Annotated in this window: 95 protein-coding genes, 3 tRNA genes and 1 pseudogene (2 of these 99 only partly in view); 49 read left to right on the forward strand and 50 right to left on the reverse strand. The window is 71.0% G+C overall.

All coding sequences use genetic code 11. From position 1 onward, the window contains the following. Positions 1 to 2,447, reverse strand: partial view of a DNA polymerase III subunit alpha gene (gene dnaE, locus POL72_RS29875; RefSeq protein ID WP_272099484.1) — the 5' portion only. 1,192 nt of this gene lie to the left of the window's left edge; only the first 2,447 of its 3,639 coding nucleotides appear in the window; it begins with the start codon at positions 2,445 to 2,447; its stop codon lies off the left edge, out of view. 243 nt (positions 2,448 to 2,690) lie between these two features. On the opposite strand from dnaE, the gene POL72_RS29880 reads away from it, so the two are divergent. From POL72_RS29880 to POL72_RS29905, 6 genes are all read left to right on the forward strand, one after another. Beyond that, entirely contained in the window at positions 2,691 to 3,764 is a 1,074-nt protein-coding gene (locus POL72_RS29880) for a hypothetical protein (RefSeq protein ID WP_272099485.1), read from the forward strand. A 466-nt stretch (positions 3,765 to 4,230) separates the two neighbouring features. After that, positions 4,231 to 4,854 (forward strand): OmpA family protein, encoded by a 624-nt coding sequence (locus POL72_RS29885; RefSeq protein WP_272099486.1) that lies wholly within the window; start codon positions 4,231 to 4,233, stop codon positions 4,852 to 4,854. 243 nt (positions 4,855 to 5,097) lie between these two features. Next, positions 5,098 to 5,541: a c-type cytochrome gene (locus tag POL72_RS29890; RefSeq protein WP_272099488.1), complete on the forward strand. Its 444-nt coding sequence runs from the start codon at positions 5,098 to 5,100 to the stop codon at positions 5,539 to 5,541. Positions 5,542 to 5,547: 6 nt separating this feature from the next. Continuing rightward, on the forward strand, positions 5,548 to 5,991 hold the full coding sequence (locus POL72_RS29895) for a hypothetical protein (RefSeq protein WP_272099490.1): 444 nt from the start codon (positions 5,548 to 5,550) through the stop codon (positions 5,989 to 5,991). A 507-nt stretch (positions 5,992 to 6,498) separates the two neighbouring features. Beyond that, positions 6,499 to 6,678 (forward strand): hypothetical protein, encoded by a 180-nt coding sequence (locus tag POL72_RS29900; RefSeq protein WP_012236385.1) that lies wholly within the window; start codon positions 6,499 to 6,501, stop codon positions 6,676 to 6,678. A 93-nt stretch (positions 6,679 to 6,771) separates the two neighbouring features. Then, on the forward strand, positions 6,772 to 7,863 hold the full coding sequence (locus POL72_RS29905) for a TIGR04552 family protein (protein WP_272099493.1): 1,092 nt from the start codon (positions 6,772 to 6,774) through the stop codon (positions 7,861 to 7,863). Between the two features lie 384 nt (positions 7,864 to 8,247). On the opposite strand, the gene POL72_RS29910 is transcribed toward POL72_RS29905, so the two are convergent. Next, on the reverse strand, positions 8,248 to 8,988 hold the full coding sequence (locus tag POL72_RS29910; RefSeq protein WP_272099495.1) for a Crp/Fnr family transcriptional regulator: 741 nt from the start codon (positions 8,986 to 8,988) through the stop codon (positions 8,248 to 8,250). Positions 8,989 to 9,221: 233 nt separating this feature from the next. Here POL72_RS29910 and POL72_RS29915 point away from each other — a divergent pair, with 233 nt between their 5' ends. The 10 genes from POL72_RS29915 to POL72_RS29960 all read left to right on the forward strand — a co-directional run bounded on the left by POL72_RS29915 (position 9,222) and on the right by POL72_RS29960 (position 18,389). Further along, on the forward strand, positions 9,222 to 9,734 hold the full coding sequence (locus POL72_RS29915; RefSeq protein WP_012236388.1) for a DUF507 family protein: 513 nt from the start codon (positions 9,222 to 9,224) through the stop codon (positions 9,732 to 9,734). Between the two features lie 202 nt (positions 9,735 to 9,936). Beyond that, positions 9,937 to 10,254, forward strand: coding sequence for a hypothetical protein (locus POL72_RS29920; protein ID WP_012236389.1), 318 nt, complete (start codon positions 9,937 to 9,939; stop codon positions 10,252 to 10,254). Positions 10,255 to 10,277: 23 nt separating this feature from the next. Then, the gene (locus POL72_RS29925) at positions 10,278 to 11,324 is read left to right on the forward strand and encodes an SDR family oxidoreductase (protein ID WP_272099498.1); all 1,047 of its coding nucleotides are present in this window, start codon (positions 10,278 to 10,280) and stop codon (positions 11,322 to 11,324) included. 26 nt (positions 11,325 to 11,350) lie between these two features. Further along, the gene (locus tag POL72_RS29930) at positions 11,351 to 12,220 is read left to right on the forward strand and encodes a YicC/YloC family endoribonuclease (RefSeq protein WP_272100036.1); all 870 of its coding nucleotides are present in this window, start codon (positions 11,351 to 11,353) and stop codon (positions 12,218 to 12,220) included. A gap of 9 nt (positions 12,221 to 12,229) precedes the next feature. Further along, positions 12,230 to 12,868: a guanylate kinase gene (gene gmk, locus POL72_RS29935; protein WP_272099500.1), complete on the forward strand. Its 639-nt coding sequence runs from the start codon at positions 12,230 to 12,232 to the stop codon at positions 12,866 to 12,868. Then, positions 12,865 to 13,752, forward strand: coding sequence for an S-methyl-5'-thioadenosine phosphorylase (gene mtnP, locus POL72_RS29940; RefSeq protein WP_272099502.1), 888 nt, complete (start codon positions 12,865 to 12,867; stop codon positions 13,750 to 13,752). Before gmk ends, mtnP begins: the two co-directional genes overlap by 4 nt. A gap of 170 nt (positions 13,753 to 13,922) precedes the next feature. After that, entirely contained in the window at positions 13,923 to 14,849 is a 927-nt protein-coding gene (locus POL72_RS29945) for a PfkB family carbohydrate kinase (protein WP_272099504.1), read from the forward strand. A gap of 100 nt (positions 14,850 to 14,949) precedes the next feature. Further along, positions 14,950 to 15,597, forward strand: coding sequence for a hypothetical protein (locus tag POL72_RS29950; protein ID WP_272099506.1), 648 nt, complete (start codon positions 14,950 to 14,952; stop codon positions 15,595 to 15,597). Between the two features lie 135 nt (positions 15,598 to 15,732). Further along, on the forward strand, positions 15,733 to 17,358 hold the full coding sequence (locus tag POL72_RS29955; RefSeq protein WP_272099508.1) for a serine/threonine protein kinase: 1,626 nt from the start codon (positions 15,733 to 15,735) through the stop codon (positions 17,356 to 17,358). A gap of 149 nt (positions 17,359 to 17,507) precedes the next feature. Continuing rightward, on the forward strand, positions 17,508 to 18,389 hold the full coding sequence (locus POL72_RS29960) for a hypothetical protein (protein WP_272099510.1): 882 nt from the start codon (positions 17,508 to 17,510) through the stop codon (positions 18,387 to 18,389). Between the two features lie 78 nt (positions 18,390 to 18,467). Here POL72_RS29960 and proS read toward each other — a convergent pair whose 3' ends face one another. Continuing rightward, the gene (gene proS / locus POL72_RS29965) at positions 18,468 to 20,024 is read right to left on the reverse strand and encodes a proline--tRNA ligase (protein ID WP_272099512.1); all 1,557 of its coding nucleotides are present in this window, start codon (positions 20,022 to 20,024) and stop codon (positions 18,468 to 18,470) included. 270 nt (positions 20,025 to 20,294) lie between these two features. Here proS and POL72_RS29970 point away from each other — a divergent pair, with 270 nt between their 5' ends. Both POL72_RS29970 and POL72_RS29975 read left to right on the forward strand, forming a co-directional pair. Beyond that, positions 20,295 to 21,191 carry an isoaspartyl peptidase/L-asparaginase gene (locus POL72_RS29970; protein WP_272099514.1) on the forward strand — a complete coding sequence of 299 codons (897 nt, stop codon included), beginning with the start codon at positions 20,295 to 20,297 and terminating at the stop codon, positions 21,189 to 21,191. A gap of 16 nt (positions 21,192 to 21,207) precedes the next feature. Further along, positions 21,208 to 22,722: a phytoene desaturase family protein gene (locus tag POL72_RS29975; RefSeq protein WP_272099515.1), complete on the forward strand. Its 1,515-nt coding sequence runs from the start codon at positions 21,208 to 21,210 to the stop codon at positions 22,720 to 22,722. 14 nt (positions 22,723 to 22,736) lie between these two features. Here the strand turns inward: POL72_RS29975 and POL72_RS29980 are convergent, their stop codons facing one another. Then, the gene (locus POL72_RS29980; protein WP_272099517.1) at positions 22,737 to 24,311 is read right to left on the reverse strand and encodes a sigma 54-interacting transcriptional regulator; all 1,575 of its coding nucleotides are present in this window, start codon (positions 24,309 to 24,311) and stop codon (positions 22,737 to 22,739) included. Between the two features lie 518 nt (positions 24,312 to 24,829). Continuing rightward, positions 24,830 to 25,531 (reverse strand): type 1 glutamine amidotransferase family protein, encoded by a 702-nt coding sequence (locus POL72_RS29985; RefSeq protein WP_272099519.1) that lies wholly within the window; start codon positions 25,529 to 25,531, stop codon positions 24,830 to 24,832. Positions 25,532 to 26,210: 679 nt separating this feature from the next. Here POL72_RS29985 and POL72_RS29990 point away from each other — a divergent pair. Further along, complete coding sequence (locus tag POL72_RS29990) at positions 26,211 to 27,725, forward strand: alkaline phosphatase family protein (protein ID WP_272099520.1); 1,515 nt, start codon at positions 26,211 to 26,213, stop codon at positions 27,723 to 27,725. A gap of 60 nt (positions 27,726 to 27,785) precedes the next feature. Further along, entirely contained in the window at positions 27,786 to 29,447 is a 1,662-nt protein-coding gene (gene murJ, locus POL72_RS29995; protein ID WP_272099521.1) for a murein biosynthesis integral membrane protein MurJ, read from the forward strand. On the opposite strand, the gene POL72_RS30000 is transcribed toward murJ, so the two are convergent. Next, a complete protein-coding gene (locus POL72_RS30000) occupies positions 29,416 to 30,030 on the reverse strand; it encodes a protein-tyrosine phosphatase family protein (protein ID WP_272099523.1) in 615 nt (204 codons plus the stop codon). The two genes, murJ and POL72_RS30000, sit on opposite strands and share 32 nt — an antisense overlap. A gap of 158 nt (positions 30,031 to 30,188) precedes the next feature. Between POL72_RS30000 and POL72_RS30005 the strand changes: the two genes are divergently transcribed. After that, a complete protein-coding gene (locus tag POL72_RS30005) occupies positions 30,189 to 31,886 on the forward strand; it encodes a L,D-transpeptidase (RefSeq protein ID WP_272099525.1) in 1,698 nt (565 codons plus the stop codon). A gap of 59 nt (positions 31,887 to 31,945) precedes the next feature. On the opposite strand, the gene POL72_RS30010 is transcribed toward POL72_RS30005, so the two are convergent. The 10 genes from POL72_RS30010 to POL72_RS30055 all read right to left on the reverse strand — a co-directional run bounded on the left by POL72_RS30010 (position 31,946) and on the right by POL72_RS30055 (position 42,048). Continuing rightward, positions 31,946 to 32,022: transfer RNA gene (locus POL72_RS30010), tRNA-Met, on the reverse strand. A 140-nt stretch (positions 32,023 to 32,162) separates the two neighbouring features. Next, positions 32,163 to 33,551 carry a TonB family protein gene (locus POL72_RS30015; protein WP_272099527.1) on the reverse strand — a complete coding sequence of 463 codons (1,389 nt, stop codon included), beginning with the start codon at positions 33,549 to 33,551 and terminating at the stop codon, positions 32,163 to 32,165. 66 nt (positions 33,552 to 33,617) lie between these two features. Continuing rightward, entirely contained in the window at positions 33,618 to 34,412 is a 795-nt protein-coding gene (locus tag POL72_RS30020; protein ID WP_272099529.1) for a TatD family hydrolase, read from the reverse strand. A gap of 8 nt (positions 34,413 to 34,420) precedes the next feature. Further along, positions 34,421 to 36,823, reverse strand: a complete 2,403-nt coding sequence (locus POL72_RS30025) for a PrkA family serine protein kinase (protein WP_272099530.1) — start codon at positions 36,821 to 36,823, stop codon at positions 34,421 to 34,423. 24 nt (positions 36,824 to 36,847) lie between these two features. Then, entirely contained in the window at positions 36,848 to 37,369 is a 522-nt protein-coding gene (locus POL72_RS30030; RefSeq protein ID WP_272099532.1) for a hypothetical protein, read from the reverse strand. Between the two features lie 161 nt (positions 37,370 to 37,530). Next, the gene (locus POL72_RS30035; protein WP_272099534.1) at positions 37,531 to 38,802 is read right to left on the reverse strand and encodes a serine/threonine-protein kinase; all 1,272 of its coding nucleotides are present in this window, start codon (positions 38,800 to 38,802) and stop codon (positions 37,531 to 37,533) included. Between the two features lie 15 nt (positions 38,803 to 38,817). Beyond that, positions 38,818 to 39,573, reverse strand: a complete 756-nt coding sequence (locus POL72_RS30040; protein ID WP_272099536.1) for a zinc ribbon domain-containing protein — start codon at positions 39,571 to 39,573, stop codon at positions 38,818 to 38,820. A 35-nt stretch (positions 39,574 to 39,608) separates the two neighbouring features. After that, a tRNA-Ile gene (locus tag POL72_RS30045) sits at positions 39,609 to 39,682 on the reverse strand. 316 nt (positions 39,683 to 39,998) lie between these two features. Beyond that, on the reverse strand, positions 39,999 to 40,988 hold the full coding sequence (locus tag POL72_RS30050; RefSeq protein WP_272099538.1) for a formylglycine-generating enzyme family protein: 990 nt from the start codon (positions 40,986 to 40,988) through the stop codon (positions 39,999 to 40,001). Position 40,989: 1 nt separating this feature from the next. Next, complete coding sequence (locus POL72_RS30055; RefSeq protein ID WP_272099540.1) at positions 40,990 to 42,048, reverse strand: formylglycine-generating enzyme family protein; 1,059 nt, start codon at positions 42,046 to 42,048, stop codon at positions 40,990 to 40,992. A 229-nt stretch (positions 42,049 to 42,277) separates the two neighbouring features. Here POL72_RS30055 and uvrA point away from each other — a divergent pair, with 229 nt between their 5' ends. Next, on the forward strand, positions 42,278 to 45,247 hold the full coding sequence (gene uvrA / locus POL72_RS30060; protein WP_272099542.1) for an excinuclease ABC subunit UvrA: 2,970 nt from the start codon (positions 42,278 to 42,280) through the stop codon (positions 45,245 to 45,247). 126 nt (positions 45,248 to 45,373) lie between these two features. Here the strand turns inward: uvrA and POL72_RS30065 are convergent, their stop codons facing one another. Beyond that, positions 45,374 to 45,736, reverse strand: coding sequence for a TraR/DksA family transcriptional regulator (locus POL72_RS30065; protein WP_012236416.1), 363 nt, complete (start codon positions 45,734 to 45,736; stop codon positions 45,374 to 45,376). Between the two features lie 494 nt (positions 45,737 to 46,230). Here POL72_RS30065 and POL72_RS30070 point away from each other — a divergent pair, with 494 nt between their 5' ends. Both POL72_RS30070 and POL72_RS30075 read left to right on the forward strand, forming a co-directional pair. Then, on the forward strand, positions 46,231 to 47,223 hold the full coding sequence (locus POL72_RS30070; protein ID WP_272099544.1) for an NUDIX hydrolase: 993 nt from the start codon (positions 46,231 to 46,233) through the stop codon (positions 47,221 to 47,223). A 3-nt stretch (positions 47,224 to 47,226) separates the two neighbouring features. Then, a complete protein-coding gene (locus POL72_RS30075) occupies positions 47,227 to 47,814 on the forward strand; it encodes a response regulator (protein ID WP_012236418.1) in 588 nt (195 codons plus the stop codon). Between the two features lie 49 nt (positions 47,815 to 47,863). Here the strand turns inward: POL72_RS30075 and POL72_RS30080 are convergent, their stop codons facing one another. After that, positions 47,864 to 49,675, reverse strand: a complete 1,812-nt coding sequence (locus POL72_RS30080; protein WP_272099547.1) for an N-acetylmuramoyl-L-alanine amidase — start codon at positions 49,673 to 49,675, stop codon at positions 47,864 to 47,866. A 129-nt stretch (positions 49,676 to 49,804) separates the two neighbouring features. Here POL72_RS30080 and POL72_RS30085 point away from each other — a divergent pair, with 129 nt between their 5' ends. From POL72_RS30085 to POL72_RS30095, 3 genes are all read left to right on the forward strand, one after another. Next, positions 49,805 to 50,305, forward strand: a complete 501-nt coding sequence (locus POL72_RS30085) for a YbjN domain-containing protein (RefSeq protein WP_272099549.1) — start codon at positions 49,805 to 49,807, stop codon at positions 50,303 to 50,305. 411 nt (positions 50,306 to 50,716) lie between these two features. Then, on the forward strand, positions 50,717 to 51,766 hold the full coding sequence (locus tag POL72_RS30090; RefSeq protein WP_272099551.1) for a hypothetical protein: 1,050 nt from the start codon (positions 50,717 to 50,719) through the stop codon (positions 51,764 to 51,766). 94 nt (positions 51,767 to 51,860) lie between these two features. Next, positions 51,861 to 53,219: a peptidase associated/transthyretin-like domain-containing protein gene (locus POL72_RS30095; RefSeq protein WP_272099553.1), complete on the forward strand. Its 1,359-nt coding sequence runs from the start codon at positions 51,861 to 51,863 to the stop codon at positions 53,217 to 53,219. A gap of 48 nt (positions 53,220 to 53,267) precedes the next feature. Here POL72_RS30095 and POL72_RS30100 read toward each other — a convergent pair whose 3' ends face one another. Both POL72_RS30100 and POL72_RS30105 read right to left on the reverse strand, forming a co-directional pair. Further along, complete coding sequence (locus tag POL72_RS30100) at positions 53,268 to 55,490, reverse strand: sensor histidine kinase (RefSeq protein ID WP_272099556.1); 2,223 nt, start codon at positions 55,488 to 55,490, stop codon at positions 53,268 to 53,270. Continuing rightward, positions 55,487 to 56,962: an FHA and sigma-54 interaction domain-containing protein gene (locus POL72_RS30105; RefSeq protein WP_272099558.1), complete on the reverse strand. Its 1,476-nt coding sequence runs from the start codon at positions 56,960 to 56,962 to the stop codon at positions 55,487 to 55,489. The genes POL72_RS30100 and POL72_RS30105 overlap by 4 nt, the downstream gene beginning before the upstream one ends. A gap of 150 nt (positions 56,963 to 57,112) precedes the next feature. Here POL72_RS30105 and POL72_RS30110 point away from each other — a divergent pair, with 150 nt between their 5' ends. Both POL72_RS30110 and POL72_RS30115 read left to right on the forward strand, forming a co-directional pair. After that, a complete protein-coding gene (locus POL72_RS30110) occupies positions 57,113 to 57,931 on the forward strand; it encodes a hypothetical protein (protein WP_272099560.1) in 819 nt (272 codons plus the stop codon). 101 nt (positions 57,932 to 58,032) lie between these two features. Then, positions 58,033 to 59,247 carry a Stp1/IreP family PP2C-type Ser/Thr phosphatase gene (locus tag POL72_RS30115; protein ID WP_272099562.1) on the forward strand — a complete coding sequence of 405 codons (1,215 nt, stop codon included), beginning with the start codon at positions 58,033 to 58,035 and terminating at the stop codon, positions 59,245 to 59,247. 96 nt (positions 59,248 to 59,343) lie between these two features. Here the strand turns inward: POL72_RS30115 and POL72_RS30120 are convergent, their stop codons facing one another. Together POL72_RS30120 and POL72_RS30125 are read right to left on the reverse strand one after the other, a co-directional pair. Beyond that, a complete protein-coding gene (locus tag POL72_RS30120; RefSeq protein WP_272099563.1) occupies positions 59,344 to 59,676 on the reverse strand; it encodes an FKBP-type peptidyl-prolyl cis-trans isomerase in 333 nt (110 codons plus the stop codon). A 116-nt stretch (positions 59,677 to 59,792) separates the two neighbouring features. Further along, complete coding sequence (locus POL72_RS30125) at positions 59,793 to 60,908, reverse strand: M48 family metalloprotease (protein WP_272099566.1); 1,116 nt, start codon at positions 60,906 to 60,908, stop codon at positions 59,793 to 59,795. A 133-nt stretch (positions 60,909 to 61,041) separates the two neighbouring features. Between POL72_RS30125 and POL72_RS30130 the strand changes: the two genes are divergently transcribed. After that, on the forward strand, positions 61,042 to 61,617 hold the full coding sequence (locus POL72_RS30130; RefSeq protein WP_272099568.1) for a hypothetical protein: 576 nt from the start codon (positions 61,042 to 61,044) through the stop codon (positions 61,615 to 61,617). A gap of 117 nt (positions 61,618 to 61,734) precedes the next feature. Here POL72_RS30130 and POL72_RS30135 read toward each other — a convergent pair whose 3' ends face one another. Further along, the gene (locus POL72_RS30135) at positions 61,735 to 62,790 is read right to left on the reverse strand and encodes a hypothetical protein (RefSeq protein ID WP_272099570.1); all 1,056 of its coding nucleotides are present in this window, start codon (positions 62,788 to 62,790) and stop codon (positions 61,735 to 61,737) included. Between the two features lie 239 nt (positions 62,791 to 63,029). On the opposite strand from POL72_RS30135, the gene POL72_RS30140 reads away from it, so the two are divergent. The 4 genes from POL72_RS30140 (at position 63,030) to POL72_RS30155 (ending at position 67,908) form a co-directional block, all read left to right on the forward strand. Continuing rightward, the gene (locus POL72_RS30140) at positions 63,030 to 64,391 is read left to right on the forward strand and encodes a serine/threonine-protein kinase (protein ID WP_272099571.1); all 1,362 of its coding nucleotides are present in this window, start codon (positions 63,030 to 63,032) and stop codon (positions 64,389 to 64,391) included. A 200-nt stretch (positions 64,392 to 64,591) separates the two neighbouring features. Next, on the forward strand, positions 64,592 to 65,569 hold the full coding sequence (gene pdhA, locus POL72_RS30145) for a pyruvate dehydrogenase (acetyl-transferring) E1 component subunit alpha (RefSeq protein WP_272099573.1): 978 nt from the start codon (positions 64,592 to 64,594) through the stop codon (positions 65,567 to 65,569). Then, positions 65,566 to 66,549: a pyruvate dehydrogenase complex E1 component subunit beta gene (locus tag POL72_RS30150; protein ID WP_272099575.1), complete on the forward strand. Its 984-nt coding sequence runs from the start codon at positions 65,566 to 65,568 to the stop codon at positions 66,547 to 66,549. Before pdhA ends, POL72_RS30150 begins: the two co-directional genes overlap by 4 nt. Positions 66,550 to 66,588: 39 nt before the next feature. After that, complete coding sequence (locus tag POL72_RS30155) at positions 66,589 to 67,908, forward strand: pyruvate dehydrogenase complex dihydrolipoamide acetyltransferase (protein WP_272099576.1); 1,320 nt, start codon at positions 66,589 to 66,591, stop codon at positions 67,906 to 67,908. A gap of 82 nt (positions 67,909 to 67,990) precedes the next feature. On the opposite strand, the gene fxsT is transcribed toward POL72_RS30155, so the two are convergent. From fxsT to POL72_RS30170, 3 genes are all read right to left on the reverse strand, one after another. Next, entirely contained in the window at positions 67,991 to 70,861 is a 2,871-nt protein-coding gene (gene fxsT / locus POL72_RS30160; RefSeq protein WP_272099577.1) for an FxSxx-COOH system tetratricopeptide repeat protein, read from the reverse strand. Between the two features lie 147 nt (positions 70,862 to 71,008). Then, on the reverse strand, positions 71,009 to 72,085 hold the full coding sequence (locus POL72_RS30165) for a tetratricopeptide repeat-containing protein (RefSeq protein ID WP_272099579.1): 1,077 nt from the start codon (positions 72,083 to 72,085) through the stop codon (positions 71,009 to 71,011). Between the two features lie 26 nt (positions 72,086 to 72,111). Further along, positions 72,112 to 73,611 (reverse strand): SIR2 family protein, encoded by a 1,500-nt coding sequence (locus POL72_RS30170; RefSeq protein WP_272099581.1) that lies wholly within the window; start codon positions 73,609 to 73,611, stop codon positions 72,112 to 72,114. Between the two features lie 241 nt (positions 73,612 to 73,852). Between POL72_RS30170 and POL72_RS30175 the strand changes: the two genes are divergently transcribed. Both POL72_RS30175 and POL72_RS30180 read left to right on the forward strand, forming a co-directional pair. After that, complete coding sequence (locus tag POL72_RS30175; protein ID WP_272099583.1) at positions 73,853 to 74,818, forward strand: formylglycine-generating enzyme family protein; 966 nt, start codon at positions 73,853 to 73,855, stop codon at positions 74,816 to 74,818. Positions 74,819 to 74,923: 105 nt separating this feature from the next. Further along, the gene (locus POL72_RS30180) at positions 74,924 to 75,868 is read left to right on the forward strand and encodes a metallophosphoesterase family protein (protein WP_272099585.1); all 945 of its coding nucleotides are present in this window, start codon (positions 74,924 to 74,926) and stop codon (positions 75,866 to 75,868) included. A 206-nt stretch (positions 75,869 to 76,074) separates the two neighbouring features. On the opposite strand, the gene POL72_RS30185 is transcribed toward POL72_RS30180, so the two are convergent. Beyond that, positions 76,075 to 76,281, reverse strand: a complete 207-nt coding sequence (locus POL72_RS30185; RefSeq protein ID WP_012236438.1) for a cold-shock protein — start codon at positions 76,279 to 76,281, stop codon at positions 76,075 to 76,077. 983 nt (positions 76,282 to 77,264) lie between these two features. Between POL72_RS30185 and POL72_RS30190 the strand changes: the two genes are divergently transcribed. Together POL72_RS30190 and def are read left to right on the forward strand one after the other, a co-directional pair. Continuing rightward, positions 77,265 to 79,388 (forward strand): ATPase, T2SS/T4P/T4SS family, encoded by a 2,124-nt coding sequence (locus tag POL72_RS30190; RefSeq protein WP_272099590.1) that lies wholly within the window; start codon positions 77,265 to 77,267, stop codon positions 79,386 to 79,388. A 115-nt stretch (positions 79,389 to 79,503) separates the two neighbouring features. Further along, positions 79,504 to 80,016: a peptide deformylase gene (def, locus tag POL72_RS30195; protein WP_272099591.1), complete on the forward strand. Its 513-nt coding sequence runs from the start codon at positions 79,504 to 79,506 to the stop codon at positions 80,014 to 80,016. A gap of 20 nt (positions 80,017 to 80,036) precedes the next feature. Here def and ribD read toward each other — a convergent pair whose 3' ends face one another. The 9 genes from ribD to POL72_RS30240 form a co-directional block, all read right to left on the reverse strand. Beyond that, positions 80,037 to 81,182, reverse strand: a complete 1,146-nt coding sequence (gene ribD / locus POL72_RS30200; RefSeq protein WP_272099593.1) for a bifunctional diaminohydroxyphosphoribosylaminopyrimidine deaminase/5-amino-6-(5-phosphoribosylamino)uracil reductase RibD — start codon at positions 81,180 to 81,182, stop codon at positions 80,037 to 80,039. A 16-nt stretch (positions 81,183 to 81,198) separates the two neighbouring features. Further along, positions 81,199 to 81,660: a transcriptional regulator NrdR gene (gene nrdR / locus POL72_RS30205; protein ID WP_012236442.1), complete on the reverse strand. Its 462-nt coding sequence runs from the start codon at positions 81,658 to 81,660 to the stop codon at positions 81,199 to 81,201. Between the two features lie 24 nt (positions 81,661 to 81,684). Continuing rightward, on the reverse strand, positions 81,685 to 82,929 hold the full coding sequence (gene fabF, locus POL72_RS30210) for a beta-ketoacyl-ACP synthase II (protein ID WP_272099595.1): 1,245 nt from the start codon (positions 82,927 to 82,929) through the stop codon (positions 81,685 to 81,687). A 127-nt stretch (positions 82,930 to 83,056) separates the two neighbouring features. Then, positions 83,057 to 83,311, reverse strand: a complete 255-nt coding sequence (gene acpP / locus POL72_RS30215; RefSeq protein ID WP_012236444.1) for an acyl carrier protein — start codon at positions 83,309 to 83,311, stop codon at positions 83,057 to 83,059. Between the two features lie 146 nt (positions 83,312 to 83,457). Further along, complete coding sequence (locus tag POL72_RS30220; protein WP_272099596.1) at positions 83,458 to 84,204, reverse strand: 3-oxoacyl-ACP reductase family protein; 747 nt, start codon at positions 84,202 to 84,204, stop codon at positions 83,458 to 83,460. A 6-nt stretch (positions 84,205 to 84,210) separates the two neighbouring features. Beyond that, positions 84,211 to 85,152 carry an ACP S-malonyltransferase gene (fabD, locus tag POL72_RS30225; RefSeq protein ID WP_272099597.1) on the reverse strand — a complete coding sequence of 314 codons (942 nt, stop codon included), beginning with the start codon at positions 85,150 to 85,152 and terminating at the stop codon, positions 84,211 to 84,213. A gap of 161 nt (positions 85,153 to 85,313) precedes the next feature. Continuing rightward, on the reverse strand, positions 85,314 to 86,309 hold the full coding sequence (locus tag POL72_RS30230) for a beta-ketoacyl-ACP synthase III (protein ID WP_272099599.1): 996 nt from the start codon (positions 86,307 to 86,309) through the stop codon (positions 85,314 to 85,316). 88 nt (positions 86,310 to 86,397) lie between these two features. Further along, positions 86,398 to 86,592 (reverse strand): 50S ribosomal protein L32, encoded by a 195-nt coding sequence (rpmF, locus tag POL72_RS30235; protein WP_012236448.1) that lies wholly within the window; start codon positions 86,590 to 86,592, stop codon positions 86,398 to 86,400. Positions 86,593 to 86,596: 4 nt separating this feature from the next. Continuing rightward, positions 86,597 to 87,334, reverse strand: a complete 738-nt coding sequence (locus POL72_RS30240) for a YceD family protein (protein ID WP_272099604.1) — start codon at positions 87,332 to 87,334, stop codon at positions 86,597 to 86,599. Between the two features lie 106 nt (positions 87,335 to 87,440). Between POL72_RS30240 and POL72_RS30245 the strand changes: the two genes are divergently transcribed. The 7 genes from POL72_RS30245 (at position 87,441) to asnB (ending at position 95,907) form a co-directional block, all read left to right on the forward strand. Beyond that, on the forward strand, positions 87,441 to 88,781 hold the full coding sequence (locus POL72_RS30245; protein WP_272099605.1) for a hypothetical protein: 1,341 nt from the start codon (positions 87,441 to 87,443) through the stop codon (positions 88,779 to 88,781). 165 nt (positions 88,782 to 88,946) lie between these two features. Further along, entirely contained in the window at positions 88,947 to 89,510 is a 564-nt protein-coding gene (gene pyrR / locus POL72_RS30250) for a bifunctional pyr operon transcriptional regulator/uracil phosphoribosyltransferase PyrR (protein WP_272099607.1), read from the forward strand. A gap of 8 nt (positions 89,511 to 89,518) precedes the next feature. Further along, positions 89,519 to 90,484, forward strand: coding sequence for an aspartate carbamoyltransferase catalytic subunit (locus tag POL72_RS30255; protein ID WP_272099608.1), 966 nt, complete (start codon positions 89,519 to 89,521; stop codon positions 90,482 to 90,484). 207 nt (positions 90,485 to 90,691) lie between these two features. After that, complete coding sequence (nadE, locus tag POL72_RS30260) at positions 90,692 to 91,666, forward strand: NAD(+) synthase (RefSeq protein WP_272099610.1); 975 nt, start codon at positions 90,692 to 90,694, stop codon at positions 91,664 to 91,666. 358 nt (positions 91,667 to 92,024) lie between these two features. Beyond that, entirely contained in the window at positions 92,025 to 92,285 is a 261-nt protein-coding gene (locus POL72_RS30265; RefSeq protein WP_272099611.1) for an acyl carrier protein, read from the forward strand. Between the two features lie 18 nt (positions 92,286 to 92,303). After that, positions 92,304 to 93,893, forward strand: coding sequence for a class I adenylate-forming enzyme family protein (locus POL72_RS30270; RefSeq protein WP_272099613.1), 1,590 nt, complete (start codon positions 92,304 to 92,306; stop codon positions 93,891 to 93,893). Between the two features lies 1 nt (position 93,894). Beyond that, positions 93,895 to 95,907 (forward strand): asparagine synthase (glutamine-hydrolyzing), encoded by a 2,013-nt coding sequence (asnB, locus tag POL72_RS30275; RefSeq protein ID WP_272099615.1) that lies wholly within the window; start codon positions 93,895 to 93,897, stop codon positions 95,905 to 95,907. 69 nt (positions 95,908 to 95,976) lie between these two features. Here asnB and POL72_RS30280 read toward each other — a convergent pair whose 3' ends face one another. The 12 genes and pseudogenes from POL72_RS30280 to POL72_RS30335 all read right to left on the reverse strand — a co-directional run bounded on the left by POL72_RS30280 (position 95,977) and on the right by POL72_RS30335 (position 109,248). After that, complete coding sequence (locus POL72_RS30280) at positions 95,977 to 97,182, reverse strand: lipoprotein receptor (protein WP_272099617.1); 1,206 nt, start codon at positions 97,180 to 97,182, stop codon at positions 95,977 to 95,979. Further along, on the reverse strand, positions 97,182 to 98,144 hold the full coding sequence (locus POL72_RS30285) for a hypothetical protein (protein ID WP_272099618.1): 963 nt from the start codon (positions 98,142 to 98,144) through the stop codon (positions 97,182 to 97,184). Before POL72_RS30285 ends, POL72_RS30280 begins: the two co-directional genes overlap by 1 nt. Before the next feature lie 63 nt (positions 98,145 to 98,207). Then, positions 98,208 to 99,752, reverse strand: coding sequence for a serine/threonine-protein kinase (locus POL72_RS30290; RefSeq protein WP_272099620.1), 1,545 nt, complete (start codon positions 99,750 to 99,752; stop codon positions 98,208 to 98,210). Positions 99,753 to 99,977: 225 nt separating this feature from the next. Continuing rightward, positions 99,978 to 101,378: a tetratricopeptide repeat protein gene (locus POL72_RS50590; protein ID WP_272099622.1), complete on the reverse strand. Its 1,401-nt coding sequence runs from the start codon at positions 101,376 to 101,378 to the stop codon at positions 99,978 to 99,980. Positions 101,379 to 101,478: 100 nt separating this feature from the next. Continuing rightward, positions 101,479 to 102,003 carry a hypothetical protein gene (locus POL72_RS30300; RefSeq protein WP_272099624.1) on the reverse strand — a complete coding sequence of 175 codons (525 nt, stop codon included), beginning with the start codon at positions 102,001 to 102,003 and terminating at the stop codon, positions 101,479 to 101,481. 65 nt (positions 102,004 to 102,068) lie between these two features. Continuing rightward, on the reverse strand, positions 102,069 to 103,073 hold the full coding sequence (locus POL72_RS30305; protein ID WP_272100038.1) for a DUF8740 domain-containing protein: 1,005 nt from the start codon (positions 103,071 to 103,073) through the stop codon (positions 102,069 to 102,071). Between the two features lie 332 nt (positions 103,074 to 103,405). Beyond that, a complete protein-coding gene (locus POL72_RS30310; RefSeq protein WP_272099626.1) occupies positions 103,406 to 103,990 on the reverse strand; it encodes a M16 family metallopeptidase in 585 nt (194 codons plus the stop codon). An 82-nt stretch (positions 103,991 to 104,072) separates the two neighbouring features. Continuing rightward, positions 104,073 to 104,768 (reverse strand): annotated as a pseudogene (locus POL72_RS30315) (M16 family metallopeptidase); the annotation flags it as partial. Further along, a complete protein-coding gene (locus tag POL72_RS30320) occupies positions 104,765 to 106,207 on the reverse strand; it encodes a M16 family metallopeptidase (RefSeq protein WP_272099628.1) in 1,443 nt (480 codons plus the stop codon). The pseudogene POL72_RS30315 and the gene POL72_RS30320, both read right to left, overlap by 4 nt. 23 nt (positions 106,208 to 106,230) lie before the next feature. Further along, the gene (locus tag POL72_RS30325; protein WP_272099630.1) at positions 106,231 to 106,878 is read right to left on the reverse strand and encodes a hypothetical protein; all 648 of its coding nucleotides are present in this window, start codon (positions 106,876 to 106,878) and stop codon (positions 106,231 to 106,233) included. Between the two features lie 93 nt (positions 106,879 to 106,971). Next, positions 106,972 to 108,774 (reverse strand): translation elongation factor 4, encoded by a 1,803-nt coding sequence (gene lepA, locus POL72_RS30330; RefSeq protein WP_272099632.1) that lies wholly within the window; start codon positions 108,772 to 108,774, stop codon positions 106,972 to 106,974. Between the two features lie 264 nt (positions 108,775 to 109,038). Beyond that, positions 109,039 to 109,248, reverse strand: a complete 210-nt coding sequence (locus POL72_RS30335; protein ID WP_012236467.1) for a ribbon-helix-helix domain-containing protein — start codon at positions 109,246 to 109,248, stop codon at positions 109,039 to 109,041. A gap of 313 nt (positions 109,249 to 109,561) precedes the next feature. Between POL72_RS30335 and POL72_RS30340 the strand changes: the two genes are divergently transcribed. The 3 genes from POL72_RS30340 (at position 109,562) to POL72_RS30350 (ending at position 112,627) form a co-directional block, all read left to right on the forward strand. Then, entirely contained in the window at positions 109,562 to 110,410 is an 849-nt protein-coding gene (locus tag POL72_RS30340; protein WP_272099634.1) for a hypothetical protein, read from the forward strand. 1 nt (position 110,411) lies between these two features. Further along, complete coding sequence (locus POL72_RS30345; RefSeq protein WP_272099636.1) at positions 110,412 to 111,191, forward strand: hypothetical protein; 780 nt, start codon at positions 110,412 to 110,414, stop codon at positions 111,189 to 111,191. Between the two features lie 236 nt (positions 111,192 to 111,427). Then, positions 111,428 to 112,627, forward strand: a complete 1,200-nt coding sequence (locus POL72_RS30350; protein WP_272099638.1) for a pseudouridine synthase — start codon at positions 111,428 to 111,430, stop codon at positions 112,625 to 112,627. On the opposite strand, the gene POL72_RS30355 is transcribed toward POL72_RS30350, so the two are convergent. Beyond that, positions 112,539 to 113,702, reverse strand: a complete 1,164-nt coding sequence (locus POL72_RS30355) for an AAA family ATPase (RefSeq protein WP_272099640.1) — start codon at positions 113,700 to 113,702, stop codon at positions 112,539 to 112,541. The two genes, POL72_RS30350 and POL72_RS30355, sit on opposite strands and share 89 nt — an antisense overlap. Positions 113,703 to 113,889: 187 nt before the next feature. Continuing rightward, positions 113,890 to 113,964 (reverse strand) — tRNA-Gly (locus tag POL72_RS30360). A gap of 412 nt (positions 113,965 to 114,376) precedes the next feature. Between POL72_RS30360 and POL72_RS30365 the strand changes: the two genes are divergently transcribed. Beyond that, positions 114,377 to 115,343: the 5' portion of an FHA domain-containing protein gene (locus tag POL72_RS30365; RefSeq protein ID WP_272100039.1), read on the forward strand. It continues 263 nt past the right edge of the window; the window shows 967 of its 1,230 coding nt (coding positions 1-967); its start codon is at positions 114,377 to 114,379; the stop codon falls past the right edge of the window.

The following is a 115,343-nucleotide window of genomic DNA, read 5'->3' on the forward strand; positions in this document are numbered from 1 at the left end:
ATGATCCGCACGACCTTCTCGATCTTGTCGCGGTCGGCGGTCATCAACGCGCAGAGGAACTCGACCGGGTAATGCGCCTTGAGGTACGCCGTCTGGTAGGTGAGCAGCGCGTACGCCGCCGAGTGGCTCTTGTTGAAGCCGTAGCCCGCGAAGTACTCGAGGAGCCCGAAGATGCGTTCGGCGTCCTCGCCCTTCACCCCGTTCTTGAGCGAGCCGTCGACGAACGTCGCCTTCTGCTTCGCCATCTCCTCGGGCTTCTTCTTGCCCATGGCGCGCCGGAGCAGATCGGCGCCGCCGAGCGTGTAGCCCGCGAGCTTCTGCGCGATCTGCATGACCTGCTCCTGGTAGACGATGACGCCGTACGTCGGCTGGAGGAGCTCGTCGACGAGCGGGTGCATCTTCTCGATCGGCTTGCGGCCGTGCTTGCAGTCGACGAAGTCCTTCACCATGCCGGTGCCGAGCGGCCCGGGCCGGTAGAGCGCCACGGCGGCGACGATGTCCTCGAAGGCGTCCGGCTTGAGGTCCTTGAAGAGCTGCTGCATGCCGCTCGACTCGAGCTGGAACACGCCCGTGGTCTCGCCCGACTGGAGGAGCGCGTAGGTGGCGGTGTCGTCGAGCGGCACCGTGTTCACGTCGAAGCGCTTGCCCTCCTTGTCCGCGAGGTCCGGCCGCGCGTTCACGAGCCGCACCGCGATGTCGATGACGGTGAGCGTCTTCAGCCCGAGGAAGTCGAACTTCACGAGCCCGGCCAGCTCGGCGTCGTCCTTGTAGTACTGCGTGACGAGCTGCTCGCCGTTCTTGAAGCAGGGGACGTGATCCCAGAGCGGCCCCTCGCTGATCACGACGCCGGCGGCGTGCATGCCCGCGTGCCGCGTCAGCCCCTCGAGCTTCTGCGCCTGCTTCAGGAGCTCCGCGACCGTGGGATCGCTCTCCTTGAGGGCCTTGAGCTTCGGCTCGATGTCGAGCGCCTCCGGGATCGTGTACATGATCCCCGGGCTCTTCTGCGGGATGAGGCTCGCGATCTTCTGCGCCTCGTTCGCGGGGAACGCCATCGCCCGCGCGACGTCCTTGATCACGCTCCGCGCCTTGAGCTCGTGGAACGTCGCGATCTGCCCGACGGAGGGTTTGTCGGCCTCCTTGCTGTACTTCTTGGTGACGTAGGAGATGACCTCGTCGCGCCGGTCCATGCAGAAATCGACGTCGAAGTCCGGCATGCTCACGCGCTCCGGGTTCAGGAAGCGCTCGAACAGCAGGTTGTACGGCAGCGGATCGAGATCGGTGATCTCCATGGCATAGGCGACGAGCGAGCCCGCGCCCGAGCCGCGGCCCGGCCCGACCGGGATGCCGTGGTCCTTGGCGTACTTGATGAAGTCCCAGACGATGAGGAAGTAGCCTGGGAAGTCCATCTGAACGATGACGTTGAGCTCGACGTCGAGCCGCGCGCGGTAGGTCGCCTCGTCCACTCTCCTGCCCGTCTGCGCGATCTGGGCGAGCCGCTTCGTGAGGCCGTCGTGCGCCACGTGCCGGAAGTACGCTGCCGAGTCCGCGAACCCGCTCGGCAGCGGGAACGTCGGGAGCATCGGCTTGCCGAGCTTGAGCTTGAGCGTCGAGCACCGCTCGGCGATCTCGAGCGTCGAGCGCACCGCCTGCGGGTGGTCGCGGAACAGGTGCATCATCTCGTCGGCGGGCTTGAGGAACATCTCGAAGCTGCCGTGGTGCGCGGCGCTCGCCTCCGCGAACGTGCGGTTGGCCGCGATGCACGACAGGTAGAGCTGCCCCTCGCCGTCCTCGCGCGCGCCGAAGTGCGCGTCGTTGGTCGCGACGAGCGGAAGCCCCAGATCGCCCGCCGCCCGCGCCAGGATGCCGTTGAGCACCGACTGCTCGACCAGCCCGTGGTCCTGCAGCTCGACGTAGAGGCTCCCCGGCTGGAAGCAGTCCCTGAGCCGGCTGAGCGCCTCGCGCCCCTCCCCCTCGCCCTGCTCGAGGATCCGCTGGGCGACCACGCCGCCCATGCAGCCGGTCAAGCCGATGAGCCCCGCGCTGTACTGCGCCACCGTGTCGAGCCGCACGCTCGGCGCGAGCCCGCTCGCGGGATCGACGTGCCCCTTGGAGACGATGCGGACGAGGTTCTTGTAGCCCTCCTCGGACGCGGCGAGCAGCACGAGGTGATCGACGGGCGTCTCGTCCACGCCCGAGCGCGACACCTGCCCCGCGGACGCGCCCCAGCTGCGGGCCACGTTGACCTCGCAACCGATGATCGCGCCGATGCCCTGGTCCTTGCAGGCCTTGTAGTGCTGAATCGCCCCGAACATGTTCCCGTGGTCGGTCAGGGCGACGGCGCGCATTCCCAGCGATTTGGCGCGCGCGGCGAGGTCCTTGACGCGCAGCGAGCCGTCGAGGAGCGAGTACTGCGAATGCACGTGGAGGTGGATGAACTCAGCGGTCACAGCAGGCTTCCAGGTGGCTTCTCATCGTGGTGGTAGTCGGGAAAGACCGGTAATCGGGGAGAGGGCGCGGAGAGCGAGAGCGGGCGGCGTCCGGACAATCCACCAGCGCTCCAGGCGGGCTCACATATAGCGCATTGCGCAGCGGGGATCGCCCTTGATGAGCCGCGCAGGCCGGCGCTAGCATGTGCGCCCGTCTGAGAGCACTTGCCTGATCTGGGGTGGGGTTTCCAGAAAGTGAGGTCGATGATGCGTCAATCCCGTATCGCCGTCGCGGTGTATTTGGCGACCGCGCTCGTTTCCGTTACCGGTTGTGGCTCCGAGGCCGCGGCGCCTGTCGTTCAAGACGTCGACCTCGGTCAGCCGCCCGCGCCGGGCCCGGAGCAGGCAGGGGATGGCGAGGGCGTCGCGTTCGCGATCGACCGGCTCTTCCTCGGCGATACGGATCGCGACGGGAAGAAGGCGGCCGGCAGCTGGAAGCAGTACGGATTCAACCTCGACGGCAAGGTGTCCAGCACCGTATCACAAGACCTGTGCAAGCCGGTGGACGACACCGCCCCTTCGGAGGTCTATCCGGACGGCGCCGACGGGATCGACAACTCCTTTGGCAGCAAGCTCGTCGGCCTCATTTCCAACCTCCTGACCGACCCGTCGACCCGGGTCAGCGACGCCATCGGTAAGGGCGATTTCACGGTGATCTTCAAGGTCGACGGGCTCGGCGAGCGGCCTTCCTACAACCCCCTCACCGCGAAGCTCTACGGCGGCGCCACGCTGGGCGCGGCGCCCACCTGGGATGGCACCGACCGGTGGCCTGTCGTGCCTGAGCTCCTCGACGACGCTCAGGACGTCGAGAGCTCCAAGGTCGTGTTCCCGGCCAGCTACGTCGTCGACGATACATGGGTGTCGGGCCCGGATTCACAGGTCACGTTCCGGCTGAACCTGACGGTCTCGGACACCATCATCGGTCTCACGATCCGCAATGTGAGGATCGCGATGGATCTCGCGCCCGATCACAAATCGGTGGTCAAAGGGACCATCGCGGGTGTGCTCGAGACGGCTGTCCTCGTCGAGGAGCTCCGCGGCGTCATCGGCGCCGTACAGCCGAATTTCTGCGAAGGCGCGGCGCTGGAGACGATCCTCGATCAGGTCCGCCGCGCGTCGGACATCATGAAGGATGGCGGCCAGGACCCGAGCAAGGAGTGCGACGCCATCTCCATCGGCATCGGGTTCACCGCGAGAGCGGTCCAGCTGGGCGAGATCGCGCCGCCAGCCGTGACGACCGGCGTGCCGTGCCAGCCGGCGCCCGCAGACGGAGGCTGAGCGCCGCGCGACTCCCCTCCACCGACGGCCGCTGCGTCGAGCGCGCCTCCTGGGCTTTGCGGGCACCTCCCGGGTGCCCGCGCCCGCCGGAATCCACACAGCCTGCGACGTGCAACCTGCTCGGTCGGCTCCGACCCTCCGCGAAGATCGTGCTCGCGCTTGAGCCGTCGCGCCCCCTGCGAGCGTCTCAAGGAGCGACCCCGCCCGTCCAGGGTACGCGCTCAGGCGAGGGAGGTCTTGCCAGCGCGCTCTCTCGGTCCGCCCGCTGGTGGGCGGGCCGCGAGGCGCCCTCTTCCTGGTTTCGTTCGTCCTGACTTTTCGCTAGAAGGCGGCATCGCTTCGAGCGTCCACCACGCAAGTACCCGATGGCGGTGAAGATTCATGGCGAGCTGCCGTCCAAGGGCGTCAGCCCGGCGGGTCGCCGACGCGAGCACTGGCTCGTGCCCCTCAGAGGAGAACAAGGTCCATGCGTAGATACGTCGCTTCCGTTCTGTGCGCCGTGATGATGATTGGCGCTGCCGCCGCGACGGCGGGTTGCACGGCCAGCGCCTCGTTCGGCTCCGGCAAGGAGCCGGCGGCCGCGCCCCCGCCCCCGCCTCCGCCGGAGCCGAAGCCCGAGCCGAAGGAGGAGAAGAAGCCCCGCCCGCGCTTCAAGCTGACGTTCAAGCTCAAGGGCAATGAGGTCGCTCTCCCCGGCCCGGTGGTCTTCGAGACGAACAGCGACAAGCTCCTGCCCGAGAGCGACGAGGTCCTCAACCTCGTCGACGACTTCCTGAAGCAGCGGGAGGACGTCAGCCTGCTCCGCATCGAGGGCCATACCGACTCGGACGGTGAGGACGCCGCGAACCAGACGCTGTCCGAGAAGCGCGCGATGGCGGTCGCTCGCTGGCTCGTCGCGAAGGGGCACGACTGCAAGCGCTTCATCGCCGTCGGGTTCGGCGAGACCAAGCCGGTCGCCGACAACGGCACGCCCGAGGGCAAGGCCCAGAACCGCCGCACCGGGTTCTTCATCGCGGCGATCAAGGGCAAGGCGGTCGACAAGCAGCCCGTCGACGGCGGCGGCAAGGTCGCCGGCGACGCCTGCAAGTGACGCCGCTGCGCCCGGGCGCGCTTCGGGCCGCGCGCCGCGATCACAGCGGGCACGGGCCGTCGGGGCGTTCGCCTTGGGCTGACGGCTGACGGCTGCACCCGGTGGCCGGCGCCCAGCGCCCTTCGGGGCGCGCCGGCCGCCGGCGCCGCTGCGTTCTCCGCGCTCGCCGGCGGCCGGCGCCGCCCCGCGATCCTTCTTTTCTTGCCTCCCCCACCAGCTTCACTATCGGTACGTCTCCACGACATGCGGAGACGTCACGACAAGTCCCTGGGTCGCCTCCTTTCCATAGCCATCCTCTGGGTCGGCCTCTTCGGCTGCAACTCCGGGGCGGGCGACGTCCGCCAGTGGACGCGGGACGACCACGATCCGCCGAACCCCGGCGAGGGGCAGGGCGGCAAGGTGGCCGCTCGGCCGATCGCGTCGGATGAGACCGATCCGGGGCTGATCGAGCTCGCCTGGCAGCGGAACTGCTCCACCTGTCACGGCAGGGCCGGGCGCGGCGACGGCCCGCAAGGTCCGATGGTCCGCGCCCCGGACCTCACCGACGCGGCGTGGCAGGATCGGGTGACCGACGCCCAGATGGCCGACACGATCAGGAAGGGCAAGAACAAGATGCCCGCGTTCGACCTGCCGCAGCCGGTGATCGAGGGCCTCGTGAAGCGCGTCCGCACCAACCGCGCGCGCTGAAGCTCGATGAGCTCGACCTCGCAGCACGATCTCGATGAAGCACCCGAGGAGAGGCCGCCGGAGCCGGAGACCCGACCGCCGTGGCTCCGACGTCTCGCGCCGGCGCTCCTCCTCCTGGGTGCGCTTTATGCGGGGAGCATCCTCTTCAAGCGGCTGCCCGAGGAGCGGGAGGTCGAGCTGCGGCTCGATGACGCAGCGACGGTCGTGCGGCTCGACGTGACGTGGACGGATTCTTCTTCGGGCGACCGCGCGGACGACGCCGCGCCGGTCATCGACAGCTCATGGCGGTTCGCCGAGGGGACGGCCCCACGGGCTGTCTTCACGAAGGTGTCGCTCCCGGACGGCCTCTACCAGGTGGAGATCACGGTCAGCAGGAAGGGCGAGCACGACGTGACGAGCCGGGCCGTCACGCTCGCGGACGAGTCCCGGATCACGCTGTTCGTACACTGAACGGCGCCCCGCGCGCTCCCGCCGGCCTCGCGGAGCGCGCTTCGACCGGCGCTCCTGGAGCGAGCCCAACAGCGTCCAGATGCGCCGGAGACCTGCTGCCGCTCATTGCGGTCGCCCGGCGCACGAGACCGTTGACGCCCGGAAACCGACAAGCAAGGCAGCGCCCTGAGTTGGAGGCGTGTCTCTGAGGTACCACCTCGCGTCCAGCAAGCCGCACGCAGTCCTTGATGAAAAACCTTCGTCCTTAAGCACAAGACTTTGTTATTCTTGATGTTTTACTGCTTCCAGTGACAGCGTTTCGGGTGGGAATGGAATGTGAGAACGAATTCCCTTGATGCGTTCCCCCCGAAACCGCTACTTCTTGGCCCGCGGAAGCAGAGCGTGGCACCTTATCCTACAACCACTTACACGCTCTGACTGGGACGACCGTGGTGCATCGTGGTGCCCCCCCGGAGGGAGCGACCATGCGGCCTGTACAGTGCCGCTGGAGGCGGAGAAGGAGAACCGATGAGGATCACCCCGTGGTATCTGGCTGCGCTCGCCCCGTTCGCCGCCATTGGTTGCAGTGGCGCCTATCTCGGCCACGCCGCCGTTGTCGCATTGACGATCGGCATCTTCCTCGGGACCCTCTCGCTCGGCCGCACCCCGAGCTCGAGCCCCGCCCCGCCGAACGCCCCTGTCTCCTGACTTTCTCGCCCAGCTACCGCCTGCTGCACCTCGACGCGAGGGTTTCCCGAGCGCACGACAGCGCTGGCGCTTACGCTCGGGGAGCGTGAGGTCATGACGCAAGACGCCTCCGTCGGCCGGCTCAAGCGGCTCGAAGAGTTCACGCTCATGGACCTGGAGTCCGTGCACCTCATCCTGCGCGGCGACTCGGTCATCGACTGGAGGCGGCTCAACCTGCAAGGCGAGCAGGCGGCGCGGGACCTCTTGCTGGCGCAGGAGTTCCGCCCGGACGAGCCGGGGGATCGCGCCCACCTCGAGAGCGTCAAGAACGAAGCGATCGCGTACCTGCGCCGCCATTTCGAGTTCCCGATCCCGAGCCCTGTCGCTCGCGCCTCGGTCGAGGAGATCCTGCTGCTCGCCTCGGGCAAGGGCCACCGCCAGCTCTGCGCCTGCACGATCCTCAAGGCGATGCACATCATCCATCACCTGGCCGGGCGCGAGCTCCTTTTCTCGATCCCCATGTCGGACCAGGACGTCTTCCACCTCGTCGAGGAGAAGGTGTACCGGGTGATCGGCGGCATGCTCGCGGCGGGCTTCCCGATCACCGAGTTCATCGGCGGGCGCAAGAACAAGGACTCGCTCTACACGAAGCTCTTGTCGAAGACCGACACGACGGCGGCGGCCATCTACGACAAGCTCCGCTTCCGCATCGTCTGCCGCACCGTGGACGACCTGCTGCCGGTGCTCCTGTACCTGTCCGAGCGGCTGTTTCCGTTCAATTACGTCGTGCCTGGCGAGAGCACCAACACGATCCTGCGGTTCCGGAGCTACTGCGAGACGCGGCCCTTCCTTCTGCCGATGCTCGACGCGTTGCAGACCGACGTCGACGACGGACTCACGGCAGGCGACAACAGCTTCAGCGATCGGAGCTACCGCGTGATCCACTTCGTCGTCGATCTGCCGGTGCGACTCCCCGCCGAGATCCTCGACATGGCGCCGCCCGCGGCCTGGGCGCTCGGGCCGATCATCTTCGTGCTGTGCGAGTTCCAGCTGATCGACCGAGAGACCGAGGCGGCGAACGAGGTCGGCGAGGCGAGCCACGCCAGGTACAAGGAACGGCAGAAGCAGGCCGTCATGCGCAGGCTCAAGCTGGGGGTCCGCTCCACCCGTGACCCGGCGAGCGGCGGACCCAAGCGAGAGCGCTAGGCGCCGCGGGACACCGTCGAGACGCCGCGGCGACGAGGCCGCCAGCGCGCAGCGCACTGGACCGGGCAGCGAGCCTGGACCGCGCGGCGAACCAGGCCACGCAGCACATCCGACCGCGCAGCGCACGGACAGGATGGCCGCGGCGGACGTATTGGAGCAACACCGCGGCGAATCGAGCGGGCAGACCGGAGAGATCCGCGGGATATCCAGGGGTGGGTGCCTGGAGCGCGGAACGCGTGGGCAGCGCGGCGAACGCCGCTGCGACGCCGGGAGCAGTAGGGCTGTCGGAGCAGAGGCCGCCGAGCGAACAGCCTGGACGGTGCCCGACGGCGCTCGATCGAGGAGGCCTTGGGACCCCTCAACGACACCGACGGACGAGCGGGCTCAGATGCGGCCCTTCAGCGCGTCGCGATCGAGGACGACGATCCGGCGGCGATCGATCTCGATCACCCCCTTGCGACGGAGATCGCCCAGGGTGAGCGTGACGGTCTCGCGCGTGGAGCCGATCATGCTCGCCATCTCCTGATGGGTGAACGGCGCGGAGATGAGCACCCCGCGCGGATCGGGGATGCCCCAGCGCGTCGCGGCCTTGAGCAGGAACTCACAGAGGCGGGCCTCCACGTTGCGGAAGAGCATGGACGCCAGGCGCTCCTCGGTGTCCGTGTGCCGCTCGACCAGCGTGGTCACGATGGCGGCGGCGAAGTTGGCGTCGCTCGCCATCAGGTTGCGCACCGTCGCGAGCGGGACGAGGAGCGCCTCGACGTCCTCCGTGGCGATCGCGCTCTCCCGGTGGGCCGTGACGCCCCCGAGCGCAGCCTCGCCCAGCACGTCGCCGGCCCCTCTGTAGCCGAGCGATAGGCTGCGCCCGTCGCTCATCCCACGTACCAGCCGGACTCGGCCGAGGCTGAGCATGGCGAGCGCGGTCGCGGCGTCGCCCTGCGTCACGAGGTGACGCCCTTTCGCGACGCGTTGAATCGTCCCTCCGTCCGCCAGCGCCGACTGCGTGGCCGGGGAGGCCGCGTTGCCGATCGCGCCGCGCCGGACAACCCGCCGCTTGCGGGAGTCCAGGTCGAGTCCACCGTCGTTCCCGAGCGCGCCAGGCTGGACCCTGACGCTCCGTGCCATCGCATCCTTACCCATCATCATCGCGGCTGCTCCTGCGGTTTGCGGTGTCGCGGTCCTACTGTTCCGGGGGGCCCCCACCGGCCGGGGGGGGCCCGACTTGTGCCGGAACCTCCCACTTGCGTTGACATCCTGGATACGCGGCCCGTACCTTTCGGTTCGAGCCGGGCACGCCCCGTGAATGAACCCCTGCACGGGGGAGCCAGTTCGACCGCTCCTCCAGCTACGGACGTTGGATGCGCCTCTTTAGCGGCAAAATTACTCCCCTCACAGAAGAACTCGTCCGCGCGCTCGTGGACAACCGCGATATCGAGTGCGAATCGAAGAAAGAGGTCGCGCTCGACGTCGAGTCGGTCTTCACGAGCTACCTGCACGCAGAGCGGGAAGCGACCGAGCGGGCGAAAGAGATCCTCCAGGCACGCGGACTGCCTCAAGGCGAGTTCAACCGGGTCAAGCGCCTGGCCGCGGAGCAGAAGGGGATCAAGACCGGCGAGGAAACGATGGATTATCTCCTCGATCAGCTGCTCGAGATGCTGATGCACTCGAACAACGTCGAGGAGGTGTTCGTCGAGGACCACGACCTGCGCCGCCGGATAAGGCCCATCCTCCGGAAGTACCTCGAGATGGACGAGGCGCTCGACACCGAGGTGCGCGGCAAGCTCCGCCACGTGCAGGAAGGGTCCCGCACCTGGGAAATCGAATACCAGCGGGTCATGGGCGAGATCCAGCGACGCAAGGGCCTGCTGTAAACGCCGCCGCCAGGCAGGCCAGCTCTACACCGAGCGAGCGAACCGTCTGTGGCGTTCGCTGGTTCAGCAAGACCCCGCCCGACCCCGCAGCGCTCGCTCCGCGGGACGCCGTTGTGGGATAGGCACGCACCATCTACGACCGTACCCTCTGCGGAGCGTTCCTTCTGCCAGATCGGGCTTCGTCGTGGTACCGGAGGACATCATGAGCTGGATTCCGAAGGTCGAGGCGAAGCGCCACTTCTGTCATAAATGCAAGAACGAGCTCATCTTCGAGGTGAAGCTCCAGCGCGCGGACACCTGTCCCCACTGCGGTGTCGACCTCCACTGCTGCAGGAACTGCGAGAACTGGGACCCGGCCGCGCACAACCAGTGCAAGGAGCACATCGCCGAGTACATCCCGGATCGGGAGAGAGCGAATTATTGTACTTTCTTCACGTTCAAGAACGGCGTACCGGAAGACAACTCGAAGCGCATCGCGGATTCTCGCTCCAAGCTCGACAACCTTTTCAAGAAGAAGTAGGCGCCCGCTGGGGGAGCACGCACATGTCCACGCCTCGCTACTTGGTCACCGGCGGTGCCGGGTTCATCGGAAGCAACCTCGTCGCGGCGCTGACCGCCGCCGGCGAGCGGGTCCGCGTCCTCGACAACCTCGCGACCGGCCGATGGGAGAACCTCGACGGGCTCCCGCACCAGTCGCTGATCGAGCGCATCACGGGGGACATCCGGGACGCGGCGGCCGTCGCGTCGGCGGCGAAGGGGGTCGAGGTCATTCTCCACCAGGCCGCGCTCGGCTCGGTCCCGCGCAGCGTCGAGTCGCCCGTCGAGTCGAACGCCGTCAACGTCGGCGGCACCGTCACGGTGCTCGACGTGGCGCGCAGGCAGGGCGTGCGCCGCGTGCTCTTCGCCGCGTCGTCCAGCGCGTACGGCGAGACGCCCGTCCTCCCGAAGCATGAGGGCATGGAGCCAATGCCGCTGTCGCCGTACGCGGTCACGAAGCTCGCCTGCGAGCACTACATGAAGGTCTTCGCGGGCATCTACGGCATCGAGACCCTGAGCCTGCGTTACTTCAACGTCTTCGGGCCGAACCAGACGCCGGACGGCGCCTACGCCGCGGCGATCCCGCGGTTCGTCGACGCCGCCCTGCAGAACCGGCCGATCCCGATCTTCGGCGACGGCGAGCAGACGCGCGACTTCTGCTTCATCGAGAACACCGTCCTCGCGAACCTGCTCGGCGCGACGTCGTCGAAGAAGTTCAAGGGGGAGGTCGTCAACATCGCCGGCGGACGCAGGATCGGGCTGAATGAGCTCTGCAAGGAGATCTCGCGGGCCCTCGGGCGGGACGTCGCGGTCGAGCACCTCCCCGCCCGCGCCGGGGACATCCGCCACTCGCTCGCCGACATCTCGCGCGCGGCCGAGCTCATCGGGTACGAGCCCCGCGTGCGCTGGGAGGACGGCATCGTCCCCACGGTCACGTACCTGCGGACGCTCCGTGAGAAGGGACCCGCGGCCGCGTCGGCCACGGTCACCTGTGGCAAGGTTCCGCTGCCCAAGGCCCAAGAGGCCTCGGACATCGGACAGAAGGCGAGCTAGGTAGAGCGGGGCGGCTCGTGCGGAGCATGACCGGCTTCGGGCTCGGTGACGCTTCGCTCACCGATGGGCGTGTCGTCGCCGAGATCCGCTCGGTGAACCAGCGCTTCCTCGACGTGCGCGCGCGGCTCCCGCGCGAGCTCGTCGATCTGACGATGTTCGCCGAGCAGGTGGCGCGCGAGCGCCTGCGGCGGGGGCGCATCGAGATCATCGTGCGCACCGAGGGCGCGGTGCTGGCCCCGAGCACGCTCGACAAATCGAAGGCGCGCGCGGCGTTCCACGCCCTGGCGGAGCTCCGCGACGAGCTCGCGCCGGGCGCCGACGTGCCGCTCTCGCTGCTGTGCGCCGTGCCGGACCTCTTCGCCCCCGCCGGCGGCCACGAGATCGCGGCCGTCCGCGCGGCGCTCAAGCTGGCCATCGAGCGCGCGATCGACGCGATGGAGGGCATGTGCCTGCGCGAAGGCGAGGCGCTCGCCGGCGACATGCGCGGGCGGGTGGCCACGCTGCGCGCGCTCGCGTCCGAGGTCGTGGCGCGCGCGGACGAGGCGCGCGAGGCGCTCAGGCGCCGCCTGCGCGAGCGGGTCGAGCGCCTGCTCCAGGGGGTCGAGGCGGGCTTCGAGGCGACGCGGATCGAGGCGGAGGTGATGCTGCTCGCCGAGCGCAGCGACATCACCGAGGAGATCACCCGCCTCCGGAGCCACCTCGACCAGTTCGGCGGCGCGCTCGCGGCGCCGAGCGGCGACCCTTGTGGAAGGAGGCTCGACTTCCTGCTTCAGGAGATGGTACGCGAGGCGAACACGCTGGGCTCCAAGGCGCAGGACGCCGCCATCTCCCATCACGTCGTGGCGATGAAGGTGGAGCTCGAACGCCTGCGGGAGCAGGTCCAGAACATCGAGTGACAGGAGAGCATGTCGACCGAAGCACTCAGTGACGACTTCCTCCTCCTCATCGTGTCGTCCCCGTCCGGCGCGGGGAAGACGACGCTCTGCGGGAGGCTGCGCAGCGAGTTCCCCGATCTGCGCTTCTCGGTCTCCCACACGACCCGGCGCCCGCGCCCGAACGAGGTCGACGGCCGGGAGTACCACTTCGTCGACCCGAACACGTTCGAGCAGATGATCCGCATCGGCGCATTCGCCGAGTGGGCCAGGGTGCACGATCACCTCTACGGCACGAGCCTGAAGGAGATCGAGATCGCCCGCGCCACCGCGCGCGGCGTGCTGTTCGATATCGACCACCAGGGCGCGCGCCAGATCAAGGCGAGCCTGCCCGAGGCGGTCGCCGTGTTCATCCTTCCCCCGTCGCTCGCCGAGCTCGAGCGGCGCCTGCGCGGGCGCGGGACCGAGGACGAGCCCACGACGCTCCGCCGCCTCCGCAATGCGAAGGGCGAGGTCGAGCATTACGGCTTCTTCGATTACGTCATCGTGAACGACGAGATCAACCGCGCCTACGAGCAGCTGCGGTCGCTCGTCTTCGCCGAGCGGTGCCGCCGCCAGCGGCGCGCGGCCCTCTGCGAGCGGCTGCTCTCCGAGCGGAGGTTCGAGCGATGAGCGCCAGCGGCGCGGGCGACGTGCTCGCCATCATCGGCGGCAGCGGCGTCTACGAGATGGGGTGGCTGGAGGACGTCGAGGAGGTCTCTGTCTCCACGCCCTTCGGGCTGCCGAGCGACGTGGTGCTCCGCGGGCGGGTCAAGGAGGGCGACGCGACCGTGCTCTTCCTGCCGCGCCACGGCCGCGGGCACCGCTTCTCGCCGTCGACGATCAACTACCGAGCGAACATCTGCGCGCTGAAGATGCTCGGCGCCACCCACGTGCTCAGCGTGAGCGCGGTCGGCTCCCTGCGTGAGGACATCGCGCCTGGCGACCTCGTCGTCGTCGACCAGTTCATCGATTTCACGAAGCGCCGGATCTCGACGTTCTTCGACGAAGGCGTCGTCGCCCACGTGCCGTTCGCCGATCCGGTGTGCCCGATCCTGGCGAGCGCGGTCCATGACGCGGCGCTCGCCACCGGCGCGCGCGTCCACCGCGGCGGCACCTATGTCTGCATCGAGGGCCCGCAGTTCTCGACGCGGGCCGAAAGCCGCATGTTCCGGACGTTCGGCGCGCACGTCATCGGGATGACCAACCTGCCCGAGGCGAAGCTCGCCCGCGAGGCGGAGCTCCCCTACGCCACGCTCGCGCTCACCACCGACTTCGATTGCTGGCACGTCGGCGAGGAGGCGGTGAGCGTCGAGGCGGTCATCACCGTGCTCAACCGCAATATCGTGGTTGCGCGGGACGTCGCGAAGTCCCTCGCCCGCAATCTCCCCGACGTGTCGCAGAGCCCGGCCCGTCACGCGCTGGAGAAGTGCATCATGACCTCGGCCGGCGCGTCATCGCCCGACGCAGAGGCGCGGCTCGAGTGGCTCATCGGCCCTCGGCGCAAGGCCGGCTGAGCCGCCCTCGGGCCCACTCGGCGCTGCGCCCGCTCCTGGAGGGGGCGCAGCGGGCGGGAGGGGCGCGGCGGGCTCTGCTGGCGTCGGGTGCGGCCGCGGCGCGGCGGCGCCGTCGCAGAAACGAAACGCGCGGCTAGCGGCTACGCACAAACCTGGCTAAGAGGCGTCCTGTGACGACCTCATCCGCGATCCTCATCATCGGTTCGATGGCCTTCGACGACCTCGAGCTCCCCTCCGGCAACGAGAGAGACGTCGTCGGTGGCTCCGCCACCTACTCGGCGTTCGCTGCCTCGTGCTTTGCTCCGGTGCGCACCGTGGCCGTGGTGGGCGATGATTTCCCTGAAGGGACCCTCGCGGCGATGCGATCCCGAGGGATCTCGATCGAGGGCGTCGAGCGCGCTCCTGGGAAGACGTTCCGCTGGGCCGGGCGCTACGACGTGGATCTCATCCATCGCACGACGCTGGACACGCAGCTCAACGTGTTCGCGTCGTTCGCGCCGAAGCTGCCGGAGACCTACCGCGACACGCCCTTCCTCCTGCTCGGCAACATCCATCCCGCGCTCCAGCTCGACGTCCTCGAGCAGGTCCGCGCGCCGCGCTTCGTCCTCGCGGACACGATGAATTTCTGGATCGAGGGGGAGCCGAAGGCGGTCGCGGCGATGCTGCGCCGCATCGACACGCTCGTGGTCAACGACGAGGAGGCGCGCCAGCTGTCGGGCAAGTACAACATCCGCCGCGCGGCGAAGGAGATCCTGTCCCGTGGTCCGCGCCGGCTGATCATCAAGCGCGGAGAGCACGGCGCGCTGCTCTTCGACGAAGAGGGCGTGTTCGCCGCGCCCGGCTTCCCGCTCGAGGACGTCATCGACCCCACGGGGGCCGGCGACGCCTTCGCCGGCGGGCTCATCGGTTACCTGGCGTGCCAGCCGGAGATCACGCCGCTCGCGCTCCGGCGCGGCATGCTCCATGCGACGGCGACCGCGTCGTTCTGCGTTGAAGCGGTTGGCACGCGGCGGATCGCGACGGTGACGCGCGCCGAGATCGCGGCGCGACTGACCGAGATCCGGGCGCTGTACGAGTTCGGCGCGAGCACGATGTGAAGCAGCCTGCCTTGGAGCGGCGCTGGCGCGAGAGCCCGCCGTGTGCGGTCGCTGTTCACCTTCCGGCGCATAGCCGTGCTAGACGACCGTCAAAGTGAACATGAACCTCACCACCCGTACTTTCGCAGGCATCGCCTTGCTGGCCCCCCTCGTCTTCGGCTGCGCGGCCCGTACTGCGCCGTTCGACGAGATGGACAAGGCGCAGATCACGGTCCTCCGCCTCCAGGGGCAGGAGCTGGCTCCGACGCCCGCGGCGACGACCGGGGCCCCCACCCTCATCCCGGGCATCCCGCCCGAGCTCCAGCAGATGGGGCAGGCAGCCCTGCAGGGACTGCAGCAGGCGCTGCCCGGGCTCATCCCGCCCAACCTGATCCCGGGGCAGACCGCCAGCACGCCGGTCCTGCCTGCGCAGCCGCGCTTCAAGAACTTCGTCATCCTCCAGCAGCGTCAGCTCACGACCAGCGACGCCGACGAGGAGCTCAAGGACCAGATCCTCGACGTCTTCGGCGACGAGGACAGCTTCACCGCGGACCGCGGCAACTGCTTCTATCCCGGCCTGGGCATCTCGCTGGTGCGGCCGAACAACCCCACGCCGGTCGATCTGCTCATCTCCTTCTCGTGCAACCAGGCCATGGGAGACGGCTTCCGCTGGCCTTACGCGACCAACGGCTTCTCGGCCGAGACCCACCAGAAGCTCAGCGAGATCTACCAGCAGCTCTGGGGACAGTCGGTCCCGCCCGGCGCGTGATCCCCTGCCGCGGCGAGGAGTTCGTCGTCTAATTTGTAATCAGCACCACATATCGTGACCGCAGGGTCCGGATGGCTAGACTTGATCGAGCTTCCGAGGTTCCGCGTATCGGTCAGGAGCGCGCCGCACGACGTCATGATCCCCCAACCCCAGCTGTTGCCGGGAAAGGAGCTCGGGCACTACGAGCTCCTCCTGCCCATCGCGCAGGGGGGAATGGCCACGGTGTGGGCCGCGCGCCACAAGGGCCGTCGCGGCTTCCAGAAGACGGTCGCCATCAAGACGATGCTTCCGTCGCTCTCGGATGATCCCCAGTTCGAGAAGATGTTCCTCGAGGAGGCGAGGCTCGCCTCGGGGATCCATCACCCGAACGTCGCCGAGATCCTCGACCTCGGCGAGCAGGACGACGTCCTCTACATCGCGATGGAGTGGGTCGACGGCGAGGCGCTGTCGGTCATCGCGAAGGCGGCGAGCAAGAGCGGCGTGGCCATCCCGCTGCGCATCGCGCTCCGCATCCTCGGCCGCGCTTGCCTCGGTTTGCACGCCGCGCACGAGCTCCGGGACCCGCAGAACGATGATCTGCTGCTCGGGCTCGTGCACCGCGATGTGTCACCCCAGAACATCCTCGTGACGTACGACGGCCACGTGAAGCTCGTGGACTTCGGGGTCGCCAAGGCGACCAACCGCGCGCACAACGATACGACCGCGGGACAGATCAAGGGCAAGGTGCCGTACATGTCCCCGGAGCAGGCGCGAGGCGATCGGGTCGATCGGCGCACCGACGTGTTCGCGATGGGGATCGTGCTCTACAAGTTGACGACCGGAGAGCACCCCTTCGCCGCAGAGAACGATCTCCTCACGCTGAAGTACATCACCTCGCGACCGGCGCTCTCACCCCGCCTGAAGAACCCGGATTTCCCGCCCGAGCTGGACCAGGTCCTGATGACGTGCCTGCAGAAGGAGCCGGAGCGCCGATACCAGACGATGCTCGAGCTGGAGCGCGCGCTGGAGGCCGTGCTGGCCAAGGAGCCGACGGTGACCGACCACGACGTGGGGGCGTTCGTGCGCGGGCTCCTGGGAGAGCGCAACCAGCGCCGGCGCGCAGCGCTGCGGGACACGGTCCGCGTGCTCGACGAGCGCGCCTCCAGCCCGCCCGAGGTGATGCTCCTTCGCGACAGCATCAGCGAGCTCTTCTTCACGCAGCTCCCTCCTGGTCAACCGAGCGCCCAGCTCCCCGCGCCTCGCCGGAGCACCCCCGCGCCCTCGCGGCCGGCGCTGCCATCCGAGTCGCTGATCCCGAGCTGGCCTGGCCATGAAACGCAGCTGGGCCCGATCGAGGTCCCGGCGGCCCGCCGCCGCTCGGGGACGCGGGTGGCAGCCGCCGCGCTCGCGCTCATCACGCTGCTGGGCGCCGGGGTGATGTGGTTCGGGCGGCCCACGCCGGAGCAGAGCGCGTCCGAACAGCTCCCGGCGCACGCCCTCGGCGCTGGCTCGACGGCCGCAGCCGCGACGGGCGCACCGCCAGGGCCGGACGGCGCGCCCACGCTCCTGGCCGACCACGTGGGCGTGGGTGCTCAATCCGCCCCCGAGGCGAGCGACCCGGGGCGCGGAGCGAGCGCTCCGGACCCGACGGCCAAGGGCGCGACGGCCACCGCAACCCCTAGCGCGACGGCTGCTGGCTCGAGCACCAGCGCGCGCAGAACGAACCCGGGCAAGCGCCCCTCGACGAAGTGGGTACCGACCGTGACAAATCCCGGGTTCTGAGCGGCCGCAGGGCACGGCAGCTCCGCGACGCGCTCCTCCTGGCAGCAAGCCTGGGCGTCGTCGGCGGCGCCGTGTCGTTGCGGCGGAGCCGAGCGTCCAGCGCCTCGCCGACCCCGGCGCACGCGAGCGCGCCCGCGGAACCGTCGCCCTTGCCCAGGGGCGGTGAGCCCGAGCGCGCAGCGCTCGACGAGCACGAAACGCAAGCGGGGTGCGGCTTTGCCGACCATGGCTTCGGCGTCTACGAGCGATGGCGCCCGCTCCCGCTGGGCAGGCTCCTCGTCCCGCCGGCGAACGCGATTCGCTCGGACGGCGGCTACGATCTTCTGGTCCACTTCCACGGCGCCGAGCCTGTCCGGAAGGTGCTTGCCCCGAGGGGCATGGATCTCGTCATCGCCGGGGTCGACCTGGGGACCCGCTCGAGCGACTACGCGCGTGCCCTCGAGGGCGGCGGCTGGGACGCGCTGCTCCAGGCGATCGACCGCGAGGTCGAGAGCGCCTCCGGGAGCGCGGGCGCACGCGTCCGCCGCCTTGTGCTGTCCTCCTGGAGCGCTGGATCCGGCGCGATCGGCAGGATCATCGAGCGCGGGAGCAGCCACGTGGATGCGTTGATCCTGCTCGACTCCCTCTATGGCTCCTACATGCCGGGGCAGACGTCGCTCGCGCCGGGGCAGCTCGCACCCTACGTGGCGCTGGCCCACGCCGCCGCGCGCGGCGCGCCGGTCTTCTACCTGACGCACACCGACATCCCGACCAGCGGCTACGCGTCCACGAAAGAGACGGCCACGTTCCTACTTCGTGAGCTTGGAGCCACCCCCATCGCGGTGACCTCGAGCGGGGACGACGGGCCCTCCGCTGCGCCGGGCGATCGCGCCGAGGAGGCAGGAGACGCGCTGCGGCTCACCGGGATGTACGACGGCGGCAGCCTCTACGTGCGCGGCTACGCCGGAACGGGCCCCGGGGAGCACTGCGCGCAGCTGCGGCTGCTCCCCGCGATCCTGACGGAGCACGTGCTCCCCGCCCTTCGCCGTTGAGGCGCCGCTGATGCGAGGAAGCGCGCGGCGTCTTTTCCGCGCCGACGCGTCGGCGCACGCCCGGCGAACCGCCGCGGCTCAGTACGACTTCGCGAACACCACGCGCCGCGGGCTGGGCTTGCCGGTGAAGATGCACTGCCCTTCACCCGTCAGCGCGTCGGCCCACGGCGCCCCTTCGAACCCCCCGGTCGGGATGCAGCGGATGGTCACCTTGTGCGCATCCTTCACCGCCGTCTCGATCTCCGGATCGCCGGACCAGTGCGCCAGCGCGAACCCGCCTTGCGCCTCCTTGCCCCCGGTCGACGCGAAGAACGCGTCGAAATCTGCGCGGCTGTTGATGACGTGCGTGTTGCTGTCGCGCACGGCGAGCGCGCGCGCGTAGAGCGTCGCCTGAATGTCGCCAAGGATCTCCGTGATGCGCCCCACGAGCTCCCCGCGCGCGATGCTCGACTTGTCTTTCGGCGAGCGGTCCCTGCGCATCACCATGGCCACGCCGGCGTCGACGTCGCGCGGCCCGATCTCGATGCGCAGGGGGACGCCCTTCTTCACCCACTCCCACTGCTTCTCGCCGCCGCGGATGTCGCGCCGATCGATCTCGACCTCGACGCGGCGCTCGCCGAAGCGCTGCGCCCGGAGCTCCTTCGCGAGCCCGTCGATGTACTCGTCGATCTTGGCTCGCGTGTCGTCGCCCCGGTAAACGGGGAGGATCACGACGTGCGCGGGCGCGAGGCGCGGCGGGAGCACCAGGCCGTCGTCGTCGCTGTGGGTCATGATCAGCCCGCCGACGAGGCGCGTCGACACGCCCCAGGACGTCGTCCAGGCGTACTCCTCGGTCTCCTCCTTGGTCTGGAACTTGATGCCGCTCGCCTTCGCGAAGTTCTGCCCCAGGAAGTGGCTCGTCCCGGCCTGCAAGGCCTTCCGGTCCTGCATCATCGCCTCGATCGCATAGGTGTCGACCGCCCCGGGGAAGCGCTCGCTCGCCGTCTTCGGCCCCTCGAGGACGGGCATCGCCATGAAGTCGCGCGCAAACGTCGCGTAGACCCCGAGCATGCGGAGCGTCTCCTCGCGCGCCTCGGCCGCGCTCGCGTGCGCCGTGTGCCCCTCCTGCCACAGGAACTCCGCCGTCCGCAGGAACAGGCGCGTCCGGAGCTCCCAGCGCACGACGTTCGCCCACTGGTTGATCAGCAAGGGGAGATCCCGGTAGCTCTGCACCCAGCTCGCGAACGCCGCGCCGATGATCGTCTCGGACGTGGGGCGCACGATGAGCGGCTCTTCCAGCCGGGCCTGAGGGTCGGGAATGAGCCCGCCGCCAGGGCCGGGGACGAGCCGGTGGTGGGTGACCACGGCGCACTCCTTCGCGAACCCCTCGACGTGCTCCGCTTCCTTTTCGAGGAACGACTTCGGGATGAACAGCGGGAAGTAGGCGTTCTTGTGCCCGGTCGCCTTGAACATGCTGTCGAGCTCGCGCTGGATGTTCTCCCAGATCGCGTAGCCCCACGGCTTGATGACCATGCAGCCGCGGACCGGGGAGCTCTCCGCGAGGTCGGCCGCGCGCACGACCTGCTGGTACCACTCCGGGTAGTCCTCGTTGCGGGTGGGCGTAATGGCGGTCTTCGGCGCTTCGTTCTTGGCCACGGTCTCTGCTCTCCTCGATGGGCGGCTCGGCCGGCGGCCTTCGACCGGGCCGCCTTCGTCCCGCTGCGGACGGTCGGCTGGCGCCGGCCCCCGCTCCGGGCTGAGCGCGCGACGTATCAGGAGCGCGGCAGGGTGTCGAGCGCAGCGGTCCCAGCGCCGGAGCCTCGCGGCCCTCCCGCTGGCTGGAGCGATGCCGCTCGCCCCGACGGCCGCCGCGCGCCAGGCTGCCTTCGCGGCGGCGCGCCGTCGTGGTACGCGCAGGAGAACGACGTGAACTACGTCATCCTCACGCACGGCGGGGTGACCGCGCCGCAGAGCGGCTCGGAGAGCTGCGCCAGGGCCGCCGACGAGGCGCGCCGCGCGCTGGACGCGGGCGGAGAGGCGCTCGCGGCGGCGATCGGGGCGACCGCGCGCCTCGAGGACGACCCACGCTTCAACGCCGGGACGGGCTCGAACCTCCGCCTCGACGGGCGGACGGTCGAGATGGATGCGGCCGTGATGGCCAGCGATGGACGGTTCGGCGCAGTGGCGTGCATCGAGCGCGTGAAGAACCCCGTCCTTGTCGCCGCGAAGGTGGTGGAGACGCCGCACCTGCTCCTCGCCGGCGCCGGGGCGACGGCGTTCGCTCGCCGGCTGGGGTTCGCGGACCATGATCCGGTCACCGAGGAGGCGCGCCGGAAGCACGACCGCTCCCTCGCGGCGCTACGGGGCGAGGGCGGAGACGACGAAACCACGAACGACGCGGCGCGCTTCCATGCGCTCACGGCGACGCGGTTCTGGAACTTCGACGCCGAGCCGATCGAGTGCGACACCGTCGGGGCCGTCGTTCGCGACACGCACGGCCGGTTCGCCGCCGCGGCGTCGACGGGCGGGTCGACCTACTCGCTCCGCGGCCGCATCGGGGACGTGCCGCTCCTCGGCGCGGGGATCTACGCCGGCCCCCACGGCGCCGTGGCGGCGACGGGCGTCGGCGAGGAGATCGCGCGCCGCTTCCTCGCGCGGACCGTCTACGACTGGCTCGCCGACGGCGTCGCGCCCGCGCGCGCCGCGCAGCGCGGCGTCGCGATGTTCCCCGACGTTCTCGCGATCGGCGTGCTCGTCGTGGGGCGGAGCGGCCAGGCGATCGCCTCGAACCGCACCATGCCGAGCGCGCAGCTCGTGGGCTGAGGAGCCGCAGACGACGATGCAGAGTGGAGACCCTGATGCGATCGTGGTGGGCGCGGGACCGAACGGCCTCACAGCGGCGGCGTACCTCGCCCGCGCGGGCTTCTCGGTGCTCGTCCTGGAAGCCGAGCGAGAGCCGGGCGGCGCGGTCCGCACGCGCGAGGTGACGCTCCCGGGGTTCCGCCACGATCTCGGCGCGGCGTTCTTCCCCTTCGGGCAGACGAGCCCGGCGCTGGTGCCGCTCGATTTGCCGGGGGCCGGCCTCGTGTGGCGGCACGCGCCGATCGACAGCGCTCACCCGGCGCCCGACGGGACGTGCGCCTCGATCGCGCGGGACGTCGACGCGACGGCGCGGTCGCTCGGCGAAGACGGCCCCGCATGGCGCCGGATCGCCGGCTGGCACGCGGCCACCCGTGAGCGGATGCTGAACGCGCTCCTGTCCACGCCGCCCGCCCTCGGGCAGCTGCTCCGGCTCGGACCCCTCAACCTGCTCCGCCTCGCGCAGGTGGCCCTCTCGAGCGGACGTGGCTTCGCGACGCGCACCTTCCGGACCGAGGCGGCCCGACGCGTCGTCCCCGGGCTCGCCCTCCACACCGACGTGGGCCCGGACGATCCCTGCGGAGCGATCGTCGGCTTCATGCTGACCGTGCTCGCCTCGAGCGGCGGCTTCGCGGTGCCCGAGGGCGGCGCCGGCTCGATCACGAGCGCGTTGCTCCGGCGCGTCGAGGAGCGCGGGGGCGCCCTCCGCTGCGGCGCCCGGGTCGACCAGATCATCGCCAGGCAGGGGCGGGCGGCCGCGGTCCGGCTCGACGACGGCCAGGAGATCCGCGCCCGCCGCGCGATCGTCGCCGATCTGGCCGCGCCGACGCTCTACCTCCGCCTGCTCGCGTCAGAGCTGGTTCCCGAGCGGGTGCAGCGCGCCATGCGCCGGTTCCGCCAGGGGTTCGGCACCTTCAAGATGGACTGGGCGCTCGACGGCCCGACGCCGTGGTCCCACGAGGACGCCGCGCGCGCGGCGGTCGTGCACGCGGGCGACAGCCTCGACGATCTCTCGGCCTTCACGCGGCAGGTGCGCGCCGGGTCGCTCCCCGAGCACCCCTATCTCGTGATCGGGCAGCAGTCGCTGGTCGATCCGACGCGCGCGCCGGCCGGCCGCCACACCCTGTGGGCCTACTCCCGCGTCCCCTCCTCCATCGAGGGCGGCTGGGCGGGCTCGCGCGAGCGCTTCGCCGATCGCATCGAGGCGCGGATCGAGGAGCTCGCCCCCGGCTTCCGGCAGAGGATCATCGCCCGGACGATCTGGGCGCCGGACGATCTCGAGGCGATGGATGCAAACCTCATCGGCGGTGATCTTGGCGGAGGCTCGGCCGATATCCGGCACCAGCTCATCTTCCGGCCGGTGTTCCCCTATTTCCGCTACCGGACGCCGCTCCGCGGCCTGTATCTAGGCTCGTCCTATGCGCATCCCGGCGCCGGGGTCCACGGCGCGTGCGGGCGCAATGCGGCCCTGGCGGTGCTGGAGGACGAGGGCTAGCGCGCCGCGCTTCGCTACTTCGACCGCGACGACGGGCCGTCCCGGTAGTCGGAGCGCTTCAGTCCGTGGCTCGCGATCTTCTCCTGGAGCGTGCGCAGCGGCATCCTGAGCCGCCGGGCGGCCATCGCCAGGTTGCCGTTGGTGCCGCGGAGGGCATCGAGGATGATCTCCGTCTCCAGACGGTCCATCTGTGCCTTGAGCCCGATGGCCGGCGCGGAGCTGGGCGGCCCTGCGAGCTCGATGGGAGGCCGATCCGGCGGCGGCGTGGTGCGTTTGGGCGCCGAGAGGGAGTGGATGCTCTCCGGCAGGTCGAGCGGGGTGATGACATGCCCCCGCGCGATGACGACGGCCCGCTCGATGGCGCTGCGCAGCTCGCGCACGTTGCCCGGCCAGGGATACTGCTCCAGGAGCGCGAGCGTCTCCGGATCGAGCGAGCGCACGTTCCTGCGGTGCACCTCGCTCGCCTGCCGGAGGAAGCGCTGCGCCAGCGGTCCGATGTCCTCGCGCCGCTCGCAGAGCGGCGGGATGCGCAGCGGCACCGCGTTGAGCCGGTAGAGCAGATCCGAACGGAACGTGCCCGCCTCGCACATCGCCTCGAGATCGCGGTAGGTGGTCGCGACGACCCGCACGTCCACCTCGATCTCCTTGGTCGAGCCGACGCGGACCATGCGACCGGTGTCGAGGACGTGCAGCAACGCGGCCTGGCAGGACGGAGGGAGGTCGCCGACCTCATCGAGCACCACGGTGCCGCCAGCGCACGCCTCGAAGACGCCCTCTTGCGCGTGGGTCGCGCCGGGAAAGGCGTCGGCCTCGTGGCCGAAGAGCGTGCTCTCGAGGAGCTGGGCAGGCACGCCGCTGCATCCGACGCGGATCATCTGCATCTTGTGGCGGGGGCCAGCCTCGTGGATCAGCCGCGCGAACACGTCCTTGCCGGTCCCCGTCTCGCCCTGGAGCAGCACAGGCGCGGACGAGCGCGCGAGGCGCATGGCGGTCTCGAGCACCGGGCGCATCGCGGGGCTGCGCATCACGAGCCCCTCGTCGCCCGCCGTGCGCAGCGCGCCCACCGGCGTGGGTCCGCCCACCAGGTTCTCGATGCTCGGCATCTTTCTCCGCTCCGGGGCGCCACGACGCCCGTCCAGCGCGTCGAGGTTCAGCACCGGCAGCTCGGCGCTCGCGATCACGCGCAGCGACGCCGTGATCTCCCCGAGCACCACCTCGTCGCCGGGCTTCAAGACGCCGTGCTCGACGCGCTGCCCGCTCAGGAAGGTGCCGTTCGTGGAGCCGAGATCCTGGATGAGCACGTCGCCGCGCTGGAACGTGAAGCGCGCATGGCGTCGCGACAGGCTGCGCTCGGGGATCGCGACATCGGCGCTCGGATCGCGGCCGATGACGACGCCGACCCCCTCGATCAGCCGCACCGTCTCGGCGCCCTGCCGGTGGTAGATGATGAGCAGCACGTGCGGCTGCGTCCCGCGCTCGCGGCTCAGCTGCGTCAACGCATCACGGACCTGCGACATGGCGATCGGGTCCGTCACGCCCAGCTGCGACTCGTAGTGGACGTCCTGTGCTCCGAGGTCGTCGTGCGGCATGGATGGCCGTGCGACCTTGGTATCCACAGGCAAGTCGACGCCAGCGTGGCCTTCCTCGGACGCGCCCGGCTCGCGGACGTCCGGCGAAGATAGACTCGTCGGAGCGGCCGGACGCGGGTGATTCATGCCTTCTCTCTCATGCGTGCCCGAGGAGCCTCCGGCTCGAAATGTTGGCCCGCGAGCCCTGCTCGCGCTCGTCCCGTTATCCTATGACCATAAGCTAGAGGTCGCCCAGCGCGCAAGGCGCGAGCAGCACTTCGTCGGCGCTGCGGCGTAGCCGCAGGCGGCACGCGCACGCGCACGCATCAGGCGCCACGCAGTATGCAGCCCACTGAGCCGCACGGCTCTCCGCCCCTTCTCTCTCTTTTCGGACTTTACCGCTTTGTTTCCTCCCCTTCCTCCTCTCGCTCGCTGCCCTGTTTCCTTTGCCTCTACTGCCTCTACTTCCTAGTTCTTTCTCTTTCGTTTCTGCAGTGTAGCCCTCGGACGCACACTTGCAGGCGGCCTCGGCGCTCCGCTCAGATCTCGCGCACAACGCGTTCGCCAGAGCCGGGCGATCGCGCGGGCGGCGCGGACGCCTCCTCGGCGCGGCAGTGCGCGTTGAAGCGAGAGCACGGGACGTCCTCGAGCGATGGGAGCTCCGCATAGCCCCGGGGACCGGCGATGTCGTTGAAGCAGCGCCCGAGCCAGCCCGGAATGACGAGCGCGTAGGTGCGCGCGAGCCGGCGAGGATCGTCGAGCGTGCGCAGCATCGCAAGGTAGGTCACTTCTCCATAGGTCGCCTTGAAGGCAGCCGCCTGCTCAGGGCGCGCCAACCAGCTCATGACGCCGGCGCGATCCGCTTCTGGGTGGAACTGGACCGCCTCGACGCCGGGCGCGACCTGCAGACCGAGGATCGCCCGCCCCTTCGAGATGCCGTCACGGCTCTCGCGGGCGAGGAGCTGGCCGCCGAGGGAGCTCAGCCGGCGCTCGTCGAGGTTCACCGCCTCCCAGTTGCGGTGCTCGAACGCGAAGAGACGGTCCCCGAACGGCGCCAGGAGCGGGTGGTGCTGGCCGACGGGGGTCGTGTAGATCGGCATGACGCCGAACTTGCGATCGGCGCGCGGCACCACGTCGGCCAGCTTGTAGTGATGGACGACGAGCTCGAACGAGTAGCAGATCGCGAAGAGAGCACGCCGGTGCGCGCCCCCCTGGCTCGCCGACTCGACCACGCCGTCCACGAAGCGCGCAAAATCCTGCGTCCAGGGCTCGCCCTCCCCATCAAAGGGAGAGCCGGGCCCGCCTGACGCGAGGTACAGATCGCAGTCCGTGGGGATGGGTGCGTTGGTGTCTCTGGAGACACCTCGACGACCTCGCAGGGTAGGCCGGGATTGTGCGCCTGGACGCGTTCGAAGAACCCCGCAGCGAGCCCGCGTAGACAGCGCATCGCCTGGTTCACGTGGCCATTGTTCATGTCCACGATGCACAACCGCAGCGGCCGGCCGTTCGCGACGGTAGCTTGCCGGCCGGGAGTAGGTGGAAGTGGATTCGAGCTCATCGGAAGGTGACTGTTTGCAGACGTAGACCCCCGCCTTTTTTACCCATACCACCCCTCCGACCTCGCGAAAAGAATGGTTTTCTCCGTTACGCCGGTTACGCCGGTTATGCCGGTTGCGTCGGTTACGCCGACTGTTCCCGCTACTTCGACTTCATCGGTCGATCCCTTTACGTCGACCACATCCGTCACATCCGTTCCGCTCGTTATGCCCATCACACCAGTTGCGTATCTTACAATGGTTACATCTGCTTCAGTTACGTCCGCTACGTCCGCTTCATCGATTACGCAGCGGACGATTCGTCACCTCTGGAGGAGGCCAAAACTCCTTCATGGGCCCCGCCTTCGTGCGAATCCTGTGTGTGATGAACAAACGGAATGGTTCGACGCGTGATCCTCTGACCCGCCGCCATGTGCTGACCGGGCTCGGCGCTGCGCTCGGCGCCTCGGCCTTCGGATGCAGCACCCCAGAGGGCGCGATGGTGCTCGACAACGCCCCGCCGAGCATGGGCGGCGCGGGCGAGAGCGACGGAGCGGGTGGCGCGGGTGGCTCAGGAGGAACAGGCAGCTCGGGACAGCCGGAAGATGGCGAGGCCGGCGGCGCTCTGGATCGCTGCACGGAGACGGGAGGTCTGAGCCCGGCGGAGCTGCTGGCGCCCATCAACACCATCGTCGTTCTCTGTATGGAGAACCGCTCCTTCGACCACTATCTCGGCTCGCTGCTGCTGAAGGAGGGCCGGCAGATCGACGGTCTGACAGGCACAGAATCGAACCGAGCGCTCGATGGAACGCTGATCTCGCCCTTCCGGCTCGACAACTTCACGCCCACCGACCCGCCGCACAGCTGGGACGCAGCCCACACGCAGTGGAATCAAGGGAGGAACGACGGGTTCGTCATCGCGCACGCAGGGCCCGACCAGCGCGACGTCATGGGCTATCACGTGCGGGAGCAGCTGCCGATCCTCTACGCGCTCGCAGACGCGTCGGCGATCTGCCAGCGCTGGTTCTCCTCGGTGCTCGGCCCGACGTGGCCGAACCGGCTCTTCCTCCACGGCGCCACGTCGAGGGGCGTCTCGAGGAACGTGCCGGTCACCGGCTTCACGAGCGTGTTCGAGCTGCTGAGCGACGCAGGGATCTCGAGCAGGAACTACTTCCACGACGTCCCGTGGTGCTCGGGTGCGTACTTCAGATTCAAGGGCGTGTCCGGGATCGAGCGCTTCTTCGAGGACGCGGCCGCGGGGATCCTCCCCTCGTTCTCCGTCATCGATCCCCAGTTCTTCGGCGCCACCGCGAACGACGACCACCCGGACCACGACGTGCAGCTCGGTCAGGTGCTCATCGCCAGCATCTACAACGCGCTGGCGAAGAGCCCGCAGTGGGGCCAGTGCCTCCTCGTGATCACCTACGACGAGCACGGCGGCTTCTTCGACCACGTCGCGCCGCCGACGACGACGGACGACGACCCCCTGTTCACCCAGCTCGGGTTCCGGGTGCCGTCGATCGTCGCGGGCCCGTTCGTCCGGAGGGGCTGCGCGGTGAGCACCGTGCTCGATCACGCGTCGGTGATCCGCACGCTGGAAGCGCGCTTCGATCTCCCCTCGCTGAACGCGCGCTCCGCCGGCGCGAACGATCTGTCGTGCTGCATCGATCCGGCGCTCCTCCGCGATCCTCAGGAGCCGATCCTGCTGCCCGCGATGGACATCTCCCTGTCGCGGCTGCGCTCGCGCACCGAGTCCGGGATCTCTCAGCCGGAGCTGTGGGAGGCCGCGGAGCGCGGGCTCATCCCGCGGCACCTCGACCGCCGGGCCGAGGGTCCGGCCATCGCCCGGCGGGTGCTGGCGCACGCGGAGCGGCTCGGCACGGCGAGGCTCAGGGACTGAGGCGCCGGCCAGCCGGCGCCGAGGTCGCCCGGGGGCGGGAGGTCTGATAGAAGCGCCGCCGTGCCGCCCGATCTCGATCCGCCCGCCGCCATTCAGGCAGGGACCACGCCGGCGAGCGCAGCCCTGGGCGCGCCCCAGACGACCAGCGCAGGCCCGCCGGCGGCCGGGCAGCAGACGCAGACGGCGACCAGCGCGGCGCGCTCCTCGGCGATGGTCACCGCAGGGATCATCCTCTCGCGGCTCGTCGGGCTGCTCCGCCAGCGGGTGACGGCGCACTTCTTCGGTACATCCGAGCTCGCCGACGTGATCGCGGCGGCGTTCCGCGCGGGGAACATCACCCAGAACCTGCTTGGCGAGGGGACGCTCTCCGCGACCTTCATCCCCGTCTACGCGCGCCTCCGCGCGGCCGGCGACGCACGACGCGCGTCGCACTTCGCGCTCTCCGCCCTCGGACTCCTGCTCGTCGCCGCCGCGGTCGCGTCGATCGCCGGCGTGCTCGCGGCGCCGTGGCTGTCCTTCGTGGTCGCCGCAGGCTTCGACGCCGACAAGCTCGCCAGCACGACCCGGATCGTCCGGATCATCTTCCCGATGACCGGCCTGCTCGTGCTGTCGGCGTGGGGGCTCGGCGTGCTGAACGCGCACCGGCGCTTCTTCCTCCCGTACGCCGCGCCCGTCGCGTGGAGCGCCGCCCAGATCGCGGGGCTGCTCGCGTGCGGCGCGTGGCTCGGCATGCGCGGGGAGCCGCTCGCCGAGGCGCTCGCGTGGAGCGCGCTCGCGGGCGCGGCGCTGCAGCTCTCGCTGTTGCTCCCGTCGGCGCGCTCGCTGCTCGGCGGGCTCACGCCGCGCCTCGACGCGCGCGACCCGAGCGTCCGCGAGGCCGGCAGCAAGCTGCCCGCCGCGCTGCTCGGCCGCGGGATCATCCAGGTGTCCGGGCTCGTCGACACGCTCCTCGTGAGCTTCCTCGGCGCCGGCGCGAACGCCGCCTTCAACTACGCGCAGACGGTCTACCTCCTGCCGATGAGCGTCCTCGGCGTCGGCGAGGCCGCGGTCGCGTTGCCCGAGATGGCGCGCGACACGGCCGAGGCCGACGTCGCGCGGCGCAACGAGGCGCTGTCGCGCCGGCTCGGGGCGTCGCTCGCGCGGATCACGGTGCTCACCGTGCCGGCCGCGGCCGTGTTCATGGTGCTCGGGCGGGAGCTCATCACGCTGCTGCTGCAGACCGGGACGTTCGACAAGGCGTCGACGGCCCGGGTCGAGCCGCTCGTGTGCGCCTACGGGCTCGCGCTGCTCGGGAACGCCGCCGGGCGCGTGCTGATCACCGCCTCGTTCGCGCTGGGGGACACGAGGACCCCGGCCCGCTACGCGCTCTATCGCGTGGTCGTCAGCACCGCCGTCGCGCTCCTCCTGATGCGGTGGCTCGACGTGCTCGGCGTGGTGCTCGGCGCCGTCATCGCAGGGTGGGTCGAGGCGATCGCCCTCGGGCACCGCGTGCGGCGCGAGATCGGCGGGCTCGGCCTGGATCAGATCCGGATCGGCCGCGTGGCCTTGCTCGCGGCCATATCGGTCGGCTGCGGCGCCGCGGTGAAGGCGGCGCTGCCGGAGGCGGCGGCCGCGGCGCCGTGGGGTGCCGCGCTCATCCTCGCTGCGTGCGGCGGCGCCTTCGCCGTCGCGGCGCCCGCGCTCGGGCTCTTCAGCCTGAAGTCCCTCCTGCGCCGGAGGTGATCACGGGCGGCGCCGCGCGCGCACGGCCCTCCGCGTGCGCCCGGTGCCACGCGACGTAGCGCTCGACGAACGCGCGCTGCACGGGGTTCAGCGCGACGCGCGGGCGCCGTCGCTCGATGAGGGCGAGCGCGTCGCCCACCTCGATGCCGCCGCGGGTGGCGAGGTAGCAGAGCGCGAGCGTGACGCTCCTGCCCACGCCGCTCGCGCAGTGGACGTGGACACGGTGGCCAGCGACGATATGCCGCTCGAGGAACGCCACGCCGCGCGCGGCCTCCTCGAGCGTGGGAGCGCACATGTCCCAGCAGGGGATGCGCAGGTACTCGACCCCCGCCGCGCGCAGCGCGGGCACCGGGTCGTACAGCTCGCGCGACACGTTGATCACGGCGCGGACGCCGAGGCGACGGAGCTCGGCGACGTCGCCTGGGAGAAGGAACCCCCCGATCAGGAGGTTCGGGCTCACCCACGTGCGCCACGGGTGCCGCGGCCGGAGCGACGCGGAGGCGCGGCGCAGCGCCAGGAATGCATAGAAAACGAGGGCGTACGGCGCGAGCAGGAGGAACACCAGCGCAGGGCGAAGGCGCACGCGCACCTCATGGCGTCGACGCTGGCGCCGCGCCAGCGGCCGGGCGGCACGCGCGCTGATGACGCGCGTCCATGACACGCGCACCGAGCGCACCGACGATGCGCCGGCGACGCCACGGAACTTGGCCCAGCGCGCGCCAGCCGGGCATGCATCGACAGATGCCGCTCGCTTCCATGCCGACGGATCTCTCCCGCTCGGCCTCGTCTCCGCGCCGCCGGACGCCGCTGCTCTGCGCGCCACGGCGCACCGAGGGCGGCCCCCGCTCGCGACGCGTCGATGGGCGGCTCGCAAGCGTGCTCGTCGCGCTGACCATGTGCGGATGCAAGCCGGCAGGCGCGGCGGTGGAGCTGTCGAAGGAGGGGGCGAGCGACGACGGTGCGCTCGAGGTCGCCGCGCTGCCGGCGGACGGCCCCAAGCTGGTCGCGCTTCGCGCAGGGACGCCCGTGCTCGCGCGTCCGCAGGCGGGCGCACGCAAGCTCGGCGAGCTCTATCCTGGCGCCGCCGTCGTGAGGTCCTCGGAGCCGTACGGACGCGCGGGGTGCAGCGGCGGTTGGTATGCGGTCCGCCCCCGCGGGTTCGTCTGCGCAGGCGACGGCGCGACGCTGAACACCGACGTGCTCGCGCTCTTGCCGGCTCCACCCGACACGTCGCGGCCCCTCCCCTACCGCTACGGCCGCGCGCGAACCCAGGGCACCCCGGTGTATTTCGGGGTGCCGAGCCGCGAGGAGGTGCAGCGCGCCGAGCCGGATCTCGATCGCCACCTCGAGCGTGTGCAGCGCAGCGACGCGCAGCTCGGCGCGTCAGCCAACGACGTCCCGCTGGACGCGCGCGGCGTCTCCTCCGGGCCCCCGGTGCTGCTGCCGCGCGGCGACGGCATCGGCGAGGACGGGCGCAGGACCGAGGCCGGGTACTTCTTCTTCCCGATCGCCGACGCGGTCGCGCCGCTCCCGCCCGTCGCCGCGCTCGGCATCGACATCGGCGGAAAGGACGGCGCCCACGTCGATCTGCGCGCCGCGCTGAAGACGGTTGCGCTGCGCAAAGGCAGCGGGGTCGCGATCACCCGCGCGTTCACGGCGGGAGCGGCCGACGGGCGCAGGTTCGGCGTGACGCCCGACGGACGGCTCATCCCGACCGACCGGCTCCAGGCCGCGCTCGGATCACCGTGGCACGGCCTCGATGTCGAGAAGCTCGGCCTGCCTGTGGCCTTCGTCCATCGCCACGACGTTCACACGTGGTCGCTCGGCCGCGGCAAGGCGAGCGAGAACGACGAGGAGCTCGAGCGCCACACGGGCGTGCCGCTCACGGGCAGGTTCAGGACGGTGGACGGCGTCCGTTTCGAGGAGGCGCGCGACGGCTTCTGGCTGCGCGCACAGGACCTCGTCGTCGTCGTGCGTCGCACCAAGCTCCCCGACTTCGCCAAAGGCTCGCAGCGCTGGCTCGACGTCAGCCTGGTGAACCAGACGCTGACGGCCTACGAGGGACAGAAGCCCATCTACGCCACGCTGATCTCGTCCGGACGCGACCAGCTGCGCGACCCTGAATCGACGGCGTCCACCGCGCGCGGCACCTTCCGCGTGCGGAGCAAGCACGTCACGCGCAACATCGATCCGCGCGAGGTCGCCGACAGCTTCGACGTCACCGACGCCCCGTGGGTGATGGACCTCGCGCCGGGCCAGGCGATCACCGGCATGTACTTGGGCGCAGGGGTCGGCGAAGCGCAGGGCTTCCACGACATCGCGCTGACGCCCATCGACGCGCGGCGCATCTTCCTGTGGGCCGAGCCGGAGCTCCCCGAAGGCTGGCACGCTGTGTACAGCAACGACGAGGAAGGAACCCTCGTCCACGTGCGGCCTTGATGTTCACTCAGCCACCGCTGGCCCTCCGAGGGAGGCCAGCGGTCGACTGTCACCATTGCTGGTGCCGAAGGAGGGAATCGAACCCCCGACCCGGCGCGTATGAAACGCCTGCTCTAGCCAGCTGAGCTACTTCGGCAAAAGTGAGGGCGGACTAGTACCGCCACGTCTCCACTCTGTCAAGCGAGGTCGTGCGCGTCGCGACACGCGGTCATCTCCGTCATCACGGTCATCTCCGTCATCACGGTCACCGCAGTCATCCCAGAAGATTGCTCGGGATCACCGTTCGCGCTCTCGGTGCTTCGGCAGAACCGCCGGGTTTTTCGCGTCGAACGGCATCGACCACCGAAAGCTCTCGCCGAGCTCGGGCGGCACCGGAGGGTACGGTGAACCGCGCAGCACCGCGCGCCGGCAGTTCTCATCGAACTCGGGGATGCCGCTCGGCCGCGTCACCGACGCGCTCCCCACGGTCCCATCCGCGCGGATCACGAAGGTCACGATCACGGTCCCCTGAAGCCCCTCGCCCGCGGCCCACTTGGGAAACGCGTCGGCCCACAGCGGGTGCAGCTTGGCCATGACCTGCCTCATGTAGTGGCTGCGCCTGCGATCGAGCGGATCGTTGTCGAGCAGCCGGCCGCGCCCAGAGCCGAGCGCGCTGGAACGCGCACCGCGGCCCGCCACGCCACCCGCGCCGGTCGCGCCCGGTCCTTCCTGTCCGCCTGGCCCGAACCCACGCACCCCTCCGGCCGAGCTGGCGTGGACGAGCGACTGGATCGCCGTCGCCACCTCCTGCTCGCTGTCCACCGTGTCGTTCGGGTGCCCCACGGCGTCGGCGGGGACGGATGGCGTGCCCACCGCGACCATCGGCCGGGCCAGCGGAACCGCCGCGCTCTCGCGGTGATCCTCGCCGGGCCGCGCGTCGCGAACGCCCAGCCCCGCGGAGGCGCGCGCGCCTCCCTCGACGGCGCCGCCGACGGCGCGCGGGCCCGCCCCCAGGGAGAGCGTCGCGTCGCGCGCAGCGGGCTCGTCGCTCGCGCCGTCGATGCCTGCAGGCTGGGCCGCAGCGCCGAGCACGCCGCCTCGACGCTGGGGCGCGCCGCCATCGCGCGCCCCGAGCGACGGATCGCGGTCGGCCGACGTGCGTCGCTCGGGCCGACGGCCCACCCGCCCCCCCGCGAGGAACGTGAGCTCCATGGGCTCCCGGCTGGCTCGCCAGTCCTCGCGCGACGCGCGCTGGGGCGACGAGCGGATACGCTGGATCTGGCTCCTGTCGAGGCGCGAGCGGATCTCTGGAGACAGGAAGATCGCGTCGTCCCTGTCGGCGAGGTTCAACGCAGGCAGCTCCGCCGCGTCGGTGCCGCCGCGCCCGCTCGTCCCCGTGTCCGGCCGCGGTGCGGCCTCCCCTCCGCCCCGCGAAAGGAGGACGGCCAGCTCGGGCGCGGTCGCCGCCGCGCGGTCGAGCGTGCCGTCCGAGACGACGGGCAGCTCGATCTCGATCGGCGTGCTCACAGCGGCTGGCGACCCGACCGTCCGCGCGCGCGCGACCTCACGTGCCGAGAACGAGCCTGCGACGGCCAGCGCGCCTGCGCCCACCAGCCCTGCGTGGGCTGCGACGGAGAGCGCCCACGCGGAGGCGATCCGGCGGCCGTCGCGAGACCTCTGCGCCATCGTGCTGTCACTATGCCTCGAGGCGCGCCTGGGGCGAGCCCGCAGGCAGGACCGCGCGCGCTCGTCTCAGCCGGTGGGCGCGCCGTCCAGCGGGAGCCGCAGCCGCCTGCGGGTGTTCTCCGCCGTGCGCGCGGCCAGCGCCTCGAAGGGCTCGCCCCGGAGCTCCGCGACGAAGCGCGCCGTGTGCAGCACGTGTCCTGGCTCGCACCGTTTTCCCCGGAACGGCACCGGCGCGAGGTAAGGGCTGTCCGTCTCGACCAGGATCCGATCCGCCGGAGCCCATGCGGCGACCTCCTGGATCGCGCGCGCGGTCTTGAAGGTGACGATGCCCGAGAACGAGAGGTCGAAATCGAGCGCGAGCGCCCGCTCGGCGAACGCGCGATCCTCGGAGAAGCAGTGAATGATGCCGCCCACGTCGCTCGCCTGGGCGCGCGCCAGGATCGCGAGCGTATCTTCCGGCGCCTCGCGCGTGTGGATGACGATGGGCTTCTCCACCCTCCGAGCGAGGGCGACGAGGTCGGCGAAGACGCGCTGCTGTGTGTCCTTCGACGAGTGCATGTAGTGGTAGTCGAGGCCGATCTCGCCGACGGCCACGACCTCGGGCCGGCGCGCGAGGACCTCGAGCTCCGCGAGCATCCGGTCGTCCACGGCGGAGGCGTCGTGCGGATGGACGCCGACCGCGGCGTGCACGTCGGCGCGCCGCGCGGCGAGATCCGCGGCGAAGCGCGCCGCGGAGAGATCCGCGTCGACGCCGACGACCACGAACGCGTCCACGCCGGCGGCCCGCGCGCGGTCCAGGACGGCGTCCGCTCCCTCGCGGAAATGACGCGGATCGACGTGGCAGTGGGAGTCGATGATCATGCTTCGCTTCAGGTGACGAGCTCCGCGAAGCGCGCGCGGAGCAGCGCGCTCGCGGCGTCGAGCGCGCAGCGGTCGCAGTAGCCCATCCCGCGCAGCCGCTCGAGCGCGCGCGTCGCGTTCCTGCGCTCCTCCTCGCGCAGCTCGCCCCAGCCCTTCTCGGACTTGCCGTCGCTCTGCGCGTCGCGGAGGAGCGCGACGAGGTCGCGAACCAGGAGCGCCACGCCCTTGCGCCGCTCCGTGAAGACCGCCTCCCGCAGCTTGCGGATCTGCTGCGGGAACACGACCGCGTTGACGATCTTCTGGCCAGGGTGATCGATGGCCCACGCCGCGATGGCCGAGATCAGGCCGCGCCGGTGATCGTCGTGCTTCGTGCGGACCCCGAGGAGCGCCTCCACCTCGCGCATCATGCGCTCGTCCGGGTTCTCGAAGTCGCCGGTGTGCGCGTTCCTGATCTTCTCCCCCTTCACCCAGACGCCGACGTGGGAGACGTACCGATCGAACAGCTCGGCGTAGCGCGTCTCGTCGACGAGGCCGCTGGCCGTCCGCATCTCCTCCTCGGTCGTGTCGAGCAGGCGCGTGCGCACGACCTCGCGGAAGAGCCGGTGATCGTGGTAGCCGCCCGCGAGCTGCTTCTCCTTGAGCCAGTCGTACTCCGCCTGCCGCTTGCAGAGCGCGTCGAGCTCCGAGAGCACGGCGAACGGGGAGAGGCACGCGTGGTCCTCGCTCTGCGCCGCGTCGAGCAGGAGCGTCCGAACCTCCCGCGGCGAGACGCCGAGGCGCCCCTCGAAGTCCACGGACGCGTCGCTCTCGTGGTAGATCGCCTCGATGCCCGCGCGCAGGACCTTCTGCGCCTCGGCGTCGAACCGCTCCGGCGCCGTGCCCGTCGCGAACAGCTCCATCTTCTCGACGGCGGTGAGGCTCGAGACGAGCGGCGCGAGCGCGTCGGGGTACCGCTTCGCCTCCGGCTGCCGCATCCGGGTGAGCACGGCGAACTGCGCGGCGACGCGCGTCGCGTGCGGGGCGACGTGGCGGGTCACGAACGGGACGATCTGCGTGTCGTAGATCGCCTGCTCGTCGGGGTAGCTCCGGAGGTAGGGCGCGCGCAGGAGCTCGAAGCGCCCGCGGAAGCTCGGGAACTCCGGGTGCTCCCGGAAGGCGTTGAGGTGCACGTCGTTGGCGCTGCCGATCATCACGACGTTCGTCTGCACCGTCTGCTGCGGCAGGCTGACCTCTCCCGTCTCCAGCGTGAGCTGGAGGTACCGGAAGGCGTCGAGCGGTCGCTTGAGGAGATCGCTGAACTCGAGCACGCCCCCGGCGGCCTCGATGAGCTCACCGTGCGCCTCGAAGAGCGTCGTCGCCTGGAGCGAGGTCGGGAGCGAGGCGAGCGAGCGATCTGCCGTGATCTGCCGCTCGCCGGCGTCGACCGAGAGCTCCGGGCCGATCGTGACGGCGCCGACGCGGTAACGGCGGGAGATGAAGTACCGCTCGACCTGGACGTGCCGCAATGTCTCGACGAGCGAGCCGCCGCTCGCCACGAGGAGCGCCTCGAAGACCTGCTGGTTCTTGTGGGACAGCTTGCCGCTCATCAGCCACTCGGGCGGCGGCTCCGTCGCGCCGGCGTCCTCGTAGAGCTTCAGGATGAGCGCCCGACGCTCTCGCACCGGGAGCAGGAACAGCGGGTGATCCCTGAGCTCGATCACGAGCCGGGCGTCGATCTGATCGTCCTCGAGGTGGGCGTAGCTCGTGCCGTCCGCGGCGCTCGCCTTCACGTCGCCGCCGAAGCCGATCGAGCCGCGCATCGTCTTGCGGCTCGGGAACACCCAGTGGAAGCGGTACACGGCTCCCTCATCGAGGGTCGAGTAGTGCTCCAGGGCGCGCAGGATGCAGGCGGCGAGCGTGCTCTTCGCCGAGCCGTTCGGCCCGTGCATCAGGACGAGCCTGTTGGCCCTGCCCTCGCGCACGAAGTTGCAGAGCACCCGGTAGACCTCGGCCTGGAGCTCTTCGTGGCCGATCAGCGCGAAGTCCCGCCCGTGGTAGGAGGCCGCGGCCGGCGCGCCCTGCTGCGCGGGCTCGGTCGCGGGGAGCTCCCACGGCAGATCGAAGAGCTGGAACCGGGTCAGCTCCCCCCAGGGCTTCTTGATCGTCCGCGTGCCGAAATGGTCGAACATGTCGCGGACGTAGCGAGCCGCGTCGCGTCCGAAGCGGACCGGATTGGAAGCGAAGAGCTCCAGGTACTGCTGGAACGAGAGGACCCGCTGCTCTTCGTTGAAGCGCCGCGCCATCGAGGAGGCGATGGCATCGAGCTCGGAGAGGGCCTTTCGAGCCCGCTCAGCCGCACTGCCTTGGACCGTCTGGCTGGGGCCGACCTCGCTGGGCTGGCCCCCCCGGCAACCGGAGGTGTCGTTGTTCACGTGAGGCTGAGTTTACCGTTCTGCCTACTGCACGTCGACGATCGCCTCGAGCTCCTGCTTCTGCATCAAACAATTCGCGGCGCTGCAGATGCTGAAGGAGAGCACGCCCGCCACCTTGGTCTTGCCCTTCTTGGCCGCCACGAACGGGACCTTGAGGAGGCCCTTGCTCTCCTCGAACATGCCGTCTTCGCGCTTGAGCAAGGGCTTCGGGTACGAAACGCCCTCGGCGGCCGCCTCGGTGACCTTGAACTTGATGGGGTATTTGTCGTTGATGTGGTAGTCGCCCTTCGACAGGAGCGACACCTCCACGAGCCCCTCCTGGCCGGCCTTGTACGTCCCCGTCGGCTTCATTTCGAGGGTGTAGACCGCATCCTCGACCTTCGATTTTCCGCCCTGGGGTGGGGCCGCAGGTGCTGCCTCGGGGGCGCCGCGAGAGGTCGCCGCTTCGCTCTGGCTACAGCCGAGGACGGGGAGCCCGGAGAGCGCGATCAGGCACATCGCGGCGGAGAGGGGCTTGCGGGTCCGAGTTGAAGGATGAGTGCTCATGGTCAACACAAATAACACAGCGGCGGCGCCAGCGCGAACGCGGGGCCCCGGCGCCCAGGACGATGGCGCACTGAACCGGAGCACGCGCGCGCTTTACGCCCCAGCCGCCGCCGCGGCGCGTAAGGCGCAACGTCGCACGAGCGCGCGGCCCGGCGCCGCCGTCAGCGCGAAATCAGCAGCGCGACGAGCGCACAGAGCAGCACCGCCGCGCCAGCCGCTGCGGGGATGACCCAGCGCGGCAAGCGCTGTGGCACGCCCATCACGATGTCCTCGGCGAACGCCTCGGCAGCGTCCGGCGAGCGCGCGATGGCCGCGGCGGCGATCGACCCGCCGCTCGCACCGGCGGGGACCGCGCCGACGCTCGCCGGGGCATGCGGTTGGCGGGCCAGGACCGACGGCGGCGCGGCGCGGATCCGGGCCGCGAGCTCCTTCTGCGGCAGGTACGCCCAGTCGCGGTGCGACCCCGCGAGGCCGTACGCCTGGCCCACGCGATCGGCGAGCAGGCCGACGGAGGGGAGGCGCGCCTCCGGGCTCTTCATGAAGGCCTCCTCCATCACCGGATCGAGCGAGGCCGGCGCCCCGTAAGCCTTGCCCGCAACGCTCGGAGGCAGCGGGTTGCTGCCCATGATGGCCACGAGGATCATCGGACCGGTCGGCGCGTGGAACGGGACCTTCCCCGTGACGCACTCGAACACGATCGCCGCGACCGACCAGACGTCGGCGCGATGGTCGAGCGCGAGCAGCCCCTGCGCCTGCTCGGGGGACATGTAGAAGGGAGATCCGATCGTCGTGCCGACGACGGTCAGCTTCTTCGCGCCCTCGCTGTTGTCGCGCACGCTGCCGAAGTCGAGGATCTTCACCATGTCGCCGTCGTGCGTGCCGACCAGGAAGATGTTGTCCGGCTTGAGATCGCGGTGCACGACCTTGCGCTTGTGGGCCTCCTCGAGGCCGAGCGCGATCTGCGACAGCATCCGCACCAGGCGCTCGGGAGGCAGCACCTTGTCGCGCTTGAGGACCGTCCGCAGCTCCTCGCCCTCGAGGTACTCCATGACGAGCGCGAAGCTGTGGTCCTCGGTCTTCTCGAAGGCGAGCACGTCGACGATCTGCTCGTGGGGCAGCGACGCGCTGACCTCGAACTCGCGGTGAAAGCGCTCGACGCTCACCTCGTCGAGCGCGACCTCGGGGTGGAGGATCTTCAGGGCGACGCTGCGGCCGGTCCGCAGATCGAGCGCCTGATAGACGCGCCCCATGCCGCCGTCGGCGACGATCCGCCAGACCTGGTAGCGCCCACCGCAGAGGGTCGCGCCGACGCGCCTGTCCTCCGGGTGGACCGGCGGCGATACCTCAGCGACCGGGATGAGGCGCTGCCCGTCGACCGGACAGAAGCCGCTGTCGTGCGAGAAGAGCCTGAAGCAGGCGGAACACGTCTTCAAGCCGCGCACCCTGGATCAGGCGCGGGAGGGGTCCGCGGCCGGCGTGCTGCCCGTCGCGGGCTCCGGCGGCATGTAGTAGAGGATCCGGTTGCAGTTCGGGCACCGCTCGAACTCCTCCTGGCGGCGCATCTTCTGGAACATCATCGGCGGCACGGACAGGTGGCAGCCGAGGCATGTGCCGTCGTAGGTGCGGGCGATCGCGACGGGCCTGCGCGTCCGGATCGACTCGTAGCGGCGGTACAGGACGACCGGCAGCTTACCGACCACCTGCTGGCGCGCCTCGGCGCGCTGGCCGCGCTCGGCCTCGAGGGCCGCCAGCGACGCCTGCGTCCCCGGCGCGCTGCCGTCGATCGCCCCCGCCAGGTCGACGCGCTTCGCCTCCGCCACATCGATCGCCGAGCGCGCACCCTCCGAGGCCGAGCTCAGCCGCTCGATCTCTTCCTCGCGATCGCGGTGCAGCTTGCGCAGCTCCTCGATCTCGCGCTGCGCCGCGTTGGACTCGCGCTCGTTCCGGGAGCGCTGCAGCTTCTCCCGCGAGCGCTCGATCTGGCTCGACATCTGGCGGAGCTCGACGGCGAGCTCGGAGCGCGTCTTCTCCATCGCCGCCAGGGTCTCCCGATCGCCCTTCAGCCGCTCCTCTAGCCGCTTCAGATCGGACCGCATCCCTTCCAGGCTGCCGCGCTGCTTGTCGAGCTGCTCATCGATGCGGCGGATCTCGCTGTCGATGGCCGACAGCTCTTCGAGGAATGCGATCTGCTCGCGGATGCTCACGTGCTTCCTTGTCTCCTTCTGTTTCGTGGCTTTCGTGGGCCCACCTGGACTCGAACCAGGAACAGCCCGGTTATGAGCCGGGGGCTCTGACCGATTGAGCTATAGGCCCTGGTACAAGGGCGAACCCCCGATCGGGTCCGCCCACTTTCGCACCGGCGGACAACGTAGTCCAAGCGGCGCGCAGTTGGAAGGGGAGCGGTTCGGCCGGACCGGGTTCTCCGATGGCGCCACGGCGGTCAGGGGTGGCTCGGCCGTGAAGGAAGCCCGTCCGCCGACGGGGCGCAGCGCGACGAGGGCCCTCGCCGGACATCGCGCACGGACATTGCGCCGGCGTGCGCGGTCAGCCCACGCCCGAGGCCACGCCCGAGGCCACGCCCGAGGCCACGCCCGAGGCCGCGCCACAGGCCCGATCGAGCCGCGGCCCCTCACGGCCCCTGCCGCCCGCCCGGATCGACCATCGGGCTGCGGCGCGGGATGCGCGCCGTTTTGGCTGCCGGGGTCACGGCCTTGCCGCCGTCGAGCGCGTCGGAGCAGCACCGGAACCCGACCTGATAGAAGCGGAACCACCGGTTGTGCGTCGACGTGACCGGGCGGCATCGCGAGCGGATCGGCCCCCAGTACCCCCCTTTCAGCGTCGATCGAAACGGCTTCTCGTCCAGCATGCCGAGCTCGTTGTTCACCCACTCGTCCACGTTGCCGGTCATGTCGCGCACGCCGAAGGGGCTGACGCACCGGCTCATCTCCCCGGACGCAACCCGGCGATCGAGCCGCTCGACCTCCGCCGAGATCTTCCATGGATCAGCGAACGTCTCGAGGACCGGCATCGAGATCTTCCTGTCGATGTTGCAGGCGTCGGGATCGCGAGCGATCCCATAAGGATAGGGCCACATCTGCGGCCCCTCGCACGCGAACTCCCACTCCTCGCCGGAGCAGAGCCGCTTGCCCTCGATCTCGCAGGCGCGCTTCGCCTCCAGCCAGTTGACCATCACCACCGGGCGGACGCCCTCGATGTTCGGGTACTCGAAGACGTCGATGCAGAAGCGCCGGTGCTGAAGGCGCCCCTCGCAGAGGACCTCCGGCTCGAACCGCGCGCAGATGTCCTTCTCCTCGTCGATGTACGCGGCGCAGTGGTGCCCGACGTACGGGCAGTAGATGCCGTCGACGAGCACCATCCCGCCGAGGCACGCCGAGCGGCTCTCCGGGTCGACGCGCACGTACGCAGGCAGCGGCGGCGGCGCCGGAGGCGCCAGCGCGGGCGCCGGCGGGGCCGGCTCCGGCGGGGCGACGCTCGCGACCGGGGCCGCGCTCGCCGCGTCGAGCTGCCCAGGCGGCCTCTGGAAGCGGGGGGCAAAGAGGAGCGCGCTCACCAGGGCGGCGACGACGAGGGCGGCGATGAAGGCGATGCGCTCGCGCATGTCAGTCGTACACGCCGTCCTTCTCGCGGTCGCGCTCGATGAACGGCCGCGGCGGCGGCGTGACGACGCCGTCGACCGTGTCCGCGCAGCAGCGGAAGCCGACCTGGTAGAACTTGAACCTCGGCCCGTGCCCTCCGGTCGTGAGGCGGCAGGTGTTCCGAACAGGACCCCAGTAGCCGCCGTTGAGCGTGGCCGGGCGCGACGTGCCCGGATCGTCGGCGAGGTTGTCGGTCCACTCGTCGACGTTGCCGGAGAGGTCGTACGCCCCGTAAGCGCTGATGCAGTTCGGGTGCGATCCGATGGGATCGGCCTGCCACAGCCGGGCGATCTCGCCCTCGCGTGTCGCCTCGTCCACCATGGCGTCGATGTCGAACTCGATCGCGGCGCGGTCGATGTTGCAAGGGCTGGGCGTGCGCACGAAGCCCCAAGGATACGGCAGGCGCTTCGGTCCTTCGCAAGCGAGCATCCACTCGGAGCGCCGGCACAGCCGCCTGCCGATCGAGGCGCAGAGCGACTTCGCCTCGTACCAGTCGACGTAGACGCGCGGGAGCTCGCCCACCCGGTTCGGCCACTCGTGGCGGTCGATGCAGAAGCGCCGGTGATCCACCGGAGCCCCGCAGCGGGCGCCGCGCCCGTACTCTGGGCAGCCATGGCCGGCTCCGTCGCCGCTGCGGGTGCAGACATACGGGAGGGATGGACAGAAATCGCCCTCCACGAAGGTCATGTCGGCGGGACACGCAGCGCGCGCCACCGGATCCGCCGCGAAGGGATCGACCAGCGGGGCCGCCGCGGCGGCACGCGGGCTCGCGCTTCGTGAGGCCGGGGCCGCACCGGGAGGCGAGCCCGGCGCGGGCGCTGCTGGCTCCCCCTGACCGACGGCCGTTGCGGGTGCTGGCGTGAGCGACGCGGGCGCCGCGGGCCCGGCAGAACGCGCCGCAGCGGGACCGGGCTCGAAGCGCCCGGACGGAGAGGGCGGCGCGAGCAGCAGCGCGTCGAGCTCGGGCGCGTACCGCGCGAGGAGCGCGACCACGCCGAGCGCAGCGCCGGCGCCGACCGCCATCAGGACACTCCTTGCACGCGCTTCCACCTGCGCGCCCTCTCATAGTCCAGCTCGCAGCGCAGCGACGTGAGAAGAATTGCAAGACAACCGGAAGACCGCGCCCGCGCCGTGCGCGGCGCGTCGCGGCGCGCGACGACGAGGCGGGGCAACAGAGCCGACAGAGCAGCGAGCGGCGAGCAGGAGCGGCGCCACGCCCGCTTCCGTGTGTGATAGCTCTCCGGTTCCCCCTATGGATCGACTGGTCGTTCGAGGCGCCCGGCAGCACAACCTCAAGAACGTCAGCGTGTCGCTTCCGCGCGACCGCCTGGTGGTGATCACCGGCCCGAGCGGCTCGGGCAAGTCGTCCCTGGCGTTCGACACCATCTACGCGGAAGGGCAGCGCCGCTACGTCGAGTCGCTCTCCGCCTACGCGCGGCAGTTCCTCGAGCAGCTGTCCAAGCCCGACGTCGAGTCGATCGAGGGCCTCTCGCCCGCCATCGCGATCGAGCAGCGCGCGCTGGCGAAGAGCCCGCGATCGACCGTCGGTACGGTGACCGAGATCTCGGACTACCTCCGCCTGCTCTTCGCGCGGGTCGGCACGCCGCACTGTCCCGCGTGCGGCAAGCGGATCGAGGCCCAGACCGTCCAGCAGATCGTCGACCGCATCCTCGATTTCGGCGACAAGACGCGGGTCACGATCATGGCGCCCATCGCGCGCGGCCGCCGCGGAGAGCTGAAGCTCGACATCGAGCGGCTGCGCCGGGAGGGCTTCGTGCGAGCGCGCATCGACGGCGAGATCGTCGATCTCGGCGACGAGATCGTCCTCGACCGGACGCGCGCGCACGACCTCGATGTGGTCGTGGACCGGATCGTGGTCAAGGACGGCATCAAGGGCCGGCTCACCGACTCCGTCGAGCTCGCGCTCAAGCTGGGCGAGGGCAGGCTGCTCGTCGACATCTCCAGCGACGGCATGAAGATCGAGCCGCTCTGGATGAGCGAGCGCTTCGCGTGCATCGACTGCGGGATCTCGCTGCCGCCCATCGAGCCGCGGATGTTCTCCTTCAACGGCCCGCACGGCGCGTGCCCCGCCTGCGACGGCATCGGCGCGAGGACCCGCATCGATCCGGACCGCGTGGTCCCCGATCCTCGGCGCACGCTCCGCGAGGGCGCGGTGGTGGCCTGGGGGCGGCGCGGCTCGCTCTCGCTCGCCACGGAGACGGAGCGGGCCGTCAGCGCGCTCGGCTGCGATCCGGACGTCCCGTGGGCGAAGCTGCCGGCGGCGGTGCGGCAGGCGATCCTCGAGGGGAGCGACGCCCCGGCCGCCGGCGGTCGGGGGAAGAAGAGGGCCGCCTACGAGGGGATCATCCCGCGGCTCGAGCGCCTGCTGAGCAGCGGCGAGCCCGCCCTCGCCGACGAGGAGGAGGCCGATCCCGACGAGGACAGCGCCGCGCTCTCCGACGAGATCGGCCGCTTTGTCATCACGCGCGTGTGCGACGCCTGCGACGGCAGGCGCCTGCGCCCGGAGGCGCTCGCCGTGCGCCTCGGGGATCGCAACATCGCGGACGTCGGCACCCTGCCGCTGCGCACGCTGCGCGTCTTCCTTGAGGGCCTCATGCCGCCCAAGGAAGGGGCGCCGCGGGCACCGGCCGATGGGCAGGCCGCGGGCGAGGCCCACGTCGACGGGGCGCTCGCGCCGCGCGAGCGCGCGATCGCCGAGCCGCTGCTCCGGGCGGTGATCGCCCGCCTCGGGTTCCTCATCGACGTCGGGCTCGACTACCTCACGCTCGACCGCTCCGCGCAGACCCTCTCCGGCGGCGAGGGCCAGCGCATCCGCCTCGCGACGCAGATCGGGGCCGCGCTCGTCGGCGTGCTCTACGTGCTCGACGAGCCCTCGGTGGGCCTGCACGCGCGCGACAACACGCGCCTGCTCGAGGCGCTCAGGCGGCTCGTGGACCTCGGCAACACCGTGGTCGTCGTCGAGCACGACCGCGACGCCATCCTCGCGGCCGACCACATCGTGGACATGGGCCCGGGCGCGGGCGTGCACGGCGGCAACGTGGTGGCGCAGGGCACGCCGGAGGAGCTGAGCGCCGATCCGGCGTCGATCACGGGCCCCTACCTCAGCGGCAAGAAGCAGCTGGCGATCCCCACGAAGCGCCGGCGCCCCGACGGGCGCTTCATCCGCGTGAGCGGCGCGCGGGCCCACAACCTCCTCAACGTCACGGCCGAGATCCCCGTCGGCCTCTTCTGCACGGTCACCGGCGTCTCCGGCTCGGGCAAGTCGAGCCTCATCGTCGACACGCTGCTGCCGGCCGCGAAGAACGAGCTGTACAGGAGCTCCGCCCCGATCGGCGCCTGCGACGGCATCGAGGGCCTCTCGCACATCGACAAGGTCATCTCGATCGATCAGGCCCCGATCGGCCGCACGCCGCGGTCCAACCCTGCGACGTACACGGGGGTCTTCGGGCTCCTCCGCGAGCTCTACGCGGGCCTGCCGGAGGCGAGGACGCGCGGGTACAAGGCGGGCCGCTTCTCGTTCAACGTGAAGGGCGGCCGCTGTGAGGCCTGCCAGGGCGACGGCGTGCTCCGGATCGAGATGCACTTCCTGCCCGACATCTTCGTGACGTGCGAGACGTGCGGCGGCCGCCGGTACAACCGCGAGACGCTCGAGGTGCTCTACCGCGGGATGTCGATCGCCGACGCCCTCGACCTGACGGTCGAGCAGGCGATCGACCAGTTCGAGGCGCTCCCCCGCGTCCGGGAGCGGCTCGCCGCGCTCGCGCGGGTCGGCCTCGGCTACATCACGCTCGGGCAGCCGGCTACGACGCTCTCGGGCGGCGAGGCGCAGCGCGTGAAGCTCGCTCGTGAGCTCGCGCGCAAGGCCACCGGCCGCACGCTCTACGTGCTCGACGAGCCGACGACGGGCCTGCACTTCTCCGACATCGAGGTGCTCACCGCGAGCCTGATGAGCCTGCGCGACGCGGGGAACACGGTCCTCGTGATCGAGCACAACCTCGACGTGATCGCCTGCAGCGACTGGGTGATCGACCTCGGCCCCGAGGGCGGCGAGCGCGGCGGGACGATCGTCGCCGCCGGCACCCCGGAGGACATCGCGCAGGAGGAGGCGTCGTTCACCGGCGCGTACCTGCGTGAAACGCTCACGGCGGCGAAGCGTCGCACCCCGCAGCCGCCGCGCGCCCGCGCGGCCGCCCGCAAATAGCAGAACGGGCGTGGCCCCGTCCCGTCCGCGCGACGCGGACCGGGAGCGGGAGCGCACGCCCGACGGCGCGGAGGCACCATCGCGCGTGGAGGCCACCGACGGGCGGCCTCCGCGCGCGGCGCAGCGTCAGCCGTAGTCCTTCTCGACCCTCTCCTGATCCTCTTTGCAGCGGATGCACAGGGTCGTCTCGGGGCGCGCCTCGAGGCGCTTCGCCGAGATCTCCTCCTCGCACTCCTCGCACTTGCCGAACGAGCCGTCCTCGATCTTCACGAGGGCCTTCTGGATCTTGTCGAGGAACGACTTCTCGCGGCCACGGAGCCGAAAGGTGAACGACTGCAGGTACTCGCTCGACGCGAGGTCCATCTCGTCAGGGAGATCGTTCGCGTCGAGCATCATGTCCTCGGTCAGCGTTTGCTTGGCCTTCTTGACGATCTCGTCGCGCTTCGTCTCAAGCAGGGTCTTGAACTTTTTCAGCTGGGCCTTGTTCATAGGTCCTCTCGCGTCGAATGCGCCGTTCGGCGCTGCCGTCCTGAGCTCCCTGGCGCATGCAAGCCGCGGGGCGCTGACCCCGGCTGCCGGGACGGGGCTTACGGCTCCGCGACATGTCCGGAGAGGCCAGACACCCCCCCGAAATTGCGAGGCGCGGGATTCTAAGCGTGGGAGCCGAGCCCGTCAACGACGCCTCCGTCGCAGGCAGAGATCGCCCGTTGTCACTGCGGCCGACGCCTCTCGATTCGCCATCAGTCGTCACGCGCGTCACGCGCGTCACGCACGTCACGCGCGTCGTCACGCGCCATCTCGCCCGCGACCGACCGGACGCTGCGGCATCGGTCGGCATCGGTTGTCGGGACAGCGTGGAAAGCATCTGCGGGAAGTCCCCGAGCCACCGGAAAAGGCGGCGGACTTGGCCTCGAATCCGCATGCTCACCACAGAGCACGCCGGAAGTGAGACGCAGCGGACGGTTTGACGAAAGGCAGCTCACGTGGAACAAATTTATCCCATATTGCTGGATTTCGATCAGAACCGAACCCCTGTCCGTCCCCGCGATGCCTCGACGGTGATCGTCCTCCGTGACGGTCACGCGGGGATCGAGGTGTTCTGCGTTCGCCGCCACGCGAGCTCGAGCTTCATGGGAGGCGCCGTGGTGTTCCCCGGTGGGAAGGTGGACGCGCAGGACGGCGCGGAAGTCTGGAGGGATCGGGCGACCGAGCCGCCAGCGCGCGCCGCTGCGTTCGCGACGGGCGAGACGCCTGCGCGAGCGCTGTGCGTGGCCGCGTGCCGCGAGACGCTGGAGGAAGGAAGCATCCTGCCGACCGATCCGCCGCTGTCGGGCGACGACGTCGACGAGGTCGGGCGGGAGCTCGCCGCCGGGGCGCCGCTCGATGCGGTCCTCGCGCGGCGTGGCCTGAAGCTCGCCCTCGCGGCGCTCGTCCCGTGGGCGCGGTGGATCACGCCCGTCGCGGAGGCGCGGCGCTTCGACGCGCGCTTCTTCCTGCTGCCGCTACCGCCGGGCCAGATCGGGCGACACGACGGACACGAGACGACGATGAGCTTCTGGGCGGCGCCGTCCGAGGTCCTGGAGCGCGCCGCGCGTGGGGAGATCCTTCTCGCTCCGCCGACTTCACGCACGCTCGAGCTCCTCGCCGCGGCCCTGGACGTGCGCAGCGCCGTGGCGCTCGCGGAACGCCAGTCGCTCTTGCCGATCTGTCCGCGCTTCGTCCCGGGCGACGGGGCCGAGCCGCCCTACCTGGCGCTGCCAGGCGACCCTTCGCACGAGGCGCGCGATCGGCGCGCCGAGGGGCCGACCCGTTATGTCCTGCGCAACGGGCGCTTCGTCGCCGAAGAATGCTGCGCACATGGATCCCTGATCCACATCAAACAGGAACGAGAGCCAGATCCACCCGTGCCGACCAGCTTCGACGCCCCCCAGACGAATGCCCCCTCCGTGCCGGCGACGCCTGATCTCGAGGAGTGAGCCATGGAAACGAACCCGAAAGAGAACACGACGCAGCCCGAGCTGTTCACCGCGAGCGACGTCGCGCGCTTCTGTCAGGTGGACCTCAAGACCATCCACAATTGGGCGGACAAGGGGGAGATCCGCCACTTCCGCACGCCCGGACGGCACCTCCGCTTCCGGCGGCTGGACGTGCTCGATTTCCTCCGAAAGTACGGCTACCCGATCCCGGAGATCCTCCGGATGGGCAAGCCGAAGGTCGTCGTGGTCGACGACGACCCCTCCGTCCTCGCCGCGCTCCGCAAGACGCTCTCGCGGCGGTTCGACCTGACCACGTTCCAGGATCCGTTCGACGCGCTCGTCGCGGTGGGCAACCTCCAGCCCGACGCGCTCATCCTGGACATCATGATGCCGGGCCTCGACGGCGTGCGCTGCCTGGAGCGGCTCCGCTCCATCGACGCGACCTCGCACATCCGCTGCATCGTGTACTCGAACCACGAGGACATGAAGAAGAACGCGACCGAGGCCGGCGCCTACGACTTCATCAAGAAGGGCGAGGCCGGCGAGCTGCGCGACTCGCTCGAGCGGCTCATGGGCCTCGAGCGAGGGTGACGCCTGCGCGGGCGACGCCTGCGCGGCCCGCGCGCGCCGGCGGCGCCCCTCACTTGCCCTCGCGGTAGGCGCGGATCGCGTTCACGATGGCGTCCGCCATCTTCTGCCGGAAGTCGGCGGTCGCGAGGCGAGCCTCGTCCTCGGGGTTCGAGATGAACGACGTCTCGAACAGCGCGGCCGGCATGTCGGCGCCCGCGAGGACGAAGAAGCCCGCGCCCCTGACGCCCTGATCCTTCGTGTCGGGGTAGCGGGGCGAGAGCGACGCGAGCGACGACCGCTGGAGGAGCTCGGCGAAGTGGCGCGAGCGGGCCGCCATGTCGCCGACATTGAGGTTCGACAGGATCGCCGCCACCTCGAGGCGGGCGCCGGGATCACCCAGATCCACGCCCTGCCCTCCCCGCTCGGCGCGGGCGGCGTTCTCGCGCGCCGCGAGCTGCGCCGACGTCGCCTCGCCGTCGTGAGGGGCCGCGAGCGAGAACGTCTGGACCCCACGAGCGCGGCCGTTCTCGCTCGCGTTGCAGTGGATCGAGACGAACAGGTCGGCGTGGAACGCGTTCGCGCGCGCGGTGCGGAGCTCCAGCGGCACGTAGGTGTCGCTGTCCCGCGTGAGGAGCGTCTCGATCTTGAGCTCGCGCGCGAGGAGCGGGGCGACGCGGTGGGCGACGTCGAGCGTCACGTCCTTCTCCCTCAACCCCGTGGGGCCGACGGCGCCGGTGTCGTTCCCGCCGTGCCCCGGGTCGATCGCGACGCGCCGGACCTCCCGCGCGCCGCCGGGGTTGTCCTTGTCGTCGCGCAGCGGAGCGCGGGTGCTCACGTCGACGACGATCCTGAACGGATCGGGGAGGTAGAAGATCCGGCGGTGCAGGTTGGCGGCGAGATCGAGGACGACCCGCGTTCCGTTCGGCTGGACGCCGACGCGCACCCGCCGCAGGACGCCGCCGACCTCGATCTCCCGCGCGACGCCGCGCGACGTCGCCCTGGCGATGTCGACGAACACGCGCGCGTCCTTGCCGGCGCTCTCGTCCGCCGCGAGCGTGCCGACGTCGAACGTCGTCGGCGCGGAGAGCTCGACCACGACGCGCGCCCCTTTGTCCGAGCCGTGCCGCTCGATCGAGGTGATCTTCACCGGGCCGGTGGGCGCGGCCGGCGCCCGGGGGGCGACGACGACATCGCCGGTGGCTTCGGCGGTCGTCACCTGCACCGGCGCCGCGCTCGCGGAGCTCGCGGGCGCGGCGGAGGAGCCCGGCGCGGGCCCCGATGCGAGCGCGAGCGCGACGCCCTCGACGCGGTGCCCCTCCTGCTCCAGCGCGCGGAGCGCGTCCCCGCTCGGCCGGTAGGCGGCGGCTTGCGCGAGCGCGAGCGCGAGCGCGCCCAGGCACTGCGAGCGCGGCGCGCCGCCGGACGGCGCGGGCGGGGCGAGGGCCGCGTAGCGCCGCGAGACCAGGTAGAGCTCGCGGTACGCGACGGCCGCGTCGTGAGCGAGCTCGCCGGCGAGCAGCGCGCGGCGGCGCTCGGCCTGGCACGCGCGCTCGACGTGGGCCGGATCGGCCGAGGCGCGGAAGGCCGTCGCCGCCGCGCCGTAGAGCTCCATCGCCTCGCGCGCGTCGGTGACCGCCTGATCGAGGCGAAAGAGCCGCATGCGAAGATCGCCGGCCAGCTCCGCGAGCGAGGCCGCCTGCGCCGGCGCCCCGGCGCGCGATGACGCGATGGCGACGGCATCGGCGATGGCGACCGTCTCGGCGCGGGGGGGGAGGAGCGCCGCCGGATCGAGCAGCGCGGCGGCGCGCTCCTCGTCGGAGATGCCGGCGGGCGCGGCCGGCGCGCTGCCCTCCGCGCTGCACCCGAAGGTGGCGTGCGCCACCACTGCAAAAAGCGAGATCGCCGCGAACGCCGGGGCGCTACGATGCAACCACGCCGAGCTGATGAGCTGTCGGCTCGCCAGTTCAGCCCCGCGCGCCGAGCGACTGGCGATGCGTCCAGGAGGTTTCACGTGCCCGACCTCACGCCCACTTCATCCACATTACCCCTCTACGCGGACCGCGCGTCGGGGGAGAGGTTTGCCGACGCGACGAGCATGGTCAACGCGTATCTCGCCCGGTACAACGCGAGCTCTCAGGGCGGGGCCAGACCTCCGAGCGGCGCTTGCGCCAGCACGCTCGACGAGACGGGATACGCGCAGCTTCAGCACGGGAGCGCGACGATCGGCGTCAACGTGCTGGAGGCTCAGGGCGTCCTGATGGTCTTCTCGCCCATCATGGCCGTCCCGCTGAGCGGGCGCGAGGCCTTCTACCGGCGTCTCCTGGAGCTCAGCTTCATCGCCACCTCCGACGCGGCCTTCGCGATCGACAAGTCGCGCAACGAGGTGGTGGTGCGCTGCCTGCGGCGCCTCAGCGCCCTCGAGTACGAAGAGTTCGAGGATATCGTCACGACGGTGAGCCAGGTCGCCGACACCTGGGATGACGCGTTGCTGCGCGAGGTGCGCGGCGGGTGAGCCGTTCGCGGTGGTTTCCGGGGGCGCCGGGGGGCGCGCGCCCCCGCCGTGCGCGGCAGCCGGTGATGCGCCGATCCGTCGCGAGATTGCGGTGCAGCAGACGCGGGTGGTAAGTTCCTCACCGCGATGACTGCGGGGGAGCAATCGACAACCGCGGAACCTGGTGAGCGCTCCCTCTCTGCGGAGGAGGCGGAGCGGATCGCTTCGTCGATCCGGCCATCCTGGGAGGGGTTCGACGAGCTGTCGGGCGCACGAGGCGACGCGCGCGGCGGCGCCGTCGCTCAGGAGCCCGGCGCACCCGCTGCGAAATCGTCGGGAGCTCAGACGGCCTCCCCCGCCGAAGCGCCTGCGGCGAAGCCTGGACCCGCGGCGGCGCCTTCTCCTGCTGCACCTGCGGCGCCCACGACGCGCGTGCTCGAAGCCCCCCCGGCCGGCGCGGTCAGCGTGCCCGACACCGTGATCGAGGGGGTCCCGACCATCGCCATCGGCGACGACCCGCCGGGGCCGCCCGCGGCGGGGGCCACGTCCCGCGACGCGGGAGCGGCGGGGGCCAGTGAGCAGGCCGGCCCCGCGCCTCAGACGCTCATCGACGCCCGGACGGCCGGCGGCGCCGCGGACGCGGGCTCCCCGATCGCCAAGGAGAGCGGCGCGGTGACGCGGGACCAGCACCCCGCGCCTGCCGGGAAGACACAGATGGGCGTGGGTGAGCCGGCGTCTGAGGCTGGCGCGCCAACCGCCGAGCCGGTGGCCGCGGGCGGCGCGCACGCCGCAGAGCCGCAGCCGCGGGTGAAGCAGTCCCCCTCCCCGCCCCCGGAGAATGAACCGCCGTCGGCCCGGCCGGCGCGCAGGGGCTCCCGCGCGGCGCAGCCGGCCAGGGAAAGCGCTGATTCCGTGGCCGCGTCCGGCGTCCGCACGGAAGACCACGATCCGATCGAGATCCCCGTGTCCACGCCGAACAAGACGGCGCTGCGGGTCGTGCTCGCCCTCGCGGGCGTGGCCTTGCTGCTCGTCGTCGTTCGCACCTTGCGTCAAGACGACGCCGGAGAGGATCCCGGGCCCCCGGCGGCATCGTCGGTGGCGGAGACACCCGCCACAGCGACAACGCCCCCCGCCGCCTCGCAGGCGCCCCACGGTGCATCGACCGCCGCCGCGGCTGCGGACGACGGCGCCTCGCCGGCGCCGAGCGCCTCAGCGCCGTCGCCTCCTCCGGCTCCCGCGGCGACGACGTCTGCCGGCGCGACGCCGTCTGCCTCTGTCGCGACGCCTCCCGCGGCCACGGCGCCTGCTTCTGCCACGGCGCCCGCTTCCACCGGGAGCGCAGCGGCGCCCGCGGTGCCAGCGACCAGGCCGACGGCGGCCCCCCCTGCACAGAGGCCCGCGCCTCCAGCGCCGGCGCAGCGTGGCACGAGCTCGACCGGAGGCAGCAAGGGCGGCGGCATCATCCGCGATGCGCCGTTCTGAAGCGCACCTCTTTCTCGCCTCGGCAGCGAGGCCTGCTGCAATCGTTCGTACCCTTTTGCGGACGCCGACGAGGCGAAGCCCGATCTGAGGAGCCATGAAAACACGCGCCTGCGCCCCAGTCCTCCTGCTCTCGCTGATCGCTCCCGCCGTGCTCACGGAGGCCGGGCTCCCCCCTTCTCTCCTCAGCGAGCCGCTGAGCTTCGCGCAACCGTCCGATCCCGTGACCGAGGTCGCGCGCCAGCGCTACGAGGAAGGGGTCAAGGCGTACGACGGCGGTCGCTTCGAGGAGGCGCGCACCGCCTTCCTCCAGGTCTACGCGCTCAAGCGACACCCGGCCGTGCTGCTCAACCTCGGACAGAGCGAGCTTCGCTCCAACCACCTCGAAGACTCCGGCAAGCACCTGCAGCAGTTCCTGCGCGAGCACGCCGCGGCGACCCCGGAGCAGCGCGCCGCAGCGGAGAAGGCGATCGCCGATGTGAAACGGAAGACCGGCTTCCTCATCGTGAGCGCCGACGCGAATGGCGCGGACATCAGCGTGGACGGCGTCCTCATCGGCAAGGCGCCGCTGCTCGATCCGGTGTTCGTGAAGCCCGGCAAGCACACCTTGTTCGCGACCTACCAGGACCGATCAGCGACCACCCAGGTGGACGCGAAGGTCGGCACAGCCACGCCCGCGACGCTCACCCTGGGGACGACCGGCGCGACGCCCGCGACGCCGCCAGTCGGCGCGCCAACCCCGGCGACGCCGGCCGGTGCGCCCACCTCAACCGCGGCGCCGCCGGCGCCAGCACCGCCTCCAGCGACGAACATCGCGCAGCCGGCGCCGGGCGCGCCCGCTCCCGGCGCGACGCCTCCTGGCGCAGCCGCGCCGAGCCCCTCACCATCACCCGCAGCGCCGGCGGGCTCCGGCGGCTTCAGCGTCTCGACGAGCAGCACGATGGGCTCGATGGGCCCGGCGCAGGCCTCCGGCGGACGCGAGCCGTTCTTCCACTGGTACGCGCGCAAGCCGCTCGCCTGGGCGGGGACCGGCGTCGCCGGGGTCGGCCTGGTCATGGGGATCGTCGGCTCGGCCATCACTGTCGACGCGCGCAGCAGCGCCGACGACATCGGGGGGCAGATCGAGGCGTACGTCGCGGGTCACCAGAGCGCGATCCCCGCGAACCGCAGGTCTCAGCCCTGTGGCGCGCGCGAAGATCCGTCGGGCGACCTGCCCGACTTCAGGAACGCGTGCGGAAAGCTCCGCGAGAAGCTCGACCGCTTTGACGGCGCGGTCCCTTGGGCGATCACCGGGTGGGTCCTCTTCGGCGTCGGGGTCGTCGGCACCGCGACCTACGCCATGATCGATTGGTACCCGCAGAAGCAGCAGACCGCGGCCGACGGGCCGCGAATCACCGCGATCGCGCCGTTCGTGGCGCCAGGTCAGGCCACCCTCAGCGTCGCGGGCGCCTTCTGACTCCACCTCCCAGGAGCCCGGCCTGGGCTCCGAAGAGAGAATCGCGAGCTACGCCGCCTTCGCGGGTTGAGCCGCCGGAAACCACAGCCGGAAGGTCGAGCCCTGGCCCGGCGTGCTCTCCACGGCGATGCTGCCGCCGTGCGCCTCCATCAGCCCCTTGACGATGTAGAGGCCCAGGCCGAGCCCCGTGTTCTTTTCGCGCGCCCGCGGGGCCTGAAAGAAGCGATCGAAGAGCCTGCCCAGATCGGCCGCCGAGATACCCGGGCCGCGATCCTCGACCGTCAGCGCCGCGCCTCCCGCCTCCGGACGGAGGGTCACGCGGATCGGCGAGCCGGCGCCGGAGTATTTGGCGGCGTTGTCGAGCAGGTTCGCAAGGATCTGCGACAGCCGGGCCGGATCGACGAAGACCTCGGGCACACGCCCCTCCACGTCGAGGGTCACCGGGTGCTGCCCGAGGGTCGGCTCGATCTCCGTGAGCAGCGCGCGCGTCGCCTCCTCCAGCGACACGGGCTGGCGCTCGAGCGAGAGCCGCCCGAGCTCGATGCGAGAGACGTCGCGCAGGTCCTGCGTCATGCGCGAGATCCGGCTGCTTATCCGGCGCAAACATTGGAGGTGCTGAACCGACACGACGACCGAGCTGTCCTCGCGTTTTGCGAGCAGCGCGTCCAGGAGCAGCGCCATGGCCGCGACGGGGTTGCGGAGATCGTGAGCGATGACGGCTGCGAACTCGTTTCGCAGGCGGTCCATCTCGCGATGGGCTTCCTGCGTGCGCTCGACCTGCTGGGCGTAGGCGATGGCCAGCGCCGACTGCGCGGCGAAGAGCCGGACCATACGCTCGTCCTCCTCCGCGAACTCGGCGCCACCATCCTTGTCGCAAAGGTAAAAATTCCCGAACACCTTCTGCCCGATGAGCACCGGGACGCCGAGGAAGGACGTCATCGCGGGGTGATGCGCCGGGAAGCCGACCGACCGCGGATCGGCGTGGATATTCGCCACCCGGCTGGGCCGCGGGTCGCGGATGAGCGCGCCCAGGAGCCCGCGGCCCTGGGGGAAGCTGCCGATGTCGCAGGCGACCTTCTCGTCGACGCCCACGTAGATGAAGTCGGAGAGCCCGGTGCCCTCGGCGTCGAGCACCCCCAGGGCGCCGTAACGAGCGCGGGTCAGCTCGCAGGCCTGCTCCACCAGGCGGTGCAGCAACGCGCGCAGGGGCATGGCGGCCTCGATGTCCATGGCCACGTCGCGGAGCAAGCGCAGCCGGTGGGCCTCGCGGCGCTCGGCGTCGCGCAGCCGCGCCTGCCGCAGCCCGAGCGCACAGGCGCCCGCCACGCCCCGGAGCAAGCGGCGCTCGATCCGGCTGAGCTTCCCCGGCTTCCGCCGCGCGAGCCCCAGCACCCCGACACGCTCGCCGCCTGCGCTCAGGGGGAACGCCGCCACCGCGTGGAGCCCGAGCTCGAGCAGGCGCAGGGTGCCGCGGAAGGCGCCCTCTGGCAGATCCTCGATGCGCGCGACCTCCTGGATGTCGCCGGTCTCGATTGCCAGCGCCATGACGCTGGCAGCCAGGTTCAGGTTGTCACCTTGCGCGAATGCCTCGGGAAGGCCGACCGAGGCGACCAGCCTGAGGCGTTCGCCGCCCTCGGTGGCGACGAGAAACACGGCGTCTGCTCGAACGGCGGCGGCCACCTCGTCGAGCAGCCCATGGGCCAGGGCCGAGGGCTCATCCGCGCCGGGCAGCGCAGTGCCGATGCTGGCCACGAGGTCGGCGAGCCGGATCGCGAAGGGCTCATCGGCGACGTTTTCGAACACGAGCAGCGCCTCGCCGGCCGACGCGCGGCAGCGCACCAGCAACAGCAGGCTGCGGCCGGTCGGTCGATCGTACCAGACCTCCTCGTCGCTGAAGGACTCGCCGCGGAGGGCGCGCCGCCACGGCAGCTCATGCTCGGCGAGGGCCGCCCGGCTCCCGAGCCGGGATAGTTCGAAGCGCTCCGACAGGCGTTCCGGGGTCGGCGACTCCATCTCCAGGAGCTCGCCCAAGGACGCGCTTGCCTGGACCTCACCCGTGCTGGTCAGCCTCATCGCTGGCCAGGGGAGCAAGGACTCCACGATCATGCAGAAGCTCTTGGTGCGCCCGAGGGCGACCGTCGAGGTCACAACGGCGGCGAGCGCTGGGCGCATCGAGATCGATGACGGGAGGTCGAGCGGCTGCTCCGCTCGTCGGCTGGAGGAGGTGCTCCGCTGCATCGGGGCGACGTCCGCCGCATCCGCCGCCCTCACCTGTCCTTCGCGACGCGAAGCAGATCCCGCATCGTCGAGCGCGGGATGTCCGCAAGCCGCGCCGCGGCGCTGACGTTGCCGCCCACCTCCTCGAAGGCGCGGAGCGCATCGGCGGGCGTGATCTTCCGGCGGACCGGGGGCTCGCGATCGGCGATGACCGCCGTGATGTGCTCGGGCAACACACGGCCGTGCGCGCGCAGCGCGGCTTGAATCAGCACGTTCCGCAGCTCTCGGACGTTGCCTTGCCAGCGGTGCGCCCTCAGCGCGGCGAGCGCGCCAGGGGACAGCTGGCGCCGGCCAATCTCGGAGCTCGCCAGGAGGTGCTCGGCCAGGAGCGGGATGTCGTCGGGCCGATCGCGCAGCGCGGGGAGCTGGATACGGCACACCGCCAGGCGCTCGTAGAGATCCGCGCGGAAGCAACGCTCGGCGACGAGCGTCTCCAGCGGCTCGCAGGTCGCGACGATGAGCCGCACGTTGATCTGCATCGCCCTCTCTGCCCCCAGCGGGCGGACCATCCCCTCCTCCACGACGCGCAGCAGCTTCGCCTGGACCTCCAGCGAGAGCGCCGCGATCTCGTCGAGGAAGAGCGTCCCGTGGTTGGCCTCGACGAACGCCCCCTGACGCTCCCGAACCGCGCCCGTGAACGCGCCCCGACGATGGCCGAACAGCTCGGATTCCGCGAGCTCGCGCAGGATCGTGGCGGCGTTGAGGACCACGAACGGCCGGTCGGCCCGGGTGCTCTCCGCGTGGATCGCCCGGGCCACGACGTCCTTGCCCGTACCGGACTCGCCGCGCAGAAGCACGGGGAGCTGGAGCGGCGCGACCCGCCGGGCCGCCGCGGCGAGCTGCCGCATGGGCCGCGAGCGGCCGATGAGACCGGGGAGCGGCGGCCCATCCTCCTCGATCACCGGCACTTTTCGAGCCGACTCGACGCACATCGCCGTGCGACCGATCTCGAAGCAGCCGCCAGGAACGAGCATCGCCTGCCGCACGCGGACGCCGCCGACGCGAACGCCGTTGCGAGAGCCGAGGTCCGTCACCTCGATCGAGGCGCCGCGGTGCGCGACGCGGCAGTGCCGGGCGCTCACCGCGGCATCGTCGAGCCTCACGTCCGCAGCCGGAGCGCTGCCCAGGGTGAGCTCGGCCCCCGGCGCGACGGCGATGCGCACCGGAGCGCCTCCGCCGGGGTGCTCGCAGCGGAGCCACACTGTGGTGAGCACGTCGTTGTCGTCCACGAGATCGATGGTGACGTCCCGGGCCGAGAAGGACTCGCCGCCGCGCACGCCAGGGTCCGCTCGATCGCCGGGCGCTCCGGCGAGCGCTCCCGGCAGCGCCACGTGGGGCGCGGCCGGCGCCGGCGGCGGCGCGGACGCCGCCCTATCGCGGTGAGCAGAAGTGAGGGGTCTGGAAGGGCTGTCGTGGTCGCTGCCGGTCGGTGCGTTGTCCATGTCCAGGAGGTCTGTCGTCGGCACGCGAGGCGCAGTTGCGTCGAGTCGCGTCGAGTCGCGTCGAGTCGCGTCGAGTCGCGTCGAGTCGCGTCGCCCGCGCCGCCCGGGCGACATTCCTGCTCGTCGGCGCGCGCCCCCTTTGCGCTCTGGACCGCGCTGTTCTAGAGGCCGTTCGTGAGATCGCGCTCGACAAGGTGGACCGCGCCGGCGCTCGGCGTGGCGGCAGCGGGCTGGGTGCTCTCGGCCAACCAGGCCCTCGCCCAGCCCGCAGATCAAACGACGGCCGCAGCCGAGGTAGCTGAGGAAGAAGAGGCCGGGCCGGAAGCCGGGGTGAAGCGCCCCGCCGGGCCCGACGAGCGGAGCGGACACCTCCTGCTCCAGGGACGAGCCGGGTACAGCCAGCCCTTCGGCGGCATGGCCGCCGGTCAACCGGTCACCGACACGGTCTCGGGCGGGTTCGCGTTCGGCGCCAACCTCGGCATCGGCTTGAGCCGCGTGACCGTCCTGGAAGCAAGCGGCTCCTACACCCTGCTCCCGGCAGCGGCAGGCTGCAGCGACTGCTCCGGCCGAAGCCTCGACCTGGGTCTGGGGTTCGTCTACCACGTCGCCCAGGGGATCGCGGTCGACCCCTGGATCAGCTACGGCGTGGGGTACCGGCGAACGGTCTTCACATCGCCGGAGGCCTCGGCGGCCGGCTCGACGGCGACCGATCGTGTGTTCCACGGTCTCGATGTCGCCCGCGTCGCGCTGGGCGCCGACTTCTACCCGGCGCCGATCCTTGGCGTCGGTGTGTTCGCCGAGCTCGACGCCGGCACCTACCTCTCGCGCCCTGACGAGGGCTCCGACCCCACGGCTTACGGATTCTTCCAGATCGGTGTGCGCCTCGCGCTGGATCCCCTACCCCGGGGCACGCGACCACCGGCGGCCTCGGCCGGTACGTCACCGAGGATCGCCGCTCAGGCGACCGCCTCCCAGGGAGCAGCCCGCCGCTAAAGCAGCCGGAATGTGGGCGGTCGAGAGCGAGGGGCAGGTATAATCTGCCGCGAATGGGCGAGTTCAGGACGAGCAGCCGCACCCGACCCGTCGCGGCTGCCGTGACCGACGTAGGTCGCCAGCGAAAGCACAACGAGGACAACGTCCTCGTGAAGTCCGAGCTCGGCCTCTTCGTCGTGGCGGACGGCATGGGCGGGCACAACGCGGGCAACGTCGCCAGCGCGCTCGCGACCAAATCGCTCGACAACTTCTTCGAGGCGACCCGCGCCGGCAGCCTGCCAGGCCCCGTCCCGGCCGACGAGCAGGAGCTCGATCCGGAAGCGCGGCGCATCGTCGCGGCGATCCGCAAGGCGAACCACGATGTGTTCGTCATCTCGAACACGTACACCCAGCACCAGGGCATGGGCTCGACGGTGGTCGCCGCCTACGTGTCGTGCGAAACCGAGCAGATCCACGTCGGGCACGTCGGCGATAGCCGCTGCTACCGGATCCGACACGGCGAGATCGAGCAGCTCACGAAGGACCACTCGCTCATCAACGACGCCCTCGCGCTCAAGCCCGACCTGAGCCAGGACGAGCTGGCGCGGCTCCCGAAGAACATCATCACGCGCGCGCTCGGCATGAAGGACGCCGTGAAGGTCGACATCCGCTCGGAGCCCACCCAGCCCGGCGACGTCTTCCTGCTCTGCTCGGACGGGTTGAGCGGGATGATCTCGGAGCAGCAGATGCTCGATGTGGTCGACATCACCCAGGATCCGCACGAGGCCTGCGAGCTCCTCATCGAGATGGCCAACGAGGCGGGCGGGACCGACAACATCTCGGCGCTGATCGTCCGCATCCAGCTCGACGCGCAGGAGGAGCGGCAACCGAACAGCGCCGAGCTCGACGACACCCGGCCCCTCCACGTCGATGAGTTCGGCGACGCGCTTCCGCCCGCGGTGGTCAACGACGCACAGCTCCCGGGCGAGGAGGTCGATCTCGACGCGGCTGCCTCGTCAGACAGCGAGCGCATCGCGGCGCACCAGATCCACTCCATCGCGGACAACGGCCTGCGGAGCCACGCCCACGGCGCGCCGGGCGCGGTGTCGCGCATGGCCGCCGCGCCGCTCACGGATCGGCGCTCGCGGGCCGCCGCTGGCTCCGGCCGCTACGCTGCCGTGACGACGGCGGCGAGGCCTCCCGTGAAGGAAGCCCCGTCATCGAAGCCCGCGAAGCGCCAGACCGAGGTGCGGGTCGCGCGGTGCGCGCACTGCAAGCACGAGCTCTTCATCGGCAACCGGTTCTGCGTCGAGTGCGGCGCCCCCATCAAGCCGTGAGCAGCGCCGCGGGCGCTTCGTCCGCGTCGACCTGCGCACCGCCCCGAGCGCCGGTCGCGCGCAGCGGCCGACGCAGCGGGGCCGACGCGCAGCAGATCACTTGACCGCGAGCAGCTCGACCTCGAAGACGAGGGTCGAGTTCGGCGGGATCACGGGGGGGAAGCCGCGAGCGCCGTAGCCGAGCTCCGGCGGGATCGTCAGCTTGCGGAGGCCGCCGATCTTCATGCCGGCGACGCCCTGATCCCATCCCTTGATCACCTGCCCGGCCCCCAGCTTGAACGAGAAGCCCTGGCCCGGGCGGTCGCGCGAGCTGTCGAACTTGTTGCCGTTGGTCAGCGTGCCGACGTAGTGCACCGTCACGAGCTGGCCGTGCTTCGCCTCGGCGCCTGTGCCTTCCTTGAGGTCCTCGATCCCGAGCTCTGCTTGCATGGTCGATTCCTTTCGGCGCGATGGGAGGAGCGCTGCGCGGTCGCGTCAAGCCGAAGCAGCAGACGAGCTCTCCGGACGAGCGTCCGCGAGCGCGAAGACGCTCGGGAAATCGTGGCTCAGCCGCCGAAACCGGGGAACGTGAACACGGGCGCGCCTCCGGTCATCCGCCAGGTGTTGGCGGTCTGCTGGACGACGGGCTGCCGCAGCAGCGGGTGCGGGTGCGTCTGCTCGAAGGCAAACAGGATCGAGGCGGGCGTGAGCTGATCGAGCGACGCGAAGAAGCCGAGCGTGAGCATCGCGCCCCCCTCGGTCCAGCGGTACCCCTGCTGCCGCGCGCCAGCGGAGAGCAGGTTGTTCACGCCCGCCACGTCCGCCGCGATCTCGTTCGGCTGGTTGAAGATGGGGAGCGTGCGCGACAGCATCCGCCCGAGATCCGCGGGCGTGACGCCCCGGCTCCCCCCCTGCCCGTTCGCGCAGCCCGTGTGCCCGAGGTGGTGGTGGCCGAGCTCGTGGCCGAGGACGAACGCGAGCTGCTCGTCGTAGAGCTGGCGCTGCCGCTCGACCTTGCGCGCGTCCGTGTGCTGCACCGGATCGATGAAGCCCGCCGGCGGCCGGACGATCGGCTGCCCAGGCCGCTGTCGCTGCGCGAGCATCCGCAGGAACTCGTCGAGCTTCCTCGTCCCGAAGACCTCGTCGGTCGCCTTGAACTGCGCGATCTGCGCCTCTACCTCGAGCAGCCCGTCGGTGATCGCCATGAACGGCATCCGCTGGTCGTCACAGCCGGCGAACGCGTTCACCTCGCCCACCGTCGGATCGGCGATGAACGGGATGCCCCTCACCTTCTGCTGCGAGGCCGCCGGCAGCGCGCCGATCAACGCGCCCATGACGACGCCGGCCTCGGACTGGAGCCAGCCGATGTTGATGTCGTTGATGGGATCGCCGAGCACCGGCAGCCCCGGCATCGTGGGCACGCTGAAGGTAGGCGCCGGCACGGGCCCGGTCTGCGCCGGCGGATACCCGGGCTGCTGCGGATACCCGGGCTGCTGCGGGTACCCGGGCTGCTGCGGGTACCCGGGCTGCTGTGGGGGAGCCCCCTGCTGGGGCGCGCCGTAGGGAGGATAGGCCTGGCCGTAGGACGGCTGAGACGCAGGCCGGCGCGAGCTGCCTCGCTGACAGCCTGCGACCAGTCCGAGAGCCAGAACGAAGGCGCCGATCGGTCGAAGCAGATTCATCGCCGCGAGCATAGCGCACGGCGAGGGGGTCATCCTCGCCGCGCCGCACGCAAGATCTCGGCGCGCAGTCGCGGCGCCGCGGCGCCGCGATGAGCCGAAAGCCGGGCGCCGCGCGTCAGGCGCAGGAGGACCGATGAACAGACACCGTGCCTGGTCTCCCGCGGCCGCCACCCTGTGGATCAGCGCCGCCGCGCTCTCGGGCTGCGGCGGAGCCTCCGTCGCCCAAGCCCCCGTGGCGCCGGAGGCCGCCGGTGCGACCTCGATGTCGCCGCACAAGGGAAGCTCGATCGAGACGGCCGATGATGCGCTCGCGGAGCTCGAGCGCGCGGAGGACGAGCTCGATCAGGCGATCGGCGCGCCCGCGCAGCGCGACGAGGGCCGGGCCGTGGCGGAAGCGGCGCCGCCGGGAGCGCCGCCGCAGGCGGCGCCTTCGCCGCCGAGCCCGAGCGTACCCGACAGCCGCACCGCGCCGTCACCGCGGGCGACGGCCGCCGGCGGCGAGCCCCCGGCCAAGAAGCTCGAGGCCGAGCCGACGTCCGCGCCGCCGTGTGAGACAGCGTGCCGCGCGCTCGCGTCCATGAGCCGCGCCGCGCAGCACCTCTGCGGGCTCGCCGGCGATGCGGACCAGCGGTGCGATGCCGCGCGCGCCCGGGTCAAGAGCGCGACGGACCGGGTCGAGGCGCGGTGCCCGCGCTGCGCCGAGCTCTGAGCCTCGACCAGCGCCGCACCGCCGGCAGCGCCCGCTCGATATGAGCGGTGCTGCCGTCGTGCACAGCCGTATCCAGATCGAGACGGGCCGAGCGCGCCTTCCGCTCGGACGACGGCGTCAGGGGCCCGGCGCGAGGAGCTGAAGCAGCCGCACATTTTTGTACATCTCCCCGAGCGAGCCCGCCGCCACATGGCCGGCCTTCGCGAGCAGCTCGATCTCCTCGGGGCGCACCTCCGCCTGCACCGTCAGCCGGCCGGCGCCCGGCTCCACGGCGAGCGTCGCGCGCTTCGCGATCTCGGCGAGCGCCGCCCCGGATTCCGGGCCGACGAGCGCCTTCAGCGCATCGACGTTCGCGCGCTTCTCCTCGAGGAGCTTCCGTAGCTCTTCGGCCGCGTCGGCCGACGCGGCGTCGATCGCGACGGTCACCGAGAGCCCGCCCTTCGTCGAGACGCCGACGGTGACGGCGCGCGGGCCCGTGGAGCCGGTGAGGATCGCGCGGAGGCTCGGCTTGCTCTCGGAAAGGAGGGCGACGCCCAGGAGGGGACGATCCCACCCGATGTGCGCGAGGCGCGACGTCGCCTCGTCCCGGCTCGCCAGCGACGTCCCGGCCTCCTCGGCGTCGATGCTCGCGCGGATCTCCGGCTCGGCGCCGTACAGCAGGATCGACCCGTTGCGCACGGCGATCGCGTCCTCGCCGGCGCGGAGCAGGTACTTCACGCCTTTGTACTCTGCCTGGACGTAGCTGTGCGTCGCCAGCCGCTCCGCGAGCTTCTGCTCGTTGAAGCGCCCGCGCGCGACCACGAGCGACGGGGCAACGACCAGCTTGTCGACGTCGAACCCGAGATCGATGCCCGTCGCCTTCTTGATGTCGTCTCGGGTGCGCTCGATGTGCAGCCGCACCGCGCCCCCCTCCGCGCCGAGCGCCTGCAGGTCGATCTGGTGAGGGTCGACGATCACCACGCCGGGGGCGCTGCCTTGGACATATTCGAGCAGCGATTCGTCTCTCGGGAATGTTGCGGCGCGGAGGTGCGCCACGCCGAAGCCGAGGAGCCCCGTCTGCTGGGCGAGGACGACGATGAGCACGAGGCCGACGAGCACGATGTACTTGGCCTTGCCCCGCTTCTTCGTAGCTCCGGCGACCTGGACCGGCTTCGACGCGCTCTCGGTGCTCATCTGTGCTCGCTGCGCCCTCTCTGGGATGCCGCACGCCGCCAGGGCCCTGCGGGGACCGCCTCCGCAGGACCGCGAGCGCCGCTCGTGGACCCGGGGCGCGCTGCGGCAGAGCATAACCGGAAGCGAGACGCCGGCCAGGCCTTCCGCCGGGGCCTCTGGCCGGTTAGAACCGACGCGACGTGCCTCGATCCTCGTCCTCCGATGGCGGCGGCGCGCTCGCACAGCCGAGCGATAGCTCCGTGCTGCCCGCCGCCCTCGGCCGCTACCACGTGCAGCGCCTCCTCGGCGAGGGGGCGATGGGGCGCGTGCTGCTGGCGCACGATCCGCTGCTCGATCGCGACGTCGCGCTGAAGCACCTGCGCGACGACCTGCGCATCCCGCGCGACGTCCGCGAGCAGCTGATCGTGAGGATGCGCCACGAAGCGCGCGCCGCCGCCCGGGTGACCCACCCGAACCTCGTCACGCTCCACGACGTCGGCGAGGACCCGGACTTCGGGCTCTACCTCGTCTTCGAGTACGTCGAGGGGCCGACGCTGAAGCAGCACCTCCTCGAGCGGCCGCTCTCGGCGGCGCAGGCGGCGCGCCTCGCGCGCGAGCTCGGCGAGGCGCTCACGATCGCGCACCGGGCAGGCATCGTCCACCGCGACATCAAGCCGGAGAACATCATCCTCTCGATGAACGGCGGCAAGATCGCCGACTTCGGCATCGCGCGGATCCCGGACTCGACGCTGACGCACCAGGGAGGGCTCATGGGGACGCCCGCGTACAGCGCGCCGGAGACGTTCCGCGTCGGGAAGTTCTCGCCCGAGAGCGATCAGTTCTCGCTCGCCGCCGTCATGTACGAGGCGATCTCCGGGAGCCGCGCGTTCCCGGGCGACGACGCGGTCTCGGTCGCGTCGCGGATCGCGACCGACGAGCCGCCGCCGATCGCGAGGGAGCTCGGCCTCCCGCCGTCGCTCGATCAGGTGCTCGCGCGCGGGCTGTCGAAGCGACCCGAGGACAGGTACCCGAGCTGCGACGAGTTCGGCGCCGCGTTCGCGAACAGCCTCGAGTGGGCCGCCTCCAGCCAGATGCCGAGGCGGATGCTGGACAGCGCCGTCACGGCGACGCCGGCGCTGTCCGCCGAGCCAGCCGCGGTGCGCGCGGATCCGCTCGACATCAACTTCCCTCCCCGCGAGCGGAAGGCGGGGCAGATCGCCGTGGGCGCGGCCGTGGTCGTGGCCACGGCCGCGCTGCTCCTCCACACCGCGCTGCGATCTGCAGACGCGCCCGCCGAGGAGCCCGCCGTCGGAGCAGCGCCGAGCGCGTCGTCGGCGACGACGGCGCCGCGACCGCGCCCCGCGCCGTCGACGCGGCCTGCGCGCCCGAAGCACGACCCCGCCGACACCACGGCGCGCGCGACGGTCAGCGCGGAGCCCAGCGCCGCGGAGCCCAGCGCGAGCGCGCCGGGCAGCGCCGCGCCCTCGCCCGTGTCGACCCCGCTCCCCGAGGACGAGCAGGCCGCGGACGCCGGAACGCCGGAGACCGACGACCTCGACGTGCCAGAGGCCACAGAGCCCGGCGCGCAGGACGCCGGTGGTGCCGATGCTGCTGCGCGTTGAACGCGTGACATCGCGGATGCGTTGTCACGCGGAAAAAACTCCCGTAAAGGAGCCCGAGTAAGCACCGTCGCTGTCCTGCACGGCCGACGTCAAGCGGCTCGCTGGGTCCATCGCAGGACCCGGAGAGGCGCCCTGGATTCACGCCGACCTCTGCCCTAGCGACTGTCTGAATTGCTGTTCTGCCCCTTGAGATCTCCGCGATGACTACCCTGACAAACGGCGACGATCTCCATCTGTCGCTCTACCGAAAGATGTTTCAGATACGCCGCTTCGAGGAAGAGGCGGCCCGCGCGTACGCGCAGAGCAAGATCGGTGGGTTCCTTCACCTGTACATCGGTCAGGAGCCCATCGCCGTCGGTGCCTCCGCGGCGCTCCGCCCCGACGACTACGTGATGACCACCTACCGCGATCACGGGCTCGCGCTCGCCCGCGGGATGAGCCCGCGCGCCGCGATGGCCGAGCTCTACGGCAAGGTCACCGGGTGCTCGAAGGGGCTCGGCGGCTCGATGCACTTCTTCGACAAAGAGCACAACATGCTCGGCGGCTACGGCATCGTCGGCGGGCACATCCCCATCGCCGTCGGGACCGCGTTCGCGTCGAAGTACCGCGGCGAGGACCGGGTCTCGATGGTGTTCTTCGGCGAGGGCGCGGTGAGCATCGGCGACTTCCACGAAGGGATGTCGCTCGCGGCGCTGTGGAAGCTGCCGATCGTGTTCGTCTGCGAGAACAACGAGTACGCGATGGGGACGCCGCTCTCCCGGACGCTCTCGGTCGAGGACGTCTCGCTGAAGGCGCTCGCCTACGGGATGGAGCGCGATCGCTTCAACTCCGAGCACGTCCTCCAGGTGCGCGATCGCCTCGCCGAGGCCGTCGCGCGGGCGCGCACGAACTCGGAGCCGACGCTGGTCGAGATCAGGACGTACCGCTTCCGGGGCCACTCGATGAGCGATCCCGGCAAGTACCGGACGAAGGAGGAGCTCGAGGAGCGCAAGAAGAAGGACGTGCTCCTCCGCTCTCGCGTCGAGCTCGAGGAGAAGGGCCACAAGGCCGCCCTCGAGGCGATCGAGAAAGAGGTGGAAGACGAGATCACCGACGCGATCCGCTTCGCCGAGGAGAGCCCCGAACCCGGGCCCGAGGTGCTCGAGCCCACAACCTATGCAGGACCTTTTGCGCGATGACCGTCCTAAGATTCCGTGAGGCGGTTCGCGCCGCCATGGTCGAGGAAATGGAGCGCGACGAGCGGGTGTACCTCGTCGGCGAGGAGGTCGGGCACTACCAGGGCGCCTACAAGGTGACCGAGGGGATGCTCGACAAGTTCGGGAGCAGGCGCGTGATCGACGCGCCCATCACCGAGAGCGGGTTCACGGGCATCTCGATCGGCGCCGCGATGGTCGGGCTCCGGCCGATCGTCGAGTACATGACGTGGAACTTCTCCGCCGTGGCGTTCGACCAGATCCTCAACAACGCGGCGAAGCTCCGGCAGATGTCCGGCGGGCAGCTCAGCATCCCGCTCGTGCTGCGGGCGCCGAACGGCTCGGCGAAGCAGGTCGGCTCGCAGCACTCGCACGCGATGGAGCACTTCTACGCGCACGTCCCCGGCCTCAAGGTCCTCGCGCCCGCGATGCCGGCGGACGCGAAGGGTCTCCTGAAGTCGGCGATCCGGGACGACAACCCGGTGCTCTTCATGGAGAGCGAGACGCTCTACGGCGTGAAGGGCGAGGTGCCCGACGATCCCGATTTCATCGTGCCGCTCGGGGTCGCGTCGATCGTGCGCGAGGGGACCGACGTCTCGATCATCGCGTGGAGCCGGATGGTGCACGTCGCGATCGAGGCGGCCGCGGAGCTGGAGAAGGAGGGCATCAGCGCGGAGATCGTGGACCTGCGATCGCTGCGCCCGCTCGACGAGGAGACGATCGTGAAGAGCGTCACGAAGACGCACCGCGCGGTCGTGGCGCACGAGGGCTGGCCGTACGGCGGCGTCGGCGCGGAGATCGCCGATCGCATCCAGCGGCTCGCGTTCGACGAGCTGGACGCGCCCGTGCTGCGCGCGACGACGCTCGACGTCCCGATGCCCTACAACGCGCGGCTGGAGCAGTACGTGATCCCGCAGGCGTCGCGGATCATCGAAAATGTTCACCGCGTTCTCTACAAAAGCTGACTGAGCGGACCCACATCCCCGATCAAGGTTGATAGACCCATGGCGAAGGTTCTGGAACTTCCGAAGCTGTCCCCGACCATGGAGGAGGGGCAGATCAGTGCCTGGCACAAGAAGGAAGGCGACGCGATCGACATCGACGATCTGCTCGCAGAGGTCGAGACCGACAAGGCGACCATGGAGTACAAGTCCTTCGATCGAGGGACGTTGCTCAAGATCCTCGTGCCTGCGGGCAGCGTGGTTCAGCTCGGCCAGCCTGTCGCGATCATCGGCGCCCCGGGCGAGGACGTAAGCGCCCTCGCCGGTGGGAGCGGCGGCGCCGCCGCGGCGAAGCCGAGCGCGGCGGAGGCTCAGCCCAAGGGAGAGCGCGCCGCGCCGCCGGCCGGCGGCGACGCGCCCGTGACGAGCCCGCCGCCAGCGGCGCGCGGAGAGGCGGTCTCGCCGCCCACGCAGCCGGCCGCGCCGCAGCCGTCGTCGAACGGGCGCGTGAAGGCGTCGCCCTACGTGCGGAAGCTCGGCCGAGAGCGCGGGCTCGACCTCAGCAGCGTCGCCGGCAGCGGCCCGCGCGGGCGCATCGTCGCGCGCGACCTCGAGGGGCTGAAGCCGGCGCCGGCCGCCGCGGCGGCCAAGGCGACCGCCCCTGGCGAGCTCGCTGCGCCGGAGGTGCGGCCGCTCAGCATGATGCGCAAGGCGATCGCCCGGCGCCTCACCGAGTCCAAGCAGACGGTCCCGCACTTCTACCTCTCGATCGACGTCGACGCCGATCCGCTGAACGCGCTGCGCGAGCAGATCAACGCGGATCTCGCCGCGACCGCCGCCGAGGGGGAGAAGCCGGCCAAGGTCAGCTTCAACGATCTCCTCGTCAAGGCGTGCGCCATCGCGCTCGTGCGCGTCCCGGAGTGCAACGCGCAGTTCACCCCGGACGCGATCCTCGTCCACCAGCGCGTCGACATCTCGGTCGCGGTCGCCGTCCCCGAAGGCCTGGTCACGCCGGTGGTGCGCGACGTCGATCGCAAGCAGGTGCTCGACATCGCGGCCGAGGTACGCGAGCTCGCCGGGCGGGCCAAGGCGAAGAAGCTGCGGCCCGAGGAGATGGCGAACGGCACGTTCTCGATCTCGAACCTCGGCATGTACGGGATCGACAACTTCGGCGCCGTCATCAACCCGCCCGAGGGCGCCATCCTCGCCGTGGGCCAGGTCCGCCAGGAGCCCGTCGTGCGCGGCGAGCAGATCGTGCCGGGCCGCCGCCTGAGCATGACGCTCTCCTGCGATCATCGCGTCGTCGACGGCGCGGTCGGCGCGACCTTCCTCAAGGTCCTGCGCCAGCTCCTGGAGCACCCGACGCAGATCCTGCTCGGCTAGCTCCGCACACCCAGGCTCAAGGAATATCCAGGGCGCAGCGAACGCCGGGGCTCGTCGCCCCGGCGTCCTCCTTGCGCGGCGCTCATGTGGCCCCGGCGCTGCTCCCGAGGGCGTCGCCGAGGCGCGCAAGGTTCCGCGAGAAGATCTGCACGGACGGGTGCGACGGCCCGAGCGCCTTCGTGGCGATCGCCACGGCGCGCTCGATCTGCTGCCACGCTCCCGACAGATCGCCGAGCGCCTGCAAGACGCGCCCGAGGTTGTTCACGATGCTCGCCACGACCGGATGATCCGGGCCGTACGTGGCTTGCGCGATGCCGAGCGCGCGCTCCAGCTGCTCGCGCGCTCCGGGCAGCTCACCGAGCGCTTGCAGCACGCTGCCGAGGTTGTTGCAGCCGATCGCCACCGCCGGGTGGTCCGGGCCGTAGGTCGCCTCGGCGATCTTCAGCACGCGCGCGAAGTTCGCGCGCGCGCCCTCGAGGTCGCCGAGGTCGCGCAGCACGCTGCCGAGGTTGTTGATGTCCCGCGCCACGTCCGGGTGGTCCGGCCCGTAGGTGTCCTCGACGATCGCGAGCGCGCGCTCGAAGTCGGCGCGCGCGCCGGCCAGGTCGCCGAGATCGCGCAGCACGCGCCCGCGGTTGTTCAGCGCGAGCGCGAAGCGCGGGTGGTAGAGGCCGTAGCTGTGCTCGTCGATCTTGAGGGCCTCCTCGAACTGATCGCGCGCTCCCTTGAGGTCGCCGAGATCGTGGAGCAGCCGACCGAGGTTCGTGCGCCCGATCGCGACCGTCGGGTGATCCGGACCGTAGGCGCGGATGTCGATCGCGAGCGCCCGCTCGAGGTGCACGCGCGCGCCCGCGAAGTCGCCGAGGTCGCGGAAGAGCGCGCCCAGGTTGTTGAGCCGTATCGCGACGCTCGGATCGTCGGGGCCGTACGTCGCCTCGTCGATGGCGAGGGCGCGCTCCAGGTGCTTGCGGGCGCCCGGCAGATCGCCCTGATCCATGAGCACGCTGCCGAGGTCGTTCACGTCGCGCGCGACGTCCGGGTGATCGGGGCCGAAGCTCGCGATGTCGATCGCCAGCGCGCGCTCCAGGTGCGCCCGCGCGCCGCCGAGATCGCCGAGGTCGTGGAGGACGCTGCCGAGGCTGCGCAGCACGGCCGCGACCTTCGGATCGTCGTGGCCGAACACCGCCTCGTGGAGCGCGAGCGCCCGCTCCAGGTACCCCTTCGACTCCGCGAACGCGGCGCGCCCCTGCAGGTAGACGGCGAACCGGGCGAGGAGCCGCCCGCGCACCTCCCTCGCGACGTCGTGCGCTTCGGCCTGGCTCGCCGCGGCGAGCGCGTGCGGCAGCCATCGGGCGCAGAAGGGCCACGTCTCCACCTCGTCGCTGCTCTCGGGGAACGCGTGGTCGACGAGCCGGACCGCCGCCTCGGCCCACACCTTCCGGTCCTCGGGCGAGAGGCGATCGCGGACCACCGCCTGGACGAGGCGGTGCACGGAGAGCGCGCCTTCGTGCACGTCGATGAACGAGTAGCGGCGGAGCGCGGCGACCGCCTCGTCGAGCATCAGCGGATCGCTCAGCGCCTCCGCCAGCGCCGCCGGCAGGTGCGGCGCGGCGTCGGCGAGGCCCTCGCGCGGGATGTCATCGGGCGCCAGGTACGCGCACAGGCTCAAGAGGTCGACCGCGACGGGCGAGAAGCGCTGCGCCTCCTGGAACGCGAGGCCCCAGGTCGTGGCGATCGGCGTCGGGTAGTCCATCGGCATGCCGCGGAGCAGGAGCCCGCGCTGGTGATCGCCGAAGGCGGCGTGGTAGGTCGCGATCGACGATCCCGTCTCCTTGATGGTCGCCGCGGCCTGCACCAGCGCGAGGGGGAGATCCCCGAGCGTCTCGGCGAGCTTCTCCGCGGCGCGCGCGTCGCTCTGCCCTGTCCGATCGAGCAGGAACTTCACCGAGTCGGCGCGGTCGAGCGCCGGAACGGTGAGCGGGGTGGCGATGCCGCGGAAGCTCGGGTTGCGCGAGGTGATGAGGATGTGCCCGGTGCGCGGGTGCGGCAGGTACGGGGCGACGTCCTGCGGATCGTTCACGTTGTCGAAGATGAGGAGCCACTTGTCGTTGCGCGACAGCCACGATCGGGCCGCCTCGATCGCGATCCGGTGATCGGCCTCGTTCTGCTCTGGCAGGTCGAGGGCCGCGGCGAGGCGCGCGAAGTCCTCGGCCGCCATGGCCGGCTCCTCGGCGCGGATCCACCAGACGACGTTGTACTGGCTCGCGTACCGGTGCGCGTACTCGGCGACGAGCTGCGTCTTGCCGACGCCGCCGAGTCCGCTGATCGACTGCGTGAGCGCCGCGGGCCCCCCCGTCGTGAGCGTGCTCCGCAGCTCGCTCAGGAGCTGGTCGCGCCCGGTGAAGCCCGGGTTGCGCGGCGGCAGCTTCTTGATGTGCGGCTCCGCGTCGGGCGAGCTCGACGGCCTTCGAGCGGCCGGCCGCTGCGTCGGCGGCTCCGTCTCGCGGACGGCGCTCCGGATCCCCTTCGCGATCTCCGTGAACGCCTCGCTCTGGTTGGGGTAGCTCGTCACGGGCCGCGCGCGGCTCGGCAGCGGCTGCAGCGCACCGAGCAGCGTCTTCTCCCAGGCGCAGGGCCGCAGGATCACGGGGATGACCCGGCACTCGCCGGCCTCGTGGCGAGCGATCGCCTCCCGCATCTCCGCAGAGAGCCACGCGTCGGTGGAGAGGAAATCCGCGCTCACGAGCAGCAGCACGACCCGGGCCTCGCGCAGCCTCGCCGCGGTCGCCTCTCGCCGCTCCCTCCCTCCGCCGAGCGCGAAGCCCTGGTAATTCCGGATGACCCCCTGCCGTTTCAGCGCGTCGAGGTGGGTCTCGATCTTGGGCCGCAGGTCCTCGTCCCTCGGAGAGTAGGAGAAGAACACATCGGCGGGGCTCGTCGCCAAGGCAACCATAGTTCCTCTCGCGGGCCTTAAAGTCTCACGACGGACCTGACGCGCAACGAGAATACGCGGTCGGAAAAGACCCAGGAAGAGACGGTAGTTGACGCTGTCGGCGGATACATGCGGGTCGAACCTCCATCGTCTCGTGGGGGGCTTGCCTTACCCCGACTCCGGCTCCGTCCTACCTTCGCGCTCCTCTTCCGTGCTCGGGGAGATCCGGCCGGAAGCCTGAACGATGCGGCGCGCCGCTTCCATCCATCGCCGCCGATCGTCCCGCCGCAGCTGGTTGCGGACGACGATCTTCACGAGGCGGTGAACGCTGAGGGCGTGCGGCCGCACCTCGATCAGCGAGTGCAGCCGCAGCATCGCGATGGCGTCGTCGAGCGCGAGCGGATCGTACTCGCCGAGCGACCGCCGAGGGATCGCGTCCATCGGCAGGAACGAGCACAAGCTGAGGAGCTCTGCCGCTGCCTGGTGGCTGAACACGGCCGCGAGCGCGCTCTCCCAGGCGGTCGCGACCGTCACCGGGAAGCTGGCGGGGCGCTCCAGGAGCGCGGCCGGCCGCTGGCGGAACAGGGCGAGGTACTCCGCGAGCGGGCGTCCCGTCTCCTCGATGTACGCGCCGGCCTGCGCCAGGGCGAGCGGCAGATCGCCGAGCTCCTCTGCGAGCGCGTCGGCCGACTCCGCGTCGGTCTCGCCCGTGCGCTGGAGCAGGAAGCGCACCGACTCGGCGCGCTCGATACCGCGGACGTTCACCGTCGTGAGGCCGCGCCAGATAGGGTTCTGCGACGTCGTGAGCACGCGGCCGCCGTGGGAGACGCTCGGGATATAGGGCTCGACCTCGCTCGGGTCGCGCACGCCATCGAAGAGGAGGAGCCAGCGCCCGCGACGCCCGAGCTTGGCGCGCACCGCGGCGACGGCGCGCGCGGGATCCAGCTGCTCGTGCTCGGGCAGCCTCATCTCCGCGGCGAGCGTGACGAAGGAGGCGTCCATCGTCGCCTGGCTCTGGCCGTCGATCAGGAAGACGGTGTCGTAGGCGCCGGCGTTGCGGTACGCATGCTCGATCGCGAGCTTGGTCTTGCCGGTGCCGCCGAGCCCGCAGAGCGGCGCCACGCCCCGCCTGGCGAGCGCGGCGCCGATCTCGGCGAGCAGATCGTCGCGCGCGGCCAGGTTCCGGCTGGTCGACGCGGGGACGCCCCAGATCCCGGGCGGCGGTGGCACCTCTGAATGGCTCACCGGCTGGGTGCCGGCGCTCGGTGAGCTCAGGAGGGGTTTTGGGTGAGCTGCTCGACCTGCTTTCGGATGCCCTTTGCGATGTCGGTGAACGCCTCGCTCTGGTTGACCCAGCTCGTCACCGGGCGCCCGCCCCGCGGCAAGCTGGCCAGCCTGCCGAAGGGCGCGCCCTCCCAGTCGCAGGCGTCGAGGATGACGGGGATGACGCGCGCCTCACCCCGATCGTGGCGCTCGATCGCCTTCTGCATCTCGACGTCGTAGCAGAAGTCCGACGCGAGGAAGTCCGCGCTGATGAGCAGGAGGATGACCTTCGCGGTCTCGAGGTGCTCGGCGAGCGCCGCGTCGCGCTCCTCGCCAGCGCCGATCTCGCCGTCGTGCCAGCCGCGGATGACGCCCTTGCGCTTGAGGATGGCGAGGTGCGTCTCGAGCTTGTCGCGCAGCTCGCGGTTGCTCTCCGAGTACGAGAAGAACACCTCGATCGGGCTCGCCGGGGGCTCGGAGACGCGCTCGCGCCGCGACCCTTCGAGCGCCCCCGTCATCGTGACCGTGTCGTCGTACGCGGCCGAGTCGGGCGGGAGGTCGTACGGCGCGCCGAGCGGCGACGAGGAGGGCGGGAGCTCGAGATCGGGGATCGGGGGCGGAAGGATCGAGCGGCCGCGCGACGTGACCGCGCGCGGCCGGGGCGCGCACGTGCGATCGAGGAGCGCGAGCACCCGGTCGTGGCTGCCGTCGGGGGTGTCGTAAGGCAGGAGCAGGAACCCCATGTCCGCGAGCGTCTTGCGGCGGAGCGGCGTCAGGCTCGCGCCCGGGGCGATGACGAAGCGGGGCGGCGGCGAGGCGCCCGAGAGCGCGTGGATGTCCGCCAGCATCTCGTCGAAGTTGCCGTCGGCGCGCCCGAAGCCGATGAAGAGCACGGGGCACCTCGAGAGCACGGTCGTGAGCGACTTGCGCACGTCGGGCGGCGCGATCGACGCGAGGAAGCGCTCGCGCGCGAACACCCAGCTGTGCGGCTCCTTCAGCGTGCCGTGCAGCTTGAGGATGAACCGCCGCCGCCACGCGACCTCGTCGGTGACGCGCCACAGGGTGTCCCACTCGAAGCCGAAGGCGCGCTCGAGCAGGTGGTTCAGGTTCGTGGTGAGCACGGCGCGCAGCTTGTCTCGCAGCGCGGCGATCGCGATCGCGATCCGCGGCGGCTCGAGCCCCTCGTCGTCGAGCGCATCCTCGACGAACGCGTTGAACTCCGCTGGGCCGAGCGCTTGCTCCGCCGCGCCCAGCGCCTCGCTGTAGCGCTGCGATCGCGCGAGCGCCGCGACCTCGGCGATCGCGACCTCGTCGCTGGCCTGCTCGCGCACCCTCTCGACGAGCAGGTCGACGAGCTGACGCCACGTCGGCAGCCCGGCCGCGGCCGAGATGCCTCCCCCCACGAAGAGCACGAGCTCTCCGCTCTCGAGCGCCTCATGCAGCGCCTCGATCACCGCGGCGTCGACCTCCGCGCTCACCGTGTTCGCGTTGTCCATAAGGGTTGACATCGAGCCCCTCGAGTCTATCGCTCCTCGGCGCCCAGCGCACTTTTGCGGCGCGTCGCGCGGCGAGCGCCGTGCGTGACGCGCGGCGAAGGTGCGGCGCAAAAGTGCGTCGCGTGACGCAGGGTCGACCGCCCGACCAGGCGGCCCGCTGTGTTCGTGACGTCCCAGACGACCGACCGCCCCCTCGAGCGGAGTCGGAAGAGCTGAAACAGTCCGCGAGGCTGGAGCATGCTACGTCTCCGACATGCGCCCGGCGGCCCTCTTCACGCTGGCCACGGTGGCCTCGCTCGTCGCCTTCTCCCTGGCCGGCGCGGCCGCTCCACCACCCCGCGCGCGGCGCGCCCCGCGCCTCCCGGCGCGCCCGGAGGCCGCGCTCTCGGCGGGCGCCGAGGGCCAGCGCGCGCGCTCGCCCGCGAGCGTCGTCGCGCTGCGCGCGCCCGGCCCGCCCGCCGTCCTCGTGCGCGCAGGGAGCTTCATGATGGGATCGAGCGAGGTCGAGATCGCGCACGCGGTGACGCTCTGCAAGCTCGAGCCGGCCGGTGAGCTGTGCGTCGACGAGACCGAGGCGAGCTTCGCGAATGAGCTCGTGCCCCACGAGGTGTACCTGTCGGATTTCTGGATCGATCGAACCGAGGTGACCGTCGCGAGCTACCGCCGGTGCGTCTCGGCCGGCGTCTGCGCCGAACCTCCGTACGCCTCCGGCGGGCAGCGGTTCGATCGGCCCGGGTATCCGGTGGTGCTCGTCTCGTGGAGCGACGCGCAGCGCTACTGCGGCTGGGCCGGCGGTCGCCTGCCGACCGAGGCCGAATGGGAGCGGGCTGCGCGCGGCGTGGCCGGGCGCCGCTACCCGTGGGGCCATGTCTACAACCCTTTCCACGCGAACCACGGGAGGCTGTCGTTCGACGAGCTCGACGACGGCGACGGCTTCCTCGAGCTCGCGCCCGTCGGCTCGCTCGTGGCCGGCCGCACCCCCGACGGCATCGACGACCTCGCCGGCAACGTCGAGGAGTGGGTCGCTGATTACTACCATCCCGAGTATCCAAGCGGCAGCGCGAAGAACCCGCGTGGGCCCGACATGGGGGAGGAGCGCGTGCTGCGGGGCGGCAGCTACATCCTGGGCCGGCCCTGGCTGCGCGGCGCCGCGCGGGGGCACGACTCACCGACCAGCCGCCGCGCGTGGCGCGGCTTCCGCTGCGCCCGCGACGCCTGAGCCCTGGCGGACGACGCTCGATCCCAGGAGCGCGGCGGTGGGCCGCCGCGCGGGCCGAGGCGCGCGGCGGTTGGCCGCTGCGCCGGAAGAGCCCATACTGCGCCCGTGAGGATCGCGCACCTCTCCGACCTGCACCTCCTCTCCCTCGAGGGGGCCATCCCGTTCCGGCTCCTGAACAAGCGTCTCACGGGCTACCTCAACCTCCGCTTCCGGCGCCACGCCATCCACAAGCCGCACGCGGTGCAAGCAGCGGCGCGGGAGATACGGCGGCTCGGCGTGGACCACGTCGTCATCACCGGCGACGTCTCGAACCTCGCGCTCGAGCGAGAGTTCGTCCTGGTCCGCAACTTCTTGCAGAGCGATCTCGGTCTTCCTCCCGAGCGGGTGAGCATCGTCCCGGGGAACCACGACGCGTACACGAAGGGCGCGCACCGCTCGCAGCGCTTCTCTCGGTACTTCGCGCCGTACCTGCGCTCCGACCTCGTCCTCGACGCGCCTGGGAAGAGCGACGACGGCGGGGCCGGCCGCGATGACGCAGGCTCGGCGTTCCCCTTCGTGCACCTGCGCGGGCCGGTCGCGATCATCGGCCTCTCGACCGCCTGGCCGCGTCCCCCGCTGGTGGCATCGGGGCGGCTCGGGCCGGTCCAGCTGCGCGCGCTCGAGCGGGTGCTAGCGCACCCGGAGGTGCGACGGCGAACGCCGGTCGTGCTCCAGCACCACCCCTTCCACAACCCGGCGAGCCGGGCGAAGACCTTGCTGGAAGGCCTGGGTGACGCCGCGGCCGAGGGGCGGTTGCTGCGGCAGGTTCGCCGCGGCTTGCTGCTGCACGGGCACCTGCACCGGCGCATTCACCGCAAGCTGCACACCGAGCGGGGTCACATCGACGCCGTGGGCGCAACCAGCGCTTCGCTCCTTCACGACAGCGATGAACGGATGGCCGGGTTCAATGTCTACGAGATCGACGACGCGGGGACGATCGGGGGCATCACGTCGCACCGCTTCGTCCCGGGTCAAGACGCGTTCCGCGAGGTCCCGGTCCCCGAGCGATGAGCCCGCCGCGCGCTCGGCCGTCCGCCGAGCGCTCCCCTTCGAATCGACGCTCCGCCGAGCGCCCCACCGGAGCCGCGCGCAATCCATCCGCTACACGCAGGACCCTCCAAGCGGGCGCGCGATGTTCGGGGCTCGGCGATGCCGTGACTCGACCGCAGCGGGGGCGCTGCGCGGGCAATCCGGTGGGGCTCTGGTCAGGAGGAAAGTCAGGCGGTGGCGCGGATCACGTTGACCGCCTGCAGACCTTTGGGACCTTCTTTGATCTCAAATTCAACGGTCTCGTCTTCGAAAAGACGGCGGCGCCCCTCCCCGTTGATCTGCGAATAGTGAACGAAGACGTCGGGGCCAGTCTCTTGCTTGATGAAGCCCCAACCCTTCTCGTCGTTGAACCACTTAACCTTGCCAACTGCCATATTTCCTCCACTTCAGAGCTCGTCGATACCCGAGGCGCGCAGGCTGGCAGTCGGGAGGTGACCACGGGTGCGGTCCCTGATTCCGATGCGGGCTTGGCTGCATGCAGCAAACCCCCCTCGTAGACAGATCCAGCTTGCGCAGGGCGGCTGCCCAGCCGCTGGTTGATGTGCGTGCGCGGCGACTTCGACGATTCTCCCCGGTCCGAGCGGGCGCCAACGTAAACGGCTCGATGCGCCAAGGTCAAGCAGCGATGATGGTTCGGCCGGTGCTTACGCGAGGCAGTACCGCTTCACCGGCAGTCTCCGGTTGCAGCAGCCTCCGACGAGAATTTCGCGCCGTACAGCGGATCCCGACGGCAGTACACGATCACGCGTGGTGACGGCGCGCCGTGGGGTGCGAAGCAGGATTCGCGCAACCGTCAAGATTTGCGCTCTTATCGAAGAGCCTTGTCCTTCGACCCGCGCAGGGCGTCGCGTGATCCGTGCGGGCCTCGCCATGTCACGCAGCGAGCCTCGCACGTCGGGCGGCGATCTCCTGGCCTCCGCCGCGATGGGGCGCGACTCGGGGCGCGCTCCTCGTGCAGCGCGCTCGCCGAGCGCGAGCCAGGAGCCCGCCGAGCGCGAGCCAGGCGCTTGCCGAACCTTGCAAAGAACATCGATCGAGCGCCTCACCTGAGCAGGCGGCCTGCTCGGAGGGCGCCAGGCGCCGGGCGGCGCAGGCTCAGCCTGTTCGACGAGGTGGTCCCGACGCACGGCTGGTCCGGAAACTCGGCGGATCGATCCCAGGACCGGCGTCGCACGCTCGACCTGCACCGCGCTGCATGCGCTCAGGGGCGCAGGCGGCTCAGTCCCGGGCTCGAGCCCGCTCGCCGCCCGGGAGCAGGAATCGAAGGCACCTCGTTGACATGTCTGTTCGAGCTTGCTCGTATGGCGTGGCGAGGGCATCGGGTCTCACCTCCGCCCTGGCCCCGCGAGGCGACGAGATGTTCTCGGTGATCATCAGCGAGAAGGGGGGCGCGGAGCGCCGCGAAACCTTCGACCGGACAGAGATCAACGTCGGCCGCGTGCAGGGCAACGACCTGATGCTGCCGAAGGGCAACGTGTCGAAGCGGCACGCTCGGCTGCTCTTCCGCGACGGGCGCTTCATCGTCACCGATCTCAAGAGCACGAACGGCACGTACGTCAACGGCCGGAAGATCGCTCAGGCGACGATCGTCCGCGAAGGCGACAAGATCTACATCGGCGACTTCGTGCTGCGGATCGAGACGGCGGCGGCCGGGACGGCCCCTCCGGACAGCACCGCGCCTCCGCGCGCGCCGGAAGAGATGTCCGGAGAGCCGGGACCTCTGCCCGATCGCGGGCCGCCGCCGTCCGCCGAGAAGGGGCTGCACCGGTCGGCGCCGCTGCCGCTGATCAACGAGAGGGGCGAGCCGTCGCGCACCAGCCAGGGCGTGATCAGCCACTTCCCCCTCGAGAACGATCCGGACGAATCGGTCGATGCGGCCGCGGCCATCCCCGTCCCCGGTCCGCCGCGCATCCCCTCGCCTCGCCCGCCCCTCTCGCCGAGCGGCGCGTCCGTCCCGCCGCTGCCTGCGCACCCGGCGGCGACCAACGCCCCGCCGGCGCGCGACGGCCGCGCCGTCAACGCCGCCATCCCGCCCCCACAGGCGCCGCGCCCGTACGCGACAGCGACCCCGCTGCCGGCGCAGAGCGCAACGAGCACCGCCGCGGTGTCGCCGCAGGGCGCCTCGAACGTCGCCGTCCACCCCAGCGTGGTCCCCATCCCGAGCCGGCGGGCCATCCCGCCCGTCTCGGATCGGGTCGACCGGGGACAGGGGGACTCGGCGCAAGCCGTGGCGCACCGCCGGGCGCTCGGGCGCCTCATGGAGCGGCTCGCCGACGTGGTCGACCTCGCGGCGCTCGACAGCGGCGCCCCGCCGGACAGCGCGCTCGCCCCGCGCATCACGCAGGCGATCGCCGCGGGCGCGGAGGCGCTGCGCGCGGCGGGCGAGCTCCCCCCCGAGGTCGACGTCGAGGCGCTCCTGGCCGACGCGCAGCGGGAGCTCTTCACGCTCGGTCCGCTCGATCGCTTGCTCGAAGACGCCGAGGTGAGCGAGATCCAGGTGTTCCGCTACGACCACGTGATCGCGATGCACGGGCGCCGGCGCGTCATCGCAGAGGTCGGGTTCAGCAGCGAGCGCGCGGTCGGCCGGGCCATCCGCCGGCTCTGCATGACGGCCGGCCAGCCGATCGAGGCGGGCGCGAGCTTCATCGAGCGGACCCTGCCGAAGGGGCGCCGGCTGTTCGCCGTGCTGCCGCCGGCCGCGAGCTCCACCCTGGTGATCCGGAAGCCGCAGCGCCCCGACGTCACGCTGGACGACCTGGTGCGCAACGGGACGATCTCGCGCGCGATGGCCGGGCTGCTCGCCCAGTGCGTGCTCGGTCGCGGCAACCTCCTCGTCACCGGGACGCGGGACGCCGGGACGGGCTGGCTGCTCGGCGCGCTCGCTGCCGCGGCGCCGCCCGACGACCGGTTCGTGGTGCTCCAGGAGGAGGACGAGCTGGCCCTCGATCAGCCGAACACGCTGTCCATCGCGCTCGGCGCCACGACGGACGAACGCACCCGGGCCGTGCGGGCGGCCGTGCGGATCCGGCCGGAGCGGGTCGTCGTGAGCTCGTTCTCGGGCCACGTTGCGGCCGAAATCGTGGACGCCATCGGCGGCGGCATGGACGGCGTGCTCGCGGCCTCACGGGCGCCGACGCTGCGGCAGGCAGTGACGAGGCTCCCCGCCGACATCGCCGCGACCCGCCCCGGGATCACGCCGGAGACGGCGCGCGAGTGGCTGGCCTCGTCCTTCGACCTCGCGATCGAGATCGCGCTGCTCCGCGACGGTCGCCACCGCGTGCTCCGCATCGCGGAGCTCGCGGTGGAGGGCGGGCAGATCGCCATTCGCGACGTCTTCACGTTCGTGGTCGAGCGGACGGCCGCCGGCGGCGCGCTCGAGGGGACGTTTCACCCCTCCGGGCTGGTGCCGGACATCGTGGAAGATCTTCAGTCCCGCGGGCTCAGCGTCGATACGTCGACCTCGTTCCGACGAAATCGCTAGCGGCTGGCTGTACAAACGGCGGCCGGCGCGAAGCACGCAGAGCACGCGGAACCCGCGAGATGAGAGCGTCTTGACGGGCGCCAGCTAGGAACGGAGGTTATGATGCTCAGTAGCCATGGCCATCCGCACCATCCTCCACTATCCCGACCCGCGCCTGCGCCAGAAGGCACAGCCGGTCGGGGACATCACGCCCGAAATCACGAAGCTTATCGACGACATGGCCGAGACCATGTACGCGGCGCCCGGCGTCGGCCTTGCGGCCACGCAGATCGGGGAGCCACACCGCGTCTTCCTCGTTGACATCGCCGCGGACAACGAGCCGAGCAACCTCCTCGTGTTCATCAACCCGGAGATCGTGCGCCAAGAGGGGCAGCTGACCGGCCCCGAAGGGTGCCTCTCGTTCCCTGGCATCAGCGAGGACATCAAGCGAGCCGAGCGCGTCACCGTCCGCGCCCGCGGCCGCGACGGGGCGACGTTCGAGATCGCGGCCGACGGCCTGCTCGCCGTGGCCGTCCAGCATGAGCTCGACCACCTCGACGGCGTGCTGATGATCGACCGGATGGGCACGCTCAAGAAGCGCATCGTCCAGCGGAAGATGCAGAAGCGCGGCGCAGAAGCCGCGAGCTGACCGGCCCGGGCGCCCTGCGCTCAGCTGCGCGCCGGGAAGGCAAGCGGGCCGTTGACGTACGCGTCGCGGCCGCAGAGCTCCCAGCGAGGATCGACGATCCGGGGTGCGTCGCCTGGCGTGTCCGGGCCGGCCCAGTCGACAGCGCCCGGTCGGCCGCGGGGGCCGAGCAGGATCGGGGCGACGAAGGCGTGCAGCTCGTCGGGCAGGCGCGACGCGAGCAGGCTGCCGGCGAGCTCGGCGCCTCCTTCGACCAGGATGGAGACGATCCCCTGCGAGGCGCAGAGGCGCATCGCGGCGGTCACGTCGACCCGGCCCTCCGCCGAGGTTGGCGCGCGCAGGACGACGCAGCCAGCGTCGACGAGCACCTGCTCCGCCTCCTCGGGCGCGTCGGCGCCCGTGAGCACCCAGGTCGGCACCTCCCGCGCCGTCTGGGCGAGGCGCGTGTGGAGCGGCAGCCTGAGCCGCGTATCGAAGACGAGCCGGATGGGGCTCCGCCCCCCGGGCGCGAGCGCAGGCTCGCGCAGGGTGAGCCGAGGGTCGTCGGCGAGCGCCGTGCCGATCCCGATCGCCACCGCGTCGTGGCGCGAGCGGAGCTCCTGGACCTTGGCGCGCGCCTCGGGGCCGGTGACCCACTTCGAGGCGCCCGTGCGGGTCGCGATGCGACCGTCCAGCGACAGGGCGAGCTTGAGCGTGATGTGGGGGATGCCCGTCGTGATGAACTTGGTCCAGGGCGCGATCAGCGCGCGAGCCTCGGCGCCGGCCACGCCCATCTCCACGGCGAGCCCGGCGTCGCTGAGCCGCTGCGCCCCGCCGCCGACGACCGCAGGGTTCGGATCGGGCGCGCCGACAACGACGCGCTTGATGCCGGCGCTCAGCACCGCATCCACGCAGGGCGGCGTGCGCCCCTCGTGGTTGCAGGGCTCCAGCGTCACGTAGAGCGTCCCGCCGCGCGCCGCGTCGCCGGCGGCCGCGAGCGCCAGCCCCTCCGCGTGCTCCTCGCCCGCGCGCGCGTGGTGCGCGACGGCGACGACCTCCCCTGCGGCGTTCAGCACCACCGCGCCGACCGGGGGGTTCGGCGACGGCATCGCCTTGTGCGCCTCCTCGATGGCGAGGCGCATCATCGCGACGTCGAGCTCGGGATCGGGGCTGGGGGGCTTCGCAGACATCGAAGTGCCGGATCTACTAGGGCGCCTTGGCCTTCACAAGCTTGCCAAGCTCGACCATGAACTGGTCAATGTCCCGGAAGGAACGATAAACACTTGCGAACCGGACATAGGCGACCTCATCGAGGGTACGCAGGTGGTTCATGACCCGTTCGCCCAGCTCGGTCGACAAGATCTCCCGCCGCTCCGACTCCTGCGCCTCGCGCTCGATCGCGTCGGCGATGGCCTCGATCTGATCGGTGGACACGGGCCGCTTGTTGCACGCGATCCGCAGCCCTCGCACGAGCTTCTGCCGGTCGAACGACTCGCGCCGACCGTCCTTCTTGACGACCGTCGGCAGGATGTCCTCGACGCGCTCGTACGTCGTGAACCGGCGCTCGCACGAGGCGCACTCGCGCCGACGCCGGATCACCTCACCCGCGCCGCCAGCGCGGGAGTCGATGACCCGGTCCTCGAGATGGCCGCAAAATGGGCACTTCATCGAGTCATCCAGCGCGGCGCGCGATCAGCCGTCGAACTGGGAGAACACGAGCGACACGTTGGTGCCACCGAACCCGAACGAATTCGACATCACATGCTTCAGGCGGCGCTCGCGAGAGGTGAACGGCACGTAGTCGAGGGTGCACTCGGGGTCGGGATCGTCCAAGTTGAGCGTCGGCGGCACGGCGCCGTGGCGCAGCGCGAGAGCGCAGACCGCCGCTTCGACCCCACCTGCGCCCCCGAGCAGGTGGCCCATCGCGGATTTCGTCGAGCTCACCCAGAGGCGCTTCGACGCCGCGTGATCGCCGAACGTCTTGAGGATCGCCCGGGTCTCCTCGATGTCCCCCTGCGGGGTCGAGGTGCCGTGAGCGTTGATGTAGTCGATCGCGTCCGGCGCGAGCTTGGCGTCGTCGAGCGCCATCTTCATCGCTCGCTGCGCCCCGGCGCCGTCGGGCGCCGGCTTCGTGATGTGGTACGCGTCGCACGAGGCGCCGTACCCGACGACCTCTGCGTAGATCTTCGCGCCGCGCTTCTTCGCATGGGAGAGCGACTCGAGCAGCAGCGACCCGGCGCCCTCGGAGCAGACGAAGCCGTCGCGTCCCTTGTCCCAGGGGCGGCTCGCCCGCTGCGGCTCGTCGTTGCGCCTCGAGAGGGCGAACATCGCGCAGAAGCCGCCGATGCCAAGGCCCGTGATCGTCGCCTCCGCGCCGCCCGTGAGCATGATGTGCGAGCGACCTCGGCGGATCCACTCGAACGCCTCTCCGAGCGAGTGCGCGCTCGATGAGCACGCGCTCGTGTTGCAGTAACTCGCGCCCCGCAGGTCGAGCGACAGCGCCACCTGCCCCGCGGCGAGGTTGGCGATGACCGTCGGGATGAAGTAGGGGCTGACCTTGTGAGGCCCCTTCTCGTGCAGCGTGATCGAGTGCTGGAACAGGTACTCGAGGCCCCCGAGGCCGACACCGATGAACGTGCCGCACTGATCGCGGTCCTCGTCGGTGAGCTCGATCCCCGAGTCCTGCATGCACATCTGCGATGCGGCGACGGAGAGCTGGGCGAAGCGGCCCATCTCCTTCACCTTCTTCTTGGGGATGTACTCCTCAGGCACGAAGCCCTTCACCTCGCCGGCGAAGCGCGTGGGAAACGTGCTCGCGTCGAAGAGGGTGATGGGTGCGATACCCGACTGACCAGCCAGCAAAGATTGCCAGGTGGCCTGCGTCCCGAGGCCGTTGGGCGTAGCGAGCCCGATGCCGGTGATGACAACGCGTTCCATGGCTCTTCTTGCCCTAGCGCCACCACAGAGGTGAGAGCGCGTGCATCGGCGAAGAGCAGACCCTTCGCTGACTCACGCGCCAACCCACCTCCATGGTGACGCCGCGTCCGGTAGGGCGGTGGGGACGCTACTTCTTGTCCTTGGCATTCCTTTCGATGTAGTCAATCGCATCCTGGACAGTCCGGATCTTCTCCGTGTCCTCGTCCGGAATGTCGATCTCGAACGCCTCCTCAAACGCGAGGACAAGCTCCACCAGGCCCAGCGAATCGGCGCCCAGATCGTCGATGAAACTCGCCTCAGGCTTGATGTCCTTCTCGTCGACGTCGAGCTGTTCCTTGATGATCCGCTTTACTTCGGCCGTGATGTCGCGACCTTCAGCCATGGTATTCCTCCCGGGAAAACGGAACCCCTAGTAGCCCATCGCCATCAGCGTTGCACCATCGAATTACCTGCGACCGCTTTTTTCGTGTGCGCCTGGTTTGCCGCTGTGCGTGACGCCTGGCAGACGGGGTCCTCAAGCCAGCGCTCTCACACGTACATTCCGCCGTTGACGCGCAGCGTCTCGCCCGTCACGTAGCTCGCCTCGTCGGAGCATAGGAATGCGATCGCCGCGGCGACCTCCTCCGCTCGGCCCGTGCGCCCGAGCGGGACCATCTTCGTCAGCCCCTCTTTCATCTCCGGGGTGATCGTCGTCGTCATGTCGGTGTCGATGAACCCGGGCGCCACGGCGTTGACCGTGATGCCGCGCCCCGCGTACTCGCGGGCGAGCGACTTCGTCACGCCGAGCAGGGCCGCCTTCGTCGCCGCATAGGCCGCCTGGCCCACGTTGCCCATCTCCGCCACAACGCTGGAGAGGAACACGATGCGGCCCGTGCGCGCGCGCATCATGACCTTGGTCGCGGCGCGCGCGGACGCGATCGAGCCCTTCACGTTCACGGCGAAGAGGCGATCGAGGTCTTCCTCCTTGATCCGCAGGAGCAGGCCGTCGATCGCAATCCCCGCATTCGCGACGAGGATGTCAAGCCGGCCAAGGCGCTTCGCCGCCTCGGCGATGGCGGCCTCGGTCGCCTGCAGGTTCGCGACGTCGAAGCCGAGCGCCTCGGCCTTGCCGCCGCGCGCGGTGATCGCCTCGACGACCGCGCGCGCCTCGGCTTCTCCGCGCACGTAGTTGACGATGACGTGCGCGCCCTGCGCCGCGAGGGCCTCCGACGCGGCACGCCCGATTCCTCGCGATCCACCCGTGACGATCGCAACTTTGCCCGTAAGGTCGAACATCGATGCCTATGCCTCCGAAAGGAACGCGTTCACGCGCTCAATCCCCGCCATGTCGCTCACGCTGAGCACCTTGATCTGCTTCGTGATCCGCTTCACCAACCCGGCGAGCACCTTGCCAGGGCCGATCTCGAGGGCGTGCGTCACGCCGTCCTCCGCCATGCGCTCGATCGTCCGCATCCACTGCACGGTTCCATCGATCTGGCGCAGGAGGAGCGACCGTACCCGCTCCGGATCGGCGTTCGGCGTGGCGTCGACGTTCGCGATCACGGGGAAGGCGAGCGGCATCAGGTGGGTGCGATCGAGCTCGGGGCGCAGGCGTTCGGCCGCGGGTCGCATCAGCGCGCAGTGGAAGGGGGCGCTCACTTTGAGCGGGATGGCCTTGCCCCCGCGGGCGACGGCGAGCTCGCCCGCCCGCGCGACCGCGCCAGCGTGCCCGGCGATCACGATCTGCCCCGGCCCGTTGTAGTTCGCCGGGGCGACCACCTCGCCTTGCGCCGCCTCGGCGCAGATCGCGAGCACCACCTCCTGGTCGAGCGCGATGAGCGCCGCCATTGCCCCCTCGCCCGCCGGCACGGCCTCCTGCATGGCGCTGCCCCGGATCCGACAGAGCCGCACCGCATCCTCGATCTCGAGCGCGCCGGCGGCGACCAGCGCGCTGTACTCGCCGAGCGAGTGGCCGGCCGCGTACAGCGGCGGATCGAGGTTGGGCAGGTGCTCGATGAGGGCCGCGGCCACGGCGCAGCTCGTCGCGACGATGGCGGGCTGGGTGTTGCTCGTCTGCGTCAGCGCCTCCATCGGCCCCTCGAAGCAGAGCCGCGAGATCGGCTCGCCGAGCGCTGCGTCCGCTCGCGCGAACGCGCCGCGCGCGGCCGCCGAGGCCTCCGCGAGGGCCTTGCCCATCCCCACCTCTTGCGCCCCTTGCCCTGGAAACAGCCAAGCGATTTTCACGTTTGCCCTCAATTCCAAGCCAGGGAGGCGGACGCCGTCCGTCCCCCGAACCACGTCATGCGGCCGGCGCGCGCGAGACTACCTCAGGCTGGATCGCCCGGCGAGCTCGACCGCCACGCGTAGACCTCGACCCCGACGCAGGCACACGCGCATGGGCCCGTTCACATCCGGATGACGGACGCGCCCCAGGAGATGCCAGCGCCGAGCGCGCAGAACAGGACGTTTTGCCCCGGCTTGATGCGCCCATCGCGGACCGCCTCGTCGAGCGCGATGGGGATCGATGCGCTCGACGTGTTGCCGTACTCCTCGATGTTGAGCACGAACCTCTCCAGCGGGAGGTTGAGCCGCGCGGCGACCTGGCTGATGATCCGCAGGTTCGCCTGATGGGCGACGACCCAGTCCAGGTCCGCAGCCGCCATGCCCGCCGTGTCGAGCGCGATCAGCGACGCGCTCGACAGGTTCTTCACGGCGACCTTGAAGATGTCCTGCCCCACCATGTGGACCTTGTTGCGGCTCTGCTCGATGCCCTCGGCCGTCAGCGGCTCGGCCGTGCCGCCGCCCGGGATGACCAGCGAGTTCGCGAGCATGCCGTCGCTGAAGATCCGGGTCGAGATGATGCCCCTGCCGTCGCCCGACGCAGGCCCGAGCACGACCGCGCCCGCGCCGTCGCCGAACAGGACGCACGTCGTGCGATCCTTCCAGTTCAGGATGCGCGAGAGCAGCTCGACGCCGATCACGAGGACGTGCCGGGCCACGCCGTTCGCGATGAACTGATCGGCGATCGTGAGGCCGTAGACGAAGCCGGCGCAGGCCGCCGAGATGTCGAACGCGGGGATCTCCTGAGCGCCGAGCTTCTGCTGCACGTACACGGCGCAGGAGGGCATCGGGGTGTCGCCGCTGATCGTCCCGACGATGATCATGTCGAGATCGGCCGCCGAGAGCCCGGCGGCGTCCAGAGCAGAGCGGCCAGCCGCGGCGGCCATGTCGCTCGTGAGCTCTCCCTCGGCAGCGACATGGCGCCGACGGATCCCCGTTCGCTCGCTGATCCAGCTGTCGGAGGTGTCGACGATCTTCTCGAGATCGGTGTTGTGAAGGACTCGGGCGGGCGCGTAGCTGCCCGTCCCGAGGATGCGGCTCCTCGGCCGCGTGGAGCTCATGCGACGGCCCCCCGCGCATCCGCGCGAGCCGGCGCCGCGCCCAGGTGCGCGGGCGCAGCGTTCGCGCGCGCCGGCGCACCCGCGCCCGTCATGAGGCCGCGGTCGCCTTGGTCGCCTTCGCCTTGCGCCCGTTGTAGTGCCCGCAGGCGCCACAGGCGCGGTGCGGGAGCCGGGCTTCCCCGCAGTTCTCGCAAGAGACGAGCTGGACGGGGGTCACCTTGTCGTGGTTGGCGCGCCGCATGTCGCGCTTGCTGGGGGTGGTTTTCCTCTTGGGGACGGCCACGGAACTACTCCTTCTTGGTCTTCTTCTTCGGTGTCCCGGCCTTGGCCGGGGGGGTCGATGCAGGTTCTGCGCGCCTGTCAGAGCCGCTGGGCTTCTGTCCGAGCTTCTCTCGGAGCGCGCTGAGCGGCGCGAGCCGCGGGTCGAGGCCTGGAGCGGCCTCATCCTCCTCCGCCACCCCACGGACGAGGGCCGAGGAGCCGCCTTCGCGGTCCTCTCGGGACGCGGCAGGACCGATACCCGGGCAAGCCTCCGAGCACAAGGGGAAGTTCGGCATCTCGAGGAGAATGGCCTCGCGGATGAACGGATCGAGCTCGACCGACTCGCCATCGTACGTGTCGACGTCGGCCTCGTCCGCTGTGAACTCGTACTCCGGCTCCTTGACCTTGCCGGCCCCCGCCTTCGCCGCGCCGTTGCGGGCGGCGTCGTCCCGCCGGTGGCCGTGGCCATGCCCGTGGCCGTCCGCCTTCGGGGCAGGACGCAAGAGGAGCGAGAGCTCGGCGTCGATGTCCAGCGCAGCAGGGGCAAGGCACCGCGCGCAGGGCGTGGCGACGGGCGCCTTGACGCGGCCGCGCACGACGATCTCGTTCCCCGTCCGCGAGAGGCGGGCCGTGATGTGGCCTGGCGCGCGCCCGGTGACGTCGGCGTCAGCGAGCGTCGTGTTGATCCAGTCGAGCGGCAGCGGCAGGTCCAGCGAAATACCGGAGATGTCGATGTCGTTGGCGGAGACGGCAAACTGGGACATGGGTTCCGGTCCAGTGAAAGCGGAGCGTTTAGCGCGGGGTGCGTTGGCTCGCAAGAACGACCCGCAGCCGCCTTCACATCGGGCTGCATGGTAGCGTCGCCCGCGCATGGAGCGCAGCGCCACGCCCGAGGCCAGGCCCCCGCCGCCGGGCGCCGCCGATCGGCGGCCGGAACCTTCAGGGGAAGCACGGCGAGCAGGCCGCCGCGCAGCGATTGCGATCGCCCTCTATGCGCTCGTGACGCTCGTGTACGCCGCGAGCTCCTCCCGCGAGATCTTCGGCGTCCACACGCCCTACAACCACTACGCGCTGCTCGCTGAGGCGTGGCTCCAGGGCCGCCTCGATCTCGGCGGACCGCCGCCGGCGCACGCGGGCGGCAACGACTTCGCCGTGTTCGGCGACCGCTACTACGTCAGCTTCCCCCCCTTCCCCGCGGTCCTCATCGCGCCGCTCGTGAAGCTCGCCGGCGGCGCCGAGCGCGTGCGCGACGGGCAGTTCTTCCTGGCGTTCGCCGGCATCGGGCCGGCTGTCCTCTTCCTCGCGCTGGAGAAGCTCTCGGCCTCGCGCCGCAGCCACCGCACGCAGGCCGAGAACGTCGCGCTCTCGCTGCTCTTCGCGCTCGGGAGCGTCTACTGGTTCAGCGCGGTGCAAGGGACGGTGTGGTTCGCCGCGCACGTCGTCGGCGTCGCGCTGGCGTGCGTCTACCTCTACTGCGCGCTCGAAGCCGCCCATCCGCTCGCGGCGGGGCTCGCCCTGGGCCTCGGCTTCGCGACCCGCACGCCGCTCGGATTCGCCCTGCCGCTGTTCCTGTTCGAGGCGCTCCGCGTGGACCGCTCGGACCCGCGCGCCCTCTTGCGCCGGCTCGCCCTGTTCGCCGCGCCGGCGGCGCTCGTGCTCTCGGCGCTGCTCTGGCACAACCACGCGCGCTTCGGCGACGCCGTCGAGTTCGGCCACCGGTACCTCCACATCGCGTGGAGCGCGCGGATCGAGAAGTGGGGGCTCTTCTCGTACCACTACCTGCCGCGCAACCTCGCGGTGGTGCTCACCGGCCTGCCGTACACGCACGTGCAGGGCGCCCCCTTCCAGATCAACGCTCACGGGCTCGCGCTCTGGGTGACCACGCCGATCTATGCGTGGGCCCTCTGGCCCCGGCGCACGCCGCCCCCGTTCTGGGCGCTCGCCGCCACGGTATCCGCGGTCGCGCTGCCGAGCCTCCTCTACCAGAACACCGGCTGGCTCCAGTTCGGCTACCGCTTCTCCAACGATTTCGCCCCGTTTCTCTTCGCCATGATCGCCGTCTCCGGCCGCCGCTTCGGCGTGCCGTTCTACGCCATCGGGGCGGCCGCGATCGCCGTCAACGGGTTCGGCGCGCTCACGTTCCAGCGCGCGGGCTTCGAGCGGTTCTACTTCGTCGAGCGCACCCAGCGGGTGCTGCACCAGCCCGACTGAGTCGGCCCACGCCTCCGCGCCGCTGCCGCGACGCCGCGCCGAGGACGCTCCTCCTCCTCGGCACGGCCGGAGGGGGCGCGCTCCCTCGGGCGCGCGGGCGATCCAGCGGGCGGCGCACGCGGCCCTTGGGTGCAGGGCGCTCGCCGTGCTAGCCCTCGCCGCGCCATGGAAGCTCTGCTCGACCCGGCCGCCATCGGGCGCGGCCTCCGGCGCGTCGCGCTCCAGATCGCCGAGCGCGGCCGCGGCATAGACGATCTGGCGCTCATCGGGATCCGACGGGGCGGTGAGCCGCTGGCCAAGCGGCTGGCCGCGCTGCTCCTCGAGATCGAGGGGCACGCGCCGCCTGTCGGCGCCGTCGACATCACGCTCTACCGCGACGACGCCGCGACCGCCCTGCCGAACCCGCGCATCGGCCCAAGCCACATCTCCTTCCCCGTCGACGGCCGGCGCATCGTGCTGATCGACGACGTGGTCTACACCGGTCGCACCATCCGCGCGGCGCTCGACGCCGTGCTCGACTATGGGCGACCGCAGCGGATCGAGCTCGTCGCGCTCGTCGATCGCGGCGGCAGGGAATTGCCGATTCACCCCGACTACGTCGTCCGCGCGGTCGAGCTCGCCCCCGGGCAGCGCGTCGACGTCGTGGAGCGCGCGGGCGAGCTCTGGGCTCTCGTCACCGCCGCCGGCACAAAGCTCTCGGAGCCCCCCCCGCCACCGGAAGGAACATAAGCCAGCGCATGAGGAGGATCTACCCGCACCGACACCTGCTCGGCATCGAGGGTCTCTCGCGAACCGAGATCGTGGCCCTCCTGGACGCCGCCGAGTCGCTCTTCGACGTCTCCCGGCGGAGCGTGCGCAAGGTGCCCACGCTCCGCGGCAAGACGGTCGTGAACCTCTTCTACGAGCCGTCGACGCGCACGCGGACGTCGTTCGAGCTCGCGGGCAAGCGGCTCAGCGCCGACGTCATCAACATCAGCGTCTCCACGTCGAGCGCGGTCAAGGGGGAATCGCTGCTCGACACGGTGCAGAACCTCCAGGCGATGCAGCCGGACGTGCTGGTCATCCGGCACGCCGCGTCGGGCGCGCCGCACCACGTCGCCGCGCACACGCGCGCCGCGGTCGTCAACGCGGGGGACGGCACGCACGAGCACCCGACGCAGGCGCTGCTCGACGCGTTCACGATCCGGCGCGCGAAGGGCCGACTCGAAGGGCTGGAGGTCGCCATCTGCGGCGACATCGTCCACAGCCGCGTGGCCCGCTCGAACGCGCACCTGCTCACGACGATGGGCGCGCGGGTCCGCTTCGCCGGCCCGCGCACGCTGCTTCCGATCGCGGGGGAGTCGCTCGGCGCGACCGTCTACGACCGGATCGAGCCCGCCCTCGAGGGGGCCGACGTGGTGATGATGCTGCGCGTGCAGCGCGAGCGGCTGAGCGGCAGCTTCCTGCCCAGCACGCGCGAGTACAGCCGCACGTTCGGGCTGAACCCGGCCCGGCTCGCGCTCGCCAAGCCGGACGCGATCGTGATGCACCCGGGGCCGATGAACCGCGGCGTCGAGATCGATCCGCGCGTCGCGGACGGCGCACAGAGCGTGATCCTCGACCAGGTCGAGGCCGGCGTCGCGGTCAGGATGGCCGTGCTCTGGATCCTGGCCGCGGAGGCCAACGAGTTCTCCGCGACCGGCGAGCCACGGCCAGCGCCCTGACGACCGCCCCGGCCGCCCGAGCGGGGCGTGGCGGCGCGGCCGGGGCAGACGGACGCCCTGGCGCGTGGAACCCACGGAACCATGGATGGAAGGCGCGGACCCCGCACGCGGCTCCCCGCGGCATATGCCCGCTCGCAGCGAACAGGGTTCCCTGTTGCGCCCCGTTTTAATAGGCTGGTCCATCTTTTTGAAAGGGTGGAGCCAACCATGTTTTCGCGAGACGTCCTCAGGATCGATGCCCCGGCAGTAGCGCAAGAGATCGAGCAGGCCATCCGGGATCAGGTGTTCGGTACGCTGCGGCGGCGCGGGGCCGTGGTCGGGATCTCGGGCGGGATCGACAGCTCCGTCGTCTCGACGCTGTGCGTCCGCGCGCTCGGCAAGGACAAGGTGCTGGGCATCTTCATGCCCGAGCGCGACACCTCCGATGACGCGCTCCGCCTCGGCAAGCTGCTCGCCGAGGGGCTCGGCATCGAGGCGGTCATCGAGAACATCAAGCCCGCGCTGACCGGCCTCCGCTGCTACGAGCGGCAGGACGAGGCGATCCGGATGGTCTACCCAGACTACAACGAGAGCTGGAAGTTCAAGATCACGCTCCCCTCGATCCTCGAGAGCGACAGGCTGAACGTCTCGCAGCTGACGGCGCAGCCGCCCGGCGAGGAGCCGCGCGTGAAGCGGATCCCCCTGAACGCGTACCTGCAGCTCGTCGCCGCGACGAACTTCAAGCAGCGCATCCGCAAGATGATGGAGTACTACCACGCGGACAGGCTCAATTACGCCGTCGCCGGCACGCCGAACCTGCTGGAGTACGATCAGGGCTTCTTCGTCAAGCAGGGCGACGGCGCCGCGGACTTCAAGCCGATCGCGCACCTGTACAAGAGCCAGGTCTACGCGCTCGCCGAGTACATCGGCGTCCCTGCCGATATCCGCAGGCGCGCGCCGACGACGGACACGTTCTCGATGCCGCAGGGGCAGGACGAGTTCTACTTCGCGCTCCCCTACGACAAGATGGACCTCTGCCTGTACGCCTACAACAACAACGTCCCGGCCGCGGACGCGGCTGCCGCCGTCGGCATCACGCCGCAGCAGGTCGAGCGCGTGTTCAAGGACATCGAAGCGAAGCGCCGGGTAGCGCAGTACCTCCACGCGCAGCCGCTGCTCGTCCGCGATCAGGGCCACGCCTGATGATCCGCGCCATCGGACCGCGCACGCCGCTGTCAACGGGATTCTCAGCCTGATACGCCGTTCCGCGGGCGTGAAACCCGCCGGAAACAGCGCGAAACCACGCTGACATTCACTCACGTTGACGACCATGACGGACGGGCTCGCAGCGAGATCGTCAGTCGCCAATCTCACCTAAGCGGCGTGCCCTGGCGGCGGCCTTCGGACGCGGACGGCACGACGCCGCACACGAACGAGCGCGGACGCGAGCGTGAGCGATGAACCGCAACCGCGTCCTGCCTCGATCCGCGCGTTGGCCGTCGCTCCGCGGAGTGTTCTCGACAGGAAAGCCGGGGGGGTGATAGACGTCGAGACTACCCCCATGAGCACTTCCAGCATCGAATCGACGATTCGCAACTTCCTGGTGACCTCGTTCGGATACCGGGGCGCTACCGCCGATCTCGGGTCCGAGGTCGCTTTGCTCGATCAAGGGATCCTGGACTCGACGGCCGTCCTCGAGATCGTTCAGTTCCTCGAGCAGGACCTCGGCATCCAGGTCGCCGACGAGGAGATGGTGCCGGAGAATTTCGGCTCGATCGCCAGGCTCGTCACCTACGTGAGCGGGAAGAAGAACAGCAACTAGCCCGAACCCGGGGGGCGCATGAGCACGCAGCACACCGCTCGTCGCGATCCGCGCTCGGATCGCTTCCTCATCGACTCCGCGCTGCGATCGTTCGCCGCGTCGCGCCCCGACCACGTCGCGCTGGTCTGCGAGGGACGGCGGCTCACGTACCGGGAGCTCGACGCGCTCGCCGATCGCTGCGCCGCCCTGTTCCGCGAGGCGGGCGTGCAGCGCGGCGATCGCGTCATGGTCGCGCTCGACAACGGCGTGGACGCGGTCGTCGCGTACTACGGAGCGCTCCGGGCCGACGGCGTGCCGTCGCTGCTCGGCACCGCGATGCGACCGCGGCGCCTCGGTCAGGTGATGGAGCTCGCCGCCCCCCGCGTGTTTGTGGCGGCGCGCGGCATGCGCGAGGGCCTCGCCGCGGTGGCCGAGCTCCCGCCCGGCGCGAGGCCGGCGGCGACGTTCCTGAGCGGCGCGGCTCCCCCGGCCGCGCCCGGGCCCCCGCCCGAGGGGCGCGACTTCCAGGAGGCCCTGGCCGGCGCGCCCGGCGAGCCCCCTGCGCGCCGCGCGATCGAGCTCGATCTGGCGACGCTCTGCTGGACGAGCGGCAGCACGGGCGAGTCGAAGGGGGTCATGCTGACGCACCAGAACCTCCGCAACAGCACCGCGGCCATCGGCGCGTACCTCGAGCACACGGCGGACGACGTGATCCTCTGCGTGCTGCCCCTGTCGCACACCTACGGGCTCTTCCAGCTGCTCGTGACGCACGCGTTCGGCGGGACCGTCGTGCTCGAGAAGGGCTTCTCCATGCCGTGGCCCATCGTCCAGCGGATGGCCGAGGAGCGGGCGACCGGCTTCGCGGGCGTGCCGACGATCTTCGCGTCGATGCTCTCGCTCAAGAACTTCGCGAAGGCCGATCTCTCGGCGCTCCGGTACATGACGAACGCCGCGTACGGGCTCCCAGCGCCGCAGCTCCTGCGCCTCCGCGAGCTCCTGCCCAACGTCTCCTTCTTCGCGATGTACGGCCAGACCGAGTGCACCCGCGTCTGCTACCTGCCGCCCTCGCTGGCGCTCGAGCGGCCGTCCTCCGTGGGCATCGCGATGCCGAACGAGGAGCTCTGGATCGAGCGGGAGGACGGCACGCACGCGGAGCCGGGCGAGGTGGGCGAGCTCGTCGTGCGCGGGCCGAACGTGATGCGCGGCTACTGGAGGAACCCCGAGGCGACCGCCTGCGCGCTCCGGCCGGGGCCGCTCCCGGGCGAGGTCGTGCTTCACACCGGCGACCTCTTCAAGATGGACGAGGACCGGTACCTCTACTTCGTCGCGCGCAAGGACGACATCATCAAGACCCGCGGCGAGAAGGTGAGCCCCCTCGAGGTCGAGTCCGTGATCTGCAAGGTCCCGGGCGTCGTCGAGGCGGCGGTCGTCGGCGTGCCGGATCAGGTGCTCGGGGTCGCGGTGAAGGCCGCCGTGGTGAAGGCCCCTGACGCCGCTGTGACCGCCGACGACGTCCGCAAGAAGGTGCGGTCCGAGCTCGACGAGGTCGCCGTGCCCAAGTTCGTCGAGTTCATGGATTCGCTCCCCAAGACGGCGAGCGGCAAAGTCAAGAAGAGCGAGCTCATCTGATATGTGCGGTATCGCCGGCCTCATCAACCTACGCACCGACGCGCCGAACCCCGACCGCGAGCTGGCCCTCAAGATGGCGCGGGCGCTCCGCCACCGCGGCCCCGACGGCTTCGGCATCTACCGCGATCGCCACGTCGCGCTGGCCCACTCGCGCCTGTCGATCATCGACCTCGACGGCGGCTGGCAGCCGATGGCCAACGCCGACGAGACGCTCTGGGTCTGCTTCAACGGCGAGATCTTCAACTACATCGAGCTCCGCGAGGAGCTCACGGCGAAGGGCCACCACTTCCGGACCAAGAGCGACACCGAGGCGCTGATCCACGCCTACGCCGAGTACGGCGAGGCCATGGTCGATCGGCTGAACGGCCAGTGGGCGTTCGTCATCTGGGACGTCAAGCAGCGGCGCGCGTTCTTCTCGCGTGACCGCGTCGGCATCAACCCGCTCTTCTGGACGGTCCACCGCGGCGTCCTCCGGTTCGCCAGCGAGGTGAAGTCGCTTTTCCAGGACCCCACCATCCCCCGCGCGATCTCGCGTGAGGGCCTCGACGAGGCGCTGACGTTCTGGGCGCCGATCGCCCCGCTCACGCCATACGAGGGCATCCAGCAGATCCCGCCGGGCGCGGTGGCGACGCTCGACCTCGATCGCGACGTGGCGCCGCGCGTCTCGGTCCGCTTCCGCCCCGAGTTCCCCGCCGGGCGCGCGCCCGGCGGCGACGAGGCGGGGCTCGTGTCCAGCGTGCGCGAGGCGGTCCGCGGCGGCTCGACGATCCGCCTGCGCGCCGACGTCCCCGTCGGCAGCTACCTGAGCGGCGGGCTCGACTCCACGATCGTCGCGGCGCTCATCGCGTCGAACCGCGAGGTGCCGCTGCGCACGTTCTCGGTCGAGTTCGCCGAGCGCGAGTTCGACGAGGCCGAGTACCAGCGCGCCGCCGTCGCGCACCTCGGCACGTCGCACGCGTCGATCCAGTGCCGCGACGCCGACATCGCCGGCGTCTTCCCGGAGGTCGTCTACCACGCCGAGGCCCCGCTGCTGCGCACCGCCCCGGCCCCGCTGTTCATCCTGGCGCGCCTCGTCCGGCAGAGCGGCTACCGCGTGGTGCTGACGGGCGAGGGCGCCGACGAGTTCTTCGCCGGCTACGACATCTTCCGCGAGGACCGGGTGCGCCGCTTCTGGGCGCGCCACCCGGACAGCAAGCTCAGGCCGCAGCTCCTCCTCCGGCTCTACCCCTACCTCCAGCGGTCGCCGGTCGCGCAGGTCGAGATGGCCAAGGCCTTCTTCGGGCGGAACCTCGCGCAGACGGACGACCCGTTCTACTCCCACCGCCCGCGGTGGGACGCCACGAGCCGCATCAAGCTGATGCTCGATCCCGCGATGCGCGAGGGCATCGGCGACACCGCCGCGGCCGATCGCCTGAGGGAGCAGCTGCCGCGCGACTTCATGCGATGGACGCCGCTCGCGCGCGCGCAGTACCTGGAGATCACGACGCTGCTCTCCGGCTACCTGCTCTCCTCCCAGGGCGAGCGCATGATGATGGCGAACTCGGTCGAGGGGCGCTTCCCGTTCCTCGATCCCAACGTGATGGACGTGGCGGACGCGCTGCCGGACGCGCTCAAGCTCCGCACCCTCGACGAGAAGCACGTGCTGAAGCGCGCGATGGGCGATCTCCTGCCGCCCGGCGTCCTCGAGCGGAAGAAGCAGCCTTACCGCGCGCCCGTGGTGCAGCCTTTCTTCGGGAGCGGGACGCCGGACTATGTCGAGGCGTGCCTGTCGCCGGACGCCATCAAGGACGCCGGCATCTGGCAGGCGCAGCCCGTCGCGGCGCTCATCGCGAAGTGCCGCAAGACCGGCGGCAAGTCGATGAGCAACACCGACGACATGGCGTTCTGCGCCATCCTCTCCACGCAGCTCATGGCGCGCGACATCATCCAGGGTGCGCGCGTCGTCTCGGCCGCCGACGACACGTCCGGCCGGCTGGGCGTCGATGTCGATCGGGTGCGCGACGCCGCGGGCTGAGCGGGCGCGCTCGGCCCCGCGCTGAGCCGGTGCGCGGCGCCGCGGGGCGCATGGGAGCCGCCCCTCAGCTCAGCGGGCCCGCTTGCGTATCGTGCCGCTGCTCTCGTCCGCCCAGAAGACGAACCCGCCGGCGAGCGCGATACCGCGCGGCGTGCCGCCCTCGTACAGCGGCCGCGTCCTGCCGGTGCCGTCCTTGCGCTTCCGCATCACGCGGGGCGACCCCTGGTCGGTCCAGTAGACGAACTCATCGGACCCATCCACGGCGATGCAGTCGGGGGACGCATGCGCCACGTCATCATCCTCGATGGCCGTCCAGACGGCCGCCGCGTTCTCCGAGCCGTCCTTCGGCGCCCTCATCACGGCAGACAGCTCGCCGGCGTGATCCCCGCGCGGGCTGTTGGTCCAGTAGACGTGGTCGTCGTCCACGGCGATCGCGTACGGAAACGGCTGCTCCCTGGCCAGTCGCTGCGTGTCGCCGGTCGCCCGCTGCGTCCGGTTCACCGAGCCGCGCAGGCTCCGATCGACCCAGTACACGTGCTCTCGGTCGATCGCGATGAGGTGCGGCGACACGTTGTTGTCCTCGTGGAACTCGTCGTCCACCTCCGCGTCGGGCATCGTGATCTTGCCGATGAGGCTCCCCTCGCCCGGCGTGCCGATGCCGGCCGCGCGCTGCGCCCAGAACACCGCGTCCTCGTCCGCGGCCACGCCGAGGGTCGCGAAGTCCGAGTCGAAGAGCACCTCTGGCGTGCGTGCTCCGTTGCGGTCCACCGTCAAGACGTCCTTGTCGTTGAGGTTGGACCAGAAGACGCCGTGCTGGTTGACGGCGATCCCGTACGGAGCGTTCTGGCCGACGGCGAGCGTCGTGACGGCTCCGCCGAGGACCGACACTTTTTGCACGCTGCCATCCGTGCCTTCGCCCGCCGTCCAGTAGACCTCGCCCTGGTAGACGGTGAGCAGGTTCGCGTTCGGCGCCTCGATGGTCGGAAACCCGCGCGCGATCTCCGTGACCCCGCTGCAGCCGGTCGCGCTGCACCTCCCGCCGTCCAGGCACACCGCGCCGCAAGCGCCGCAGTTCTGCGGGTCGTCGAGCAGGTTCACCTCGCAGTCGTCGGGGTTGCCGTCGCAGTCCGCCGTGCCGGCCGCGCACCCATCGCCTCCACCGGTCGAGGTCGCGCTGGCTTCGCTCACCGTGAAGTCCCCGAGCACGCTGGTGCATGCCGCGGCGGCCATGATGGCAACGCAGAGAATCGAGCCGATTCCGAACGCCTGGCGCATCAGAAACTCCCCTTCGCCCCCGCGGAGCCGAGCCCGATCACGGGCGTGATCGATATCCCGGCGCGCTGCGGCGATCTCGGCGCTGTGAGCAGCAGGACCGTGCCCGCGCCGACGCCCACCGCGCCGATCGCGAACCCGATCGTCGAGAGGGTGCCCATCGCGTGGTAGCTGTCGAGCTCGCCCTTGAGCGACGGGTCGCACCGGCCGCCGGGGCAGCGCTCCGACAGATCGCCGTGCTTCCCGAGCGCGAGCACGCCGCCGACGGCGCCGGCCGCGAGCCCGGCGCCGCCGAGCCCGAGCGCGGCAACCGCCAGCACCGTGCGGCTGCTGCCGCCGGAACCGGAAGCAGAAGCGCCCTGATCGGGCCGCGGCGCCACAGACAGATGCGGCTTGACCGGAGGCGGCGGCGCGGCCGGCTTGAGCTCCAGCGCGACGGTCTCGCTGGCGCCCTCGGCGAGCGTCACCTTCACCTCGATCGGAGCGAACCCCGCGGCCGACGCCCGGACGACGTGGTCGCCTGGATCGACCGGCCGCCGGACCCCGAGCGCGGCGCGCGGCACCGGCGCGTCGTCGATCGTGACCGAGGTGGTGTCCGGCCCGCTCACCGAGATGAGCACCTGCGGGATCCGGGGCGCGAGCGCGTCGAGCTCGCGCTGGGCGGCCGCGATCGCCTCGAAGAACTGCTCGGGCGACTTCTCCGGCGCTCCCTCGCGGAGGATGCGGCTGTACGACTCCTGGGCCGCGATCCACTGGCCCGCGCCCACCTGGGCGCGGGCGACGCCGAGCAGCAGCGTCGGCGCGTGGATGATGGCGTCGGCGCGGCTGAACCGATCGAGCGCGGCCGCGAAGTCCTTTCGCTCGAGGGCCTCCTGCCCCTCCACGGCGAGCGAGCGCGCGGTCGCGCGATCGGCGTCCGAGACCTGCGCCAGCGCGGCGGGCGCGCAGGTCAGGGCGAGCAGCAAGGAAGCGATCCCTAGTCGACGAGCCATACGAAGGAGGTCCGTGCGAAGTGCTGCGGGTGAACGTCAGATGCCGAAGTCCGTCGGCTTCGGCTTGCGGCGCGCGCTCCCCGGCGGCGTGGGGGAGCGCGGCTTCGCCTGGGCGGGCTGAGCCGCTGGCGCACGCGGGCCGCTCGCCGGCGTCGCCGAGACCGGGGACGCCGTCGCAGAGCCCGCGGCCGCCGGGGCCACAGAGGGGGGCGGCTCCGGCGCCTGCGCGGAGGCCGTGGCCGGCGCCACGACGTCGGGCCGCCGCGGCGCATCGGACACCGACGCCGTGGGAGCCGGCTGCGCGAGCGGCTGCCCCGTCGCGTCAGGGCTCCCGCCGCGCAGGGCGAAGAACGCGACGGCCACGAGAGCGACCGCGCCGGCCGCCGCGGCGGCGAGCGCGCGTCCGACGACAGGCCGCCGGACCGGGGTCGACACCACCGAGACCAGCGCGCTGGCGGTGTGCGACCGCATCTGGCGGCCGGCCATCGCGGACGCGGCCTCCGCGGCTCCTGGCGAGGCCACTGTCGCGCCGGACCCGGCCGGGGTCCGCGCAACCTCGGCGTCCGACGAGGCGATCAGCGTGACCGCGTCCCCGAACGAAGGCGCCGCGCTGTCGGGCCCCGCGTCGGGGAGCGCCGCGCTCTCCCTCGATCGTGGCGCGAACCCGAGCTCCACCGAGATGCGCTCGCCGGACACGCGGAACGGGCCGACGATGCTCGTCCTGGGCTCGAAGCTCTCGCTCGCGAGGTCGAGCGCGATCGCGAGCGCGTCGCAGAACTCCTTCGCGCTCTGGAACCGCGCCTCCGGCTCGCGCGACGCCGCGCGGGCCCACCAGGCGTCGAAGCCGGGCGGCACGGGGGCGAGCTGCGACGGCACGGGCAGCGGCTTCACCATGATCTTGAGGAGCAGATCGCCGAACGCCTCGCTGTTGAACGGGAGCTTGCCGGTGAGGCACTCGAACACGACGACGGCGAGCGACCAGAGGTCCGAGCGGTGATCGATGCTCTTGGTGCCCTGCGCCTGCTCCGGGCTCATGTACGCGGGCGTCCCGAGGAGCGAGCCGGTCTTCGTGGTGGAGGTGACTTGATGCGTGCTGTCCTTCGCGATGCCGAAATCGAGCACCTTGGCGATCTCCCTGTCGTCGTCCCGGACGAGGAAGATGTTGGCCGGCTTGAGATCGCGATGGACAAGGCCGCTCGCGTGAGCCTTGGTGAGCGCGCGCGCCACCTGAGCCGTGATCGCCATCGTGTCGTGCGGGTCGAGCCGCCCCACGCGCTGGATGCGGGTATCGAGGTCCTCCCCCTCGAGGTACTCCATCGCGATGTACGGCGTGCCCTGCCAGACGCCGTGGTCGAGGATCTGCACGACGTGCGGGCTGCGGATCTGCGCGGCGACCTTCGCCTCGCGCTCGAACCGGTGCCGCACCTCCTTCGAGACGCCCTGCGCGTTCATGAACTTGATCGCGCACGGGATGTCGAGGCCGAGGTGCTGGGCGAGCCACACCGAGCCCATCCCACCTTGCCTGAGCGGACGCACCAGGCGAAAGCGATCGGCAACGGTGTTCCCCGCGGCGGGTGTCACGCAGCCTCCCAGACCTTCTGGAATAACACAGGTCGTCGTCCAGGGTCACGTTCGCGCCGTGCAAAAGTGAGCTGGGGCCGACAGCGCGAAATGGCGCAGAAGCGCCGCCATCCCCCGCGCGCGCCCTGCATTCGCGACGCTTGCATCAGTTGCATCAGTTGCATCAGTCGCATCAGCTGCATCAGTTGCACCGCTTGCGACGTTTACGACGCTTCGCGGCGGAAGCTAGCGAGAACCCGAGCTCGCGGCGGCGGGCTCCTGCAGAGACCGCCGCGCGCCGGGCCGGCCCGGAAGCGCGGCGCCGTCGGTCGTGTCCGTCTTGTCCGCCTTGTCCGTCTTGCCGAGCGGCGTGCCCGTCGTCTGCGCGAGCTGGCTGCCCCGCGGATCGTCCGGGAACGCGTCGAGGAACTTGCGGACGTGGTGGCGCGACTCCTCGACGATGCCCGCGCGGAACGTCAGGAGCGCGAGGTTGTAGCGCGCATCGGCGCTCCTGGGATCGGCCTTCAGGGCGGCGAGGTAGCCCTGACGTGCGCCGTTGTAGTCGCCGCGCTTGTCGGCGATGAGCGCGAGGTTGTAGAGCGCCTCGGCGTCCGAGGGATCCTGCTCGGCGAGCGGCGTGAGGCGCGCCTTCGCCCCGTCGAGATCCCCGGCCAGGATCGCGAGCGCTCCCGCGAGGAGCTGCGCCTTCCGGCCAGCGCCGGCGTCGATCGCGCGATCCGCCTCGGCCCTGGCCTCGGCCAGGCGACCCGCGCGCTCGAGCGCGAGCGCGAGCGCATAGCGGAGCCGCGACGGGTCGCCGCCCTCCTCGAGCGCGGCCCGCGCCTCGGCCTCGGCGCGCTCGGGGCGGCCGGCGACGGCGAGCGCCTCGGCCAGGACCGCGCGCGTGCCGCTCTGCTCCGGGCACCGCTCGCGCGCGGACTCCGCGTCGCGGAGGGCGGCCCCAGCGTTGCGGGCGTGCAGCCTCGCCTCGGCGCGCAGCGCGAGGCAGGCACACGTGGCGGGCGCGGCGGGCGCGGCGGAGGCGGGGTGCATCTTCAGGCAGCGCGCCGCGACGCCGTCGAGATCGTCGAGCTTGCGCCGCTCGCGGAGCGGCCTCGCGAGCTCGTCGATCGCGCGCAGGTGTGCGCCGTCGCGGCGAAGCGCCGCCCACCACATCCGCTCGCGCGACCCGAGCAGGGGCGCTGCCCCGTTCAGCTGGACGACTCCGAGGCCGATCACGACGATCGCGGCCCCCATGCGCCGGTGCTTGAAGCTCGAACCGAGCCAGCGCTCCGCGGCGGCAGCGGCGAGCGTCGCGAGCGCCGCCCACAGGGGCAATGCGACGAAAACGACCCCCTGCGCGAGCGGCGCGCGAGGCCCGCGGTAGTAGAGCGTGGCCGCAAGCGCCGCGGCGATCGCGATCCACAGCAGCGCCGCGCCGTTCCTGGCGAGCCGTGTATCGAGCCGCGCGGCGAACCACGCCGACAGGCCGAGCGCGGCGGCGAGCGCGGCCGCCGAGAGCGCTCCCGAGAGGGCGAGCGCGCCGGCCGGGAGCGGCTCAGGCGAGAGCCACGTGGGCGCGATCGCCAGGACCAGGAGGTGCAGCGCGCGGCAGAGGTGCAGGGCGAGCTCAGCAAGCCAAGACACGGCGTGACCTTAGCCCACCGCCCATCGCGGACCAAACGGCGGAGAGGCATCGCTGCAGCGCGGCCGCCGCGGCGAGGGCGCGCTCACGGCCGCGGCGCGCTCATGGCAGGGTCATCTCGACCTCGACGGAGACGCGGTTTCCGGGCGGCGGCACGACGAGCCCGAGCGGCATCATCCGCAGGCATTGCGCCGCGTCGGGACGATCCATCCCGCGCACCTCGCTGATGCCGCGGGCGATCTCGTTCCCCGACGCATCGAAGGTCATGTTGAAGATGTACCTGGCGCGGGCTGGAGCCGGGTTCTTCCTGAGCGAAGGCTCCCAGCACTGCTTCACGAAGAGCGACCGGCGCGCTTCGAGCTCCTTGGCGGCGTCCCCCTCGACACGCTTGTAGAGCTCGCTCGCCAGAGGCGCGGCCCCTGCCGACGCGGGGTGAGGCGCAGGCAGCGAAGGAGCGGGCGCGTCCGCGAGCGCTGGCAGCGCGCCCGCGCGCGCCGTCGAGGCCTCCACCCTGGCCGACGGAGGCGCAGGTGGCGGCGGCGGACGCTGCAGCCCGAGGTAGAGCCCTGCCGCGATGAAGAGGCTGCCGAGCAGGATCGCCGCGGGGGTCATCAGCTCCTTCTGCATGGTGGCGATCGGAGGGCAGACGCCGCGCACCTCGCGGCGCGCGAGGTTGGCCGCCCGGTCCGACCTTACTGCATCGCGACGACAGCGGAGGTGTACGAATAGTCGTTGTTGGTCCAGAAGGGGCTATCGGACTTCCCGCAGAGGCCGACGTTGTACTGGCCCGGGGGCGGCGACAGCACGGCGCTCAGCCCCATGGGGATGCGGGTGTGCGCCGGGACCTGGACAGCATAGACGCCCGTCCCTTCTGGGCTGAGCTCCCCGAGAGGCGAGAGCTGCTGAGCGCAGATCCAGAGGTGGAGCTGATCCGCGGGGGTCGACGCCGCGCCGAGCGCCTTGTTGGAGACGACGACGACGCGCTGCCCCGAGGCCGTCACGCTCACGGTCGCGGGCGCAGCCAGGAACTGCAGCGATTTCTGAGGGGCTGCGCCCGCGCCGGAGACGTAGGTGCTCGAGATGACGCCAGGGGGTCCCTGCGGCCCCTCCGCCCCCGGCGCACCCGGTGCACCCGGCGGCCCGGCAGCGCCAGGCGGCCCAGCTGGCCCGCTCGGACCGGCCGGTCCCACCGCGCCGGGCGGGCCCGCCGGCCCCGGCGCGCCCTGCAGGCCGATCGGATCGCCGACCCACACGCCGCTGCTGTCGACGACGAGGCGGCCGCCGATGGAGATCGAGTTCGGCGTGATGTCCCCCGCGACGTTGCTGGCCTCGAGCGCATACGGAACGCTCGCGATCCTGGCGCGCGGCAGCATCTCGGGGTCGTCCCCCACGGTGATCCCCAGGTAGCGCGCCGTGCCGTCGAAGACCGGCTTGTCGACGGGCGCGAGCTCGCCGAGGTCGACCGAGAAATAGCCTTGGTCGAACGTGACGGTGTGGAGCTCGCTCCAGACGGGCACGGGCGCGTCGGGCGCGTCGTAGAACGCGAACACCACATCGAGCGTGTCGTCGATGGGCTGGCCCACCGAATCGAAGAGGCGCCCCTGGTGGGTGATCGTGACGGGGACCGCCGCGGCAGCGGGCCCGGACAGCGCGGTCACCGCCGCAAGGACCGGCGCGTGGATGGTTCGTGCCTTCATCGCGAGCTCCCCTCGTTCGCCCTCGCGAGCCGGCGCAAGGTGCGCCGTGGCAGACATCGCGCGGCGCGCGCTGAGCAATCGCGCCCGGAGGCGTCGATGATCCTGGAGCGGGCCGCGAGCCCTGCCACGATCTCGCGAAGGAGCAGCGCCTTGGATGCCAGCGGCCGACGGGCGGTTCCGATCGCGCTCCCGGTCGTCCGACGCCGCTCGTGCAGGCCGCCAGCACCGCGAGCGCCAGGCCTCGCCGCCTCGGTCGAGGCCGCCCGAGACGGCGCGCGCCCGGGTCTCGCGGCCTGCGCGCCGCGACGTGATCGCCCTCGGCGCGCCGCCGGCTACTCGAGATCGTACGGCTCGACCTTCACCTCGGCCAGCTTCGGGACGGCCGCGGCGATCGCCTCGCCGATCTCCTCGTGCGTTCCGACGACGCCGATCACGAGATCGTCCTCGGAGATCCGGCGCCGCACGGCGGCGTTCGCCTCCTCGAGCGTGACGTCCTCGATCCGCTTCAGGTAGGTCTCGTGGTACCCCTCCGGCAGATCGTACAGGAGCTCGTCGAGCTTCTGGTGCACGCGCTTCCTCGCGGTGTCGATCTCGAACGCGTGCGAGCGGACGAGGTAGCGCTTCACGAACGTGAGCTCGTCCTCGGTGATCCCGTCGCGCCGCAGCGCCTCGAGCAACCCGAGCTGCAGGGAGAGACAGGCGGGCGCGTCCTGCGCCGCGGGCGCGGTCCACATGGTGAACGCGTCGCGGTGCCGATCGAAGCCCGCGCGCGACGAGGCGCCGTAGGACCAGCCACGCTTCGCGCGCACCTCCTGCATCAGCCGCGACGAGAAGGTGCCTCCGAAGGCGGTGTTCGCGACCAGGAGCGCCATGTGATCGGGGTCGTGGGCGTCGGTGCCGAGCCCGCCGATGACCATCTGCGTCTGCGTCCGCTGGTTTGTCGACGAACACGAGGCAACGCCCCGGCCTCGCCCCGGGATCCGTCACCGGATCGGGGATCGCCTCGCCCTCGGGCAGGCCGGACAGGAGGCGCTCGGCGACCACGTGCGCCTCGCCGGGCTCGATGTCCCCCGAGATGGCGACGATCGCGTTGCGCCGGGTGTAGTGCCGCGCGTAGAACGCGGCGACCTCGTCGCGCGTGATCTCCCGCAGCGTCGGGATGGTGCCCGCGGTGCGGCGGCCGTAGGGGTGCCCGGCGAACAGGGTGCGCCGGAAGGCGCGGCTACAGAGCGAGCGATCGCTGTCGCGCGCCTCGATGAGCTCGGCCTCGGCCTCGCGCAGGAGCCGCGCGAGCTCCGGCGGCGAGAACGTCGGGCGGGCGAGGAGCGTGGCCCCGAGCTCGACGAACCGATCGAGCGAGCGCTTGATCACCTCGAAATGCACCGTCGTCGCGCTCGTCGCCACGTCGGTGCCGAACTCCCCGCCGAGCGCGTCGATCGTCTCCTCGATCTCGTTCGCGCTGTAGCCCTCCGCGCCGCGGCGGAGCATGCGCGCCGTGATGCGCGCGAGCCCCTCGCGCCCTGCCGGATCGTGCGCCGAGCCGGAGGGGAACGCGACCACGATGCTGACGATGGGGAGCGCGTGGCTCGTCTCCACGAGCACCGCGCCCTCGCGGGGCGCCACGCGGCCGCCCGTCGCTCCCCTGCCCTGCCCCTCGGCGCCCCAGGCGAGGCCGCTCTTCACGCTCTGGCTCACGATGCCTCCTCGCTCTCCGCGTCGGTCCCGTCCTCGTCGTCCTCGTCGCTCGTCCCGTCCGGGATCACGTGGATCACCGTCCGCGCCGAGGTCACCAGGTAGCGCCGCGCCACGCGCAGCAGATCGCCGACGGTCGCCCGCCGGTAGGCGGCGAGCCGCTCGAACAGGGACGCGGGATCGCCGAGCACCGTCTCGTAGAAGCCGATCTGCTCGGCCTTGCCGGCGACGGTCTCGAGCCCTTGCAGGACCGAGAGCTCGATGCGCGCCTTCGCGCGATCGAGCTCCGCCTCGGTGACCGGCGCGCGGCGCACCGCCTCGAGGAGCGGCTCGAGGGCCGCGAGCAGCGCCTCGCCGGTGTGCTCGCCGCGGGCCGAGAGGTAGATGTCATAGAGCGAAGGATCGCGGAACGAGCCGACCCAGCCCCGGATCTCGCTCGCGATCTCCTGCTCCTGGACGAGCGCGCGGTGCACGCGCGACGACCGCCCGGAGAAGAGGATCTCGTTCAGCAGGGCGAGGGGCGCGTGGTCGAAATCCCCGAGCGCCGGCGCGCGATAGCCGATCGCGACCTTGTGCGTGGCGGTCGGCTTCACCACCTCGGCGCGGCGCTCCGCGATCTGCGGCGGCTCGGGGCACACCTCTTCGACCGGGATCTTCGACGGCTCCTGCGCGCCGTAGTGGTCCTGCACCCCGCGCAGCGCCTCGTCGAGCGCGACGTCGCCGACGATGACCAGCGCCGCGTTGTTGGGGGCGTAGTACGTCCGGTAGAACTCGACGCAGTCCTCGGTCGTGAAGCCCTTGATGTCCTCCATCCAGCCGATGGTCGGCCACCCGTAGGCGTGCTCGGTGAACGCCTCCTTGTAGAGCAGCTCGCTCACCGCCCCGTCGACGTCGTCGTCGACCCGCTGCCTCCGCTCGTTGGCGACGACCTCCTTCTCGCTCGACACCTGCGGATCGCGGAGGACGAGCCGCGCCATGCGCTCCGCCTCGAGGCGGAGGGTGAGCTCGAGCGCGTCCTTCGGCAGGTTCGTGTGGTAGTAGGTCCAGTCGAGGAACGTCGCCGCGTTCGTCTCGGCGCCGGCCTCCTCGAGCATCCGGTCGAACGCGCCGTGGGCGACGCTCTCCGTCTCGCCGAACATGAGGTGCTCGAAGAGGTGGGCGATGCCGGTCTTGCCCACGCGCTCATGGCGCGAGCCGACGCCGAACCAGGTCTGCAGACAGACCACGGGCGCCGAGGGGTCGACGAGCACGAGCACCTTGAGCCCGTTCCCGAGGGCGAAGCGCTCGACGCGCATCGTCGGGCCGAACGCGACGGTGGCGTCGTGGCGCAGCCGGGCGAGCGGCGGGCGTTCGCGGTTCAGCTCGACGAGCATCTCGGCGAGCGGACCCATTCGAGGGAGCGCGTTGGCGCCGGGGACCGAGTAGGCAAGCGTCTCCTGCATGGCAGGCGCAGCCCATACCACGCTCAGCGCCGCGGCGCTGCGTGGCACAAGACGTCGCTCGGATCCCGCGTCGACTGGTGGCACTCCCACCGGTCGTCGTGGCAGGAGACGACGAGGATCCCGGCGTCGTACGCCTCCTTCAGGGAGGAGCCTGCCCGCTGCGCGAGCAGGTTGGACGGGGTGCGCTCGGTGCACCCCTTGCCCATGTCGACCTCGATCTTCCTGTTCCCCTTGGCCGCCTTGACGGGGTTCGGCGGCGTCTTGCCCTTGTCGGCGGTGCGCACCGCCACGGCGAGCTTCGGCAGGATGCCCTCGAGGTAGGGCTTGTCGACGAGCGGGTCGGTCGACCGCGGCGACACCATGGCGAGCGTGTACTGGATCGCCATCATCTGCTGCTCCGGCGGCGCGCTCGGCTGGATCGGCCCGCTCGACCCGATCGGGATCGGCCGCGGCGGCATATCGCGCTTCGCGGCCTCCGCGGCCGCGGGGGTCGCCGCGGCGCTCGGGGCCGGCGCCGCGCTGTCCGCGCCCGGCGGCGCGGAGGCCGAGGCGGCCGCTTGAGGCGCCGCGGCGCGCGGATCGTCGCACGCGAGGACGGCGAGGCCGAGGGCGAGGGCGAAGGCAGGGGTCGCCGCGCGGAGCTCGCGCGGCCGGACGGGGGCGGGCTTCATGGGCGGCTTATACGAGCGAGCGCCGCGCGCCGCCACGCTCGCGTGGCCGCGCGGCGCTCGCGGGCGGCGCGCCGCGACCAGCGCCCCCGCGCTTCAGTCGATCTTCAGGATGGCGAGGAACGCCTCCTGCGGGATCTCGACGCTCCCGACCATCTTCATCCGCTTCTTGCCCTCCTTCTGCTTCTCGAGGAGCTTGCGCTTGCGGCTGATGTCGCCGCCGTAGCACTTGGCGGTCACGTCCTTGCGCATCGCCTTCACGGTCGTCCGCGCGATGACCTTCGACCCGATCGCCGCCTGGATCGCGACCTCGTACTGCTGGCGCGGCACGATGTCCTTGAGCTTCACCGCGAGGTCCCGGCCCCGGGCGTACGCCTTGTCGCGGTGCACGATGACGCTGAGGGCGTCGAGCGGGTCGCCGTTCACCAGCATGTCCAGCTTGATGAGATCGTCGGCGCGGTACCCGACGAGCTCGTAGTCCATCGACGCGTAGCCGCGCGACACGCTCTTCAGCTTGTCGTGGAAGTCGAAGAGCACCTCGCTGAGGGGCATGTCGTAGGTGATGATCACGCGGTCGGACGAGGCGTACTGGATCGACTTCTGCTCCCCGCGCCGCTCCTGGCACAGGGCGAGGACCGCGCCGACGTACGCCGAGGGCACGTGGACGGTCATCCGGAAGATCGGCTCCTCGATGCGATCGGTGAGGTTCGGCGGCGGGAGCTTCGCGGGGTTCTCGATCGACTTCATCGAGCCGTCGTTCAGGTAGCAGTGGTAGACGACGCTCGGCGCGGTCGTGATGAGGTCGAGGTTGTACTCGCGCTCCAGCCGCTCCTGGATGATCTCCATGTGCAGCAGGCCGAGGAAGCCGCACCGGAAGCCGAAGCCGAGCGCCTCGGAGGTGTCGGGCTCGAAGACGAACGCGGCGTCGTTCATGTGGAGCTTCGACAGGGCGTCGCGGAGGTCCTCGTACTGGGCCGAGTCCGTCGGGAAGATCCCGGCGAAGACCATCGGCTTGACCTCCTTGAAGCCGGGCAGCGGCGTCGTCGCGGGGTGGACGGCGTCGGTCACCGTGTCGCCGATCTTCGTGTCGACGACGCTCTTGATGTTGCCGACGAGGAAGCCGACCTCCCCCGGCCCGAGCTCGGTGATGGCGGTCGCGTGGGGCGTGAACACGCCCATCTCCGTGACCTCGTAGTCGCGGCCGGTCGCCATGAAGCGGACCTTCTGGCCCTTCCTGATGATGCCGTCGACGACGCGCACCATCACGACCGCGCCGCGGTAGCTGTCGTACCAGCTGTCGAAGATGAGGGCGCGGGGCGCCGCGTTCAGGTCGCCCTTCGGCGCCGGGATGCGCTCGACCACCGCCTCGAGGATCTCCGCGATGCCGATCCCCGTCTTGGCGCTGGCGGGGATGGCGCCGGAGCAGTCGAGGCCGATGACGTCCTCGATCTCGCGCGTCGTCCGCTCGACGTCGGCCGAGGGGAGGTCGATCTTGTTGAGGACCGGGATGATCGCGAGGTTGTTGTCCAGGGCGAGGAAGACGTTCGCGAGGGTCTGCGCCTCGACGCCCTGGGTGGCGTCGACGACGAGCAGCGCGCCCTCGCACGCCTGGAGGCTGCGCGAGACCTCGTAGTTGAAGTCGACGTGCCCGGGCGTGTCGATGAGGTGCAGCCGGTACGTCTGCCCGTCCTTCGCGGTGTAGTCCAGGCGAACGGTCTGGGCCTTGATCGTGATCCCCCGCTCGCGCTCGATGTCCATCTTGTCGAGGAACTGCTCCTTCTGCTCGCGGGCGGTGAGCGCCCCGGTCACGTCGAGGATGCGGTCGGCGAGCGTGGACTTGCCGTGGTCGATGTGGGCGATGATCGAGAAGTTGCGGATGAGCTTGGAATCAACGGGCATAGCGAGCTTCAGGGCGCGGCGACCTGACCAGCGTTGGCGGCCGCAGCGCGCGGCCTCGACCGAGATGGGAAGGAGCGGACTGGAACGTCCGCGCCCCTCCGGGGAGCGAGCCGCTGCGCGCGGCTCTACGAGCGCCGAGGGAAATGGTGGACCGCGGCGTGCCTGCTCCTAGCGCGACCCGCGCCGCGAAGCTATCCACCCCGAGCGACCGGCGCCCAGGCGTCCTGCCTCCCAGGCCCAGAGCCTCGCGGCCCCCGGCGCCGGTCATTTCTTCGGGATCGGCGGCGCGGCGACCGGCGGGCTCTCCAGGGACATCTGCCCCGGCAGCACGTGCTCGTAGTGCTTGAGGACCATATCTATCCCTTCGCGGATGTAGACGGCGATCGGGACCTTGGTGCGTTCGTGCAGGATCTTCAGCCGCTCGGCCTGCTCGGGCGTGATGTAGATGGTCGTCGAGACTTTCTTCCGCGACATGTCACGCCCGGGAGGGTAACCCGCCAGTCTCGAAGGGGACGACTGACAAGACGTTACCCTAGATGCCGGTACGTATGATGTCAATCGGAATGGCGCCACCGCGCTCGCCGGGGTTCGGGGATCGGCTCGGGCTTGGGTTGTGGGTCGCGTCCGTCGCGTCCGTCGCGTCCGTCGCGTCGCGCCGGGCGGGCTTCTTGATGTGCGCGCGGGCCGCGGTCTAGACTGCGGCCGAAGCTGGTCCGCGTCGGGACGGCTCGCCCGGCGCGTCGAGCTTCTGTCCCGAGGGTTCCGGGCTGGCCGGAGGAATCTCTTGATGACGCGATTCCCGCTCACCTGGCCGTCGCCCAGGTGCTCGCTCGTGGCCCTGATGACCATCTCCGTCGCTGCCTGCGCGTCCTCGACGCCGGAGCCCTCGAGCGCGAAGGGCTCCACCAGCGAACGGGACACGGCGGTCGTCCACGAGCCCTGCGACAAGGACTCCGCCTCTGCGGAGAAGGTCGATGTGAACGGCGACCGGATACCCGACATCATCCACGTGAAGAAGGACGGTCGGGAGGTCTGTCGGGTCGTCGACCTGAACCTGGACGGCTCGATCGACGCCTTCATCTACTACGACGGCAACGGGGTGGAACGGCGGCGCGAGTCGGACTTCGACCGCGACGGGCGGGCCGACGAGATCGCGCACTACGAGCGCGGCGCCGTCGTGTTGAAGGAGCGCGAGACCAACTTCGACAACAAGCTCGACACCTGGGACTACTACGAGGGTCCGCGCCTCGTGCGCCGCGAACGCGACTCCGACGGCGATGGGATCATCGACCAGTGGTGGCAGTTCAACAACCCGAACGACGCGAAGTGCGCGGTCGTGGCGAGCGATCAGAACGCCGACGGCAAGGCCGATCCCGGAAGCGTGGTCGATCTCTGCGCCGAGTCGTACGGCGCGCCGAAAGCGCCCATGACCCCTCCAGGCGGCGCCGCGCCCCCGGAGGGAGGGGCGGGAGCAGGGCAGCCCGCGACCGCCGGGGCGCCGGGCGCCGCGCCCACAGCGACCCCCGCGGCGGGCGCGCCTGCATCGGCGACCCCCGCGCCCACATCGGCCCCGGCTGCGGGCGCCGCGCCCGCGGGCTCCGCGCCCGGCCAGCCGGCCGCCAAGAAGGGACCGTGACATGAGGACACAAGCGCTCATCGCGCTGGCCACGCTCAGCCTGCTCGGCGCGGCGTGCAGCTCGGATCCAGGGTTCGAGGGCGCGAAGGCGCCGAAGGTCGAGACGGCTCGCAACGCCGACGGCAGCATCGACGATCGCTCGATGTGCGACTGGAAGGGCAAAGAAGATCGCGAGACGAGCGAGACCGCCGGGCCAGGCGCGATCCAGCCCAACGTGAGGCGCGTCTGGCAGATCGTGGGCACGGGCGAAGACCGTCACAGGGCGCTCGTCTGCCGCGAGATCGACACCAACTTCGACGGGGTGAAGGACGTCGTCCGCAAGTACAACGACAAGGGCGAGAGCCTTCACGAGGAGTCCGACTCGAACTACGACGGCCGTATCGACACATGGCTCACGTTCGCCGGCGGAAGGCTGGCCGAGGTGAGGGTCGACTCCGATCACGACGGCAACCCCGACGAGTGGAAGTACTACAGCGGCGGCAAGCTCGCGCGCATCAAGCGCGACACGAACCGCGACGGCAAGCCGGACGTCTGGGAGATCTACCGCATGGGCCGGCTCGAGCGCATGGGCGTGGACATCGACGCCGACGAGCGGGTCGATCGGTGGGATCACGACAACGAGCTGAAGCGCCGCCTCGAGGACGACGAGCGCAAGAAAGAGGACGAGGCCGCCGCTGCAGCCGCGAAGAAGGCTGCAGAAGATCAGGCCGCCGCGGACAAGGCGAACGAGGCCGTGGACGACAGCGGGAGCGCGGCGCCCTCCGGCGACAAGAAGAAATAGAGCGCGCCTCCTTCGAGCCGAGCGGAGGTCGATTTCGCCCCCTGCCCTGACGGCGCGAGCGCGCCCAGGTGCTCTTGCCACAGCCGGCGCTCGCCGGGGCAGGCGTGCAGGCGCACCGGCGTCGGCCTCGGATCCCAGCAGCGCACCGCCCAGGTCGGTCGACGCGGCGCGAGGGGCGTGCTTATCAGTGCCGTCTGCCGACACCACCGCGTCGGCGTAGGTCCCGAGCACACACCATGGAAGAACGTCTGCAGAAGATCATCGCGCGCGCCGGCGTCGCCTCGCGCCGCGCATCCGAGGAGCTCATCCTCGCCGGACGGGTGCGCGTGAACGGGCGCGTCGTGACCGAGCTCGGCTTGAAGGCCGACCGGCAGAAGGACCGCATCGAGGTGGACGGCAAGCGCCTCGTCTCCGAGGCGCCGGTCTATGTCGCGCTGCACAAGCCACGGAACGTCGTCTCGACAATGCGCGATCCCGAGGGGCGGCCGACGGTCGCCGACCACGTGCGCGGCACGGGCGCGCGGCTCTACCCCGTGGGTCGGCTCGACTTCGCGACGAGCGGCATCCTCCTCATGACGAACGACGGCGACTTCGCCAACGCGCTGCTCCATCCGCGCGGCGGCGTGCCGAAGACCTACGTGCTGAAGGTGCAGGGCGTCATGAGCGACGACGACCTCACGCCGTGGCGCGAGGGGATCCGCCTCGAGGACGGCGTCACGCTGCCGGCCGAGGCGCGGCTGCTCCGCCACGAGGGCGACAAGACGTGGCTCGAGGTGACCCTCCGCGAGGGCCGCAACCAGCAGATCCGGCGCATGGGCGAGGCGACCGGCTGGCCCGTGATGCGCCTGGCGCGCACGACGTTCGCCGGCGTGAGCTCGGAAGGCCTCCGGCCGGGAGAGTGGCGCGCCTTGACGGTGGATGAGCTCCTCCACATCCGTGAGGCGTTCGGCGTGCCCAAGCGGATCCGAGGCGCGATGATGGGCGCGTCGTCAGGTCCGGTCGACTACCGCCGCAAGGCCAGCTCGGCCCGGTCGGACGCGAAGGCGTCACCTCGGCCTGCGCCGGAGGCCGCTGGTGCAGCCGCCCGCAGCCGAGGACCGGCGCAGCCGAGGGTTCGCTCAAGAGCGAACGCCGACGTCCCGAGCGCACCTGGGCAGAGCGCGACCGGGCGGATGGCTCGCTCCAGGACCGACGCCGCCACGAGCACGCCCGCCCGGACCCCGGCTGGGCGTACGGCTCGCTCCAGGACCGACGCCGCCCCGGGCACGCCCGCCCGGACCCCGGCTGGGCGTACGGCCCGCTCCAGGACAGACGTCGCCGCGCCGGCCGCGCCCGGACCGGGCGCCGCTAGATCTGCGCGAAGCGCCCGCTCCGAAACGAAGCCTCGAGCAGCTGAGACACGCGCGCCTCGAGCTCGCGGGCGCGAGCGTCGTTGATGCCGGCGAGCGCCTGTTTGATCTCGCCGAGCGCCTTCAGCTGACTGAACAGCTGGACGTCACCCAGCGAGGCGCCGCCCGTGAGGATCTGCCGGATCCGATCGATCTCCGCGGCGAGCGCCTCCACGCCGACGCCGAGCGCGCCGACGCGGCGGCGATCCGGGTGCTCACGAAAGAAGGCCTCGAGCACCGGCTGCACGATGCCCTCGAGGATCGCCGCCTGATCCTGGTTGTTCCAGATGTGCTTGAGCACGAAGAAGTCGCTCGCGTCGGTCGTCTGGCGGCCATCGAGGTACGCGCTCGCCGCGAAGAGCTTGAGCATCTTCACGACACGGCGATCCGAGAGCGATATCCCTTCGGCGCGGATCTGGAACACCAGCCCCTTGTAGGCCGATAGGAATGCATCTCCGAAGTTCATCCGCGCGCCGAACCCTCGGCCGAGCTCGGCGAGCTCGCGCGCCGCGACGAGCGGGCGGAGCGGCTCGCCGGCCATGTGCCGGATCTCCTGCTGGATGCCGCGCTGGAGCAGCTCGCTGAAGTGGTAGGCGTCGAGGTTGTCGGACTGCACCCGCAGGAGGAAGCGGTCGAAGATCGCGGTCAGCGTCTCGTCGCCGGGCACCTCGTTCGAGGCCGCGAAGACGCTGATGAGCGGGCAGCGGAGCACCTGGCCGCCGCTCGCGAACTTGCGCTCGTTCAGCAGCGTGAGCAGCGCGTTCAGGATGGCGCTGTTCGACTTGAAGACCTCGTCGAGGAACACGACCTCCGCCTCGGGGAGCATCCCCGAGGTGTTCCGGCGGTAGACGCCCTCGCGAAAAGCACCGATATCGACCGGGCCGAAGATCTCGTTCGGCTCGGTGAAACGCGTGAGGAGGTACTCGAAGTACCGGGCCTGCATCAGCTCGGCGAGCGTGCGGATGAGCGCGCTCTTCGCGGTCCCCGGCGGGCCGAGGAGCACGCAGTGCTCGCCCGCGACGACCGCGATCATGAGCAGGCGGATGATCTCGTCCTTGCCTAGGAACTGCCGCTCGAGGCTATGGGCAAGCAGGCGCAGGCGCTCGTGGAGCGGAGCGGACATGAGGCGAATCCTCGTATCACAGGCCCGCCGCCTGGCGTACCGATCGGCGCATCGCCCCGTGCGTTCCCAGGACGCCGCCGCGCCGAGCGGTTGAGCGAAACGTTGAGCGAAACGTTGAACAAAACACAGAGGCCGGTGGGTCACACCGGCCTCGCAGGGTCTGCTCGCTGTCGCAGAGCCTATGTCGTGGAGCGGGAGACGGGATTTGAACCCGCGACGTCAACCTTGGCAAGGTTGCACTCTACCACTGAGTTACTCCCGCAGATGTCAATCACTTAATTCAGGAAACCACATCTCAAGGCGTTTGTCAGAAAAATCCTGATTCGCGCCGGGTCATCACCGGAGGTTCGCTCCGTCGATGCGTGGCGGATGAGTACCAATCGGCGTGGTGAGAGTCAAGCTCTCAACAACAAAACCTCAAAACTTCCGTCGCCGGCAGGTTGCACGGCCGCTCTGGTCGAGTATTGTGTGGCCATTGCGAGCGAGGGGGCTCGCCAAGCAGCACCGCGCACGGTGCCGCTCACAAAAGCCTTCGCGTTCGCGACAGCGGCACCGTGTGGGGGGCTCTTACATCATAAGGGTGCCCGCCACTCGGCGCGCTCTTGGTTGGCCTGGGTCGACCAGGCAGGTCCTTTGGACTTGGGGGGAGCATGAACGAACAGACTGCTTTGCGAGTGGACGTTGCGGAGACAACGGCGCCGGTCCTTCAGAAAGAGTACCGGTCCGGAGTCCACGCCAAGCGACAGGATGACGACGGCGGGTGGGGGCTCGTCCTGATCGGGCTCGACGCTCCGCCGCGGATCGTGAGCCTCATGGACGGCGCCGTGATCGGCAGCGCCGCGCGCGACGGCCGCATCGAGGGCCAGGGGATCGCGCCGGAGCACGCGAAGATCAGCGTCCGCTCCGACGGTTGTTACATCGAGGACATGGACACCCACGACGGCACGTGGGTTAACGGCGTCCGCGCCCGGCGCATCGGCGTGATGCACGGCGACGTGGTGCGCCTCGGGCATCAGCTCGCGGTCTTCGTCGAGCGGCACCTCGCGCTCTACGACGGCGCGCCGTCGCGGCTGGGGCCGCTGGTGTTCGGCTCGAAGCAGCGCAAGGACTGGATCGATCCGGTGATGAAGCTGGTTCAGTCGGGCTCCAGCGTCTGCATCGAGGGCGCGCCCGGGGTCGGGAAGCGGACGCTGGCTCGCCTCGCGGCTGCGGTGCGCGAGGGCCTGGGTGAGACGCTGGTCGTCGACGGCAGCGCCGAGACGAAGCCGGTCATTCCGCCGGGCGCGCGACCGATGACATGGCTCGTCCTCGATGCCGATCGCCTGCCGCGCCCGCAGCAGCTGGAGATCGCGCACTCGGTCGGCCGCTCGAACGGCGTCAGCATCATCGCGACGACCGGACAGCCGCTCGACCGGGCCGCCGGCGACGGGCGCGTGGCGCCGTGGTTCGCTTCGCTCTTCTCCGGCAAGCGGATCACGATCCCGACGCTCGAGATGCGGCGCGAGGACGTTCCGCTCATCGTGCGCGACATCGCGGAGCGCAACGCGATCGGACTCGATCGCTTCACCCCGCAGCTCCTGGAGGCGCTCGTCCGCGCCGGCTGGCCGGGCGGCGTGCCGCAGCTCGAGTCCGCCATCGTGA

It is taken from the genome of Sorangium aterium (assembly GCF_028368935.1).
In the GTDB taxonomy this organism is placed as follows: domain Bacteria; phylum Myxococcota_A; class Polyangia; order Polyangiales; family Polyangiaceae; genus Sorangium; species Sorangium atrum.

Excerpts from the sequence above, each read along its gene's own strand:
- POL72_RS29880 (WP_272099485.1), top strand. The coding sequence starts at position 2,691 with ATGATGCGTCAATCCCGTATCGCCGTCGCGGTGTATTTGGCGACCGCG.
- POL72_RS29885 (WP_272099486.1), top strand. The coding sequence starts at position 4,231 with ATGCGTAGATACGTCGCTTCCGTTCTGTGCGCCGTGATGATGATTGGC.
- POL72_RS29890 (WP_272099488.1), top strand. The coding sequence starts at position 5,098 with ATGCGGAGACGTCACGACAAGTCCCTGGGTCGCCTCCTTTCCATAGCC.
- POL72_RS29895 (WP_272099490.1), top strand. The coding sequence starts at position 5,548 with ATGAGCTCGACCTCGCAGCACGATCTCGATGAAGCACCCGAGGAGAGG.
- POL72_RS29900 (WP_012236385.1), top strand. The coding sequence starts at position 6,499 with ATGAGGATCACCCCGTGGTATCTGGCTGCGCTCGCCCCGTTCGCCGCC.
- POL72_RS29905 (WP_272099493.1), top strand. The coding sequence starts at position 6,772 with ATGACGCAAGACGCCTCCGTCGGCCGGCTCAAGCGGCTCGAAGAGTTC.
- POL72_RS29910 (WP_272099495.1), bottom strand. The coding sequence starts at position 8,988 with ATGGCACGGAGCGTCAGGGTCCAGCCTGGCGCGCTCGGGAACGACGGT.
- POL72_RS29915 (WP_012236388.1), top strand. The coding sequence starts at position 9,222 with ATGCGCCTCTTTAGCGGCAAAATTACTCCCCTCACAGAAGAACTCGTC.
- POL72_RS29920 (WP_012236389.1), top strand. The coding sequence starts at position 9,937 with ATGAGCTGGATTCCGAAGGTCGAGGCGAAGCGCCACTTCTGTCATAAA.
- POL72_RS29925 (WP_272099498.1), top strand. The coding sequence starts at position 10,278 with ATGTCCACGCCTCGCTACTTGGTCACCGGCGGTGCCGGGTTCATCGGA.
- POL72_RS29930 (WP_272100036.1), top strand. The coding sequence starts at position 11,351 with ATGACCGGCTTCGGGCTCGGTGACGCTTCGCTCACCGATGGGCGTGTC.
- gmk (WP_272099500.1), top strand. The coding sequence starts at position 12,230 with ATGTCGACCGAAGCACTCAGTGACGACTTCCTCCTCCTCATCGTGTCG.
- mtnP (WP_272099502.1), top strand. The coding sequence starts at position 12,865 with ATGAGCGCCAGCGGCGCGGGCGACGTGCTCGCCATCATCGGCGGCAGC.
- POL72_RS29950 (WP_272099506.1), top strand. The coding sequence starts at position 14,950 with ATGAACCTCACCACCCGTACTTTCGCAGGCATCGCCTTGCTGGCCCCC.
- POL72_RS29955 (WP_272099508.1), top strand. The coding sequence starts at position 15,733 with ATGATCCCCCAACCCCAGCTGTTGCCGGGAAAGGAGCTCGGGCACTAC.
- POL72_RS29975 (WP_272099515.1), top strand. The coding sequence starts at position 21,208 with ATGCAGAGTGGAGACCCTGATGCGATCGTGGTGGGCGCGGGACCGAAC.
- POL72_RS29980 (WP_272099517.1), bottom strand. The coding sequence starts at position 24,311 with ATGCCGCACGACGACCTCGGAGCACAGGACGTCCACTACGAGTCGCAG.
- POL72_RS29990 (WP_272099520.1), top strand. The coding sequence starts at position 26,211 with ATGAACAAACGGAATGGTTCGACGCGTGATCCTCTGACCCGCCGCCAT.
- POL72_RS30005 (WP_272099525.1), top strand. The coding sequence starts at position 30,189 with ATGCCGCTCGCTTCCATGCCGACGGATCTCTCCCGCTCGGCCTCGTCT.
- POL72_RS30015 (WP_272099527.1), bottom strand. The coding sequence starts at position 33,551 with ATGGCGCAGAGGTCTCGCGACGGCCGCCGGATCGCCTCCGCGTGGGCG.
- POL72_RS30020 (WP_272099529.1), bottom strand. The coding sequence starts at position 34,412 with ATGATCATCGACTCCCACTGCCACGTCGATCCGCGTCATTTCCGCGAG.
- POL72_RS30030 (WP_272099532.1), bottom strand. The coding sequence starts at position 37,369 with ATGAGCACTCATCCTTCAACTCGGACCCGCAAGCCCCTCTCCGCCGCG.
- POL72_RS30050 (WP_272099538.1), bottom strand. The coding sequence starts at position 40,988 with ATGCGCGAGCGCATCGCCTTCATCGCCGCCCTCGTCGTCGCCGCCCTG.
- POL72_RS30055 (WP_272099540.1), bottom strand. The coding sequence starts at position 42,048 with ATGGCGGTCGGCGCCGGCGCTGCGCTCGGCGTGGTCGCGCTCCTCGCG.
- uvrA (WP_272099542.1), top strand. The coding sequence starts at position 42,278 with ATGGATCGACTGGTCGTTCGAGGCGCCCGGCAGCACAACCTCAAGAAC.
- POL72_RS30065 (WP_012236416.1), bottom strand. The coding sequence starts at position 45,736 with ATGAACAAGGCCCAGCTGAAAAAGTTCAAGACCCTGCTTGAGACGAAG.
- POL72_RS30075 (WP_012236418.1), top strand. The coding sequence starts at position 47,227 with ATGGAAACGAACCCGAAAGAGAACACGACGCAGCCCGAGCTGTTCACC.
- POL72_RS30095 (WP_272099553.1), top strand. The coding sequence starts at position 51,861 with ATGAAAACACGCGCCTGCGCCCCAGTCCTCCTGCTCTCGCTGATCGCT.
- POL72_RS30120 (WP_272099563.1), bottom strand. The coding sequence starts at position 59,676 with ATGCAAGCAGAGCTCGGGATCGAGGACCTCAAGGAAGGCACAGGCGCC.
- POL72_RS30125 (WP_272099566.1), bottom strand. The coding sequence starts at position 60,908 with ATGAATCTGCTTCGACCGATCGGCGCCTTCGTTCTGGCTCTCGGACTG.
- POL72_RS30130 (WP_272099568.1), top strand. The coding sequence starts at position 61,042 with ATGAACAGACACCGTGCCTGGTCTCCCGCGGCCGCCACCCTGTGGATC.
- POL72_RS30135 (WP_272099570.1), bottom strand. The coding sequence starts at position 62,790 with ATGAGCACCGAGAGCGCGTCGAAGCCGGTCCAGGTCGCCGGAGCTACG.
- pdhA (WP_272099573.1), top strand. The coding sequence starts at position 64,592 with ATGACTACCCTGACAAACGGCGACGATCTCCATCTGTCGCTCTACCGA.
- POL72_RS30150 (WP_272099575.1), top strand. The coding sequence starts at position 65,566 with ATGACCGTCCTAAGATTCCGTGAGGCGGTTCGCGCCGCCATGGTCGAG.
- POL72_RS30155 (WP_272099576.1), top strand. The coding sequence starts at position 66,589 with ATGGCGAAGGTTCTGGAACTTCCGAAGCTGTCCCCGACCATGGAGGAG.
- fxsT (WP_272099577.1), bottom strand. The coding sequence starts at position 70,861 with ATGGTTGCCTTGGCGACGAGCCCCGCCGATGTGTTCTTCTCCTACTCT.
- POL72_RS30170 (WP_272099581.1), bottom strand. The coding sequence starts at position 73,611 with ATGTCAACCCTTATGGACAACGCGAACACGGTGAGCGCGGAGGTCGAC.
- POL72_RS30175 (WP_272099583.1), top strand. The coding sequence starts at position 73,853 with ATGCGCCCGGCGGCCCTCTTCACGCTGGCCACGGTGGCCTCGCTCGTC.
- POL72_RS30185 (WP_012236438.1), bottom strand. The coding sequence starts at position 76,281 with ATGGCAGTTGGCAAGGTTAAGTGGTTCAACGACGAGAAGGGTTGGGGC.
- POL72_RS30190 (WP_272099590.1), top strand. The coding sequence starts at position 77,265 with ATGTTCTCGGTGATCATCAGCGAGAAGGGGGGCGCGGAGCGCCGCGAA.
- def (WP_272099591.1), top strand. The coding sequence starts at position 79,504 with ATGGCCATCCGCACCATCCTCCACTATCCCGACCCGCGCCTGCGCCAG.
- ribD (WP_272099593.1), bottom strand. The coding sequence starts at position 81,182 with ATGTCTGCGAAGCCCCCCAGCCCCGATCCCGAGCTCGACGTCGCGATG.
- nrdR (WP_012236442.1), bottom strand. The coding sequence starts at position 81,660 with ATGAAGTGCCCATTTTGCGGCCATCTCGAGGACCGGGTCATCGACTCC.
- fabF (WP_272099595.1), bottom strand. The coding sequence starts at position 82,929 with ATGGAACGCGTTGTCATCACCGGCATCGGGCTCGCTACGCCCAACGGC.
- acpP (WP_012236444.1), bottom strand. The coding sequence starts at position 83,311 with ATGGCTGAAGGTCGCGACATCACGGCCGAAGTAAAGCGGATCATCAAG.
- POL72_RS30220 (WP_272099596.1), bottom strand. The coding sequence starts at position 84,204 with ATGTTCGACCTTACGGGCAAAGTTGCGATCGTCACGGGTGGATCGCGA.
- POL72_RS30230 (WP_272099599.1), bottom strand. The coding sequence starts at position 86,309 with ATGAGCTCCACGCGGCCGAGGAGCCGCATCCTCGGGACGGGCAGCTAC.
- POL72_RS30240 (WP_272099604.1), bottom strand. The coding sequence starts at position 87,334 with ATGTCCCAGTTTGCCGTCTCCGCCAACGACATCGACATCTCCGGTATT.
- POL72_RS30245 (WP_272099605.1), top strand. The coding sequence starts at position 87,441 with ATGGAGCGCAGCGCCACGCCCGAGGCCAGGCCCCCGCCGCCGGGCGCC.
- pyrR (WP_272099607.1), top strand. The coding sequence starts at position 88,947 with ATGGAAGCTCTGCTCGACCCGGCCGCCATCGGGCGCGGCCTCCGGCGC.
- POL72_RS30255 (WP_272099608.1), top strand. The coding sequence starts at position 89,519 with ATGAGGAGGATCTACCCGCACCGACACCTGCTCGGCATCGAGGGTCTC.
- nadE (WP_272099610.1), top strand. The coding sequence starts at position 90,692 with ATGTTTTCGCGAGACGTCCTCAGGATCGATGCCCCGGCAGTAGCGCAA.
- POL72_RS30265 (WP_272099611.1), top strand. The coding sequence starts at position 92,025 with ATGAGCACTTCCAGCATCGAATCGACGATTCGCAACTTCCTGGTGACC.
- POL72_RS30270 (WP_272099613.1), top strand. The coding sequence starts at position 92,304 with ATGAGCACGCAGCACACCGCTCGTCGCGATCCGCGCTCGGATCGCTTC.
- asnB (WP_272099615.1), top strand. The coding sequence starts at position 93,895 with ATGTGCGGTATCGCCGGCCTCATCAACCTACGCACCGACGCGCCGAAC.
- POL72_RS30280 (WP_272099617.1), bottom strand. The coding sequence starts at position 97,182 with ATGCGCCAGGCGTTCGGAATCGGCTCGATTCTCTGCGTTGCCATCATG.
- POL72_RS30300 (WP_272099624.1), bottom strand. The coding sequence starts at position 102,003 with ATGCAGAAGGAGCTGATGACCCCCGCGGCGATCCTGCTCGGCAGCCTC.
- POL72_RS30305 (WP_272100038.1), bottom strand. The coding sequence starts at position 103,073 with ATGAAGGCACGAACCATCCACGCGCCGGTCCTTGCGGCGGTGACCGCG.
- POL72_RS30310 (WP_272099626.1), bottom strand. The coding sequence starts at position 103,990 with ATGGTCATCGGCGGGCTCGGCACCGACGCCCACGACCCCGATCACATG.
- POL72_RS30320 (WP_272099628.1), bottom strand. The coding sequence starts at position 106,207 with ATGCAGGAGACGCTTGCCTACTCGGTCCCCGGCGCCAACGCGCTCCCT.
- POL72_RS30325 (WP_272099630.1), bottom strand. The coding sequence starts at position 106,878 with ATGAAGCCCGCCCCCGTCCGGCCGCGCGAGCTCCGCGCGGCGACCCCT.
- lepA (WP_272099632.1), bottom strand. The coding sequence starts at position 108,774 with ATGCCCGTTGATTCCAAGCTCATCCGCAACTTCTCGATCATCGCCCAC.
- POL72_RS30335 (WP_012236467.1), bottom strand. The coding sequence starts at position 109,248 with ATGTCGCGGAAGAAAGTCTCGACGACCATCTACATCACGCCCGAGCAG.
- POL72_RS30340 (WP_272099634.1), top strand. The coding sequence starts at position 109,562 with ATGACGCGATTCCCGCTCACCTGGCCGTCGCCCAGGTGCTCGCTCGTG.
- POL72_RS30345 (WP_272099636.1), top strand. The coding sequence starts at position 110,412 with ATGAGGACACAAGCGCTCATCGCGCTGGCCACGCTCAGCCTGCTCGGC.
- POL72_RS30350 (WP_272099638.1), top strand. The coding sequence starts at position 111,428 with ATGGAAGAACGTCTGCAGAAGATCATCGCGCGCGCCGGCGTCGCCTCG.
- POL72_RS30355 (WP_272099640.1), bottom strand. The coding sequence starts at position 113,702 with ATGTCCGCTCCGCTCCACGAGCGCCTGCGCCTGCTTGCCCATAGCCTC.